Here is a 111,429-nt window from a genome sequence, read left to right as displayed (position 1 = left end):
CGGTTGACTGCGGAACTGTTCGGTGCCTGGCCGAAGAGATTGTGCGCACCCCGGCGCCCCTCGATCATGACAGCGAACGGCCCGCCCCCGGCGTCCGAGGGGCCCGCCGCCCTCGTGGAGGTTCCAGCATGCGCGCCGGCCACAGGTGGTCGGAGGCGGGCAGGGTGACCGCCAGCCGGTTCGTGTGCCGCGTGCGCATGGAACGCGCGACGAGGTTCGGCCGGTAGTTGAGCTCCTGGACGACCAGGTCGATCTTGGAGCGGGTCGCCGGTCTCAGGGTCTCGTTCTTCCTGAAGTACCGGGAGACCGTCTGGTGCGACACGCCCGCGCGCCGGGCGACGACGAAGTGATCGATCACCTCGTCGTCATCCCCGGCCCTCGCGGAGGAAGGGGCGGGCCTCAGGAGCCGGACGGCCCCTTCAGCCCGCTGGTGAGTCGTACGGGGAAGTGCCGGCCGGTGTCCTTGGTGTGGCCGATGCCGGACGACCACTCCAGATAGCCCTTCCTGCCGGGCCCGTCATCGTCGTTGACCAGCAGGGACAGCGCGAACACCCCGGCCGGCGGGCCGTTGAGTCCGAGGCTCTGCCAGGGCAGGACGACGTCGTAGGTCGTGGTGGTGCCCGTCCTGGTCACCGTGAGCCGGTCCGCCGGGGTCGGGCCGGTGATCGCGATGCCGAAGGCGGCGAAGGTGTAGGCGGCCGGTCCGTCGGGTGTCAGCGCCAGGCCGATCTCGGTCCGTTCCGTGGAGGCGCCGGGCGGCGCGGGCGAGAGGGAGAGCTGGATGGAGTCGCCGTTGTACAGGTTGCCCGCCGGGTTCTTCTGGGTGAACACGTCGTCCTGGACCGTCGCCTGCACGCGCAGCCCCGTCGGGGTCTGGGTGATCCGGACGGGACCGCCGAGGTCGGCGGCCCCGCCCCAGTCGGCGGTGTAGCGGAACCAGGTCGCGTCGGCCGCCAGGTCGATCGGCGCGACCGTGGTGGCGGTGTCGGGCTCGATGGGTCCCGCGCCGACCGACTGCCGCAGCCGGAGGGCGTCACGGCCGCGCAGCCCGATGGACACCTCCAGGTAGCCCTGCTCCCACACGCGCAGCGACGGGAGCGGGATGGTGTGCGCGACCTGCTTGCCGGGCTGCAGCGTGGTGGTGTCGGCGATCGTGCCCGATTCTTTGCCGAGGGTCCAGGTGAGGCCGTCGAGGGTCACCGGGGTCGCGCGGGAGGTGTTGGCCAGCGAGACGGACGCCTGCGCCCGGTAGCCGCCGTCACGGACGAGGTCGACCCCCACGGCGGCGACGACGGGGGTGGTGATCCTGATCGTCGGTGTCGCCAGCCGCGCCACCTTCTCGTTCCCGGTCGCGGCCCAGCCGGTGACCCAGCTCGCCTTGCCGCCCGCGGGGGCGGGGAGGTCGAAGACGGTCTCGGCGGTGCCGCAACCCTTGACCTTGACGTCGTGGCGCCGCCCGTCCAGGGTGATCGTGACCTTGGCGGGGACGGCGCGGCAGTTGCGGCCGGTGCGGTCGACGACCGCGCGCACCTCGATGCTCTCGCCGTCGGCGACGGTCGGCGACGTCTTCAGCGTGATCGCGGGCGCGGGGTCGAGGACGAGGGAGTCGACCCGGCCGCGGACGTAGACCGGGTGCTCGGTCAGGGTCACCTGGACGGCTCCGGCGTGCGGGGTCAGGGTGGTGCGCACGCCGTACTGGTCGGTGAGGGTGAGCGGCTGGGCGGTGCGCAGCGTCACGGTCCTCGGGCCGTCCGAGGCCCACATGACGCGGTCGAGGTCGCCCGCGCCGTCCTTGAACGGGAAGGAGTACGTCGTCGCGTCCAGGGTGTCCCGCTGGGTGATGGTGCGCCCGGCGAGTTCGGCCGCCATCACCGCCTGCGCGACCGCCGCGGGCTTGGGCTCGGCGGCGTAGCGGGCGGTCGCGCGCCGGACCTCGAAGACGCCGAAGTTGTGCTCCTGGTTGTTCGGATCGGTGCCGTCGTCGCGGGCGTCGTACCAGTAGAGGCGGTCGGCGCCGCCGGCCAGGGAGAGCACCGCCGAGCGCACCAGGTAGTCGGCCTGCATGGCGTCGGTCGTGCCACCCGCGGTGTGGGTCGGCCAGCCGTACTCGGTGAGCCACAGCGGGAGCGAGCGGCCGGCGGCGGCGTCGATGGTCTGGCTCAGCGACGCCATCTGCGTGTCCATGCCTTCGGGCGGCGTGGGGTGGCGGTAGGGGTGGACGGACACCGCGTCCACCGCCGCCGCGCCGCCCTGTTCGAGCACCTGGCGCACGTAGTCGGCCGAGGCGCCGGAGATCGCCGGGCCCACCAGCCGCGCTCCTTGCGGCTTGACCGCGGCGGCCGCCTGGAGGAGCTGGGCGTAGCAGGCGGGCGTCCGGCCGCACAGGCCGTCGTTGAAGTTGATGTTGAACTCGTTGTAGACCTCGGTCGCCCGGGTGTAGCTCGCGAAGTGCTGGTTGACGGCGGCCGTGAAGCGTCCGTAGGCGGCCAGGCCCTCGGGCGAGCTGGGCGTACGGTTGGCGTCGTAGAGCGGGTTGCGGTAGGCCGAGATCGGCAGCGGCTCGATCCCGGCGGCGTGCAGGGCGGCGAATCCGGCGTCGTAGCGGTCGAAGGTGTAGACGCCCGCCTGCTTCTCGACCGCGGACCAGCCCACGTCGTTGCGCGAGTGGGTGTAGCCGATGCGCGCGATGCCGTCGATGAGCTCCTGCTCGTACCCGTGCAGCCCGACCCCGAACGGCGAGTCGGCCGCGGCGGCGGGCATCGGCGGCACGACGCCGAAGCTCGTGCTCAGCGTGCCCGAGGTGAAGGTGTAGAAGCCGTTGGGCAGCGAGGCGAGGTTCACCACGCTGCTCCCGTCGGTGAAGGCGGCCGTGCCTGCGGCGACCTGCGTCCCCCGCGCGTCCTGGACGGCCCAGGCGGCGGGGGCCGGGTCCCGGGCGTCGGTGAACAGTTCCAGCGCGGCCGTGCCGGGGTCGAAGAGCAGGGAGTCGTTCATGACCCCGAAGTAGGTGGAGTGTTCCTCGAAGCCGGGGTTGGCCAGCAGGTTCTGCGCGGCGCCGTCCTCGGTCATGGTCAGGTCGTCCAGCCGTACGCCGGGGGTCACGTCCTGGGAGACGATGCGGAGGGAGAAGCTGGTCTGGGTGGCGAGGGTGGTGTAGGTCCACGACACCTGGCGCCAGTCGTAGGCGCCCATCGGGAAGTTGAAGCGCTGGCTGCTGTCCGGGCTCAGCACCGCCTGCAGCGCGGCCGTCTTCGACAGCCCTTCCGAGGCCACCCAGGCGGTGAACCGGTAGAGCGTGCCCGGCTTGACCGGCACGGTCTGGGCGAGCTGCCCGTAGGTGTTCGGGCTGCTCGGAGTCTGGTTGACGATGCGTACCGCGGACCCGGTGTGGCCCTGGGCGGTGGCGGTGAAGGCGATCTCGGCCGAGCCGCTCCTGCTGATGCTCCACGGATCGAAGGTGTTGGAGTAGGGAAGCTTGGGGGCGGCTAACACGGTGGTGAGGAGGAGGAGCGCGGACAGTGTTTTCATCGGGTCACCCCTTGACCGCGCCGGCTCGGCCGGCGCTCCGGAGGAACTGCTTCTGGAACAGCAGGAAGAAGACCAGCGGGAGGATCACCGCGATGAACATGGCGGCGATGAGCGTGCTGGTCTCCGCGGTGGCCGAGATCTTGTAGAGGACGACGGACAGCGGCTGCAGATCGGGCGAGGGCAGCACCAGGAGCGGCCACAGGAACTCCTTCCAGGCCGACACCAGCGTGAGCAGCGAGACGACGGCGATGATCGGCCGCGACATCGGCAGCACGATGCGCCGGAACACCTCGAAGGAGTTGGCCCCGTCGACCTTGGCCGCCTCGAAGACCTCCTTCGGCAACTCGGCGAAGAAGTTCTTCACCAGCAGCACGTTGAAGGCGTGCGCGGCGGCGGGCAGCCACACGGCCCAGTAGCTGTCGATCAGGTTGGCCCCGATGCCCGGCACGTCGATCACGGTCAGGTACAGCGACACGAGGGAGACGACCCCCGGGATGAACAGGGTGGCCATCACCGCGGCCGAGACGACCCCGGCGTACCTCGGACGCAGGATGGCGAGGGAGTAGCCGCCGGTCAGCGCGACCAGCAGGCCGAAGAACCAGTTGCCGGCCGCGATCCAGACCGTGTTGGCCAGGGCCCGGCCGATGTCCATGCCGTTCCACGCCCTGGCGAGGTTGTCCCACCGGATCCCGCTCGGCCACCAGCCGAACGGGTCGCGCAGGATGTCCTGCGAGGTCGACACCGCCGACTTGGCCAGCCAGAGGATCGGCCCGGCCGCGACGACCGCGAGGCAGGCGAGCACGGCCACGATCAGCCCGGTGAACACCACGCGGGTCGCCGGCCTGCGGCGTTCGCCGGTGGACAGGATGCCACGCTCGTTCATGAACGCTTCCACCCCCTCGTGGCGCGCAGGTACACCGCGGACAGGGCGGTGAGGAAGACGGCGAGCATCAGGCTCAGCGCCGTCGCCTTGCCGAAGTCGCCGGCGACGAAGGCGTACTTGAAGATCAGCATGAGCAGCGTGACCGTGCTGTTGTCCGGCCCGCCGCCGGTCATGACGTAGGGCTCGGTGAACACCTGGAACGTGCCGATCACCTGGAGGATCAGCATGAGCAGGATGACCGGGCGCAGCTGCGGCAGCGTGATGTGCCACACCCGGCGCAGCACCCCGGCGCCGTCGAGCTCGGCCGCCTCGTAGAGCTCGGGCGGCACCGACATCAGCGCGGCGACGTAGATGATCGTCGTCGTGCCGAAGCCCGCCCACGTCGCCTGCACGACGATGCTGGGCATCGCCGTCTCGGCGCTCTGCAACCAGGGGAACGGGCCCAGCCCGGCCCAGCCCGCCACGGTGTTGAGCAGGCCGTACTCGCTCGGATCGTAGAGCTGCTTCCACAGCAGCACCGCCACGACCGGCGGGATGATGATCGGCACGTAGACGAGCACGCTGGCGATCGTCCTGGTCCGGCGCAGCTCCCCGATGAACACGGCGAGCAGCACCGGCACGGGGAAGCCGACGACCAGGGCCAGCGCGGTGAACCACACGGTGTTCCAGGCCGCGGTGGCGAGCAGCGGGTCGGCGAGCACCCTGCTGAAGTTGCGCAGCCCGACCCAGGTCGGGTCGGTGACCAGGTTGGTGCGCTGGAAGCTGAGGACCAGGCTGCGCAGGATCGGCCACCACGAGAACAGCCCGAACACGATGAGCATGGGCGCGGTGAACAGGAGTTTCCCGAGGCCACCGCGCTGGGCCCACCTACTGAGCGGCGGCATCGATCAGCGCCTGCGCGTCCGTCCGGGCCTGGGTGAGCGCCGCCGGGATGTCGGCGTCCTGCTTGGTGAGGACCTGCTGGGTGACGGCGTCGAGGAGCGCGTACGTCTCCTGCGCGGCCACGGGCGGCTCGCCGAGTATGGGCAGCTTGCCCAGGCTGTCGAAGTAGGCCCGGTAGTTGTCCCGCTTGACGTTGACGTAGTCGGAGACCCAGGTCAGGTAGCGGTCGTAGATCTCCGGCGAGAACAGCGGCACCTCGGGGGCCCCCACGGGCAGGCCGCCCGCCTTGGACGTCTCGGCCCACTCGACCGCGGCCTGCTGGTCGAGGAAGCGGTTCAGGTACCGGAACTTCACCCACTCCAGCGCGGCGGCCGCCTCGGTCGGGGCGGCCTTGGGGCTGACGACGGCGATGTCGCCGCCGCCCAGCGTGCCGATGCCGGTGGCCGACTGCGGGAGCGGTGCGATGCCCAGGTCGTCGCCGGGCATGTCGCGGTTGCCGACGAGGTCGCGGTAGAGGTCGGCGCCGAGGACGGTCTGCCCGATCCGCCCGGCGGCGATGGAGTTGCGCATGTCGTCCTGGCTCAGCAGGAAGTTCTTGCCCGCCGCCTGGTCGGTCCACCGGACGTCGTGCAGGAGGGTCAGCGCGTCCTTCACGCCGGCCGCGTCGATCGTGGACGTGATGGTGTCGCCCTCGCGCTGCTGGATGGCGCTGCCGTTGGCGTAGGCCATCGTGGTGAGGATCCAGCCGCCGGAGTTCGTCGTGGTCGCGATCGTGAAGCCGGCCGCGTCGCTCGACTTGCTGATCGCCCTGGCGTTGGCGCGCACCTCGTCCCAGGTCTTCGGCGGGGCGTCGGGGTCGAGGCCCGCCTTCTCGTACAGCGCCCTGTTGTAGATGAAGGCCATCGTGTACGCGGCCGAGACGACGCCGAAGGTGCGGCCTTGCGCGTTCTGCGTCTGCTTGGCGACGGCCGGGTTGAGCTTGGAGAGCACCGCGTCGCCCTTGACGAGGTCGGTGATGTCGCGTACCTGGCCGTTGAGGGCGAGCTGCTGGATGTTGGTGTACGGCACCTGCATCGTGGTGGGCATCGAGCCACCGGCGACGAGGGCGGCGAACGTCTGCGGGTCGAACTTGGTCTCCTCGCCCACCACGGTGATGTTCGGGTGGAGCTTCTGGAAGGCCGCGACCTGCTTGTTGAACAGGGCGAGATTGTCGGCGTTGTCCTTGGTGGGCATGTTGCCGACGTGGATCGTCACCTTGGCGTCCGGGTCCGCCCCGGCATCGGGACGTCCGGACGAACAGGCGGTGAGAGCTATGATGCCGGTCATCGCGATACCGGCGAGCCGCCAGTTTTTGTGATAAAGCATGACGAATCCCTCTTTGCGGGCATGGTGGCGATCGAGCTCGGGCGGTGTCGTGACCGCGGGGGGCTCACGCGGGCAGCAGTGGCGTGCCGGCGGATTCATGGCGATGGTCAACCGGTTGACCATCGCCATGGTCTTGCTGATCCTGCTACTTTGTCAAGCGTCCGGAGAAATGTGGATGTAACCCGTTGTCACCGGGAGGGAAGGAACTGATGGCGCGCAAGGCCGCTACCCTCGCGGACGTCGCCGCGGCCGCCGGGGTGTCGGTGTCGCTGGTGTCGAAGGTGCTCAACAACACCGGACGCGCCTCCGAGGAGACCCGCAGGCGCATCCACGACGCCGTGGAACGCCTCGACTTCCGGCCCAACGCCCTGGCCAAGTCCTTCGCCAGGGGGCGGAGCGAGCTGGTCGGGATCATCATCGAGGACGCCTCGGAGATCTTCAGCAGCATGGTGCTGCGCGGCGCCGAGCGCAGGCTGGCCGCGGCCGGGCTGGCCACGCTCGTGTGCGACGCGGCCGAGAGCGACCAGCGGCGCTCCCGGTTCGTCCGCGACCTTGAGGCCCGCCACGTCGACGCCGTGCTGGTCATCGGGTCGGGGCCGTCGGGCCTCTACCCGTCCGTCTCCGGCCGGCTGTCCTGTCCCGTCGCCTACGCCTTCTGCGAGTCCGACGACCCGGCCGACGTCTCGTTCCTGCCCGACGACCGCGGCGCGGGGCGGCTGGCCGCCGAGCACCTGCTGTCACTCGGCAGGACGAAGATCGCGCACATCGCGGAGGGCAGCGAGCGGGGCGCCGAGCTGCGCACGCGCGGGTTCGTGGAGACCCTCGCCGCCGCCGGGCATGCGGTGGAGCCGATCTACGGCGACTGGTCGAAGGCGTGGGGTCTCCAGGCCGTCAACCGGCTGATCGAGGCGGGCACCGAGGTCGACGCGATCTTCTGCGCCAACGACTTCATCGCCTACGGCGCCTACGTCGGCCTGCGCGCCCACGGCCGGCGGATCCCGGAGGACGTCGCGCTGGTCGGCCACGACCACTTCTCGATGGACCCGCCACAGCGCAGGTCGGGGTTCCTGACGACCATCGACCCCAACCTGCCCGCGCTCGGCGACGCGGCGGCGCGACACTTGATCGCGCCGGGCACGGCGGCCGACTTCACGCCGAAGCTCGTCGTCGGCCGCACGACCGCGGGCGGTCAGGCCGCCCCCGACCTCGCCACCCTCCTGGAGTTCATCGACCAGTTGCTGTGAAGCGCAGGGTGACCAGCTGGAACGGGCGCAGCGTCAGCGACACGGCCCCCGGCTCGAACTCGGCACCCGCGGGCGGCTCGACGTCGCGTTCGATCAGGTCCACGAAGCGCGCGTCCCCGACGCACTCGACGCGTACGGGCGCCCTGGTCCCCTCCGACTCGTACAGGCGGACGATGACGTCGCCGCTGCGGTCTTCGGCGAGCTTGACCGCCTCCACGATCACGGCCGGGTGCGAGACCCGTACCAGCGGCTCGACCTCCCGCGCCCCGCGCACGGCACGCGCGGGCAGGTTCGCGCGGTACCCCTCGGCGACGGCCTCGCGGATGCCGGCGTTCGGCCTGATCGAGTAGGCGAGCGTGTGCCTGCCGAGGTCGGATCCGGGATCGGGGAACATCGGCCCGCGCAGCATGGACAGGCCGACCGTCGTGGTCGTGCCGCCGTCCTGGCGGGTGTGCCGCGCCACGTCGTGGCCGTACGTCGACTCGTTGGCGATGGCCACGCCGTACCCGGGTTCGCCGACGTGGATCCAGCGGTGCGCGCACACCTCGAAGCGGGCGGCGTCCCAGGAGGTGTTGGTGTGGGTGGGCCGGTACACGTGGCCGAACTGGGTCTCGGCGGCGAACCTGTCGGCGTGCACGTCCAGGGGGAAGACGAGCTTGAGCAGGGTGTGGCGCTCGTGCCAGTCGACCTCGCAGGCCAGGTCGAGTGCGGCGGATCCGGGGAGCAGCCGGAGCGTCTGCCTGATCGTCGAGTCGCCGAAGCGGCGGGTGACGACGACTTCCCCGTCGCCGGTCTCCAGGCTCTCGACCTCGTCGACGTCGCGGGCGACGCGGCGGTAGTGCTCGTCGATGTCCCAGGCGTCCCACTCGTTGGGGACGTCCCGGTGCAGCACCAGCCGGTGGCCCGCCGCTCCCGGCGCGATCGCCTCGCGGCCGCTGCCGGCGTCGCGCAGCGACACCAGGTGGCCCCGGCGGTCGATCACGGCCCGGACGAGGCCGTTGTCGAGCACGAATCTGGCGTCGTCCTCGGTGAGGGAGACGCCCGCCGGGTGCTCGGCGCGCGCCTGGATGCCGAGCCCGTCCGTGGCGAGCTCCAGGTCACCGTCCCCGGCGAGGACCCGCACGCTGTCGTCGATGACGCGGCGCAGCCTCTCCTGGACGTCGGCGTTGTTCTGCTCGACCTCGCGGTGCACCCAGGCGATCGAGGTGCCGGGCAGCACGTCGTGGAACTGCTGCAGCAGCACGGTGTGCCAGATGTCGGTCAGCTCGTCGTAGGGGTAGGCGGCCCCCTCGCGGACGGCGGCGGTCGTGGCCCACAGCTCGGCCTCGCGCAGCAGGTGCTCGTTGCGGCGGTTGCCCTGCTTGGTGAGATGCTGGCTGGTCAGGGCCCCGCGGTGCAGTTCGAGGTAGAGCTCGCCCGACCACACCGGCGGGTTCTCGTACTCGGCCTCGGCCTGCTCGAAGAAGGCCTGCGGCGAGTCGATGGTCACCGCCGGCGAGCCTTCCAGTGATCGGAGCCGCTCGGCGGCGGCGAGCATCTCGCGGGTCGGGCCGCCGCCGCCGTCGCCCCAGCCGAACGGCACGAGCGAGGTCCCGGCCGCGCCCTTCTCCTTGTAGCTGCGCGCGGCGTGGGCGAGTTCGGCGCCGGACAGCTCGGAGATGTAGGTGTCGGCGGGCGGGAAGTGGGTGAAGATCCGGGTGCCGTCGATGCCCTCCCACAGGAAGGTGCTGTGCGGGATCTGGTTGACCTGGTTCCAGGAGATCTTCTGGGTGAGGAACCAGCGGCTGCCGGAGGCGGCGATGATCTGCGGCAGCGCGGCCGAGTAGCCGAACGTGTCCGGCACCCACGCCTCCAGGGTGTCCACGCCGAACTCCTGGAGGAAGAACTGCTTGCCGTACAGGAACTGGCGGGCCAGCGACTCGCCGCCGGGCATGTTGATGTCGGGTTCGACCCACATGCCGCCGACCGGGATGAACTGCCCGGTGGCCACCTTCTTCCTGATGCGCTCGAACAGCGCCGGGTAGTACTGCTTCACCCAGGCGAGCTGCTGGGCGGAGGAGCAGGCGAAGCGGTACTCGGGGTGCTCGTCCATGAGCGTCACCGCGCTGGCGAACGTGCGCGCGCACTTGCGGATCGTCTCGCGCACCGGCCACAACCAGGCCGAGTCGATGTGCGCGTGGCCGACGGCGACGATCCGGTGGCTGCTGGCCGCGGCCGGGCTGGCCAGTACCCCGGCCAGCGCCGCGCGTCCGGCCGCCGCGGTGGCCGAGACGGCGGCAGGGTCGACGGCGTCGAGCATCCGCTCCAGCGCGCGCAGGATCTCCCACCGTCGCGCCGACTCCGGGCTCAGCTCGCGCATCAGCCCGTCCAGCGTCCAGATGTCCTGCGCCAGCTCCCACACCCCGACGTCCAGCAGCGCCACGTCGAACGACCTGGCCGTGTAGAGCGGCCCGCTGCCCGCCGTCGCGCGGTCGCCCAAGGTGGTCGGCTCGTAGGTGTTCTCGCCGGCGAGTTCCGGGTTCGCCGCCGCCTCCACGTACAGGTCGATGGACGGCTGGGCCGGGTCCCACGGCAGGTGGGAGCTACGCGGCGCCACGGCCTTGATGAGCGAGCCGTCGGGCAGGTACGCGAGCCCCTCGGCCTGGAACCCGGGACGCGGCCCGGAGAAGCCCAGGTCGACGACGAGCTCCAGCCGGGTGCCCGGGGGGATCTCCTCCGGCACCCGGCCGGTCACGTGGAACCAGGTCGTGCCCCAGGGGGCGCCCCACCGGTGCGGCAGCGTGACCGGCCGGTAGCCGGCCGCGAACGCCACCGGTGGGGGCACCGGCTCGCCCGGCACGTCCCACGCCTCGACGGCGAGGGGCCGCCGTTCCCGGTAGAGGGCGGCGGGCAGGAACTGCTGGACGAAACGCGCCAGCCGTCCCTCGACGATCAAACGGTTGTCATGCACGATGCACTCTTTCCGAAGTCAGTTCTCGAAGACCCGCACGGCGACGATCATGGTTCGTTCGTCGCCGTTGGTCGCCGTGACGACGACCCGCAGGGCGCCCGCGCGCGTGGCGGGGTCAAGCACGTGGACCCGGCGCCGCGTCCGGTTGCCGGTGACGGACACGGCCGTCTCCCAGCCGCCCGTACGCTCCACCTCGATCCGGTAGTCCTTCACCAGCTCCGGCATGACGAGGTACGGCGTGCGGTGGTGGTGCAGGTTGATCAGGTCCTCGTCGACGTCGTCGTTGAAGATCAGCTCCACCCGGCCGATCGTCCGCTCCTCGCTCCAGCGCAGCTCGACGTGCTGCTCGCCGCCGCCCTCCGAGGCCCACAGGTTGGGCCCGTCGTACGGCCTGGCCGGCCCGCCCGCGACCTGCTCAGGCCGGTAGGCGGCGGTCGCGGGTTCGACCTCGAAGCACGGCGTGCGCCTGCGCAGCTCGAAGGCCGACCACGCGTTGCTCTGCGGCTTGCCGGTGTCGAGCGCCGGTTCCCTGCTGAGCAGCCCGAGGACGCCGTACGGCGGGCGGTCCGGGCCGACGAGGACGGCGAGGTCGGCGTTGCGCCGGACGACCACGACCACCTCGCCCCCGCCGGAGAGCACGTCGTCGAAGCGGGCCTCCAGCAGGCCGCGCCCGGCCTCGACCAGGACCTCGCGCCGGGCGAACGGTTCCACGGGGATGTGGTTCAGCCCGCCGCCGGTGCCCCACAGCTCGACCGTCGCGGTGGTGGCGCGGGCGGCGTCGACGCCGATCCGCACGACGTCGATCCGCGGGTCGGCGGGCAGCAGCAGCCCGAAGTCGGCCTCGCCGATCGGGAACGGTTCCGGCTCCTCTCCCCCGTCGCCCGCCAGCCGGGTGAGCGTGGACGACGCCGTCACCGTGGCCTTGAGCGCCAGGTCGGACGGGTCCTGCCAGGGCACGCCCAGCAGGGAGGCGTCCTGCCGCAGGAGCATCGACTGCAACTCGTCCATGTGCGAGGCAGCGATCTCGCGCGGCGTCACGCCCCTGCGTACGGCGAGCGCGGCCCCCGCGCCCGCGGCCTCTCCCACGACGGCGCAGGTGGCCATCACTCGGGTGCTGCCGAAGGCGACGTGGCTGGCGGAGATGTCACGGCCGGCCAGCAGCAGGTTGCGCACGTTGGCGGAGTACAGACAGCGGAACGGGATGTCGTACAGGCCGGGGCCGAACAGGTGCTTGGAGGGGCTGTCGTCGGCGTAGATGCCGCCGGGCGGGTGCAGGTCGATGGACCAGCCGCCGAAGCCGACCGTGTCGGGGAAGCGGGTCTGGCCGGTGATGTCCTGCTGGGTCAGGACGTGGTCGCCGAGGAAGCGGCGGTACTCGCGCTTGCCCGGCAGGCTGCCCACCCACTCCAGCGTCAGGTTGTCGGCCTCGAAGCGGCCGGAGTTCTTGATGTGGTCCCAGATGCCGAAGACGATGCCCCACAGCTCGTCGCGGATGCGCTCGTTGTCGGCGACCGCGTCGAGCTCGCCGCCCCACTCGATCCACCAGTAGTCGCAGCCGTTCATGCCGGGGTCGATGTGGCGGCGCAGCGGCAGGTCGAACGCCTCGATGTCCTTGGTGATGCCGGGTGGGACGAAACGTACCGGGCGGCCGGTGTCCTTGGTGTAGAAGAGGATCGTGCTGCCGAGCATGTCGTCGTCGGCCACCTCGGGGGCCCACTCCTCGCCGTACGCGCTGCGGTCCTCCCTGCCGGTGGCGAACCTGGCGCCGGCGAGCAGGCCGACCAGGCCGTCTCCGGTGCAGTCGAGGAAGATCGGCGACTCGAACCGGATCAGCTTCTCCGAGCCGGACTGCCAGCCGGTGACCGAGCGGATCACCCGGCCCTCCTCCTCGCCGTCGGCCTCGACCTCGCGGACCTCGGTGTTGAGGAAGAGGGTGATGTTCGGTTCGGCGCGTACCAGGTCGAGCACGACGTGGTCCCACAGGATCGGGTTGCCCTCCGGGTTGCGCCACTGGTTCTCCGCGAACAGCTCGCCCATCAGGCCGGTCTCGCGGGCGAACTTCTGCGCTCCGTGCGCGGTGGCGCCCACCACCCACACCCGGATCTCACTGCTGGAGTTGCCGCCCAGCACTCCCCTGTTGTTGATCAGGGCCACCTTCGCGCCGTTGCGCGCGGCGCTCACGGCGGCCGTGACACCGGCCAGGCCGCCGCCGACCACGGTGACATCGGCGGCGTGTGCGAGCTGCATCATGAATGCCGACTTTCTGGGTCGTATCAAGCAAAGCGGATCTACAATATTTCCGACGTCTTGAATAAGTCAACGACGGGTTGGCTAAGGTAGGCGCAGGGCGCGACGATGGACGAGGGGAACGGGGACCAGTGGCAGCAGCCAGGCGGGAGTCCACCACGGTCGGGAAGGCAGCCAAGCGCGAGGGCGGGCCACCTGCCCGATCCTCCGGGCTCCGGCGCGGCTCCAACCTGGAGCACGTCGCCGACTTCAACGACTCCGTCGTCCTCGACGCCATCAGGCGCGCGCGGACCGGCAGCTCTCGGGCGGAGCTGGTCGTCGAGACGGGCCTCGCCGCGCAGACCGTGTCGGACGTCTGCCAGCGGCTGCTCGACCAGGGGCTCATCGCGGAGACCGGCACGTCCACGACCGGGTTCGGCCGGCCCCGCCGCACCCTTGAGCTGGTCCCGGCCAGCCGCTACGCGCTCGGCGTGCACATCGACCCGGCCACGATCACGTACGTGCTGCTCGACCTCGGCGGCAACCTCGTGGCCCACTTCAGCAGGCAGACCTCCAGCCCCCAGGACGCCGACGCCATCATGACCGGCATGGCCTCGGCCCTCGACGTCCTGCTCGCCGGATCCGGCATCGAGCGCGAGCGGGTGCTCGGCCTCGGCATCGCGGCGCCCGGCCCCCTCGACATCGCGGGCGGGGCCATGGTCGACCCGCCCCACCTGCCCGGCTGGCACCGCGTCGAGCTCGTCGACCGGCTGCACCGGGCCACCGGGCTGCCCATCGTGCTCGACAAGGACGTCACCGCCGCCGCGGTGGCCGAACGCTGGGCCGGCAGCGCGACGGGCAACAGCGACTTCGCCTTCCTCTACCTGGGCACCGGCGTCGGGGTGGGGCTGGTCAGCGGCGACATCGTCGTACGCGGCCGGTCCAGCAACGCCGGCGACATCGGACACCTGATCGTCGACGCCGACGGGCCGCCCTGCGAGTGCGGGCAGCGCGGCTGCCTGGGCACCGCCTGCTCGCCGCTGTTCCTCATCCAGGAGGCCGTCGCCGCGGGCGTCCTGCCCGCCACTCCGGAGGACGGGCAGCTCGTCCAGGCGGTCAGGCGGCTCGGCGCGCTGTGCCGGGCGGCCGACGACGGCGATGCGCGCGCGGTGGAGATCCTGCACCGGTCAGCGCGGCGGCTCGCCCGCGCGATCCTCACCATCGGCAACCTGCTCGACACCGAGCTCGTGGTGTGCGGCGGGCCCGCCTGGGCTCCGGCCGCCCACCACTACCTGCCGCTGCTCAGGTCGGCGGTGGCCGAGCGGTTCGTGATGCGCTCGATCCACGACCTCGGCGTCGTCGGGACCGGGTTGGGCGCCGACGTCGCGGCGATCGGCGCCGCCTGCCTGATCCTCGACGAACGCTTCTCGGCCCGCCCGTAGCCCCGCTCGGGGAGCAGGCGAACGCTTCTCGTCCGCCCTGGCCCTTACCTCGGGAGCAGGCGGGCGACGAAGCCGCCGCCCGGGGGCATGGCGGGCACCCGGAACGCCTCGCCCGCCGCGACGTCGGAGACCGCCACCTCGTCACGGGCCGCACCGTCGGCGACCAGGCGCCAGGTGCCGCTCAGCGGCCCGAGGCGCCCGAGGCCGAGGGTGACCGCCGGGCGCGCGACCGGGCCGTTGATGCCCGCCAGCCACCAGGTCCCTCCCGTACGGCGGGCCAGCACGACGTGGTCACCCGGCTCCCCCGCCAGCCCGACCGTGTCGTCCCAGGCGGCCGGCACGGCCCGCAGCACCTCACGCACCTCCGCCGCCTGCGCCCGGTAGGACTCGGGCGAGTCCGCGAAGTGCAGCAACCCCGACTCGTAGACCATCGCGAGCGCCAGCTCGTGCGCCGCCGTGGTCCTGCGGGGCCTCAGCGCGTCGCCGAAGGTGACCGGCGTGTAGTCCATCGGGCCGATCACGTTGCGGGTGAACGGGAGCACGGTGTTGTGCCACACGGCCTCCTCCGCGAACGACGGCCCGAACAGGTACCACTCGGCCCCGCGTACGGCCTCCAGCGTCATCAGGTGCGGCCACGTCCGCTCCCAGCCGCGCGGGACGGTGCTGCCGTGGAAGTTGACCATCAGCCGCGCCTCGGCCGCGTCCCGCAGGATGCCGAGGTAGTGCGCGATCCCGGCCTGCTTGTCGGAGTGGAAGAAGTCGACCTTGATCCCGGCGATCCCCCAGCCCGCGATCCTGGCCAGCTCCGCCCGCCGCGCCTCGGGCAGGTGCATGAGGTCGCGCGGCCCCTCGGTCGAGGCGTTGTTCGGCCCGGCGGAGTTGTACCAGAGGAACAGCCGCACGTCCCGTTCGGCGGCGTAGCGGACCAGGTCGCGGATCTCCTGCTCCGAGTGGACCGTCCAGTTCGCGTCGACCAGCGAGTACTCCCAGCCCATCTCGCCCGCGAGGTCCACGAACCGCCGCAGCGCGTCCAGGTCGCGCGGGCTGGCGTTCTCCGACCACCAGCTCCACGAGACGCGTCCCGGCCTGATCCACGAGGTGTCGGTGATCGTGGAGGGCTCGGCCAAGTGCCAGACGATCGTGGACTCGACCAGCTCGGCCGCGGTGTCGGCGATCGCGACGAACCGCCACGGTAGCGTCCACGGCAACGCCGACGTGGCCAGGGCGTCGCCGTGCCCGAGGCCCTCCTCCGGATCGGGGCCCAGAACGCCGTACTCCCGGCCGGCCGGGACGGGGGCCAGCCGGGTGCCGTGGAAGGTCTCGTCGAGCCCGGCCTCGGAGACGAGCAGCCACTGCCCGTTCACCTCGAACGTGGCCGGCAGGTCGTACGAGCGCGCGCCGGTCGGGGTGCCGATGGGCACGCCGTCGGTGTAGAGGTTCTCGTGCGCGGGGCCGCCGCCGTCGGAGGGCGAGGTCGGCTGTGCCCAGGCCCGGCCGTCGGCCGCGAAGGCGAAGGTCGTCAGCTCCCTGGTGACCGTGGCCGTGCCGGAGCCCTCGGGGAAGCGGTAGCGGAACGCGACGGCGTCGTCCAGCACGCGGAAGTCCAGGTCGAGGCGCGCGCCGTTGCGTCCGCGCACCGAGAGCGTCGCCGTCGTGGACCGCTCACGCAGCACGGAACGTTTGCCGTGCGCGGCGGGGTAGCTCTCGTCCCGGGCCGCCGCCACCGGCTCGGCCACCAGCGTGAGCCCGTTGTGGAACGACGCGTCCTGCCGCTCGACGCCGAGCCTGGACCGCTGGAGGAGCACGACGCCGTGCCGCCGTACGTCGTAGAAGATCCGGCCCCGGTCGTCCAGCGAGACGTCGAGCTCCACCGCGCCCTCGGGCGACTTCACGGTCCACAACACGTTGGGTTCCTTCAATCCGGTGAATGGAAAAACAGGCGTCACGAGAGAGGAACTCCCGTTCTACCGGAGCATCAGCAGGCGGGGCGTCAGCGGGGCGAGCTCGGTCCGCGACCGGTCGAGTCGTTCCCCGGTGAGCAGGTCGCGGAGTTCGGCCGGTCCGCGACCGTGGAGCCTGATCGTCACCACCTCGGCCTGCGTGCCGTAGTTCGTCGCCCCGACCAGACAGCGCCCGCCGTCGTGCACGGGCCGCCATTCGACGGTCGTCGGCGTGCCGCCGGCCGTACGCTCCAGCGTCACCACGTCGAGCCGGCTCCGCCGCGCCAGGCCGAGCACGGCGGCCCCGATGCCGGCCGGGCCGTCGTCCGGCAGGACGGTCGCCTTCCTGAGCACCTGCGCGCGCTCACCGGCCGGAAGGGCCTGGTTCCGTTCGTCGCGCGCCAGGGCATCGGCGCCCGCGACGACGAGCCGGACCTCCCGGCCCAGGTCCCGCAGGCCCCGCAGGCAGGCGGCCGGCAGATGCGTCACCCCGGGCGCGATCAGCATCTTCACCTCGTCGGAGACCTGCCGCCGCGACAGGCCGGACTCGGTGACGAAGTGCACCGGGATCCCATTCATCGTCAGGGCCTTGTACACCTCGCGCACCGCGGCCAGGTGCCGCACGGAGTACACCGACGAGGTGCGCGAGTACACGATGCCGACGCCGGACCCGGCGCCCTGCAGCAGGGCCACCTCGGCGGCGAACCGGTTCAGGTCCAGGCTGGTCCGGCCGGCCGCGGCGATCACGTCCGGCCGGTGCAGCATGCTGCCCGCCAGCGTGGACGCCGCCTCGGTGGTCCGCGCCCACACCCAGAAGGTGGTGGCGGAACGGCCGTGCAGGGCGCCCTGCCACAGGTCCGCCGCGACGTGGGCCGCCTCCACCTTCGAGTACGACGTACTGCGGTCGGGGATCACATGGTCCTCGGAATCGAACACCGGCGTCCGGGCGATGCCCGCCTGGAGGTCGTAGAACGCGAACTTGCCCAGGAAGCCGTCGACGCCCTGTCCCGGGTAGTTCGACGCGTCGTTGCCCGACAGCTGGGAGAAGGCCGCCCACTGCTCGGGATCGGGCCCCCACAGCAGGTAGTTGCGGTCCTTCAGGGTGCTGCCCACCATCTTGGAGTGCACCGGGACGCCGGGGGCGATGTTGTGGACCACCTCGGCCATCCACGCGTGCCACGAGGCGAACGCCTCGGTGTTGAAGGTGATCCAGTCGTGGCACTGCACCGTCGGCTCGACCGCCCGCACACCGGGGGCGGGCACCTCGTCGAAGGTCCGGTGCGCGGTGCCGTAGACCTTGTTGAGCGCGGCGATGTCGCGGTACCGCCCGGTGAGGAACCGCGCCCAGCCGAGCCTGGTCGACGGGCTCGCCGTGTCGACGTAGCGGGGCTCGTTGCTGAGGATCAGGCTGTGCAGCGCGGGCGACTTCGCGATCCTGGGGATGATCGTGCGCAGGAACGCCTCGATCACCTCACGCGCCAGCGGGTGGTGGACGTCGTACCCCTCGGCCAGCTTGAGCTCGGGATGCCTGGCCGTCAGGAAGGCCGGGAAGTACTGCGGCGCGAGCAGCAGGCTCAGGGCGACGTTCGCCTCGGCCGCCGCCGCGAGCCAGCGCACCGGGCCCCGGTCGATCTCGTACGGCGACACCGCGTACTCGCCGCTCGCCGCGACCGTCACGGCTTCGTCGAACCCGCCGTTGCCCGCGATGTTCTCCGGACCCGTCCCGTCGGCGCGCGTGATGGTCAGGTCGTCGATCCACAGCGCCCCGACCTGGCCCTCGCAGATGATCGAGAAGCGGTAGGACGACACGTTGCCGGGGGTGAGGGTGAACTCGACCTGCTGCCAGTCGTAGGTGCCCTCCGGCGGGTAGTAGCGGGTGGCCCAGGTGGCGGTGGGGATCGACACCGCGCGAAGGGTGACGTCCTGCCCCTTGATCCACGCGCGGACCCGGTAGGCGACACCGGGCTCCACCGTCAGCAGCTGGGAGAACTGGCGGTAGTTGTTCGGCTTGCGCGGACCGGCGAACGACACGCGCAGGGAGGCGGCGGAGCCGTGCGCGACCGACGCGTCGCGGGCGAAGGTCACCGCCGCCTCGCCGACGCCCGTGGTGCCCCAGCCCGGGATCGCGTCCGGCGGGACGATCGCGCTCTGCGGCCCCATTTCGAGTGCGCAGGCGTTGAAGCCGAGATCGGCCAGCTTGGGGATGTCGCCGACCACCTCGGCCCAGCCCATCGGGCCGCTGAACACGACCGGCCGGCCCTTCCGGGTCTTCCCGCCGTCGGAGACCGTACCGGTGAACATCCAGTCGTCGCGGCCGATCGGCCCGGTGACGTAGCGCGGCACCCGCGTCCCCTCCGCCTTCCCGGCGGCCAGGGAGCGCAGGCGGGTGAGGAGGTGGTCGGCCATCGCCGTCATGGTGACCGTGTTGTAGGTGGCGCGCCACCTCTGACCTGCCGCGACGTCGTCGCGGGTGTAGCCGGTGAACTTCTCCAAGGTGGTCGCGTCGACGCGTTCGTAGTGGGTGGGGATCCCCCGGTCCTCGCACTGCGCCAGCAGGTCCCCGGCCGTCTTGACGGAGGCGGCGATCCCGGCGAGGTCCCGCGCGATCGCCTCCGCTGACATCGTCACCCGGCCGGTCGCCGCCAGATCGGTGGTGGCGCCGCCGGTCAGGTCCTTCACCGAGGCGGTGATCGCGAGCTCGCCCGCGGTCGTCGCGGTGATCGGGATCGTGAGCTGGAGAGTGGTGCGAGCCGGGATCGTCGCGGGGGTGGTGGCGCCGTCGGGGCCGGTCACCTCGACGCGGCGGTCGGAATCGTCCCAGTTCAGGACGAAGATCGCCGCCTCGATCGTGGACCCCGCCTCGACCTGGTCCTCGTCGAGGGTGATCCATGCCTGGCACGCCCCCGACTCGGGCAGGGCCGCCAGCCGGACGAACTCCTGGGCGGACTTGCCGGTGGCGATGCCTGGACGCCACTGGATCCAGCCCCGCCGGTTCGCGCCGTCGTTGTCGTTGACGATCGCGTTGAACAGCACCGAGCCGCCCGGGGCGGGCGCGTCGACGCCGGTCGAGGCCCACGGGAACGCCGCCAGGTAGTGCGTCTTCGTCCCGTCGCGCCGGGCGGTCAGGGTGACGTCGGCGACCGGCGAGGTGACCGCGCCGTCGCTGAACCGGTAGACCTCGGGACCGCCGTCGAGCAGCGCGAGGCCGTACTCCGGGCCGTATCCGCCGCCGCCGTCGCCGAACGCGACCTGGAGGCCGTCGCCCTGCCACTGGTTGGTGCCGCCGATCGGATGGTGGACGTTGTCGGTCACCGTCGCCGCGACGTACAGCCGTTCGGCGTCGTAGCCGAGCGCGAGGTCGGCCGACAGGTCGTCGGCGCCGGCCCACCCGGTGATCGACACCTGGTCGTCGCGGCTCGGCAGGTGGGCGCCGAAGGCACCGGTGAGGTCCCCGGCCGTGGCGAGTCTCACCAGCGGGAGGTGCGCGCCCCGTCCGAGCACCGCTGTGAGCTGGGCCCGGGTCAGCAGGGTGGACCGCGGCTCGGCGGCGGCCCACTGGGCCGTGACCGCGGGGAGCAGGGCGGCGGTGGCGGAGACGCCGACGCCGCGGAGGAAGGTACGGCGGGAGAGTGTCACAGGGAGACCTCGAGATAGCAGGTGCGGATGGTCGAAGCGGCGTTGTAGGAGGCGGCGGCCGACCCGGACGGGTCGGCCAGCCCGACGGTGACCGCGTTGCCGGTGAGGGCCAGCGGCGTACGCTGACCGGTCAGGTCCACCCGGGCCGCGACGGCCGTGGACGGCAGCGACGCCAGGGTGAACGTCACGTCCGTGCCCGCCCACCCGGCCGGGGTGTGGACGGCGATGACGATCTTGTCGCCGCCGACCAGGAAGCCCTCGACCGAACCGGCGGCCCAGTCCCGGGCCGTCGTCAGCCCGGCGTCGTTGGTGTGGGTGTCGTAGGTCTCGGGCACCACGCCGTCGAAGAGGTCCGCGAGGGCGCCGAGGCAGACGCCGTGCGAGGTCGGCGTCCCGTCGGCCTTGCGGAGGTAGCGGCCGGCGTCGGCCGCCGACGCCGAGGCAGGCGCCTGCCACGCGTACCACAGCAGCTTGAAGCCGTCCGGCCGCTGCGCGAGGCCGCGCGTGATCGCCCAGTGCAGGAGTCCGGGATAGACCAGGGCGGCCGCCGCCGGGCTGGTCGAGTAGCCGATCTCGGTCTGCCAGATCGGCAGCGACGACCCCAGCGCGGCGACGCACGCGACCCGCAGCGACTCCAGGTCGGACGGCTTGTAGTAGTGCACGTCGAGCACGTCGATGCTGGACCACGCGCTCGTCTCGGTCAGCAGCGCGGTGAAGCGGGCGATCGCCGCCACCGAGGGCCAGCCGCCGTAGACGACCTTGCCGCCGTGGCTGCGGATCGCCGTGGACGCCGGCTTGTGGATCTGGTCGATGTACTCGTACGGGCTGCCGTACCAGAACCCCGCCGACCAGTACGCCTCGTTCCAGACCTGGAAGTGCTCGACCCCGTAGGTGCCGCGCAGGATCCCCACCACGTGGTCGACGAACGCGCTCCACCTCGCCGGGTCCGCCGGCGGGGTCCTGTCCTTGGGCAGCACGACGACCTCGTCCTGGAGGACCTCGCCGGTGCTGATCCGGGTCCGGGTCACCCGGCGCTGCCAGCCCGAGCCGACGGCGGCCTGGGCGGCGCCGACCTCGTACCGCACGTCCCAGTGCGACCAGCCGTACGCGGTCGTCCGAGCGGCCCACGGCGCGGAGTACGCCAGCACCGGGAGCAGGGTCACGCCGTTGGCCGCGGCGGCGGCGAACCGGGAGCCGAACGTGTGGACGGCGCTGTCGTCGTACGTCCCCTGGGTGGGTTCGACGGCGGCCCACAGGACGTCGGCGCGATCCCACGACATGCCCGCCAGGGCGCCGATCCCGGGACCGGCGGTGCCGGCGTGGTTGGTCCCGAGCAGCGACCCCAGCGGTGTGGGCGTGACGGCGGCATCGGCGGGCCGCGCCGGCCCGGGGAGCCCGAGCGCGGCGGTGGCCATGCCGAGACCGGCACCCGCCAGGACGGCACGTCGGGAGACGGTGGGAGGAACGTTCGGCCGGCTGACTGCGGTCACGGGTTCTCCTTCGCGAGCGGCGGGGACGTGGACGCGATCAAGGCAGCGATTAAATCAATCTGCCGGATTAAGTGGAGACTAGAGATCCGGACCGCCTCCCGTCAACGGACACGGTGCGGCCCGCTTCGACCCGATTTCCTCGTCCGGCGCTTCCCGGCCCGCCGGCAGGGCCGTGACATGCGACTCCCGTTGCGGCAAGGCATGGTGAACCAAACGGGCATGCACCGATGACGACGGCTTGTACCCTGATCATCTGTTCGCGCCAGGGCGATGGCAGGAGACGCGGCATGACTTCGAGGCTGGCCGGTGACGTGGTCGGCGGGCGATACCGGCTCGCGGACGAACTGGGGTCCGGTGGCTTCGGCCGGGTCTGGCGGGCCCGTGACGAGACCCTCGACGTGGACGTCGCGATCAAGGAACTACGGCTGCCGCCGTGGATTCCGGAAACCGAACGGGCCGAGCGCCTGGCACGCGCCACGCGCGAGGCACGCAATGCCGCCCGGTTGCGCAGGCACGACGGCATCGTCGCCATCCACGACGTCGTCATCGACGACGGCCTTCCCTGGATCGTCATGGAACTGATCGACGGTTGCTCGCTGAGCGAGTACGTCGAGGAGCACGGACCTCTTCCGGCGGGCAGGGCCGTCGAAGTCGCCGAGTCCCTGCTGACGTCGATCGGCGCGGCACACCGGGAAGGTGTCGTGCACCGCGACATCAAACCGGCCAACGTCATGCTCGCCGAGAACGGGAAGGTCCTGCTCACGGACTTCGGGACGGCGATCCACCACACCGACTCCGCACTGACCGCCACCGGGATGTTCATCGGCTCGGCGGAGTACATGGCGCCCGAGCGGTTGCGCGGCGGCGACGACCTGCCCGCCGGGGATCTGTTCTCCCTCGGTGTGACCCTCTACCAGGCGGTGGAGGGCGTCTCACCGTTCCGCCGCGCCACCCAGGAAGCGACCTTGGCCGCGGTACTGCTGGACGAGGCCCCGGCGCCGCGACGAACCGGACCGCTCACACAGCTCATCACCCGGCTGCTGGACAAGGACCCGAGCCGCCGGCCGACGGTCGACGAAGCGCTGGCCATGGCACGTGAGCAGCCCGCGACCACAGTCCGCGTGCGGCGCGACACCAAGATCCTCCCAGCCCGGCCGGAGAAGCGGGAGCGCTCAGGTGCCGCAGCGCTGATCGTGACCATGACAGCGGTGGCGGGTATGACGGCGCTCGGCGTCGCGGGACTCCCCGACGCCGGCGGAACATGGGAGCACTTCGAGCGCTACGGGGACGACGACGTGCTCGGCGTCGCCTTAATGATCGTCGCCGTGGCCGACGTCGTTCTCACCGGCTTGCTGTGCGCCGGTCTCGCGCGGTTCCTGCCGACGAACGCCGGCAGGACCGTGACCGCTGTCGCCGGTGTCGCCGGGCTCGTCTTCGGTTGTGGCGCGACCGCTTTCGCCTTCCACGGCGCCGGCGAAACCCTCCGGAACATGATGGAGTTGTCCGGGCGAGACTCCGCGACGCTGTCGCTGGCCCTGATCAGCATCGTGGTGCTCGTCGCCGCGGGGGCGGCCTGGAGCTCGTATCGCACCGATCGACGCGAAGGGATCAGAGGGCGAACACGATCGTGATCGCCCGCCCGATCCGATCGGCCTCCGCTCGGGTCCGTGCCACCTGCCGCAAAGCAGCTGACAGTGACCAGGGGCTCCGGGCATTCGGGCGAGTCCGGGATGCGCAGGCTCTCGGCTGTCGATCAGTTCGTCATGCGGCGGGTCGCAGGTGCTGCCGCGCCCATTCCTCGAAGCTGGTCAGCGGGAGGCCGAGGTCCCTGGCGTACTGGGGCCGGGCCGGCTGGCCGGCCACGTTCAGCCACTCGTGCGAGCTGCCCATCGCCGGCATGCCGGCGGCGAGTGCCTGCTCCTCGGTCATGTCCGGCGCGGACAGGGGCGTGCCCAGCGCGCGGGAGAGGATTCCGGCGATCTCCGTCATCGGCAGATAGTCGCTCGCCAGCTCCAGTTCGACCCCATCGAAGCGCTCCGGCTTGGCAATGGCCGCGGCGACCGCCCTGCCGATGTCGTCGGTCGCCACGAGGGACAGGCCGGTTTGCGGCTTTATCACGCTCACCAGGCCGCCCACGACGCCTCGCGGGAACAGGAACGCCATGGACGGCAGGAAGTTGTCCATGAAGAAGGCCGGCTTGAGGATCGTCCAGTGGGGAAAGCCCGCCGTGCGGACGCGCTCCTCGATCGCGGCCTTGGCGTTCAGAGAGGCCGCCACCGCCTCCTGCCCGGGAGTCTCGGTGTGGCGGCCGGCGCCGCTGGTGGATGTTTGCACGAACTGCGCCACTCCTGCGGCCTTCGCGCCTTCGATGAGGTTGACGGCCTGGGCCACCTCATCGTCGAAGTCGAAGCCGCGGGCGGTCAGAGGGGCCATCTGCACAGAGAAGACGGCGCGGGCGTCCTGGGCGGCCCGGATCACCGATTCGCGGTCGTGGAGGTCACCGGTGACGAGTTCGGCGCCGAGCGCTTCAACGGCTCGGGCCCGGTCGGTGGCCGGGTCGCGGACCAGGGCGCGGACGGGGACGCCGGCCGCTCGCAGGGCGCGGGCGGTGGCCCCGCCTTGCCTGCCGGTGGCGCCGATGACCAGGACGGGCGCGGATGGTGCGGACATCAGACTCCCTCGGGCAATAAACGGCGGGGCCCGCCGTTTTCTCTGCGGTACGATACGGCGGGCCCCGCCACATAGCAACACCGGAGATGACACCATGCCCGACCGCCAGCGCGCGGACGCCCGGCGCAACTACGCGCGCATCCTCGCCGTGGCCGAGGAGGAGGTCGCCACGCACGGCGCCGGAGCCTCCCTGGAGCAGATCGCGCGCGTGGCGGGGATGGGCTCGGCCACGGTGCGACGCCACTTCCCCACCCGACGCACGCTGCTGGAAGCGGTCTCCCACCAGCGGGTCGAGTCCTTGTGTGCCCGCGCGAACGAGTTCGCGGGCGAGGGCGACAGCCGCGTGGCCCTTCTCAGCTGGCTTGACGACGTCCTCGCCTACTGCGTCACGGCTCGAGGGCTGACGGCGGCCCTGTCCTACGACGGGGCAGAGCCTGGCTCGGTGCATGAGAGCACCTGCTCGGCGATGATGGAAAAGGCGGGCGATCCGCTGCTGCGCCGCGCCGTACGAGAGGGCGTGGTGGCGGAAGGCGTCACCGTCGCCGACCTGATCGCGCTGATCGTCGGCATCGTCCTCGCGACTGAGCACCATCCCGATCCCGCCGCCCGGGCGGAGCGGCTGTTCCGGCTCGCGGTGGCAGGCCTGAGCCCGCAACCCAGGACCTGACGGCTTCGACAACGCCCCGGGGCACGTTCCCCCAGGTCGCGTTGCTCGCTGAGTGGCTCTACTTTCAAGCCGCCCGGGAGTCGAGCAGCGTCGGCACGTCGTCAGGGGCGAGCCCGTGCAGGGCCAGTTCGGCGTCCCGTATCTGCACAAGATCGGACACGGCGTCTCCATGGCGTGGACGAGACAACAACCGTGAGCAAGTGGACGACACTCAGGGGCGCTGAGCTGCGTGTTCCCGCTCAGGCCGGAACAGGGTGAGGAGTCCGGGCCCGGCGCGATGAACTGGCTCTGACCACCAGTCCCACGAGCAGAGTTTTGTCTGGGTGGCGATTCCGGCTTCCAGACAATCCATCAGCCACCAAGACTGGGCCCCTGCCTGCCGCCACCTGCTCGGCGGGCAGGCGTTTCACGGCCTTTGGGCTCGCTCAGGCAACTAACGAGGAGATCTCATGCTGAGAAGATTCATCCCGGCTGCTGTCGCCGCCATGTCTCTGGCAGGGCTGGCGTTCGCGTCACCTGCGAGCGCGGCAAGCCTTCCCGATCGCCTGTACGGCTGCGGGCGGGGAGATTTCTGCATGTATTCGACAGAGGTCATCTCCGAAGCGACGAAGATCGGCATCGGCCGGGGCGAAGACTGGTCGGCCCCCGGGGTGCTCTTCAGCCCGTACAAGAAGGTCCGATCCTTCTTCAACTACGGCTGGCCCGCCACCGAGGACCACGTCGTGGTCTCGTACGTCAATTCGGCCGGCCAGAGCGGGTCGATGTGCGTTCACCGCGCCGAGGACGGTGACGTCGGCGCGGGACACGAGACCTACCCCTTGCCCGTGACCGTCACCAAGATCGACTGGGTCAACGCCGACCAGAGTCCGTGCTGGGGGTAGTCCGCATCCGCCGGTGATCCGGCGGAACCGGTCCGGTCCGACGCCACAGGGGCCGTCGGACCGGCTGGGTCGGTCTCGGACGCCTCCAGCATCCAAGCGGACCCGGCCTGTGCAGCCAGGCCGTGTTTCCAAAGGTGATGAGGGGCGCGGCGTAGCGGTCGTGGGTGATCGACGAGGCCTCCGGTAGTTGGTTCAACGACGAAGAAGAGCCAAATACCGGAGACCTTGTGGCCGGCGTAGCGGTGACGAGGCGGCACGACCTCACCGACGAGCAGTGGGCAGCGCTGGAGCCGTCTGGTGAGATTCCTCCCGGCTACCCGACCGCCGCCGATCTGATCGCCTTGACCGAGGAGCTTCCTGTCTCGAAACGAGGGCCGGCCGAACTTCCGAGATGCCCCACTCGCAGGTGGTCTGCGGGCCGTGTTTCCGAGATTCCGCGCTCCAGGACTCCGAAAGTGCCAGTCCGCTTCCGAGGTTACGAACATGATCGACTATTTGGCCGCTTCTGCTTGCATCTCGCTCAACCCGTCGTCGGTGTGCCCGGCGGGGGCGCGGAACTGTTCGATCAACGCCGCGTAGCTGTCGCCGGCCCGGCCACCCGCTGCCGCGCGCGTGGCCAGTTCCAGAAAGAGCTTCGGCACCTCGGCATTGACCCCCAACTCCTCACTCTCCTGGACAAGATGCTCCATCCCACCCGCGTGAACGGCGATGGTGGCATCCGCGGCCGGGTAGGCGCCCTCGTCGATCTGCTGTGCGTACGCGCTCACGTAATCGGTCGTCACGTTGATCGCGGTGGTGGCCAGGGCCGCGAAGGTCGAGGCCTTGACGTTCGCGGTGCCCAGTAGCGCGGCGCCCTGCAGGAAGCCGTTCAGGACACCCCACATGATGCTCAGGACCGACATGTCGTACAGGGCGGACAGGCCGTGGTCCTCATCGAGGTACATCGCCCCGCTCTCGCCGAGCGCCCGCAGAGTGGCCTCGTGCTCCTCGAAGGCGGCCTTCGGGCCCGCGTACAACACCGTGGCCTGCGCGGTGCCGATGGCCTGGGGCAGGGCGAGGATCGCCCCGTCGAGGTAAGCGCTGCCGATCCTGGCCGCCCATCCGGCGGTTTCACGGGCCTGGGTGGAACTGGCCGTGGTCAGGTTGACGAGGGTACGGCCGGCCAGCGAGGAGGCGACCGGGTCGAGCAACGCGCGCACGGCGTCATAGTCCGAGACACAGACCACGACGAGCGGGCTGGCCTCGACGGCGCTCTTGATCGAGCCGGCCAGGGTGGCGCCGCCGGCGACGAGATCGCCGGCCTTGGCCGCCGAACGATTCCAAACGGTGGTCGGGTGACCGCTCGCCAGGAAGGCCGCGGCCAGCGCATGGCCCATCAGGCCCAGGCCGACAACGGTGACCGGTGACTTTGAGGCGGAAATAGGGGACATGGATGCTCCTGTGGGTTTCATGCGACATCGGCCGCGTTTGGATGGGTTCGTACGGCACAGCCAGGCCGCGAGCACATCAGACGAAGAACCCGACGATGCTGCGGATGCGGCCGTCGGCGAACTCGACCACGTCGTAGCCGGTGGCGACCGTGCCGAGTCTCCATGTGAAGAGCGCGCGGCCGTGGTGGGCGCCCATCACGGCGCCGAGGGCGAACTTCGCCTCGCCGACCTGCGCACGCATGCGGCCGATCACCTCCGACAGCTCGGCGTGCCCGCGCAGGCCCGCGTTGTCGGGGGCGACGTAGAGCGAGTCCTCGGTGAGGACGGACTTCATCAGCGTCATCCGGGCGGTGTCGTCCCGCTCGTTCCAGATGTCGAGGTAGGCGAGGATCACGTCGGTCGTGCTCACGTGCCGACTCCTTTGGGGGTACACATCAGCCAATTACTACACGGCGTTCAAAAGGAACACGTCGCATAATATGGCAACGTTGTAGACTGTCAAGTGTGAGCGACCACACGACGAGCCGTCGCGACCGGCTGCGCGCCCAGACCAGCGCCGAGATCAAGGCGATCGCCATGGAACTCATGACCGACGGGGGCCCGGACGCCATCACCCTGCGCGCCATCGCCCGCGAGATGGGCATGACGGCCGGAGCGATCTACAGCTACTTCGCCACCCGCGACGACCTGATCACCACGCTCATCGGCGACGTCTACACCTCCGCCGTCGACGCCGCCGAGGCCGCCCGTGACGCGGTACCGCCGACCGATCCCGGCGCCCGGATCCTGGCCTGGGCACTGGCCATGCGCGACTGGGCGTTGGCCAACCCTGAAGGCTTCCGGCTGATCTACGGCGACCCGGTGCCCGGCTACCGCCCGCCCGGCGACGGCCCGGGCAAGCACGCCGAGGCGCGCGCCTGCAACGGCCTGGTCGGCCTCGTCGCCGCAGCCTGGCCGACAGCCCCGGTACGCCAAAGCACCGACCACGCCTACGACTGGGCTGACTTCGACCCGGACTTTGTCACCCATGTCCGGGCGGACTTTCCCGACCTGCCACCGGCGGCCGTCGCGATGACGCTGAGGGTGTGGGGCCGGATGCACGGGCTCATGGCACTGGAGATCTACGGCCACATCCGGCCCCTCGTCCACGACCCCAGCGCGGTCTACCGCGACGAGATGCGCGACCTCATCGTTTCCCTGGGTGCGCGTACGGATTAGGACCAGAGGACTGCTGCGGGAGGGCGGTGGTCATGGTGGGGTTCAGTCCTGGCCCCCAGCGACGGAAGTGGGGTTCAAAGCACACAAAGTTCGCCATCTACGCATGGCGGGCCGACCGCCTGTAGACCCCGAGAACTGCGCCACTCGTTCGTCTTCATCCTGAGTGACCAAGGCGTGCCCATCGAGACCATCGCCGATCCCGTCGGGCACGCGGGCACAGCGTCACCGAGACGACCGGACCATCCGCACCCCGCCCGAGCAGCTCACCCAGCTGATCGCCGCCCGCGAGCCCTACTGGCCCAAGCTCAAGCAAGGCGCCGACGCCCTCGGCGCCAAGGACAAGTTCCGGCAGGACCCCACTTCATAGTTGCCACAACCGCACGGTGCCATCCCTGCCGCCGCTGGCCAGGATCTTGCGGTCCGGGCTGAACGCCACCGAGCCGACGCTGTCGGCGTGGCCGGTGAGAGGACGGCCGACGGTGGTGCGGGTGGCCACGTCCCACAACCGCACGGTGTCGCCGTAGCTGCCGGTGGCCAGGGTCTTGCCGTCGGGGCTGAACGCCACCACGGAGACATCGTCGTTGTGGCCCGTGAGAGGGCGGCCGATGGGGCTGCGGGTGGCCACGTCCCACAGTCGTACGGTGTCGTCGCCGCTGCCGGTGGCCAGGGTCCTGCCGTCGGGGCTGAACGCCACCGAGCCGACCCAGTCGGCGTGGCCGGTGAGGGGACGGCCGAGGGAGGTGTGGGTGGCGACGTCCCACAACCGTACGGTGTCGCCATCGTCGGCGACCAGGATCTTGCCGTCCGGGCTGAACGCCACCACGGAGATCGCGTCCATCGCATTGTCGTGGCCCGTGAGGGGGCGGCCGACGGGGTTGCGGGTGGCGACGTCCCACAGTCGTACGGTCTGGTCGCTGCCGCCGGTGGCCAGGGTCCTGCCGTCGGGGCTGAACGCCACCGCGGAGACCGGGCCGGGCGGGCCGTGATGCGTGAGGGGGTCGCCGATCGAGGCGTTGGTGGCCACGTCCCACAACCGCACGGTGTTGTCGTAGCTGCCGCTGGCCAGGATCTTGCCGTCCGGGCCGAACACCACCGCGGAGACCCCTCCGTCGTGGCCGGTGAGGGGCCGGCCGAGGAGGGCACGGGTGGCCACGTCCCACAACCGTACGGTGTTGTCGCCGCTGCCGACGGCCAGGATCTTGCCGTCCGGGCTGAACGCCACCGAGCCGACCCCGCCGTTGTGGCCAGTGAGGGGCTCGCCGAGAAGAGTGGCGGTGTCCCCGCGGCTCAAGGCGTAGTAGGCGACCGGCAGGGCGACGGCCAGTCCTGCGGCGCCCAGACCGGTGAACAGGCGGCGGCGGGTCAGGACCCGGCGCGGAGCGGCGACGACGTGGCCGTCGGTTGCCGATCCGGGCACGGCCTGCGCCCCGCGTCCCGGAGGGTCGGGCGCGTGGGGAGTCGGTGCCGGAGATGTCGTTTCGGCGAGCGTGGGGCTGTCAAGCCGGGTGGGAGGTCCGAACGCGGGGGCCGGGCCGTCAGCGGCACCTGGGAGGTGGGGAGCCGCTGAGTTGGTTTCGATGGCCTGCCGCATCGCGATGGCGTCCTGGTGGCGTTCTTGAGGGTCTTTGGCCAGCGCGGTCGCCAGTATCCGGTCCCAGAAGGAGGCCAGGGCCGGGTTCAGCTGTGAAGGCGGCGGCGGGGTCTTGTGGATGTGCTGGAAGAGCACGACAGCGGGTGAGCCCCCGGGGAAAGGCGGCCGGCCGGTGAGCATCTCGTACAACACGCATCCGGTGGAGTACAGGTCAGAGCGGGCGTCGGTGGGCTTGCCGTCGGCCTGTTCGGGCGACATGTAGGACGGGGTGCCGATCCGCGTTCCGGTGGCGGTCAGCCGGGTGGCCGTCTCCGACATGAGCTTGGCGATCCCGAAGTCCATCACCTTCACCCGCACCCGGCCGCCTGCGCGGTGGACCATGATGTTGGCGGGTTTGATGTCGCGGTGCACGATCTCCCGTTCGTGGCTGTGCTCCAACGCCTCCAGGACGGCCGCCACGATCCGCCCGGCCTCGTCCGGGGTCGGTGGCGTCTGGCGCAGCAGGTCGGCCAGTGTCCCGCCCTCCACCAGCTCCATCACGAGATACGGAACCGGTTCCGCACCCTCGGTGTCCTCTCCGATGTCATAGACGGTCGCGATGTTGGGATGCGACAAGCCCGCCGCCGCCCGCGCCTCCCGGCGGAACCGGGCCCGGAAGTCCTCATCGCGCAGCATCTGCGCGGGCAGCACCTTGACCGCCACGATCCGTTCCAGCTCCCGGTCACGCGCCCGGTACACCACCCCCATACCGCCGCGCCCCAACGGCTCCAGCAGCTCATACCGTCCCGACAGCACTCCCACCGCAACACCGCCGATCCCTGCGCCCTCCACGTGATCAACACCAAACTACGGACAAGGCCACCTTCTGGGCGGACGAACGAACGAGCCGTGGAGGTTCCACGCGCCTGATCACCTGTCGGACTTGCCCGGGCGCAGTTGCTCCAGTACGGCCCGCCCCTCCACCGTCGTCAGCGATGGTCGGGCCATACAGTGGCCGGGCCGGGCTGACCTCCTTTCGGCACCGCCGTTCTCGCCACCACCTTGCAGTGGAACACCGGGTTTCGAGGAGCCTTCTGATGGGCGTTCGGTTTCGCGCTGGCCGCCGCCGCACCAGCTGCTCTGCTGCCCGGCCGCCGGCGCCGCGAACAGGCCGACCGATCACTTGCTGCACGGCGGGTGGTAGGCAAGGGCGGGTGACACGTACTTCTTCCATAGATCGGGTGTCATGGCGTGACGTGTCGACGCGCACAGGATCGCGAAGGCACGCTCCGGGTCGGTCTGCCAGAGTCGTACGGTGCCGTCCTGGCCGCCGCTGATGAGCAGGGTTCCGCGTGGGCTGAACACCATGGCGTTGACCGAGCCGTTGTGGCCGGTGACCGGGAGTCCGTGAGCGGAGGTGGACGTGGGGGTGGAGGTGTCCCACAGCCGGATCTGGCCGACCGCGCCGCTGGCGAGCAGCCTGCCGTCCGGAGAAAAGCTCACACTGGAGACCACGCCGCCGGCGGGCAGCGGCGTCCCGACGACCTTCGGGGAGTCCGGCCGCGACAGGTCCCACAACCGGACCGTGTTGTCCGCGCCGCCGGCAGCCAGCAGCGAACGGGTGCTGACGTCAAGCGACATGAGTAGCGCATTGGTGGCGACATGGCCGGCCTGCACGGGAACGGCTCCGTCGCCCGTCCGCCAGACGTGGATCGTGCCGAACACTTCGCTGCTGTAGAGGTACGGTCCCCGGGGTGCGGCCGCCATGCCCTTGATCGGCAGTGACTGTCCGCGCAGCTCACCGCCGAGCGCTGTGGGGTGGGCCGGGTCCGTCACGTCCCAGGCGCGCAGTGCGCCGGAGTAGCCGCCTTGGAGATTCATCGAGGCCGCGGCCAGGGTGTGCCCCGTGGCGTCGAAGGCCAGCGCGGAGATCGACGCGAGCTGCCCGGCCGGTGCCTTACCGAGATCCACCGGACGGGCGGGTGCGGAGACATCCCACAGCCGTACGGCGCCTCCACGGTCACCAGTGGCCAAGATGGTCTTCTCGGACGTACCTGACCTGCCGTTTCTGAAGGCCACCGCGTCCACGATGTAGGGGGGCGACGGGAGCGCGCCGAGCGGGATCAGGCGGCCCGGGTCGGAGACGTCCCAGAGCGTGACGTGGAACCCGGAGGCCACGGCGAGCAGGCGGCCGTCGCCCGTGATCGCCAGCGAGTTGACGGACAGGCCGCCGCCCGTGACGGCCAGTGTCGGGGGCGATCGCCACAGCCGTATCGTGCCGTCGCCACTGCCGCTGGCAAGGGTGCGTCCCGTGGAGTCGAAGGCCAGGCTGCTGACAACGCTGGCGTGCCCTGGAAGCGGGGGGCCGAGCGTTCTGACATGGGCCGGGGCGCCGGTGTTCCAGAGGTAGATGCTCCCGGAGTTGTCCCCGGTGGCCAGCACATGCCCGTCCGGGCTGAAGGCGACCGCGCTCACAGTCGTGGACAGGAAGAGGGTGTCGCTCACCCTCGGCCGCTTGCGGTCCACGATGTCCCAGACCAGCACCCTGTTGTCGCCCCCGGCGGTGGCCATCATCTGTCCCCCGGGGGCGAACACCACTTGGTGAACGACGCCTGTGTGCCCGCCCAGCTCGCCGCCCAGCGGGGTGGGACGGGCTGGATCCGACACGTCCCACAGCCGGGTCAGCAGCCTGCGGTCAACCCCAGGACCGGTGCCCCCGGTGACGGCGAGGGTGGTCCCGTCCGGGCTGAACGCGACGGACGAGACGCCTTCACGCTGCCGGGACAGCACGGTACTCAGTCGCCGGGGACGTCGCGGATCCGCGACGTCCCACAGTTGCACGGTGCTCGTCGTGGTGCCGGGGGCCTCTGATCTGGTACCGAGGGCCAAGGTCCGGCCATCGGCGCTGAACTTCAGGCTCACCACCATGCCCTTCGACACGGTCACCGGAGCTGACAGCGCCACCGGGTGTCTGGCATCGGAGACGTCCAGGAGCCGAATGGTGCCGTCCGAACCGCCGCGGGCCAGCAGGCCGCCTCGCGGGCTGTAGGCGAGCTGCTGCACGGCGACTCGATCTCCAGCGCTGAGCTCGGAGGTCAGGGGGGCCGGACGAGTCCAGTCCGACACGTCCCAGAGCCGCAGCCGGCTGGAGCCTGTGGCGAGGGTGCCGTCCGGACCGAAGGCGACCACAGGGGAATTCGGGTAGTGTCCCGGCAGCGTTGTGGACTGCACGGCCCCCGCCTCCGTCATCAGCCGGGTACGTAGTGCGGGCGTCGGCCGCATCCGATACGCGGCCAGGTCGAGCTGTGCGGCAAGCGCTCCATTGGTCTCGCGCTGGCGGTCGGCCTCCGCCGTGACCCGTTCGAAGATCGCGTTGTCACGCTCCGCGACGGCGGCACCCTGCTTGTCCAGCGCGAATACGGCCAACCCCGAGGCCAGCAGCCCCAGCACGCATACCGTGGTCACCACCGCGTTCCGGATCCGCCGCTTGTGCCGCTCGTGCCGCTGGGAAGCGGCGATGAACGCCCTGACGAGCGGGCTGACCTCCGCGCGACTCAGGCCCGCCGCCCAACTGCGGGCCAGCTCCAGCCTGCCGCCCCCGTACAGGGCCGATACGTCTTTGCGCCGGCTACGCTCCCAGGCAACGGCCGCGTCTTCCGCTTCCTGGCGAATCAGGGCACTCGCCCCCCTCGCGCCCTGCCCGATCCAGTCGTCGCGCAGCCGTGGCCAGGCCCACAGCAGTGCTTCGTGAGTGATTTCGACGGTGACCGAGGCGTCCTCCCGCTCCACCCCTTGGGTGAGCAGCCGGGCGCGGGTGAAGTGCTCGGCGGCTTCCCCGGCGGTCCGCGGGTCGGCGGCGGCCAGCAACAGGTCTTCATGGGTACGGCGGCGGCTGGTGACCTCGCCGTTCTCGCCGATCCTGACCAGACCGAGGAACAACGCCCGAGCCGCCTGCTGGGCGGACGGCGTCGTCAGCTTCCCGAACTCGTTCTCCGCGGTGGTGGCGACCGCGCCGTCGATGCCGCCGGAGGCGCGGTAGCCGTCCAAAGTCAGGGCGTTGCCTCTGCGGTTCAGCCACGTCACCCGCAACGCGTGCGCGAGCAGCGGCAACCGTTCGGCCTTGTAGGTGCCTCCGTGCGGTCCGGCCGCGCCGCGCAGATCGTGCAGGATGATGTCGACCAGGCCCGGGGCGAGCGACAGGCCGCTTCGCCGGGCCGGTTCGGTGACGGCCCTGCGCACCTCGTCGTCGGTCATCGCACCGATGAAAACCTGATGCTTCGCCAGCGCGTCGCGAAGATGGGCGAAGTCGGCGCAGGAGCCGTAGAAGTCCGCGCGCAAACCGTAGAGAGCCAGCGCGACGGGCGGTTCGGCGCTGGGCGGGGGCATGTGTGCCGCCGTCGCGGTCAGGCCGGCGAGCGCGGTCACGAATCGGCGCTGTGCGGACTCGTCCTGGCACAGCGTGAACAGCTCCTCCAGTTGATCGACAACCAGGACGACCCTGCCGTCAGGCGGGAGTCCGAGCCGCTCGCGGATCAGAGCGCCCAGCCCGTCGGGACGGTCCTCCAGCGTCGCTGTGAGCAGCGCCTCGTCGGCCCCGATCAGTGTGCCGAGCTTCCCGGCGAGCGCTGCGAGCGGATCAGCCGTGGGGGTGAGCAGCAGCTGCGGCCAATGCCGGGAGCCAGGCAGTTGGCCGTTGGCCAGCGCCGGAAGCACGCCGGCATGCAGCAGCGACGATTTGCCAGCTCCGGAGGGCGCGACGACGGCCAGCGGGCTGCGGTCGGCAAGGCACAGTTCGAGCCGGTCCATGACGCTGCTGACCAGTGCCTCCCGCCCGAAGAACCACTCGGCCTCCTCCCCTTTGAACGAGTGCAGCCCCGGATACGGGCACGTCTCGCCCGCCGCCGGGCCACGACTCGATCGTCCGTCCTGAGCGCCGGCCGCGCGGGCCTGCTCCCAGCGCTTCTTCCACAGCTCATGCTGGTTGTGCCACCAGGCGTGCCTCAGGTCGTAGACGGGCGGGCTGCCGGCGTGCTCCAGCAGCACGCGGACCAGCGTCCACAACGGCACGAAGTCCTGAGCGGTGCTGCCCTTGCGGAACCAGTCGCTGACCGTCTGCGGAGTCAGTCTGGCCGTCGCCTGCCGCGTGCTGAGCAGCTCGTTGGCCCGGTCGATCAGGTCACGGCGCCGCAGCCTGGGTGTGCACTCGCGGGCCGCCTCCTCCAGCTCCTTCAACGCATCTCGCAACACCGCTCGCGTGGCGGGCAGATCGGCGTCACCGGTCATGCGCGCAGCTCTCCGGAGCGGGCGCCCGTCCGGAGCGGGCGCCCGTCCAGCGCGTCCGGCCCGTCCAGCGCGTCCGGCCCGTCCGGCCCGTCCGGCCCGTCCGGTCGGACGGGCGCCGGTAGGCAGGCTGACCTGGGCCGGAAGGCCCTCCATCCGGCCGCTCCGGCAATCGTTGGACGCCGGCTGCTCGCACGGTGTACTGACACCCACCGCAGCCGATCCTCCGGCTGCCGATCACGGGAGGGACACGTCGATGAACTCTGCGCTGTGGGTGCTGGTGCCGGTCATCAGCCTGGTGTGCGTGGCCACGACCGCCGTACTCATGGTTTGGGTGGCCATCCGGGGATGCGCCTCGGCCGATCGCGCACGTGTCCTGCGAGCCACGGCCGAAGTGATCCGCGCGGTGTGGGGCAGGCGATGACCACGCCAGGGCCACCGTGAGCTGACGTCCCATGTTCAACCACCCTTCGGCGACGACAAGGGGCGATGCCGCTCTGGTGTGCCTTCGGCTCTCCCCCAGGTGGCGATCGAGGCCGATGGGCACCCGCGTCCCCGGCAGCCCGATCCCCGTAGAGCAGGAGGAGCCTAATTCATCGATCACATCCCATGAGATGGAACGGCCGAACTGGCCCCAGGCCCCGAAGGCGTCACGACCCGGCCCGCCGCATCCACTGGCGTTCGGTGGGCTCGGCCGGGCTCGGCGCGGGAAGTTCGTCCGTGCTGGCTCAGCGCGTGCTCGCCGACCTCGAAGCCCGCCTCACCGAGCCGGCGGCGGGCTGACCGGGGCAGCCTATGCCTCGTGGGCAGAAGCGGGAGCGCCTGGTCCATCACGCCTTTCGATGATCGCGATCAGCTCCTCTGAGCTGACGTGGTCACCCTCATTCTTGATGATCCCCGCCAGGACCCCGGTGGCCGGCGTGGGGAACTCGAGAATGAACTTATCGGTCTCAATGTCGACCAGGATGTCGTTCAGTTCAACTTCCTGACCAGGCCTCTTACGCCAGTTGAGCAAGATGCCCTCCGAGACGCTCTAGGGGAACTGCGGGGCCTTGACCTCGACAAACGGCATCTTCACGTCCAGGTGGCTGAATGGGAAACCCGTGGGGCAAAGCCCCCAAAGGCGATGGAAGACGCGCAGTGCGGGCACGGAGTTCCACCCGCCACAGACAGCAGGCGGCAGCCGTCCGGCGGTCAGGTGCGTACCCGGCTCCACGAGGCGTCGTTGTCGACCCGCGCCTGCTCGCGGCGGTCGGCTGTGACACAGCCCCGGTCACCGATGGGCGAATACGAACCGCGGCAGCCTCCAGTCGGCGCAGCAACGACGGATCGGAGGCGCGCCGACGCCGAGGCGGAAGCAGCGAGGACGCAGCCGGGTGTCGTCGGCGGAGTGCTCGATCTCGGCGCGCAGGTCGTCCTGGGTGTAGAGCCATGATCGAGACACCTTGGCCTGCCGGGCGACGGCGTCGAAGGTGACGTGCCGGCCGACGGCGTCTATGCGGCGCAGCGCGGCGATGGCCCGCTGGCGGGTCCACTCGGCTCGGCGCCGGGCAGCGTCGACGATGTGATGGGTGTTGTCAGCTCGCATCGGCTTCTTCGGCCTCGTCCTTCTCGATCTCGCTGATCATGCGGTCCAGGTTGGCGAGCACCTGCTGGTTCGTCTCCGCGACCCGGGCCTGGCCCTCGCCGCCGTGGCGGAACGGGTCTTGGCCCATCGCGCCTGGGCGAGTGGCCCGTCAAGGTCAAGGGACGCCCGCTGACCTTGGTCGCCTTCTCCCGGCGACGCCGGACGGTCTGGTCGGTGATCTTGGTGTAGCGGACGGTCATCTGCATGGAATCGTGGTCGAGGAGCAATCGGATGACTTCCAGTGGAACCGGCGACCGGTCCACTCCGGGAAGCAACACCCCGTCATGCCCAAAGTGCTTTCGTCAGAGATTTCAGGATCGCCGGCTGTACCTGCCAGAGGACGTCAGGTACAGCTGACAGCGTGGGCCGCACACCCCACAACAAGGAGTTGGCTGGATGAGCGGCATCGAAGTGACCCTGGTAGAACTCGAGCAGCGGATGCTGGACGCGGACGCCGCCTTTGACGAGAGGTTTTTCGAGGAGTACTGCGCCGATGACTTCGTAGCCATGGGGCATTTCGGCATCGTGTCCAGGCAGCAGGTTCTCGACATGTACGTCAAGGGAAGCGGGAACCCGGACCGGCGCAACCGGGCACACGATGTTGTGGTCAAACCGCTCGGCGACGCAGGAGCCGTGGTCACCTACAAGCTGACAAGCACCAGCGGCGATGAGACGTCCTCATGGCATGCGTCGACGGTCTATCGCCGGACCTCCGAGGGCTGGCGGGTCGTCCTCCTCCACCAGACACCCATGTAGGGCGCGGCGTGCCGTGATGACGTTCGGACGGCCCGTCTCGCTGCCCTGGTCCCAGGTCAGCGAGCGCTTGAGATGGGCGGGCAGCGTGGCCATGGTCTCCACCAGGGCGTCACGCACGCGATCGGCGGTCCGGTCGATGGGCAGGTGGACGAGCATCACGTAGCACGTCGTGCGCGCACCTCCTGCCCGGTCGCGTGAGTTGTTCGAAGCCTGCCTCCAGCCACACAGCCAGGGAATCCCGCGCCCGGGGCGGGCGGCGCCGGCCTGTCCGATGCGATACGCGTGGAGTGTGACGTCCCCGGCGACGAAGGTGTGCAGGAACGCCTGTCGGGCGGTGTTCCGGCTCCCGTGTGCCAGGCTTACCGGTCACTGCTTGCCTGCCAGGGATGGGTGCGCCGTTTGGGGAGCGCCGTCCGTGAAGCGACATCCAGAAGAGATGGTCAGTAGTGGAGTGATGACAATCCGCTGACTTGGCCGGTGGTGCACGTTCCACCTGACGTATCGGTTTACGCCTTCCTTTCTGCTCGCACGGTGGGGCTGGCCCTACCACTATGCGGGGGACGTCCTGCTTGGGGCGAGCCCGCGCAGGAGAATAGCGTGCTCCCGTGATCAAGAAATTCCCCCGCATCGCGGCTCTCACCTGCGCCGCGCTCCTGGCCATTGCGCCTGTGACGGCGACCGCCGCGACCGCGACTCCCGCAAGAGGCGCCCTGGTGAAGGCCGAGCGGGTGAGCCGCATGACAGGCAGCGAAGTCAACGCGTTCCTCGGCAAGGCGGGCTTTCCCGCGATCGAGAACGCCAAGGGCGTCGACGTCTACCGGGTCAGCTACCGCACCGTTGACGCGAACGGCGGGCCCACCACGGCGACCGGTTCACTCGTCCTGCCCCAGACCCCCGCCCATGAGCTTCGCGTCGTCAGCTACAGCCACGGCACAATGGCCGACAGGCGGGAGGCACCCTCGGTGGCGTCCACGGGGGAAGGCCGCTATCTGCCGGTCTACTTCGCCACGCACGGCTTCGCCGCGGCCGCGGCCGACTATCTCGGCCTGGGCGAAGGGCCGGGCGCGCACCCGTACATGCATACCGCCACCGAGGCCGGCGCCTCCATCGACCTCCTCAAGGCCGCCCGGAGGCTCGCCGGGCAGCAGCAGGTCACGTTCGACAAGCGGATCATGGTGACCGGCTTCTCCCAGGGTGGCCACGCCGCCATGGCCCTCGGCGCGGCCCTGCAGAAGGACCGGGACCTGGACGTGTCGGCGATCGCGCCGATCAGCGGCCCGTTCGACATCGAGCACGCAGAATTTCCCGCCGCGGTCGACGGCAGGCTCGACGGCCGATCGGCGGCGTTCTATCTCGCGTACTGGCTGACCTCGATGGACCGCGTCTACGACGTCTACGACGAACCGTCCGAGGCGTTCCGCCCGCCGTACGACGCGAAAGTGACGGACCTGCTCGACGGGAGCCATGACCTGGGCACCATCGCGGCCGCTCTGCCGTCCACGGTGGACGAGCTTCTCACCCCGGCCTATCTCGGCAAGCTCGGCAAGCCTACGGGCCGGCTGTTGAAGGCGATCAGGCGCAACGACACCACGTGCCGCGACCTGCGGCCCGGTGCGTCGGTGCGGCTTTTCGCCGCCACCGGCGACCGCGACGTGGTTCTCGCCAACTCCGAGAGCTGCCTGAAGGACCTACGGGCGCGGCACGTCGATGCGTCTCTCATGGATGTCGGCGGCGTGAACCACCTGACCTCGCTCAGGCTCTCGCTGCCCAAGGTGCTGGCCTGGTTTCAGCAGGGGGCAGGCACCGCTGCCGGCTGAACAGCCGGCAGGCCGCGCTTACGGGGCGCCATCCGTGGGAGGCGCCCGGGAGACTGTCAGGAGCGACGTGGACGGGGCCGCGTATTACCCTGCTCAGCCCGATCTTCCTCGCGGTCGAACAGCTACCCGCCGACTCTGGATCGGACAGATCGCCGCGCGGACGTCCGCTCCGCTGATCTCAGGCGAAGCGGGTACGCGGATCGTCCCGGCGTAATTGCTCAGACACTGCCCTCTGCTGCGGTGTTGTCGGCCGACAGGTCGGCGAGGATCTGCGTGAGGGTGGACTTGATGCCCTGGATACCGTCGGCCCCGACGATGCCGGCCCAGCGGGCCTCCAGCCCGGCGAAGTAGGCGGCGCTGATCTCGGCGGCCCGGGTGCCCCGGTCGGCGAAGATGACAACCCTGCCTCGGCCATCGGCCGGATCGGGAACGCGTCGCACGTAGCCGTGTTGTTCCAGGTGACCCACGAGTTCGCTCATCGCTTGCGGGGTCATCCCGGCTCTGCGGGCCAGTGTGGTGGGCCGGGTGCCGCCGCAGTCCATCAGCCGGAACACGTTCAGGTAGTGAGTGGGACGTAGATCCTTGCACCCGTTCTCGACCAGGTGGCGGAGCAGCCCGTCGAGGATCAGGTTGAACGTCTGCCCGATGAGCTGCAACAGGAGCGGCTCATCGGTTGTAGATTGTTCGGCCACCTTATAACCTAACCTTATAAAGCTTCCTGAAGAGTTTCAGCATAGCCGAAGGAGACGAGATGCCCCGCCCCTCCCCCGCACGTCCAGTGAGGTGGCGCAGGGGCGCCAGGAACGCCGGCGGGACACTCCTCATCCTGTTGGGTCTGCTGTGGATCCTCCAGGGTGCCGACGTGGTACGAATCGATCCCATCTTGTGCGTCGCCGACTGCCGGCCCATCACCGGCGGATCACCCGGCTGGCTGGCCATCGGGGTGGCCGCCGCGTTGGCCGGAGCCTTGCTCGTAGGTGTGCGAAGAGGTCGGCGCCGGGGAGGTGGCGAATCGGGACTCGAACGTCCCGTGGATGGCCGTTGAGAGGTAGATGCCGCCATCTACGGGGTGCATGCAGCACGGGCCCGGTCCTCTGGTCTGTTCACCATGCGGTGTGCAACTTGTCCTCATCGCCGCCGACATCGCCCGCCGCCGTTTCCCGCCGCCGTTTCCCGCCGCCCGACGACACCGAGCACGGCACAGAGCTCTGGAAGCGCAAGTCGGCCCCACCAGCCGCCATCTGCGGTGTTCCCGCAGGTCAGGCACTTGGGTAGCTCAGCCGGCCGAGTGCGTCACACGGCCTCTCGCGGCGAGGCGGTGCCCGGGCCCGGCAACCGCACGGTTACCACCAGGCCGCCGCCATGGCGAGGCACGGCCGTTACCGAGCCGCCGTGACCGCGGGCGATGGAGCGCACGATGGACAGTCCGAGGCCGAACCCCCTCCCACCGCCGGTACGCTCGCGGTTGAGACGCCGGAACGGCTGGAACAGCGACTCGATCTCGTAGTGCGGCACGATGGGCCCCGAGTTGGCCACGGTCAGCACCGCGTCCTCGCCGACGGTCTTCGTGCTCACGCAGACGAGCCCGGAGGGCACGTTGTGCTCGACGGCGTTCTCGATCAGGTTCTGGACCAGCCGTTCGAGCAGGATCGGATCGCCTCTGGTGATCGCGGCGGCCGCGCCGTCGCAGGGCACGCCGCGCTGGTCGCACACGTGGCCGGCGATGTCGGCCAGGTCGACGGGGGTGCGCTCGGTGATGCCGTGCTCGGAGTCGGCCAGCGTGAGCAGGCCGTCGATCAGCCGTTCGTGCCGTTCGTTGACGGTCTGCAACGACGTGCCGAGCTGGATGCAGTCCTCCGAGGCACCCTGCCTGCTGACCGCTAGCTCCACCAGCATCCTGTTCATGGCCAGCGGGGTGCGCAATTCGTGAGAGGCGTTGGCGACCAGCCTGCGCTGTCCGTCGAAGGCCGCGTCCAGTTGCTCCACCATCAGGTTGAAGGCGTCGGCCAGGTCGCGTACCTCGTCTTGCGGGCCGTTCATGACGATCCGTTCGTGCAGTCCCCGCCCCGCGCCCCCGGCCAGCCGCCGCGCGGTCTCGGTGACGCGGTGCAGGGGCTGCAGCGCGTGGCCCGCCACCAGCCAGCCGAACCCGACCGAGGCTGCGCCGACCAGCAGCAACCCCATCGCGCCCTGCGATATCAGGGAGGTGGTGGTCGCCGTACGGATCCGTTCGCTCAACATCTGCCGTCCCTCGTCCATCGGCGGTTCAGATGGCGTGGACGACAGGATGTGCTTGCCGCTGATGGCCGATGGCACCTGCTGGGACACCAGCAGGGTCGTGACGCCGAGCAGCACCACTCCGCCCACCAGGAAGAACGCCGCGTACACCAGGGTCAGCCTGGCCCTGATCGTGAGCTTCTTCATGCGATCCGGTACCCGGAGCCGGGAATGGTGTCGATCACGGGGACCTCCAGCTTGCGGCGCAGCTTCAGAATGGTCACCCGCACGACGCCGGTGAACGGGTCGGTGTGTTCATCCCAGGCCCGCTCCAGCAGGTCCTCGGCCGACACCACCGCCCCGTCGGCGCGCAGCAACTCGGCGAGAACGGCGAACTCCTTGCGCGACAGCGCGACGTAACGCCCATCGCGGTAGACCTCCCGCCTGGCCAGATCCATCCGAATGCCACGGCGGCTGAGGACCGGAGGCGTGGCGGGCCCGGTGCGCCGCAGCAGCGCCTGTACTCTGGCCGACAACTCGGCCAGCGCGAACGGCTTGGGCAGGTAGTCGTCGGCGCCGAGTTGGAGGCCCGCCACCCGATCCCGTACGGCCGCAGCAGCGGTCAGCATGAGAACGCGGGTTCGTGTGGCCGATTCCACGATCGATCGGCACACGTCGTCGCCATGGACGGCGGGCAGATCACGGTCAAGGATGACCACGTCGTAGTCGTTCACTCCGAGCCGCTCGAGCGCCGAGCCGCCGTCGTTGACCACGTCAACGGCCAGCGCGTCGCGACGCAGCCACTCGGCGATGCCGTCGGCCAGCACCGGTTCGTCCTCAACGATCAGAACACGCACGCTCAGGAGTTCTATCCGGTTGGGTGTATCGCCACCGTTAACGTTCGCGCTAACGCCACGGTAATCGGCTCTGCGATGAACTCCGGGCCATGAAGACGAAGACGCTGATCAGGCTCCTCGCCATGGGCCTCGTCCTTACCGCCTGCGGCGCCCAACCCGAGACCAGGGTCGCCACCGCGAGCGGCGCCACGGCGAGCGCGGCCGCGAGCCCTTCGGCCGCCGGCGACGCCGAGCTGGCCTTCGCCCGGTGCATGCGAGGTGAGGGCGTCGACATCAAGGACCCGACCAACGGCCGCTTCGAGGTCAGCAGCGACATCGCCGAGAAGAAGAAGATGGACGCCGCGATGGCCAAATGCGGTGGCCTCCTGCCCGGCGGCCGGGGAGGCAAGCCGAGTCCGCAAGATCTCGACAGCGCGCGCAAGCAGGCCAGGTGCATGCGCGAGAACGGGTACCCCACGTTCCCCGACCCCGACCCCAGCGGAAGGCTCAAGCTGGACGTCGGCGCCCTCGGAGCCGGCCCTGACGACCCGAAGTTCAAGGCCGCCATGGAAAGGTGCCGCGCGGCATGACCGGCCGGCTCGCGGCCGGGTCGCTGATCCTCGCGGCGGTCTGCGCCACCACCGCGGTAATCGTGTTCGGCGGGCGCGGAGACGAACCGGTCACCCACGACGCCGTGCCCGCCGCTCTCGCCGAGATCACCAAGCAGGACCTGGCCGACACCACGACGGCTACGGGGATCGTGGGCTACGGCCGGGAGCGCCCGCTCGCCGCGGCCACTCCCGGCACGGTCACCGCGCTCCCAGCCATCGGCTCGACGGTCCGGCGCGGTGGCGTGCTGTTCAAGGTCGACCAGATCCCCACCGTGCTCTTGTACGGCAAGGTGCCCGGCTACCGAACGCTGCGGCCCGGCGCGCGAGGGGCCGATGTCCGGCAGTTGGAAGAGAACCTGCGTGAACTCGGCTATCGCGGTTTCACCGTCGACGACGTGTTCAGCAGGGAGAGCACGCGGGCCGTACGCAGGTGGCAGAAGGACCTCGGTGTCAAGCAGACAGGCGTGGTCGAGTTCGGCCGGGTTGTCTTCCAGCCGGGCGCCGTCCGCGTCAACGACCAGACGGCAGGGCCTGGGACGCTTGTCCGTCCGGGCTCTCCACTCCTCACCGTTACCGGGAGCGCGCATTTGGTCACCGTACGGCTGGATGAGACGGAGTATCGGCTGGCCAGGATCGGCGCGACGGCGACGGTCAAGACACCGGCCGGCGAACAGGTTCAGGGAAAGGTCGCCACGGCGCAGTTCGTGGTCAATTCCGATCAGGGAGGCACGACCACGAAGGTCGAGCTGACCGTGGCGATCGGAGCCGTGGGCTTCGATCGGGCGGCGGTCGATGTGACGCTCGTCTCCGAGGTGCGCAAAGACGTTCTCACGGTGCCGGTCGCGGCGCTCCTGGCGCTGTCCGAGGGCGGGTACGGCGTCGAACTCGCCGACGGCCGGATCGTTCCGGTCCGGACGGGGCTCTTCGCCGGCGGGCGTGTCGAGGTGTCGGGACAGGGACTAACCGCCGGCCTGAAGGTGGGGATGCCGACATGATCGCGCGGCTCGAGGGCGTCACCAAGGCCTACCCCGGTGGTGTCATCGCGCTGGATGACGTCTCGCTGGAGGTCGAGAAGGGCGAGCTGCTGGCCATCGTCGGGCCGTCCGGGTCGGGAAAGTCCACCATGTTGCACATCCTCGGCACCTTGGACCGGCCCACCAGTGGCCGGGTGCACCTCGACGGCCAGGACGTGGGCACGCTGCCGGACCACGCCCTGTCGGAGCTGCGGGCCACCAGGATCGGGTTCGTGTTCCAGCAGTTCCACCTGACCACAGGCGCGTCGGCGCTGGACAACGTGGCCGACGGACTGCTGTACGCAGGGGTGCCGCTCGGGCAGCGGCGCGCCCGGGCGCTGGAGGCGCTCGACCAGGTGGGGCTCGGCCATCGCGTACGGCACCGGCCGCACGAACTGTCCGGCGGCGAGCGGCAGCGCGTGGCCATCGCACGGGCGGCCGTGCGCAGGCCTGTCTTGCTGCTGGCCGACGAGCCGACGGGCAACCTCGACTCGGTGGCAGGCGCGGGCGTGCTCGTGCTGCTACGAGAGCTGAACGCGTCAGGGACCACGATCGTGGTGATCACACACGACTTGGAGATCGCGCACGCCCTGCCCAGGCAGGTGCGCATGCGGGACGGGCGGGTGCTGCCATGACGACGCTGTCGGCCAGGGACGTGATCAGGGTGGGCGGGGCCGGGCTGCGCACCCGGCCGCTGCGAGCCCTCCTGTCGGCCCTCGGCGTCGCCATCGGGATCGCCGCGATGGTGTCGGTCGTCGGGATCTCCGCCTCCAGCCGAGCCGAGCTGGACCGGACCCTGGCCAGGCTCGGCACCAACCTGCTCACAGTCGCGCCGGGTCAGACCGTGTTCGGCAAGCAGGCGCAGCTGCCGCGGGAGGCGGCGGCCATGATCCGCAGGATCCGCCCGGTGACGGGTGCCGCCGCTACCGCGCTGCTGCCCGACGCGCACGTGTACCGCAACGATCGGATCCCCGCGGCCGAGAGCGGCGGCATCGCCGTCGTCGCCACAGAGCTGACCGTCCCCGATCTCGTCGGGGCGGCTGTGGCGCGAGGCACCTGGCTCAACGGCGCGACGGCGAGGTACCCGGCCGTCGTGCTGGGCTCGACGGCGGCCGAACGGCTGGGCGTCACGACACTGGGACGGCAGGTGTACCTGAGTGGACACTGGTTCACCGTCATCGGGATGCTGGACGCGGCACCGCTCGCGCCGGAGTTGGACTCCTCCGCGCTGATCGGCTGGCCCGCTGCCGCACGGTACCTGTCGTTCGACGGGCATCCGACCACGATCTACACCCGCACCGAGGACTCGGCCGTGGAAGCGGTGCGCGCCGTGCTGGCCGCCACCGCCAAACCTCAGGTGCCCGGCGAGGTGAACGCGTCCAGGCCGTCCGACGCGCTCGCCGCCCGCCAGGCGACAGACCGGGCCCTGACCGGCCTGCTGCTCGGCCTCGGCGCGGTCGCCCTGGTCGTCGGGGGTGTGGGCGTGGCCAACACCATGGTCATCTCGGTCCTGGAACGCAAGGCCGAGATCGGGCTGCGGCGGTCACTGGGCGCCACGCAGGGGCAGATCCTCCTCCAGTTCCTGGCCGAGGCGCTGCTGCTGTCCGGTCTCGGCGGTCTCGGCGGCCTGTTCCTGGGCACCGCGGTGACCGGTGTGTACGCGACCGTTCAGGCCCTCCCGATGGTGATCCCCATCTGGGCACTGGTAGGCGGTCTGGTCGCCACCCTGCTGGTCGGCGGCCTGGCTGGGCTCTACCCCGCCATCCGTGCCGGCCATCTGGCCCCGACAGAGGCGCTGGCCTCGCCTTGACCGGCCGCCATCACACCACTGGATCGGCGGCAGCGCGCTGGGCGCGGCGCTGCGGGAACGTCGCCCTCCGGTCCGCAGAGCCGGCGCATGACGCGGTCGAGCCCTTCGCCGCGCTCTCCCGGACCGTGCCCGAGCCGCTTGAACAACAACTGGTACCCATACGGCTGGTCCCGGCGTTCCCAGCTCTCGGTCGCGACGGCATCCAGCAGGCTGTCCTTGCCCATGAAGTGCCGGTACGGCGCTCCCCGCGTCACGCCTGCCCGCGCGCCGACGGCGATGAATGCCGTGCCCGTGGCAGGCGGGGCCGCGATGGCTGGCCACACCCGCACCCGCGAGGTCTGCGGCGACGACCCCGAGATCACCCCAGGGCTGAAGGAGTTCTCACCTCGTGAGCCCCAGGGCGATCAGCGGGTTGTGGAAGTCGTCGCGTGCCCATCGGATGCCGTCGGCGATGCCGGTGAGCCGAGCAGGCGTGGCGCGCCGATTGCGTAGTCAAAGGCCGAGGTTGGCCAGAAGGCCAACCTCGGCGTCCTTCCCAAGTCGGAAATCGCCCGTGTGGAATCAGGGTTTCCGTAGGGGACAACTCCGACGCCGTACCGCCCTCTCGTGCCGGATCTTGGTACGGCGGAGACCGAGAGCCGGACTCCGCGAATCGGAGGAGCAACGTGAAGGGAAGACGCACCAGCGCGGCCGTCGTGGCGTGCTTGACCGTGTCGTTGTCGGCAACGCCCGCCGTGACCGCCACCGCGGCGGCAGACGCGAGCCCGAGCGGTCGGCCGGGTTTGCAGGCGATGCTGGACAAGGTCGTCGCAGGCGGTGCGGTCGCCGCGATCGCCGAGGTTCGCGACGGGGACAGGACCTGGCGAGCCGCCAGCGGCAGGGCGAAGATGGACAATGCCCAGCCGGCCCCGGTGGACGGGCGCTTCCGGGCCGGGAGCGTGACCAAGTCGTTCACGGCGACCGCGGTGCTTCAACTGGTGGGAGAGGGAAAGCTGCACCTGTCCGACAGTGTGGAGCAGTGGCTGCCGAAGCTCGTGGACAAGGGCGCCGACATCACGATCAGGCACCTCCTCCAGAACACCAGCGGCCTTCCCGAGTACTCGACGGGCATGATGGACGAGGCGGGCATTCCCAAGGAGCGCTACCGCACCTGGTCGGCACGCGAACTGGTGGAAAGAGCGGAAAAGCTCCCGCGCGACTTCCCACCCGGGTCCGAGTACAGGTACTCCAACACCAACTACATCGTGCTCGGCATGCTGATCGAGAAGGTCACCGGCAGGCCGTACGCGACAGAGATCAGGGAGCGGATCCTGCGGCCGCTCGGCCTGCGGCACACCCGCGTGCCGGGAGCCTCACCGGAGGTGTACGGCCCGCACGCCCACGCCTATGTGCCGGTCACCAAGGGTGGCAGGGTCGTCCCCGTTGACGTCACACGGTTCAATCCCACGATGGCCAATGCGGCGGGCGAGATCATCTCCACCACCGGGGACATCAACCGGTTCTACCGCGCCCTGTTCCAGGGCAAGCTGCTCCGCCCTGGTCTGCTGAAGGAGATGAAGGATCCCGGCACGACCGAGGGGTACGGGCTCGGGCTGGAGCTGGCGCCCCTTCCCTGCGGCACTGCGTACGGCCACGGCGGCGGCGCCCCGGGCTACCTCACGGTGGCGTTCAACTCGGCCGACGGTTCGCGGCAGGTCACATTGTCGATCACCCCGTTCTCCGGCGACCCTCATCAGGCGGCCATGACCCTGCTGACCTCCGCGCTGTGCCCTTAGAGAGCTTCAAGGCTGAGGTCAGGGCGGCTGGAAGTCCAAGGCCCGCTGCCGCTCCTGGCGTCTACCTGCCGTGATCGGGACATCTCATGGCATGCCCCAGGCGCGCCCACCGTCACCCCACCAGAGCAGGGACGGTCACACACCTCGGGCCTTGGCGGGTCAGGCCATCGCGTACGAGAGGGTGAACGTCAGAAGTCCGGCGCCGTGTCGGTCCACTCGGCGACCTCGTACGTCTCGTACCCGGAGACCTCCCCCGGCTTGTGGAACCGATCAGGCTGATCACCGACCGTCAGGCGACGAGGCTTGCCATCGTCCCCGGGGGGAAGCTCCCGCGAGCCGTGCGGAGGCGTCGCCACGAGGTCCCGCACGGCCAGGAGCGTCCCCTTGCCGGGATCGATGATCCACTGGCGCCGGTACGTGCCAAGCTGCTTGGGGGCGCTGAAGAGACCAAGGGGGATCGTGGTCTCCAGGGGCAGGGAGATCACCACTCCGCTGCGGCCCAGCGGATCGGTCGTCTCGCCCCCGGCCTTGACGCCGGGCAGCGTGGCGAGCATCCGGAACGCGGCCGCCCGGACTTCCGGCGGCACGATCGCTTCAGCCAGCAGTTTTCCGGCCACATCGCTCAGCGCCCGGACGCGCCGGTCACCCCGAAGCGCCCGTATCGGCTGCTTCGTGACCTTCGGGGCATATGCCTCCCAATTGCCCTCGATATCCAACAGGGCATCCTTCAACTGCTCGGGCTGGGCCGGCAGCTCGGCCAGCTGCCGCGGTGTCATGCCGAAGAAGCCCCGATCGCCGACGCTGCGGCACGTCTGCTTCCTCTTCACGCTTTCCGTGAACAGATAACCCGGCCCATCCTCGGTCGCGACCCGCACCGTCTTGGGGGCACCCGCCGCCACCCACTTCTGCCTGTCGCCGTCCGTCCACGGGCGGGCGGGCAGGTCCTCGTGGGCGAGGCACCCCTTCCCGCTGCGGTCGGTCCAGTCGTCGTACCGCATCCTCGACTCGAACTTGTAGTGCCCGGCCGCGCTCTCGCCGACCGCGTAGATCTTTCCGGCGATGCGGGTGGTGTGCCAGTACGTGCCGGTCGGCCCCTTCTGCACGTTGGTGGCGGCCACCAGCAGGGCGTTTCCCGGCATCCGAGGGCTTACGCCGCCGGGAGCGACCTGATCCCCGTCCGAGGCCAGCGAGACGGCGACCACGGTCCCCGCGGCCAGGGCGGCCGTCGCCACGATGCTCACCAGCGGCACCCGGAAGGCGCGACGGGCGCGTGGCCGAGCGGCGGACCGGCGCCAGTCGGTACGCAGGGCGAGCTCGTCCGGGCTCTCCTCACGCGCGAGTGCCGTCCGCATCTGCCGCAGCGCGTCGAGTTCATCCATCGTTCTTCTCCTCGGGGAGGGCTTTGCGGAGCTTCATCCGAGCCCGGTGAATCTTGGCCTTGACGGTGCCGAGGGGTAGATCCAAGATCGCTGCGATCTCGGCATACGACAGTTCGCCCCAGGCCAGCAGCAGAACGACGTCGCGGTCCTGGGAGCCGAGCGAGGCCAGTGCCTTGGTCAGCCGAGGGGCGTGCGCCGCGGCGGCCACGCGATCGCTGACCAACTCGGCGACGCCGTCCTCCGCGGGGTCCACCCCCGTTCGGGCGAAGGCCCGATACATCCGAGTCTCCTGCCGATAGTGCTTGGCGATCAGATTGCCGGCGATCCCCCAGAGCCACGCCGTGAACTCCGCCTGCCCGTCGTACCGCTCCCGCTGGCGGAACGCGGTAGCGAAGGCCTCCGCCACCACGTCATCGGCCAGAGCGCGCCCGAGGCGACGCTTGACATAGGCGTGCAGTCGCGGCGAGTGGCGGCGGAACAGCTCGCCGAATTTCTCCGGGTCTTCCAAAGAGGCGGCGACGATCTGCGAATCGTCGAGCTTCTCCGCGGGGCGACTCACCGCTCTCGCCGTAGGCATGGTGCGGTGCGTCCCTTCATGAGCGACTCCTCCGTGTTCGGGGTGCTTGACTACTTCCTCTATCCCGAAGGTCGCTCGCCGGTTGCATCCTGATTCATCGGACGCCGCGCTTCCTCCGCGAAGGCTTCACCGGCTTCGCCCGTACCGACGAAGCGGTTCGCGCCCGCGCGCTCATCGACAGCTCGTGCATGCGGGTGGAGATGTCGGCCGGATGTACGTAAGCGTCCAGAAACCCGGTCCAGGAGTACACCTCCAGCAGCAGCTCGGGTAGGTCGATGCGGGGCAACATCGCCTGGCAGGCCGCGCGCAGCCACGTCAGCGACGCGCTCTCGCCGAGCGCGCCGAGCTTTTCCACCGACAACCGGGCGTGCCCGTCGGCCGGGGTGACCACCCGCACCAAGGCGTCGTCACCGGCTTCTTCGGAACGGCCGGCCATCTGCTTCCACGCCGCGTCCAGCGCCAGCAGCTTGGCGTCCAGATGGCGTTCGACCGGGTCGGTCAGCGACAGCGAGGCGAGCACATCCCCGCAGATCCCGGGCCCCGGCGCCGTCACCGCCTGCCGGACGAACGCGCTCTCGAACCGGCGCAGCGCCGCCTCCACCACTCGCTCCACCTGCCCCGGGGCGGAGACTCCACATCCTCGGGCAGATCTCCTCAGCCGGTCACCGGGTCCATCGCACCTCATCGGCCTCCGTCGCCGGCCATGTCCCGAACGCCGTCCGGATCTGCCGGCGGTGCTCCTTGATCGTCCGGCCCGACCACTGCCGGGCGCTGCCTGGTGCGGATCGCGCTGGGCGTTCCTTGCGGTGTGGATGCGGTGTGGATGCGGTGTCCGGGAGGGCGCGGGTGGTGGTTCGGAGGTGCGGGCCGGCAGGCCCGATGGCATCGCCCGCCTGCGATCGGATGATCACGAGTCGTGACTTATTGTGAAATCTTTCATAACTGCCAGATAACAGAGATCATTTCTGACTAAGGTGATCTAGTGATTCTGACTAGATCAACAAGTCGTCCGAGGCGTGTCCTGTCCGGGCTCGCCACCACAGCCGTGCTGCTGGGCGGCCTCGTCGTGCCGAACCCTGCGAATGCGGAGGCGGACAACGGTTCCGGAAGCGCGCTGGCGTACTTCCTGCAACAGGCGCTCGGCCGTCAGCGGTTCGAGCAGGTCCTGGACACCAGCCCGCCGACGAGTGCGACCGACCTGGACGCACTGCGGCGGGAGGGCGCCGCCAAGGAGGCGAAGCAAGTCCCGCAGAAGGCGGACCTGCGCGCGGCCACCGCGGCCGCCGCGCCGATCACGCAGCAGCCCCAGATCGACCTGACCGTCATCGAGCTGGACAGGCTCGGCCGCCCCCTGTCCTCCGGCACCGTGCTGATGAGCCCGCAGTACCCGGAGGGCAAGATCGTCCCGATGGACGACAAGCTGCGCACTTCGGCCGTCCGCTGGCGGCAGTGGGACGACGCCGGCTGGTACGCCAACCGCGGCCAAGGCAGCATCGACATCCTGCCGGGCCGCGAGAACGCCCCCATCGACTTCATGAGCCCCTACCCCGCCTCCGTCCTGAAGCTGATGGTGGGCTTCGGGGTGCTGCGATTGGTGGACGCGGGCCAGATCTCGCTCGACGACACCTACGCCTACCAGCCGGTCACGGTCAGCTCGTTGTGCGGCCCCGCCCGCAGCGACACGGTCCGCAACTTCCTCGACTCTGCGCTCACCTGGTCGTCCAACGCCTCCGCCTGCGCCATGGTCAAGCTGCTGCACGACAAGGGCGCGGTGAACGGCCTCAACCAGACCTTCCAGGACCTCGGCCTGGAGACGCTCCAGCTCAAGAACACCAACCCCGACAACGGCGCGCGATGGGGCAACCCCGTCACCATGACGTCGCTCGACACCGCGAAGCTGCTGACACTGGTCAACGGCGGGGCGGGCACCTTGTGGAAGACTCCGGGCGGCACCGCGGTCACGGCCGACGTCCTGAGCGACGCCTCCCGCACGTTCTTCAGGAGCAGGCTGGCCGAGCAGGGCATGAACGTCACCCTCTCCACCACCAACTGGTGCGGCGCGGACTATCCCTCCCCCGGCATCCCGCAGCTCACGCCCTCGCGGTGGCTCGGCGCCGACGGCACCGTGACGATTCCCGGCCAGGGCATCTCCTACGGCCGCGACGTGCGACCGTGCGACCAGAAGGCCGAGGTGACCTACGCCCACAAGAACGGCTGGGTGAACAACTCCGGCGCCGACGCGGGGATCGTGAAGGCCCTGCCCGGCAAGGGCGGCCGCACCTACGTCGTCGCCCTGTTCTCCAACCTCGGCTACCAGTACGTCGACCCGAACCGTCCCGCGACAGGCGCGGAGAACGTCTGGTTCACTGAGCGCCTGGCGAAGCTGGGCAAGGCCATCGACGAGTACGAGAAGCGCCGCATCGGCTGACCCCGCCGTCAAGCCGAGCCGGTCAGGTCGCCGTGGTACCCGGCAGTCTGACCGGCGACAACCACCGATCACACGCCCGTCCCGGCCAGGCCCCCGCGCGGCGGCTGTCAGCTCGCCGCCCACCGCCCGCTTCGCAGAGCGGCCGCGACCGAGCGCTCATGTTCGTCGGTCCATCCCACCTCGGGGCCGGCTTCCGGCAGCCCGAGCACCACGGACGCGATCGCCTGCGCGGGCGCCGACCATTCGGCGGGCTCGGGAGCCCTGAACGGATGCGGCAATCCGGAGATCATCACCCGGCGGTTCCAGGCCCAATGTGGCGATGGGCAGGCGAGCCACCGTCTCGAACGTGACGCCGGCGCACGGACGCAGGCCGATGCGCGGAGCGACATCTGTCCCACGGAAGGGCGACGCTCCCGCGGTAGTTGCGGTTGCGGCGGGAGCAGGCCGGCCTCTGGCCCCTGTGTCTGCCTGAGCAGGCTGGTCCGGGCCCAGGCGCGCATGGTGTCGTGGAGGCGGGCGAGGAGCCGAGCGGCGTGGCCCGCTCGTCCGGTATGGCCGTGGACTGCGGTCGCCCACGCATCCTGGTGGGGGGTTCGGTGTCGTCTGCGCGCGACGAGATCGTCGCAGATCTCCTCCAACCGGCGGCCGGGTCCGGCCGCACGGCCGTCGTGCGTAGGCTCGCCGCGCGAACCGGTGTCGAGGTGGGGCGGCTGCGCCGGAGGCTGCTGAGGCCGGCCCACCTGACCTTGGACTCCATTAGCCAAGCACGGACCCGGCCACGCGGGACCGGACCGAGGTCAACACCGGCCTGGCCGGGCCGGCCAAGCTGAGTCCGATCAGCAGCTGCCCCACCCGCGGATCCTGTTCCCGCCTGTCGGCGTCCCTCATCGACGTGTTGAGCGTTCTGGACGGCGGCGCCCACGCAGCAGATGCCCGCCGAGTAGGACCGCGCAGGACCCGACGGTCAGCAGCCCGCCGGCGAGGAATGCGCTCCGTACATCGGCGAGCGACAGGACCAGTCCCCCAAGTGCGGCACCCGCCGCGATCCCGGCGTTGTAAGCACCGGAGTTCGCCGCGAAGGCGATGTCCGTGCGGCCCGGCGCACAGTGCAGCATCGCGTTCTGCGTGGCCATGAACACCGGGCCGAGTGCGCCGCCCATCAGCGCAAGGAACACCACCGCCGCCACCGGGTGAGCGCCGAACGCGTACAGGCCGAGCATGCCCACCGCCTGCGTGGCCACGGCGGTGGCCAACGCGGACTGCGGAAAGCGGTCCAGGAACACCCCGGTGATGCTCACCCCGGCCAGGCACGCGACACCGAAAACCACGAACAGGGCGCTGACCGCGTGGGGGGAGAACCCGCTCACGTCGCCCAGGAACGTCACGATGTAGGTGTATCCCGTGAACGCCCCGGCGGCGGACAAGGCTCCGGCCGCCAGCACCGTCCCGAACCGCCGCACGTCGGGGCCGGTCGCGTAGGCGGCGGGCTCTTCTTCCGGACGCGAAGTCGGCAGCAGAACGGCGATCGTCACCAGAGAGACCAGCCCCAGCGCCGCCAGCATGGCGATGGGCACCTGCCAGGTGCTCTGCCGGCCCAGCCACGTCCCAGCGGGAACACCAAGCACAAGGGCGAGCGAACCGGCCACGGATAGCGCTCCGACCACACGCCCCCGGACCTCGGGCGCGAACAGACCCACCGCGACCGGCCCCATCACGGCCCAGAACAGCGCCTGGGCGAACGCGGTAAGCAGCCGCGCCCCGAGGAGCAGCCAGTAAGAGGGGGCCAGCGCGGCAACGAGACTGGACACCACGAGCGCGGCAAGCAGTCCCGTAAGCACATGACGTCGGGGCACGGCCCGCACGACGTGGGTAATCGGCACGGATGCGACGGCCACCGTCACGCCGTAACCAGTGACCAGAAGGCCAACCGCTGACAGGGACACCCGAAGGTCGTCGGAGATGAGCTCCAAAAGGCCGACCGGCAGGTTCTCCGCGGTGTTGAAGGTGAGGGCGGCCAGCATCAGGGCCCCGAGCACCGCCGGCTTGTGCCATGGAGCCGGTTGCCGCGTGATCGTGCTGTCTTTTCCTGTCCTCGCGCGTTGTACCTGCTCAGTAGCACCGTCCATGCAGATACCCCACCAGGCGCATGAGTCCCGCCACAACTGGATTCATACGGCTTCGCGGCCTTGCGGCCCGTTTCTGCCGCATTCCGGTGACGCTCGTTCTTCTTGCCGGGCAGCACAGCGCCGGTGGCTTCGCGGCGCCGGACCGTGAGGCCCGGCGCCGCCGCGGGCGGCCAGGTCAGTCGCGCGCGGAGCCGCCCGTGGCCGGTGTGTTCAGCTGCGTGCTCGTCAGGCCGGTGAGCTCCTCGAGGGGGACGCTGTGCCGCGACCCGTCCTGGAGGATCGCCGTGACGCTCTTGACGCCGCCACGAAGTGAGGCGTTCTCGCGCTCCTCCGTCGTCGGTGCGTCCGGCCACCAGGCCGCGAAGTAGCCGCCGGTGACGGTCGCGGTCACGTCGCCTTTCGCCTCCGTGGAGAGCTCCAGGCCCACCACGTCGGCACCGACTCTGCCGGTCACGGTACGCACGCTCTCCTCGCTCGTGCTCAGGACCGAGCCGAGGACGGCCCGCGCCGACCCCGCGGGAACCGGTGGAAGCGGTTGTGCGCCGGGCCCCGGCGCGCTGCCATGCGCGCCGACGAGGTCACCGTCGCGGAGCAGGCAGGTGATCTCGGCCAGGTGGCTGCTGCCGTCGTTGACGTAGACGAGCGTCCATGGCCCCCGGCCCTCGGTCACCACGGGCCGGAAGCCGAGGTCGCGCCCGGTTGTGCGCTTGGCGGTGTCCTGGGCATTGTCGAGGCACTTCTCCTGGGCGTCGATGGCCCGGTCACCGCTCACCGTGTGCGGCGTCGCGGTCCACGCTGCCATCGCTGAGCCGCCGCCGAACACGCCGGGCAGCAGCAGCGCTGCCGCGACGCCGGCGGCCACTCCTGCGCCGGCGACGGTGAGACGCCTGGCGGTGAGTACGCGAGGGCTGCTGATCGTCGGTGCGGGCGCCCCCATGGGGTCGGCGGCCATCACCCTGGCCAGCAAGGCCCGAGCCTTGGGGTCGGTGCCGGTGTCCAGGTCAGCGGGGGTGACGGCCGGGTCGAGGCCGCGCAGGGCGTGGTCGAGGGTGTCGTTCATCGCATGCTCCGGGAGTCCACGGTGGCGGTCGCCACGGGCTGGGTCGTAGTGGCGGGGGCGGCGTCGGCGTGGTGGCGCAGGGCACGCCGGGCACGGGCGAGCCTGAGCCGGAACGCGACGGGGGTGATGTCGAGCACCCGCGCGGCCTGTGGGGCGGTGAGGCCGTCCCACACGGCCAAGGCGAGCGTCTCCTGGTGGCGCGGGCTGAGCCGCCGCCACGCCTGAACGAGGTCGAGCCGGCGTGCCACCAGTTCGGGGTCCAGCCCGGCCGCCGCGGCGCCGGTCAGCTGGCTGTCGGCGATGCGGACGGTGAGCGCCTGCCGCCGCTGGTCGGCCCGCAGCCCGTTGCGGAGAGTGCGGTGCGCCACGCCGAACAGCCAGGCGCGCGCCTCGTCCGCCGCACGCGGCACGTCGTCCAGGCGCCGCCAGGCGACGAGGAACACGTCGGCGACCACGTCCTCGGCGTGGGAGGGGTGGACGCGACGCTCGACGAACCGCAGCAACGCGGCATACGTCTGCTCGTAGAGGTGGGCGAAGCGCTGGCTGCGCGGCGGCCCGGTGTCGGTGACGTTCATACCCAGGTCATGTCCGGCGGGCCCGCAGGTGTGTCGCGAACCGCGGTCATCGTGGTTTCAGTCGTAAATCCAGCGCAGTAAGGCCTGACCTGCGCGCAACCGCCCCAGGTGAGCCTCGGGTACGCCGTCCGATCGATCGACGCCATCCAACCTCCAGGAACCATCGCCAAGCAGCCGGAACGCAAAGACCTAATGGTCAGCAATCACGCCCGCGGCCCGATTCCGCCGTATTCCGATGGCACCCCTGATGTCGGTGGTGGCGGTCTCGAACAGTTCGGCGGCGCGCCGGTAGGACAGCCGGGCCCCGGTCCGAGCCTGGGTCGAGGTCGCCGGGCGGGAGTTCGACGCGGGCGGGACGGCCGGTGAGGAAGACGGTCCGCCGCGGCGGCCGTCCAGCAGGCGGGGCAGTAGCCGGGCGGTGGCGGTCTGCCGGACGACGACGTCGACGGCGCCGCCTGTGCGCCGTACCCGGGCACGGCGGTTGCGCAGATCGAGTTCGTCGACGTCGAGGGCCAGGACCTCCTGGGCGCGGGCGGCGCTCAGCACGTGGGTCAGGACGAGGAATCCGGTGTGCCGCGCGCCTCGTCGGGCTGTCGGGCCGCATCGGCGAGATCACGCCCGGCGCCTACGCCGACATCCTGATGGTGGAGGGCGATCCGCTGCAGGACATCACCGTGCCGGCCCGGCCGGAGAAGCACCTGAAGCTGGTGATGACGGCCGGCCGGGTCATGCGCTGATGGCAGGCGCCCCCGGGTCGCGACGTGATCGAGCCGTAGCCGCCGCGGGCGTTGGATGCCGGTACGGCTTGCGCGGGAAACGGGAGGCGCAAGCCGTACACCTAGGATCACAAAGCTGGTTTGCCGGGCTTGAACAGCCAGTCTGCGAAGAAGTCGAACAAGTCATGGCCAGAGATCCGCTCCGACAGGGCGATGAAGGCAGGAGTGTCGGCGTTGCCGTACTTGTGCTCCGCCGTCCACGTGCGGAGGATCTGGAAGAACGCCGTGTCGCCCACTTTGCTCCGCAGGACGTGGAGGGTCATCGCGCCACGGTTGTCATGGCGCTCGGCGAGGTTCGCCGCTTCGTTGGCCGGCTTGGGGTCGACGGCGACGATGGTCCGGTACTTTCCGATCTTGGTGTCGGTCGGCTTGAACTTTCCGACGGTGACGGTCGCGAGGTAGCCGGCCATCGGCGACCGCCACCCGGATGCTCGGCACCGTCACCGAGAAGCGGTAGGTGGCCTTGTCGGTCATGTAGTGGTTGCCGGGGTACCAGGTCATCCCACTCGTACGGCTCGACTCTTGGCGCTCCCGCCGAAGATCGGTCGTGGACTCGGCCACCTCCCGCCCCCGGCCTGGCACACACCTGGCGGCATGTGCCAGGAGAGCAGCACGAACGTCCTCAGGCGGTGGTGACGACGCCCTGTTCACGGAGCCGGTCGAAGAAGCCGCCGAGATCGGGGTTGACGACCAGCGCGCTCGCTCTCGCCTCGGCCGCCTCGGCGAGCCGACCGGCGCGGGCGAGCACGATGGCGGACCACATGAGCGGCTCCGCATGCCCGGGCAGCAGCCCGGCCGCGCGTGACAGAGCGGCGAGAGCCGCTGCCACGTCGCCGTCCTCCGGCACCCGGTCACCGCTGACCACGCCGGGCGCGAAGATGACGCCGATGTCGGCGTAGGCGCGATGCAGATCCAGCAGCCTGCCGAGCTCCGCCAGCGGATCGTCGTGGTCGTCGACCCGGAGATCGACCTCCACCCCGGCGACGGCCGGGTCGGCCCGGTGCGCAGCCACGATGTACAGGCTCGCCGACTGCCGCCCCCTGGCGTCCCCGCCGGCCCGCTCGCCGGTCCGCAGGGCGGCGAGCAGCCGGGCGGCGAAGTCTCCCCGCGCGTCGAGGAAGGCCTGGACCATGGAGTGCGGGATGCCGGGGGCGCCCAGCATGTTGCCCTGCGCCACCACGCCGGGCCCGATCCGGTGCTCCGCCTCGGCGTAGCAGTGCCGCCCGGTGTGGACGGCGACCGCGCCCGCGGCATCGACCAGCGCCACCTGGCGCTGGCCCTGATCGGGATCGGCCGCGAGCAGCCGGTCCAGCGCGCTCTGGGCTGAGTACCCCTCGGCGAGCAGGTCCAGGCCGCGCGGGCCGTAGGCCGGGTCGACGAACGCCTGGGTGGCCACCGCGCCCACTCCGGGCCTGGCCCAGGGCGCGAGCCGGCCGACGCCGAGGAAGTGTGAGGCCACGGCGATGCCGAGCCGTCCCGTACGCTCGTCGCGGGCGACGACGGAGAAGGTCATCGCGCACCCGCCATCGTGCCGAGCAGCGGGATCACGTCCGCGGACAGTCGGCCGACGATCCTGTCGATCGGCTGGTCGGGCGGGAAGGCGAGCGCGACGGCGTCGGCTCCCGCCTCGGCGAGGTCGGCCAGGCGGCGTGCGCAGTCGCCTGGCGTGCCCACGACGGCCAGCCGATCGATCCACTCGTCGGGGATGTCGGGGATCGCGGCCTCGATTCCTCGTGCCGCGAGCGTCTCGGCCTGGTCGGCGAGGCCCTGCACCTCCGACATCGGGTTGCGGGGGCCGCTGAGCAGGTACAACCCGAACAGCTCGCGCAGGGCGGCCCGGGCGGCGTCACGGTCGTCGTCCACCATGCACAGGGCGTAGACCACGACACGGTGACCGGCGTCGGCGCCCCCGGCCGCCAGTTGCTCGCATGCCCACCGTACGTAGTCAGGGCCTGCCAGCACCGACAGCACGGTGCCGTCCGCCTCGGCCGCGGACAGTCGCAGCGCCTTCGGGCCGCCCACCCCCGCGTACAGCGGTGGCGGCGTCACCGGAGGGTGTTCGAGCGTGATGTCGTGCGCGGTGAACGAGGCGAATTCGCCGCTGAGCGGATCTCCGCGGAGAAGGGTGCGCAGCCCGCGCAGGGTGTCCCGCACCGCGCCGAGCGGAGAGCGGGGACGCAGTTCCATCGCGTCCAGCCAATCGGGCACGCCGAGGCCGATCCCCGCGCGTACTCGTCCCGGGTGCAGGCCGGCCAAAGTGGCGATCTCCATCGCGGTCACCGCCGGGTGACGGGTGGTGGCCGGGACGATGCCGACGCCGACCGGCAACCGCGTGGTGGCCAGGAGCGTGGCGGCGGTGGCGAAGGCCCCGGTGTAGAAGTAGTCCTCGCCGAGCCAGAGCTCGTCCAGACCGGCGCGCTCGGCCGCGGCGGCGGCCGTCAGGATGTCTCCGGGCGACTGCGAGCTGCCGAGCACGAGGCCGAGCGCGGGACGGTCGGTGCGGGTCATCACGCCTCCCGCTCGGGGAGCGGCTGCCACGGCACCCAGCCGAGGCCGCGCTCCTGCATGGTGTCGTCGAATCCCGGCCGGGGCTCGTCCGCCGGCGGGAGCGGGCTGATGTGGGTGTGCCACATCCGCCACCGGGGGCGTCCGTCGCCGTCGTCGCGGTGGTAGATCTCGGTGGCGCGCACCAGCAGCGTGTTCCTCGTGTCGGGAGCGTGCCCACCGTCGTCCAGCGCGATCTCGTCGATCCTGGCCTCACAGGCCAGCCACGCGGTGTCGCCGCGCACCTCCAGTCGCATGACGCGTACGTCGGGCGTGCCGACGAAGTCCTCACGCGCACGGTAGTAGCTCCAGAGCGCGACCTTCTCCCGCATGTTGAAATAGGGGTGGCCGTTGAAGTTGAACATCAGGTACTCCTCGCCGGGCGAGGGGAACACCTCCGTCATGCGGGGGATGTCGTAGCCGATGTTGGACTCCCACCATTCCCGGTTCAGCCGCAGGATCTCGTCGATGTCGTCGGCCGAGGCGGTGCGGGTCATGTACTGGACGTCGCTGTCCGTCATCTCTCTTCCTCCACCTTCTTGTTGAACGCAGTGCCGCCGACCAGAACGCCGTCCCGGTAGACCGCCTCGATGCGGTCGGCCAGCCCAGCGAAGTCGAGCGGGTTTCCGGTCACGATGCAGAAGTCGGCCCGCATGCCGGGCCGCAGTGTGCCGATCTCGTCGTGGGCACCGAGCAGTTCGGCCGCGGCCGACGTCGCACTGCGCAGCACCTGGCCCCGATCGAGACCGGCCGAGGCCAGCGCCTCCAGCTCATCGAGGTTGCGGCCGTGCGGGGAGAACCCGGAGTCCGACCCCATCGCCACCCGCACCCCCGCCGCGAGCGCACGGCGAAGGTTGCCCTCGTGCACCGCGACGGCCTCCTTCGCCTGGGCCAGGCTGTCCGGATCGGCCGAGGCGACGTTCAGGAACGCCCGTGCCGCTGTCAGCGTGGGCACCAGGAACGTGCCGTGCTCGACCATCAGGGCGATGCTCTCCTCGTCGATGAACACACCGTGCTCGATCGAGGCGACCCCGGCCTTGACCGCCGCGATGATCGCCGCCGGCCCGTGGGCGTGCGCCATCACCCGCAGGCCCGCCGCGCCCGCCTCCTCGACCAGGGCGCTGAGCTCGTCCTGGCGGAGCTGGCAGTGCCTGGGGTCGTCACGGGGTGAGCTGATCCCGCCGGAGACCGCGACCTTGACGACGTCGGCGCCCGCTCTGACGATCTCGCGGACCACGCGGCGCAGCCCGACCGGCCCGTCCGCCACGGCGTCCGGCATGCCCGGGTAGAGCGGGAACAGCCGGTGCGCGTCGATCCCGGACAGCCGCCAGGGGTCGGCGTGGCCGCCGGTCGGGGAGATCATCGCGATCGCCGTCCGCACCCTCGGGCCGCGGACGACACCGTCGGCGACCGCCTGCGCGATCCCCGCGTCGGCTCCGCCCGCGTCGCGCACGGTGGTGATGCCGAGGTCCAGTGTCGTGGCGAGCGTGCGTCCCGTCTCCAGGAAGCGGTGGGAGAGCGGGGTGTTCATCAGCCGCACCGGATCGAGGGTCGGCAACGTCACGTGGGTGTGACAGTCGATCAGGCCGGGGATGATGCTGCGCCCCGACACGTCCACGACGGTCGCGGCGGGCTCGACCTGCCCCGCGGGCTCGATCCACCCGTCGGCGACCACGAGGTCGCCTGTCACGGGCGGCGCTCCGGTGCCGTCGTGGACGGCCGCGCCGCGATAGATCGTTCTCATGAGAACCTCCGCAGGTGTTCGGTCAGCAGCAACGCCAGGTCCTCAGGGGCCTCGTACATCGGCAGGTGGCCGATCCCCCGCAGGATCTCCAGGCGTGCTCCGACGGCCTGGGCGAACCAGGCGGACTCCTCCGGCGGACACGTGCGGTCGAGCTCGCCCACGACGACCAGTGCGGGGCAGCGCAGCCGCTCCCCCGCCCGCTCGGCGTCGGTGGCCGCCGCCGCCCGCCAGATGGCGATCGTCGTGGCGGCGTCGTTGTGGCTGAGGTCGGCGACCGCCTCCTGCGCGGCCTCGGGTACGGCCACCGCCTCGGCCGCGGCGTGGCGGCTGAGCGCCCCTTCGGGGCCGAGCGCGACGATCTCCTCGATCAGGCCGCCCTCCTCGGGGTCGACGGGGCGGAAGCCGCCGCCGACCGTGACGACGGAGGCGACCAGGTCCGGGCGCCTCGCGGCCAGCTCGACCGCGACGGCTGCGCTCGCCGACCCGCCGACCAGGTGTGCCGTCCGTACGCCGAGCGCGGACAGGACGTACGCGCAGTCCTCGGCCCAGCTCTGGACGCTGTACGTCCCTGATCGGGTCGACTCCCCGTGACCGCGCAGGTCGAGCGCGATCCAGCCCTGGTCCGCCGGCAGCCGTCCGGTCACCATGCGCCAGCAGCGGGCGGAGAGGTTGGCCGGGTGCAGGAACACGACCGGCTCCGTCCCCTCGTCGCCGCGGCGCGTCAGCACGGACAGGGGTCCCGTCGCGGTGTCGACGGTTCGCCGCTCGATGCCGTCCGCGCTCTCGCCGAGCAGCCGCAGGCTGGCCAGGATGGCGGGCTGCTCGCTCGACGGGTGAAAACCCCGGTTGGCCACCAGGTAGGCCCCGCCGGAGACGAGCAGTCCCACGGCGAAGGCGATGTCCGCGCCGCCGAGCGCGGGTACCGCGGGGCCGGTGAAGAAGCCGGTGGACATGAAGGGGATCATCGCCGCGAAGCCGAGCCCGTAGGCGACCAGCCCGGCGACGCCCCATCGGCCGTAGACGCCGTTCTGGTCGAACAGCGCGGTGATCGCGTAGCGGCCGCGCCGTACCCAGTAGTAGTCGACGAGGTTCACCGCGGACCAGGGCACCAGCAGGTACAGCACCATCGTGACGAAGTCGTTGAAGGCTCCGAGATAGGCTTCCGGCATCGCCAGCGCGACCAGGAAGGCGCACGCGCCGCCGGCCACGATCCCGATCACCCGGGCCCGCACCGACAGGGCGATCGGGCGGAAGCCCGCCGCGATGCTCACCCCGGACAACATCGTGCCGTACAGGTTGACGCCCATCAGGGCGATCGCGCTCGGCACCAGGGTGATCACCAACGCGAACGTGCCGAACCCGGGGAACAGCCGGTCGCCGACGTCCTGCAGATTCGGCAGCGCGTCGGCGACCGGCACGGACGAGGCGATGAACGAGCCCAGCGACATCAGCCAGATCGCGGACGCCGCGGCGCCCAGGTAGGTCCAGCCGATGACCGCCCTGGAGGACGTGGACGCCGGCAGGTAGCGCGAGTAGTCGGAGACGTAGACCGCGTATCCCAGCAGGTATCCCGCGGCGGCGACGAACTGGACCAGCATCGCGGCCGGCGTGTTCGTGTCCCCACTGGCCGGTTGCGGGTCGAGGTGGACCAGGGCCAGCACGGTCAGTACGACGAAGACCGGCGCCACCAGGTACGACAACCACCGCAGCACGGCGTGGAGCAGGTCGTGACCGACGACGGCCAGCAGAGACGCGAGCACCACCACACACGCTCCCCACATGAGCGGAGGGCCCGGTAGCACCATCGAGATCGCCTGGCCGCCGAGTACGACGCCGAACACGCTCAGCCCGACATAAAGGAAGATCGCGCCGAGCATCGGCAGGGCGGCGCCCTTGACACCGAACTGCGCCCTGGACTGGACCATCTGCGGCAGGCCCATGGTCGGGCCCTGGTTGGCGTGAAAGGCCATGAGAAATGCCCCGGCCAGAGCACCCAACGTGCAGGCCGTGATCGACAAGCCCACCGAGAGGCCCTGAGCGGGCCCGATGAAGCCGACGATGACCGTGGAGACCACGAGTTGGCCGGTGAACCAGAACGGCGCCTGGTGCCAGGCCCTTCCCCGGCGTTCGGACGGCGGGATGTAGTCGATCGATCGGGCCTCGATCTTGCCGAGGAGTCGTACGGGCTTGGAGACGGAGCGGGCATGGAGGGAGGGGGAAACGTCGCTGCTCAAGGGCATCTCCACGACAGAGCGTCCGGAAACGGTGAGGGAAAGCTACAAAAGAATTGGAGGTTTGTCGAGGGTTGGAGCCCGACGTCCCGCTAAACTCGCGATCCATGACGTACCGCACGATCGGGGAGGTCGCCGCGGCGGTCGGCGTGAGCCCGCAGACGTTGCGGGTGTGGGAATCCCAGGGGCTGCTGGTTCCCGACCGCAGCGGCGGCGGGCAGCGGCGCTACACCGACGAGCATCTGGCGCGGGCGTTGCGGATCGCCGACCTGCGCCGCAGCCAAGGCTGGAATCCCGCGGCGATCCGTACGTCCCTGGCCCAGGAGTCCGCCGCCGCGGGCGGCAAACGCCGCTGGGACAACAGGTCCATCCGTAACGCCAGACGAGCCAGCGGGCTCACTCTCAAACAGCTCGCGGAAATGGTCGGAGTCTCCCCCGCCCACCTCGGCGCGGTCGAGCGCGGCGACACCGGCGTCTCCACCCAGCTCATCATGCGCATCGCGGACGCCTTGCTGGTGCCGCCGAGCGCGCTCGCCACGTTCCGCGCCCGCGGCACGACGGTCGTACGCCGGGACGAGCGTGCTCGTGGCCTGTTCGCCGGTGGCGTGGTGTGGGAGGAGCTCACGCTGCCCGGATACCGGATGGAGTCGTCGCTGCTCACCGTGCCGCCCGGTGAGGCCAGTCACGGTGCCTACGCCCGCCCCGGAGAGTCGTTCGTCTTCGTCCTGGCCGGCCGGTTGCGGTTCACGCTGCCAGAAGCCGAGGAGATCGTCCTGGTGGAGGGCGACTCGATCATTCTGACCTCACACACCCCGTTCGCGTGGGAGAACCCCGGGCAGGAGCCGGCACGCGTGCTGTGGGTCGAGCAGTTGGAGGCCCGCGCGTGGGAGCACGCCAAGGCCACCAACATCGTCCGGTCGGCGCCGCCCGACGACGAGCCGACCACGGGCTGAAGCGGCTGTCCGTGCCGCACTTTGTGTCACGGGGTTTGATCTGGGAGCGCAGCCCCGCCTGAGCGCGAAACTCGACATCGGGTCGCTTTGGCCGGAGGCCCAGGAGTGGACGGGCGCCGTCCACCAGAGCTGGCGGCTCCGCCCTCTCACCACCGGCCAGTGGTGACCCGGTGAGCGGGAGACGGGGGCCGGCGCCACACCGTCACGGGCCGAATCCGCCGCGCGCCCGAGGCGGGGACGTCCCCGGCTGTCAGCGCAGCGACTGGGCGGAGCGGAACAGGCCGGTGGGGTCGTAGGCGGCCTTGATCTCGCGCAGGCGCGGGAGGTTGTCGCCGTAGTAGGCCCGGGCCCAGTCCTCCAGGTCGGCGTCCGGGTAGTTGGGGTAGACCCCGCCGGACGACCAGGGCGACACCCGTTCCCACGACTCGCGCAACCACGCGTGCGCCTCCCGCCGCCGCTCGTCGCGGGCGCGGAAACCGACCTGGACGGCCTGCTTGAGCATGAATCGCGGGCCGCGGTGGACGAACGCGGTCGCGTCGGAGGCCGGGCGGCCGATGGCGCCCGCCCACGGCACGAACTCCAGGTCCCGGATCTCGCCGCGCACCCGGTCGGCGACCAGCCGGTCCAGCAGGTCCTCGACGGCCGTACGCGGCAGGAGGCCGTCGAAGAAGCCCGACTTGTTCAGGCGCAGCCCGGGCCGCTCGCCGTACGGCAGCTCGGTGACGGCGCCCTCCCCGCCGTCGGCGTAGGAGTGGTGGCAGGCGGCCGCCGCGCCCTCCAGCCGGGTGAGCCGCAGGCGGCCCGGCGGCGCGAGCGCGTCGACGACCTCGGCGGCCCGCTCCTCGGTGCCGACGACGACGCCGAAGAGGACGGCCTGCGGTGGCTCGTCCGGCTCGTCCCCGGAGATGACGGCGATCTCCAGGTTGACCTCGTCCGGCGCTTCGGGCGCCCACCGCTGCCAGGCGTCGATGAGGTCGGCGGCCCGCTCGAAGTCGCAGACGGCCTGAACAGCGGTGACCGGCACGATGGGGTGGGTACGCAGCGTCATCCGGGTGACCACGCCGAAGTTGCCGCCACCGGCCCCGCGCAGCGCCCACAGCAGATCGTCGTCCGCCTCGACGCGCGACCCGTCGGCCAGGATCACCCGCGCCGCGAGCAGGTGGTCGGCGCCGAGCCCGTACAGACGGCTGAACACTCCGTATCCACCGCCCAGGACCGCTCCGGTGACGCCGACCGCCGGGCACCAGCCGCAGGGCACCATGCGCCCGTGCTCGGCCAGGCGCCGGGCCAGCTCACCGATCCGCACGCCGGGGCCCACCCGCACGCTCTCCGCGCCGACCTCGATCTCGTTCGCCGCGCTGAGATCGACGAGCAGGCCGGTCGTGGAGGAGTGCTCGGCGAAGCTGTGACCACCGCCGCGCAGGGCGAACGGCATGCCGCGGGCGCGGACGAGCTCAAGGACGCCGACCACGTCCGCCTCGGAGGCGCAGCAGGCCACGGCGGCGGGCAGCTTCTCGGTGAGCGTGCCGAGGAAGGGCTTGCGCCTGGCCTGGTAGCCGGGCTCGCCCGGACGGATCATGCGTGGGCCGGTCATCGACGTGCCGGCTTTCCGGTCTGCAACGCGTACAGCTCGGCGTAGCGTCCCCGCAGCGCCAGCAGTTCCTCGTGGACGCCCTCCTCGGCCACGCGCCCCTGGTGCAGCAGGTAGATGCGATCGGCATGGCGTACGCTGGTCAGCCGGTGCGTGATGAGCAGGATGGTCCGTTCTCCAGCGATCGCGCGGAGGGTCTCGTAGACGGCGTACTCCGCCTTGGCGTCCAGCGGTGCGGTCGGCTCGTCCCAGATCAGCAGGGCGCCGTCCCGGAACAACCCGCGGGCCACGGCCAGGCGTTGCCACTGGCCCGCCGACAGTTCGTGGCCGCCCTTGAAGTGTTTGGACAGCAGGGTGTGCCATCCCGCGGGCATGCCCGCGACGACGTCCTCGGCTGCGGCGAGCGAGGCGGCCTCGCGCAGGGCGTGGTCTTCCGGGTCCGGGCGGTCGTGGCGGCCGATGCGGACGTTGGTCCGGGCGTCGTGCGGCCAGCGGACCGGGTGCTGCGGGACCAGCACGACCCGGTCGGCCAGGGCACGCGGGTCCAGGAGGGCGGTGTCGATCCCGTCCCATCGCATGGTTCCGCTGGTCGGCCGGTAGAGCCCGGCGAGGAGCCTGGCCAGTGTGGTCTTGCCCGAACCGTTCTCGCCGACCAGCGCGATCGTCTGCCCGGCGCGGATGGTCAGGTCGATGTCGCGCAGCGCGGGAGTCCGCCTGCCGGGGTAGGCGAAGCCCACGCCGCGCAGGGTGACGCACTCCGGGGAACGCGGGACCGGTACGCCGGACGCCGGTCGTTTCCTGGCGTCGGCGTCGGTGAGGAAGTCCTGGTAGTCGGCCACGTACAGGGACTGTTCGAACAGCTGGTTGGCGGCCTGGGTGAGCTGCCGCAGCGCCGCGGCGGCCACCCTGACGGCGATCACCGCGGTGCCCGCCGCGGCCGGCGCGATCCAGCCGGCGTGCAACATCAGACCGAGTACGGCCAGCACCCCGGCCAGGGCGAGGCCGGCCAGCGCGCGGCCCGCGGTCCTGCCCCGCGCCATGGACACCCCGACCTGGGTCTCCCTCTCCTTCAGCACGTCCGCCACCTGGCGGTACTCGGCCAGCACGTACGGCTCGGCCTGGCAGGCGCGCAGCTCGGCCGCCGGTTCCCGCTCGGTGGACAGCTCGGCGAGCATCTGCACCCGGCGGTTCAGCGTGACCATGCTCCGCATGCCGGCGTACCCGCGCCGCGCGACCGTCAGCACCGCCCAGGCCTCCGGGATCATGCCGGCCACGAGCAGCGGCACCAGCAGGGGGTGCAGGACGGCCAGCCCGGCCACCGCGGCCGTCACTCCGCAGACGGCGCCGAGCAGGTCGATCGTGTTGCCGACCGCGCGGTCGAGGTGGAACAACCCGCGGTCGCGGGCCCGGTGCAGGCCGTCGTAGAAGTCGGCGTCGTCGAAGTCGGCGAGCTGCACGTCCAGGGCGGCGGCGAACAGCCGTTCCTCGGCGGCCCGGCGCAGCGCCGGTTCCAGCCGCGCCCTGGCCAGCTCCACCGCGGCTTCGGCCGCCGCGCGCAGCGCCAGGATCCCGGCGACCAACGCCAGGCCGGGGGCCGCCGCCACGAGCCGGTCGGGCGCGGCGCCTGACGCGAGCAAGTCGTCCAGCACGGCCACGCTCGTCAGCAACCCGGCGGCCGTCGCGGCGCCCGAGGCGAGCTGAAGGACGAGGATGGCGATCGCGGACCGGCGCCCGCTCCGCCAGATGAGCCGCAGCACCGGCACGGTGACCGCCAGCAGTTGCCGCGGCGTGCGGCGGGATCCGTCCGGCTGGTCGAGGTGCCAGTAGGGCGTGACGAGCTCCTCGTCCGCCTTCTCGTCCACGGGGCTCACGCCAGGTCCGGCAGCAGCACGGACGGCAGTGCGCACTCGGGGTGCATGCGGAGCAACTGGTAGGACACTCCGCCCAGGCCGGGCAGCAGGCCCGGCGCGAAGGCGTCCCTGGCCAGGCCGCTGACCGGGCCGTTGGTCTCCAGGCTGCCCAGGATGACGGCGTCCAGCCGGTCCCGCTCGACCGGTGCGACGCCGGCGGCCCGGGCCTGCTCGATCGTCTCCCAGCAGCCGAGATCGCCGTGGCAGAGCGTGTGGTTCCAGCCGATCCCGTCGGCCCAGCAGGAGGCGGCGGCGCGCGCCAGCCTGTCGCGCCACAGGGTGCCGCCCTCGCGGGCCAGCCGGTCGGCGGCGACGAGCCCGATCCCGCCCGCGCCGTGGCACCACGCCTTGGCGGCGAAGCCGTCGTTGCGAAGGTCCAGCCAGCCGCGCTGCTCGGCGTCGTAGAGGGTGTCCTCGTAGGCGAAGGCGGCCTCGGCCAGCTCCCTCGTCCCCTCGGGGCCGCCGGTCGCGTCGGCGAGGCGAGCGAGGGCCCAGCCGATGCCTGTCGCGCCGTGAGCCAGCCCGCCGAGCCCCTGCGGGAAGCGGGTGCTGGGCCAGCACATGCCGCCGGAACGGTGCTCGGCCAGCTCCGCGAGGCGTTCCCCGATCGAACGGGACAGCGCGGCCCAGCGCGCCTCCCCGGTCTCCCGGCTCAGCCGGAGCAGGGGAACGATCGCCCCCGCCATCCCTGACAGCAGGTCGTAGCTGTCGTCGGCGTCGATCGAGTCCGGCAGCAGTCCGGCCAGCACGCGGGCGCGTTGGAGCGCTTCCTCCCCGACGGCGCCCAGGGAGCGCAGCAGCAGCCAGCTCCACACCTGCGAGGCGATCCCGAGGTAGGCGCCGGGAGGCTCCGGCCGCAGGCGTATCCCTTCCCGCCGCCTGGCGGCGTCACGATCCTCCATGGCGCGGATCGTGCGCAGGACCGCTTCCAGGAGCCCGTCCAGTTCCGCGATCGGCTCGGCCCTGCCGTCCGCGGCTTCCCGGATGTAGGCGCTCAGCAGGATCGCCAGGCCGTGGGCTCCGCCGTACAGGTCGAGCGACAGCGGCTGCACGGCCCAGCCGGTGAGGTCGAGCACGGGGGTGATCCACGTGACCGTGCCGTCCGCACCGCGCACGGCGCTGTCCAGGACCTCGCGCAGGATGCCGGCGGCCGCCGCGCGCCGCCTGGGCTCCAGCCGTTCGGTACGGACGAGGCCGGGCGGGAGCCGTTCGAGGTCCGGCATCCAGCCCTCGTTGAGGTACGCGCTGACCAGAGCCGCCTGAGCCACCGCGCGGTCCAGGCCGTGGTCGCGCTCCCGCCAGCGGGCCACCGCACCGGCGACCAGATCGTTCTCCGGGCCGCACCTGGTGTCGGCGGGGCCGCGGAGCATGCCGACGCGCGGCGTGGTGTCGAACATCGGGATGTCACCGTGGCACAGCTCGTCCACCTCCGCGGCGATGATCGCGGCGTCGCCGGGAGCCCCGGGGACGTTCTCCGACATCTTCGCCAGCAGCCGGGCGGCCTTCGCGCGGGCGTCCGCCTCGTCGTGGAGCGCGGCCGGATGCCACAGCATGCGCGCCAGCTCGGCGTACGACTCGGTGGAGCGCAGCACCGCGCGGACGGGACAGTCGGCGAACGGCGTCAGCAGCGGCTCCAGCTTGCCCGACCGGTCCAGCTCGGTCAGGCGGTCGTCTAGCTCGTCGAGGCCGGCGATGATCAGGTCCCAGTACCGGCCGAGCACCGGCTCCGGGCTGGGATGGTTGGCCGCCGGCGGCAGCGTCACCCGCTCGGTGCCCATCCTGGGACTGTCGGTGCCCGCGTCGAGGACCACCGGCAGCTCGATCTGCGGCTGCTGGCCGGGCAGCGCGCCCGCCGCCGACATGTCCACGCCTCGCCAGCCCAGGGCCACCCCTCGTCCCGGGAGCAGCCCGATGCCCAGCACCGAGCTGTTGACCAGCTCCACTGCCATGTCGAAGGCCTGGCCGTACCCCGAGGGACGGGCCTTGGCGTGCGGGGCGAACAGGCTCTCGCAGTCGACGACCACGGGGTGCGGCCCGGCGGCGATGAGGTTCTCGGCGTGCAGGTCGTTGCCGCCGAGCAGGCGCATGAGCGCCAGCCAGTGGCCCATGCCGCGGTAGAACGCGCCCAGTTCCTCGGCGTTGACGCAGTGGCGGTGCCCGATGTGCTCGGCCCAGCCGTACCCCTGCCTGGTCACGACGGCGGGCACCCGCATGGTCGGGACGCCGAGGTGCGTGAGCAGGTCGGCAAGTGCCGCGTCCACCGCCAGCGAACGCGGCTTGTAGACCACCCGTCCGTCCCCGCCGTGCAGCACGACGACCGTCTGCCCGCCCCGGTGGCTGTCGCCGGCGCCGAACTCGACGCGGTCGAGCTCGCCCGACGGCGCTCCTCGAAGGGAGACCAGCATCGCGCGGTCCTCGGCGAAGCGTTCGGCCAGGCGGAACGCGGCGGCGCATCGATTGCGGATGATCGTCGTGAGCCTCGGCATCATGCCGGGGTAGAGCACCGCCAGATCGTTCCAGAATGCCGGTTGCGCCACACTTCGCTGCCACTCCCGCCAGCGGGCGGCGGGGTCGGCGGCGGTCAGGCGCCCGGACAAGCGGGCGGCGTTCACCTCCAGCACCAGCACCCTGGTGATCTTGCGGCGGACCTCCTCCTCGACGGACAGCGCAGCGCCTGACAGGACGGCGCTGCGCTCGGCCGGCGCAAGACCGGTAAGTGCGCGCAGCCGGGCCCCGAGGTCGGTCAGTGCGGGTCCGATCAGCGGGTCCAGCGGAGAGTCGAACTCACCGGCCATGCGCTCCGCCCCTGCTCAGCAGCACTGATAGGTTCTGGAACCCGAGCAGGCGGTCCCGCATCTGCCGGAGCCGCCCGGCCCTGTCATGGTGATCTCCGACTCGACGTACATACCGGGCATCAGCGGGCCTGCCGGGCTGTCCGGGTCGTCGCCCGCCCTCCAGGCGGCGATGATCTCCTCGGCCCTCTCGAGGGTGACGGTCATGTTCGCTCCCTTCTCGAATCTGGCACCATGATTCGGGGTTGACGCAACGCCTGATAGGCCTCATAACTGCGCACTTGACGACAGATAGGGGATATGAGATAGACAGGCGTGATCACCGTTTCTGCGGTAGATGATGACCAGATGCTCATCGACGGGCTGGCCGCCTGGCTTGCGCACGTTCCCGACGTACGGCTGACCGGATGGGCCGCCTCCGTCGCCGAGCTGCTCAGGACCGAGCCGTCCCCGGCCGACGTGGTGCTGCTCGAGGCGCGGCTCGCCGACGGCTCCGACCCGGTCGAGAACGTATGCGCGCTGGTCCTGCGGCGGCGGCTGGTGCTCGTGGTCAGCGCGATGCCCGGCGGCAACCTGGCCAGGCGGATGATCGAGGCGGGAGCCGGCGGATACCTCACCAAGAACCACAGGCTGGAGACCCTGCTGTCCAAGGTCAGGGAGCTGGCCGAGGAGAAGACGGCCTGCCCGCCCGGCCCTGCGGCGGGCCACACGACCGGGCGGGATTGCGCCCGTCCCGTCCTGTCCCCTCAGGAGCACGCGGTGCTGCTCGCCTACGCCTCCGGAATGACGCTCGCCGCGGCGGCGCGCAGCGCCGGAGTGCGGCCGGGAACCGCCAAGAACTACCTGGAACGTGTCAAGGAGAAGTACCGGAAGGCTGGGCGCCCGGCGTACACGAAGCTGGAACTCGCGGTCCGGCTGAGAGAGGACGGCCTGGCCACCTGACCCTTGTCGCCGTTCGTACGGCACCGCATGCCTCAGTACCAGGCGGGCTGCTCCGCGTGGTTCAGGGCGCGCCCACGCGGCGGCAAGGGCAGCGGCGGCTCCGGCGCGGACGACGACGGCGGTTCGACGCCGTCGTGGAACCGCCGCTGCACGACCTGTGCCAGGAAGTCCACAGGCCGCCGCCGCTAGGCTCCGACATGTTGGGATGCAGCCGGGAAGGGATCCGATCATCAGCAGCGACTTTGCCTCTCCGCCGGAGGACCGGTCACGGCCGGCGCGCCGGCGCGTCACCGAAGCGGCCGTCCTGAGCGCCCACGACCAGAGCCCGGCCGAGGTCGCCCAATGGACCTGCCCGCATGGGCGGCATGCCGGCCATGGCTGCGTCGCCTGCTACCACGCCTGTGCCGACGCCGATCCGGCGCATCCGCAATGGGAGGTCGCGGCGTGGTTCACCACCGAGCGGCCGATCCCCATCAGGGCACTGCAGGACGTGCACCGCCACGACCGCGGGCTCACACTGACCCAGCCGTCGACGCCCCTGGTCTACCTTCTGAGCGCACGGGTGAGAGCCGCCCTGGGCGTGGAGGCGGTGGCGGGAGTGGTGGGGTTCCTGGTGCAGAACCGGCACATCGTCGACGCGTTCACCGTGACGGAGATCCGCGCCGTCCACTCCTGAACGCCCCCTGCCGGGCGCCCTCGCCGCGGGAGGTGACAGGTTCAACAGCAGGCAGCGGACAGGGCGTCCCAACCAGGAGGGGCAGAAGGCAGTGGCGGGCCACTACGCCCTGATGATCGCGGGTGAGCTCGGGCTGCGCCTCAAGGCGTCCGACAACGCCGGTGTGGCGGAAACGCCCGTCATGCGCGATCGGCGTCCGGGGCGGATGCTGCGTTCGTAAGAGGGAGACCGGACAGCAGGCGGTCGCGGAGGGCGTCGCCGCGGATGCCGATCTCGGCGAGGTCGTCGGGGCCGGGGGCGCCGCTGATCAGCAGCTCGGGCACGAGAAGCTCGCCGAGAGGGGCAAGCGGTGACGGGTCGGCCAGAGCGCCGACAGGGACGTCGGACAGGTCGAGGTAGGCCGGCGCGAGGATCCGGCCGTGGAGGGTGCCGGCGACCAGGTCAGGGCAGAACTCTCTCCAGAAGATCGAGACGGTGGTGCGCAGGTCCCCGTGGATCATCACCAGCTTGTCGGTCCAGTCGCCGACGAACGTCTCGGACGTCACGTGGCCGTGCACGATCAGCTTGGCGTCGCCGGCCAGGTAGATGTTCCTCGTCCGCAGGTTCCCCAGGACGATCAGCGCGGCGGAGCCGTCGTCCACGTCGGTGACGTTCCCGTCGACGACCAGGTCGCCGTCGATGATGTAGCCGGTCGCCGCCTCGGGGGTGTCCTCCCGCCACGGCGTGCGCCCGTGCTCGTCGAGCGGGAGTTCGCCGGTCACCGCGGCGGGGCCGGGCACGAGGATGTACTCCTCCTCGTACAGGTTCTGGTACGTCTCCTTCGGCAGGCCGCGCCGCTCGAACAGGTCAACCGCCTCGTCCCAGGCGAGGTAACTCGATCGCATGCGCGCGACCATAGCAACAAAACACCCCAATACCAGCCGACCCGGGCTCCGGGACGGAGGCGCGGCGCAGGAGACAGCACTCGCGCTCGCCCGCAGGGCTGATCTAGCAGGTGTAGCTGTCCACCCGGACGCTGGTGGAGTCGCTGATCTTCTCCCACATGGAGCTCAACCCCCTGCGGTCGCGCGTGTAGTTGTAACCGTCCTTGATGTACTTCATGACACAGCCCGCGTCGACCTTGAAGGCATCGGTGTCGTAGTAGTACGGAAGGTCATCTGTGGCCTCGCCTCTGGCCAGCCACCACATGGCGTTGCGCATGCTCGACTGGTAGCCGTTTGTTACGCATGGCGGCTTCTCTCCGTAGTACGTGGTCGAGCCCGCTTGCCAGCAATTGGCGACGGTGACGTACTTGCTCGACCCGAAGTTCCAGACGATCCCTCCGCAGCCGGAGTAGTCGCACGTCCCTGCCGTCTCCACGGCGGATACGTCGGTCGCTTGTGCTGGGACAGCGAACGCGGCGAACGCCGCCGAGGCAAGCATCGCCGCTCCAGCCCGAAGAAGCGTTTTGATCATGTCGGTTATTCCTTTCACGGGGCTCATCCGCGCCGCACAGCCTGACGATTTCGCAGGCCAATGGGCTGACGGCTCTCATCCTGGGCGTCCGTGAGATTGTCCGGAACCCCGTTTCGCCACCTCCGACAACTGACGACAGTGACCGCGTGCTCGGCCCGGTCGGCGGCGCTCCACGTCCCCGGGCATGCTGGAATGATCGTCGTGGACACGAATCCGTCGATCGATGAGTCCGGGCTCATGCTCGCGATGGAGCAGAATCTCGCCGAGCACGCCTGCCACCTGCACCGGAACCTGGAAGGCGCGTCCGTCACCGAGACCGGCGACCTGCTGATCGCCGACAGCGGCCTGGGCGACGACACCTTCAACATCGTCGCGGCGGCCCGCTTCGCCCCGGACACCGTCCAGGCCCGCATCGCGGAAACCGTCCGCGCCCTGGCCGCCACCGGCCGCCCGTTCTCCTGGTGGGTGGGCCCGGCCTCGACCCCGGCCGACCTTGCCGAGCACCTCAAGGCCGCGGGGCTCGAAGCGTCGGAGACCGAGACGGGCATGTGGAAGGACCTGCGCGCGCCCCTCCCTGAAGCGCACGCCGACGGCCTGGACATCCGCCTGGCGACCACCCCCACCCAGCTCGCCGACTACGCCATGGTTCTGGCTGCCAACTGGAACCCGCCCGCCGCCACCGTGCGCCGGTTCTTCGCCGACACCGCGCCCTGGTCGCTCACCGCCGACTGTCCCGCCCGGTATCTGGTCGGATATGTCGACGAGCGTCCCGTCTGCTCGGCCGAGGTCTTTCTGTACGCGGGCGTCGCCGGGATCTACAACATCGCCACTCTCGCCACCGCACGTCGCCGCGGTTACGGCGGCGCCATCACCCTGGCCACCCTGCACGCCGCCCGCGACGCGGGCTACGAGACCGCAGTGCTGCAGGCCTCCGCCGACGGCGAGCCCGTCTACCGCCGCCTCGGCTTCACCGCCTGCGGCCACTTCACCGAGTACGCCATCCTGCCCGGACACCTGCCCCGGTGTGCGAAGGACCCTGGGTGAGATTGTGCCGGAGCCTCGACCAGGTAGTGCGTCTGTTCTGGCAGCGCGAGGCCGAGGTCACCGGCATCGCCGGGGTCGTCCAGGCGACCGGGGTCAGCCGTTCCAGCCTGTACGCGACCTTCGGCGGCAAGGCCCAACTGCAGGCCGCCGCGCTGGACCGCTACCTGGAGCGGCAGTCACGGCCGGTGCTCGACGCCCTGGTCACCAACACCCACGCCACTGCGAGTGGCGACGCGCCGCAGATCCGGGAGATTCTCGACCGCCACCACGACGCGCCGCGGGCGGCGATGCGCGCCGCGCGGACCCCGGCGTCGTCCCGTCGAGCCGGCCCATGACGCCGCGGCGCGGTTCGTCCGGACGTCACCCGCGCAGGAGGGTTCGCGCCTCCGCCAGGAGGTCCACCTGCCGCCGCCAGTCGCCGCCGGAGATCCCGACGACCGCGTGGCTCGCCCCGGCCTCGCGGTAGTCGTTCAGTCGTCCGGCGGCCTCCTCGGGGTGGCCGGTGAGGGGGATCGGCAGGACGTCCTCAAGCGGACGGCCGTACCCGGCACTGATCCCGGACGCCACCTGCGCCCGGGACGGGACGTCGGGCCCGGCTCCCAGCGCGGCGGCGCAACCGATGGCGACGACCGGAACGGGACGGCCTGCCTGCCCGGCCAGCTCGGCCAGCCGTCCCCTTCCCTCGGCGACCTCCCGCGAGGAGATCAGCGAGGGGAACCAGCCGTCGCCCAGCCGCGCCGCCCGCCGGATCGCCGCCTCCGACGCGTTGCCGACCCACACGGGCGGCATGGCCGCGACCGGGGACAACGTGACCGACGGCTGCCCCGGCTCGTCCGGCAGCCGGGTCTCCTTCCCGGCCAGCAGCTCGGGGAGCAGTTCCAGCGCGGTGTCCGTACGGCGTCCGCGCCGCCCGTACGCCACCCCGGCGGCCGCCCACTGCCCCGGCCCGCCGCCCGAGCCGACGCCCACCACCAGCCTGCCGCCGGACACGTGTTGCAGGCTCGCGATCTGCTTGGCCGCCCAGGCCAGCGGCCGGATCGCCGGGACGAACACGCTTGCGCCGATCCTGATCCTCGACGTGACGGCGGCGGCGGTGGCCAGCGCGATCGACGCGTCCAGGGTCGGCCCGCCGATGGCCAGGTGATCACCGTGCCAGACGCCGTCCAACCCCGCGTCCTCCGCGTGCCGGGCGGCCTCCCGCAGGTCGAGGTCCCTCTTGCGCTGCTCGCCGACGCCGGGCAGGATCACACCGATCTCAAAGCTCTCCATGCGGCCGACTATGCAACCTCAGGCGGGCTTGAGGTCAAGCCCACTCGTGAGCACGCCGTCCGTCATCGTGGAGCCCGAACAGGAGTTCCCAGGGGGCGGCCCGGCCGCCTGCCCGGGGTCATGATGGCGGGGTTCAGCGACCGGGACCACGAGTTCCGCGACCTCACCCTCGTCCCCCACCCCGCGGTCAGCCTGCTCCTCGACCTCGGCGACGAGCCGTTCGTCATCCAGGACGACCGCGGCTCGCGGCAGCACGGACGCGTCGTCGCCGGCCTCGCGCCCCGGCAGGTACGGGGATGCGGCCCGACCAGCCGGATGGAATGCCTCCAGATCCGGTTGCCGCCGATGGTCGCGCACGCCGCCCTGGGCGCGTCCGCTGAGTTGGGCGGCACAGTGGTCTCGCTCGACGACCTCTGGGGGCGGGAGTCCGTACGCCTCCAGGAGCGGTTGCGGACCGCCGGGTCATGGGAGGACCGGTTCGCGATCGCGGAGGACGCGCTGGCCAGGCGCGCCGACGCGCTGCCGTTTGGGCTGGTGACGCCGCCGGGGGCCAGGCACCGCAGGGTGGTGAGGGCGGTGTAGCCCAGGTAAGGACGGTGGTGGCGATCTGGGCCGGGCCGTCCCCCTGCACGAGCGCACGCTGGCCGACCGGGAGCGGGTGCTGGCGTCACTCAGTTGACGAGGCGCTGTCCTCGATGAGGTCGCGGAGCTGGGAGCGGGCGGTGATGCCCAGCTTGGGGAAGCTGCGGTAGAGGTGGGAGCCGACCGTGCGCGGGGAGAGGAAGAGCTTCTCGCCGATCTCGCGGTTGGTCAGGCCGCCGGCGGCGAGCCAGACGATCTGCTGCTGTTGCGGGGAGAGTTCGGCGAGCGCGTCGGGGGCCGTGGCCGTGACGTCGAGGCCGGCGGCGCGTGATTCGACGCGGGCGCGCTCGATCCACGGGCGTGCCCCCAGCCGCAGGAACGTCTCCAGTGCCTCGGTGAGCGGCCCGCGCGCCTCCGCGACGCGACGCCGGCGGCGCAGCCATTCGGCGAGGTCGAGCAGGGTTTGGGCGCGTTCGAACGGCCAGTGCTCCAGCACCGGGTCCGCCAGGGCCGCCCGGAAGTGCGGTTCGGCGTCCCCGGGGTCGGCCAGCAGGCCACGAGCCCGGCTGATCAGGGCGCGCAGCCGGGGTGAGGCGTTGCCCGCCAGGTCGGCCGCCGTACGCTCGATGATCGCTGCGGCTTCCGTACGGCGGTCGCAGCGCACCGCGGCGGCGGCCAGATCCGCCAGGGCCGGGTAGGAGGCGTGGTAGTGCACGGGGGCGCCGTCGGCGGTGAAAGCCATGCGGAGCTGGTCGTACGCGATCCCGAAGGCGCCCTCCGCGACGGCCGCGGCGCCGAGCGCGCGGCGGGCGTACACGCGAACCGAGCGGCTCTCCAGCGGATCGACCAGGGTGAGCGCCTCCTCGGCCTGCGCGCGGGCCGTCGCCGCGTCGCCCTGGAACGCCAGCACGGTGGCGTCCACGGCGATCGCGCAGGCCACGGCGTGGTCGAGGCCCGCCGCCCGGCCGGCCTCGATGGTCCGGGCGCAGGACTCGCGGGCCTGCCCCCACCTGCCGCGTTCGACCTGGGCCCAGGCGATCGCGCCGCCCAGGCCCTCCGGCAGCGGGCCCTGCAGCTCCCAGCGGTGTACGGCCTCGTCGAAGGCGTTGACGGCCTGCGGGGTCTCGTCCAGCAGCCACGCCATGATCCCGACGGCGGTGAGACGTTCAGGCTTGGCCCGTGCTTCGGCGGTCAGCTTCGGGAGCAGGCGCAGGAGTTCCGCCCGGCCGGCGAACGGGTCCGACACGGCCCTCACCCAGGCTTGCGTGGTGTCCTCGGGGAGACGCCGCAGCAGATCCTGGATGCGGCGCCGCTGGGAATCCAGGCCGGAGTAGAAGCGGACAACGGCGGCGCCGGTCAGCAGATCGAGCGCGGCGGCGGGCTGGGGGACCGACAGTTCCTCGGCGGCGTCGGCCAGGCCGGCGAAGACCGCGGTGTGGCGTCCGGTCAGGACCGCCAGCCGACCGGCCTGCACGGTGGCGGAGGCGAGCAGGGTCGCGTCGTCCGTACGTGCGCGTGCCTCGGCGGTCAGCTTCGTGACCCAGGCGAGGTCGCCGGTGAACACGGCCGCCGATGCGGCTTCGACCAGCAGCCGGGCGCTGTCCTCGCGTCGGGGTGCGAGTTCGGCGGCGCGTTGCAGGGCCTTGGCCGCCGCCGCGTGGCCGCCGCGCCGGCGGGCCCGGGTGGCGGTCCGTTCCAGCTCCGCCGACACGGCCGCGTCGGGACCGGGGCTCGCGGCGGCCAGATGCCAGGCCCGGCGGTCCGGTTCGTCCCGCAGCATCGCGGCCAGCGCGAGATGGGCCTCGCGCCGGTCGTCCAGTGAGGCGGCGTGGTACACGGCGGACCGGGCCAGCGGGTGGCGGAACCGCACGTCCAGGCCGTTCCGGCGGACCAGCCCGGCCCGTTCGGCGGGCAGCCAGACCGCGTCCCCCGCGTGTGGCGGCCCGGCGGGTTCGGCGCTGTCGGTGGCGGCCAGGAGCAGCAGGGCCCGCGTGGTGGCGGCGGGGAGGCCGTCGAGGCGAGCGGCGAAGATCCGCTCCAGACGGTCGGTGAGCGGGAGCGGACCGGCATCCGGCAGCCGTGTCGCCGTGGTGGCCGCCCTCGTCAGTTCGACCAGGGCCAGCGGGTTGCCGCCCGCCTGGTCGAGGATCCGCGTCCTGGTGTGGCCGGTGGGGCTGTCCGGCTGCAGGTCGAGGAGCCGGTTGGCGGCGGGCCTGTCGAGCGGCCCCAGCGCGAGCGCCGGCGCGTGACGGCCGAACCCCGGCAGGTGATCACCGCCGCGCACGCCGATCAGCATCGTGACCGGCTCGCCCGCCAGCCGTCTGGCGGCGAACGACAGCGCGTCCAGGGAGGCCCGATCGAACCACTGCGCGTCGTCCAGCGCCACCAGCACGGGACGATGCTCGCCCAGCGCCGACAGCAGGCTCAGGACGGCGACCCCGATCAGCATGGGATCCGGCGCGGCCGATCCCGCGCCGAACGCGTCCCGCAGCGCCGCCCGCTGCCTGTCCGGCAGCCCGTCCACCTCGTCCGGCACGGGCCGCAGCAGTTGGTGCAGGCCGGAGAAGGCCAGGCTGGACTCCGACTCGCTGCCCTCGGCACGCAGGACGCGAGCGCCGCCGGCCGTCGCCTGCCGGGCCGCGTGCTCCAGCAGCGCACTCTTGCCCGTGCCCACGTCACCGACCAGCAGCAGAACCGGCTCGGCCTGAGCAAGGCGTGCCAGCTCCGCGTCACGGCCGATCAGCTCGTTCACGGGTCTCCATTCGATCACGCCCAGGCTACTGGCCGCGCGGATGCAGTCACGTGACGGATACCGCGCGTGCCCGGCTCGCTCGTACGGTTCCGGAGAACCGCCTCATTCTCAAGGAAGCCCCATGGACACCATCACGCTCGGCCAGGTCACCGTCACCCGGGTCCGGGAATATTTCGGCTCCGTCGACATGACGCCCGGCACGTTTTTCCCCGAAAGCCCGGAAGAGGTGTGGGAACCCTGGCTGACACCGCATTTCCTGGACGCCTCGACGAACATGGTGAATTCCGCGATCCAGACGTGGCTGCTGCGTAGCGAGGGGAAAACCATTCTGGTCGACACCGGGGTGGGAAATCACAAGGAGCGGCCGTACGCGCCGGTCTGGAGCCGACTGGAAACGGATTTCCTGGCGAACCTCGCCCGCGCCGGCGTCGCGCCGGAGGACGTGGACATCGTGATCAACACTCATCTGCACATCGATCACGTCGGCTGGAACACCTGTCTGGACGGCCGGAACTGGGTGCCCACTTTCCCGAACGCCACCTATGTGATGCCGAAGGATGACTTCGACTTCTGGAATCCCGAGAACGGCCATCAGCCGCGACTCGGCCGGGGAAACCAGAACGTTTTCGAGGACAGCGTTGCCCCCGTGCACAAGGCCGGGCAGACGCTGCTGTGGGAGAAAAGCCACCAGATCGACGCCGATCTGCGCCTGGACGCGGCCCCCGGGCACACCCCCGGCTCCAGCATGCTGACCCTCACCTCCGGGTCGGATCGCGCGGTGTTCGTCGGTGACATGCTGCACAGCCCGGTGCAGATCGTCGAGCCGGACTCCAACAGTTGCTTCTGCGAGGACCCCGCAGGTGCGCGTGCCACCCGCCGCGAGGTGCTGGGCTGGGCGGCCGACAACGGCGCCCTGGTGATCCCGGCCCACCTCGGCGGCCACGGCGCCGTGGAGGTGGCCCGCGAGGGGGACACGTTCGCCGTCAAGGGCTGGGCGCCCTTCGACCCGTACACCGAGCGGAGCTGAGACCCAGGATGAGCCACTACCCCATGGTGACCACGACGCGGGGGGCCGTCCGCGGCGTGCGCCAGGGCGCGGCCACCGCTTTCCGCGCCATCCCCTACGCCGCGCCGCCGCGCGGCGCCGGCCGGTTCGCGCCGCCCCGGCCGCACGAGCCGTGGGACGGCGTACGGGACGCCACCGCACCGGGCCCCAACGCGCCCCAGTCTGAGCGCAAGCTCGGCAACGTGGACATGTCCCCGTATTTCGGCACCGGCTGGAGTCGTGGGGACGACTACCTCACGGTCGACGTCTGGACGCCCGGCGGTGGCGGGCTGCCCGTCATGGTGTTCGTGCACGGCGGCGGATTCGTCGCCGGCTCGACGCGGTCCGCGATGTACGACGGCTCGGCCTTCGCCCGCGACGGCGTCGTCCTGGTCACGCTGAACTACCGGCTCGGCATCGCCGGGTTCCTCGACATCCCCGGCGCGCCCGCCAACCGGGGCCTGCTCGACGTCCTCGCCGCGCTGCGCTGGGTGCAGGAGAACATCGCCGCCTTCGGCGGCGACCCGTACAACGTCACCCTCTTCGGCCAGTCGGCCGGGGCGACCATCGTCGGCGGCGCGCTCACCGACTCCTCGGGCCTGTTCCGCCGGGCGATCGTCCAGAGCGGCAGCGGCCTGGGCGCGTTCACCACCGAGCAGGCGGCCCGCGTCACCGGGGCGGCGGCCGAGGCCCTGGGCATCGAGCCGCACGCGGACGCCTTCGCAGGCGTCGGCGACGAGCGCCTGGTCGAGGCCGCCTCCGGGCTGGCGGGCCTCGACCTGCGAACCGGGACCCACCGCGACCCGCTGATCGGGCTCAGCCCGTTCAGCCTCGTCCTCGACACCCAGCCCGCCGACTCCGTCGCCGCCCACGTCGACCTCCTGATCGGCACCAACACCGAGGAGGGGAACCTGTACCTGGTCCCGGTGGACAAGTACGCCACCTCGACGGACGCGGACGTCGAGGACGCGGCGGCGCGCTCGCACCGGGACCCGGCGCGGCTCGTCGAGACGTACCGCAAGTCACGCCCCGAGGCGTCCTCCGCCGAGCTGCGCTCGGCCATCATGGGCGACGCGCTGTTCGGCGCGGGGACCTGGGCCCTGACCGCCGCGAACCCCCGCGCCACCTACGCCTACGAGTTCGCCTGGCGCTCCAACGCCCTGGACGGTCAGCTCGGCGCCACCCACGCGGTCGAGCTGCCGTTCGTCTTCGACCGCACGAACCTGCCCGGCCTGCGCGGGCCCGCCGCCCTGCTCGGCTCCGACGAGCCGCCCGCGGACCTCGCCGACCGCATGCACCGGACCTGGGTACAGTTCGCCACCACCGGAAACCCCGGCTGGGACCCCTACGACGCCGAACGCCGGGCCACGATGCGCATCGACGCCGAGTGGACTCAGCTCGACGACCCCCGAGGCGAGGAACGACGGGCCTGGGCGCCATGACGCAGGCCGTCGAACAGGAGAGAGGTGATCTGCCGGGCCTCGCTCCCCCAGCCCTCCGTGGCGCGCTGGGCGACCAGTGCGAGGACGTCGTGTCTGCCGACCGAGGAGCCGTCCTGCTGGGTGACATCTCGCGGTGAAGGCGGACCGCGCCGATCTCGGGGTCGAGGAACGAGAGGACAGCCATGAGCGGTGAAATGGATCATGGTGCAGATGGTCACGGTGACCCGCGGAAACACTCAAAGGTCGCGTTATCGCGCCGGACTCTCCCGTTCCCCGGGTTCTCCGTGCCTGACGTGCGGGCGGCCGCTTCTCGCGCGCTGCGCGCGAAGCGGCCGCCGAGCTTCTAGCTGCGGAACCGGCCCTCACGGGAGTAGACGCAGTTGAAGCAGGCCGGGTCGGCGTTCCAGTTGTCGTCGTAGGAGACCGCGCGGTGCCGCTTGATCAGGCCCTTCTTCAGCACGGCCGAGTAGTGCCCCGGCGGCACGATGCCCTCGAAGTGCTTCACGAAGTTGCCGAGGCCGTTCCGGTAGTAGATCCGGTGCCGGGCCCAGAGGTTGCTCGTCGAGCTCGGCGGGGTGCAGTTGGCGACGTAGCTCTCGGCGATCTTCTGCTTGAAGCCGCCGAAGTCGAACGTGCTGTACGCCTTGGCCGGCAGGCCGGGCATGCCGTCGTCGTGCCATTGCGTCCAGCCGAAGATCGACCAGGTGCAGGCCGACGTGCCGGAGCGGACCGCGCTCGCCGGGGCGGTCAGGCCGCCCGCCGTGACCGGCTCGCTGGTGATCCTGCGTCGCTGCAGGTCGGCGGGCAGGTCGGCGCCGTGGTCCTCGACGAGACGCCGCGGGACCGCGACGTCGGGCGGGGTGATCTCCAGGTAGGTCTCCAGGAGGGTGTCCTCGTCGTCAGGGACGATGAGGGGGGCGCGATCGATCGGTCCGGTCTGGACCATCCCGACCTCGTCGGACGGGACGCTGTCGGTGAAGGTCACCGACAGCCCGGTCGTGTAGTCGAGTTGAGCTAAGACGATCTCGCGGTCGGACTCCTCGGTGGCGGCAGGGGCCGCGGCCTTGGCCGTGGCCATGGCAGGGGAGGGGGCGAGAAGCATGGCGGCGGCGATGGCCGCCAGGACTGGGCTGAATCTCATGCCGGCCACGTTAGGAAAGGATCTTTCAGTTGCCTTAAAGGTGAGCTCAGCGCATGGTCATTCCGACCAACGCGCCCCCCTACTGTTGCAACAACAGGGCGTGGATTCGGCCGGAAAGGCCCTCCACTCGCCGGGTAGCACCGGTGCATTGCTGCACCGAGGCCCCTCGAAGCGCTGCTCGACCTCGTATGGCGCAACCAGGCCCTCATCCGGGCCTTCGAGTACCTCGGACCAGACGCCTACTACGGCAACGACGCCAGCCGCTTCTGGATCGCGGAGCTGACCCGCCGACTCGCCGCGACCGCCCCCTACATCGACGCCGAGTACCTCGCCTACGCCGTGTTCACGGCCCTACGCGCCGACGTCATCGACCATCTCCTGACCGTTCCGGGGATGACCCCCGAGCGCATCAGAACAGGCATCCACACCCTTGCGACGGACGTCGCTGGGCAAGTTCGAGGAGCGCCTGGCCCTGCGGGGTGACATCGACGCGCTGGGGCCGACCGAGATGTGGCTGCAGCGCGTGCCGAAAGAAGAGTTGCAGGCCGTGGTGTGCCGCCAGTTTGTCATCCCGGCGCGTCGTTGTTCGCCCGCATCCCCAGGACCGAGCAGCGCTGCCGCTACTTCGACACTTCACCACCATCACCCGGACCTGACGCCAACTTCGGCGGCCGGGCAGTCATGGTCCCTTGTGTGCCCGGTCCCGAGCTTCTGGATAGGCAGGTCGCCCGGATGCGTCCGTTCCTGTATCAGCCAGTGTCCAGCGCGTGCAGGTAGAGGCCGGCTCGGCGAGGAAGCGCCGCCGGTGGTCAACCAGTGAGGTCTCTCCCCCTCTGGCGGATGAATGCCGTCCTCGCTCGGCTCGATGATCTGCCCGCCCTCTCCTGCAACGAGGTCCATGAGCGCGACCAGGCGTAGACAGGACTGGAACGACAGGGCCGCTTCGGGTTCATCCATCGGATACAGCCAGATACAGCACCGGCCGCGACACCATGCGTTCGAGCACAGTGAAGAACCCTTCGCCGTGCTCCTGCTCCGCAAGGTCGTCTTCCCAGAATCCATGCATGCCTGAGACGTTTCGCTCGAGGTAACAGTCAGTGTCTCGGCGCGGCAGAAGAATCCGCGTCGCTTGGAACGAGGACCGTGCAGCAGTCGCAATCCCGTGGACGTGAGAGGGCGTCGTGACCTCTCCCCGAGCGGGGAGCGGTCACCAGTCGAAAGAGTACGTGGCCCCGCCTTGCCACCTTCAGAGTCGCTGCGGGCCGCTGCAGGCTCCCAGGTCGCGGGCTTATAGGTCGCGGGCTTTGCCCGTCGAGGATCTGACCACCAGGCGGGGCGCGAAAACGTGATCCACGTGTGGGGCGTGATATCCCTGCAGCGACTGCCACATCGCCGTCGCCACCGCAGCCGCCATCGCCTCCACCGGTTGCTGTACGGTCGTCAGCGCCGGGTCGCCGTGCACGGCCAGGTAGGAGTCGTCGTATCCGACGACTGACACCTCGCCCGGCACCGCCAGCCCGGCCTCGCGGACGGCCGCGACCGCACCCAGCGCCATCAGGTCGCTCCCTGCGATCAGTGCCGTCGCCCCGGCTGCCAGCAGCCGCCGGGCGGCCGCGTGACCGCCGGTCAGCGAGTAGTCCGACTCGACATGCAGCGTGTCGTCCACCGAGCCGAACGAGCGTCGCATTTCCCGCCGCCAGCCTGTCAGCCGGTTCTGCGAGGGCCGCAGATAGCCCTGCCCGCCGGCCAGCCCGATCCGCTCATGGCCGAGTTCGCGCAGGTGTGCCACCGCCATCGCCGCGCCCGCCGCCTCGTCGGTGGTGACCGTGGAGACCGGTAGGTCGGGCACCTGGCCGCCTACCAGCACCATGGGGATGCGCTGTTGGTGGAGCTGCCAGTAGAAGCTATGGTCGGCGGCCGGGTTGGCGTGTCGTCCCGAGATGAGGACCAGGCCCTGGATGCCCCGCCGCACCAGGGCGGAGATGTAGTCGAGCTCGGTCGGGCCCTTGGCGGTGGAGCTGCCGATCAGCGCGGTGACGCCGTGGCCGCCGAGCTTGGCCTCGATGGCGCCTGCCAGCAGTGGGAAGACCGGATTGTCCAACTCGGGGACGATGATGCCGACGAACGGCTCAGCTGCGGGCGCGATCAGGCCGTGTTCCCGCATGCCCCGCAGGACCTTGGCCCGCAGTTCCTCCGAGACGCCGGGCCGGCCGTTGAGCACCCTGCTGACCGTCGCGGCGCTGACTCCCACACGGGTGGCGATCGTCCGCACGGATGGTCGAGGCATGGGGGGACCCTTCGAGAATCCGGTGAAACATGTTTCGAAGTGTTGCGGCGCTGTTTTCGCGGCTCCTAAGCTCGCGACACATCTGACCAGGTGAACAGCGCATTTTGGAGCATTAACAGCATGGGGCATCGAAGAACACTCTGCAACACCCGGGCGCACCACGACGGGTCGCCGCTGTACGTCAGTGATTCGTCGCCGTCACTCGGTGATCGCGTTCAGGTGTTCGTGCGCACCTCGCTCGACCTGGACGTGCGGCAGGTCCACGTGCGTACCACGCCGGACGGCGAGCCCCGGTTCGCCGAGGCGACGGCCGACCGGGTGACCGGTTCCGAGGTCTGGTGGCGTGCCACGGTCGAGATGGTGAACCCGGAGTGCGGCTACCGTTTCCTGCTGCGGACCGCGACCGGCTCGCTGTGGCTGACCGCTGCTGGACTGTCGCCGCTGGACGTGCCGGACACCACCGACTTCATGCTGACCGCCTATCCGCCCCCGCCCGCGTGGGCCGCCGACTCGGTCATCTACCAGATCTTCCCCGACCGTTTCGCCCGCTCAGGCAGGGACCATGGGCCCGACCCCGCGTGGGTACGGCGGGCTGACTGGGACGATCCGATCCCCTGGGGCAGGGACGGCGCGTTGCAGCAGATCTACGGCGGAGACCTGTGGGGCGTGGCCGACCGCCTCGACCACATCGCCGACCTGGGTGCGAACCTGCTGTATCTGACGCCGTTCTTCCCCGCCCGTTCCAACCACCGCTACGACGCGACCACCTTCGACAGGGTGGACCCGCTGCTCGGCGGCGACGAGGCGCTGCGCGCGCTGACCGCCGCGGCCCACGCCCGCGGCATGCGCGTCATCGGCGACATCACGCTCAACCACTCGGGCGACGGCCACGAGTGGTTCGCCGAGGGCAGTCCTGTACGCGAGGACTTCTACTACGTGGACGGGCCCGACTACGCCACCTTCGCCGGCGTCAGGACGCTGCCCAAGTTCGATCACCGCTCCGCCACACTACGCCGCCGCCTCTACGACGGGCCGGGCTCGGTGATCGCCCGCTACCTGCACGAGTTCGGCCTGGACGGCTGGCGGGTGGACGTCGCCCAATCGGCGGGCCGCCACGGCGGGGTCGAGCTGAACGACCAGGTCGCCAGGCTGACGCGAGCCACAGTGGGCGACGCGCTGCTGCTGGCAGAGCACCAGTTCGACGCCTCCGGCTCACTGCGCGGCACCGGCTGGCACGGCACGATGTCCTACGCCGGTTTCGCCCGGCCCGTCTGGTCATGGCTGGCGCGGGAACGCTCCACGGAGTTCTGGGGCGTGCCCGGCCCGATCCCGCAGTACGGCGGCGCGGACGTGGCGGAGGTGATGCGCCGCTACGCCGCGCTCGTCCCGTGGCGGGCCTATATCCACAATCTGACGTTGCTCGACTCGCACGACACGGCCAGGTTCCGCTCGATTGCCGGGCGCGAGCACCAGCATCTGGGCGCCGCGCTGCTGCTCACGCTGCCGGGTCTGCCGATGATCTTCGCTGGTGACGAGGTCGGGGTCGAGGGGGTGCATCTGGAGGACGGCCGCCGTCCCTTCCCCTGGGACACAGCCCGCTGGGACCACGGCACCCACCGGCTCTACCGCGACCTGGTGGGGCTGCGCCGCTCGCACGAGGCCCTGCGCACAGGCGGCATGCGCTGGCTGCACGCCGACGCCGACACCCTCGTCTACGAGCGGGCCGCGCCGGGGCAGACACTGCTCGTCCAGATCAGCAGGGCCGCGCACGAACCGTTCCGCGCCCCCGCGGCCGGAGCCAGCCTCACCGGCGGCCCCGACCTACGGCCGGGATCGCCCATGCCCGCCGACGGGCCCGCCTTCCACGTCTGGGAGCTCGAAGCGTGATCGACATTCTGCGCGGCGTCCACTCCGCCGCACTCGGGAACGCGCGTGACGTCTTCGTCTACCTGCCGCCCGGCTACGACCCCGCGGATGGCCCCTACCCGGTGGTGTACCTGCACGACGGGCAGCACGTGTTCGCGGCGGCCGGGCTGGAGCCGAGCTGGCGCCTGGACGAGACGCTGGACACGTTGATCACCGCCGGGACGCTGCCGCCGCTGGTCGCGGTCGGGGTGTCCAACGCGGGCGACGCTCGCGGCGCGGAGTACTCCCACGTCGCGCCCTACCCCCGCGACCCGCACGGCAGGCTCGCCGGGCGGTCCTACGAGGACTTCCTGATCGACGAGTTGATGCCGCTGATCCGCTCGCGGTACGCGGTGACCGGCGCGGCCGAGCGCACGGCGGTCATGGGCTCGTCGATGGGCGGCCTGGTCAGCTACCACCTGGCCTTCCGGCGGCCCGAGGTGTTCGGGCTGGCGGCGATCATGTCGCCGTTCCTGGTGTTCGTCGACCCGCAGACGCTGGAGGAGACGCCCGTCTACCGGCGTTTCACCGAACGGGGGCCGCGCCGGGTGTGGCTGGACATCGGCGGGATGGAGGGCCTCATCACCGTCCACCACGCCCGGGAACTGGCCGAGCAGCTCATCGGGCTCGGCTACCGCCCGGACGCCGAGCTGCGCTACCGGCATGACCCGGCGGCTCCGCATCACGAGAGCGCGTGGGCGACACGGGCGGCCAGCGCGCTGCTGCACCTGTTCGGGACGGAGGGACCGCCGGTCGAGCTGGCCGCTTTCGCCCCCGACGACGGGGACGCCGAGGTGGCCGCGGTCGGCCAGGCCGTGGACGTCGCACCGCTCGCGCTGCGGGCCGACGGCTGCGCGTACTCCGCGCTCGACGTCGGCCTCTCCTGGGATCCCGAGCCCCTGCTCGAGCCGACAGGCGCCGCCCTGCTGACTCCCACCGCGCCCGGCCTCGCGCGGGTGCGTGCCACGACGGGCGGCCTGACCGTCGAACGCGAGCTGTCCGTCGTGGACGGCGAGCCCACCGCGACGCTCGACGTCACGGTCATCACCCCCGCCGGCACCCCAGAAGGCGACACCGTCTACTTTTCCGGCCTGGTCACCACCAGGATCGCGCCCGGCATGCACCACGGCGTCTGGCGGCTGCCCCGGGGGCTCGGGCTCAACGGCTCGGTCGGCAGGGGCTGGCGATGCGATGGGCTGAACTCCGACGGCCTGCCCGTCGGTGAACCGCTCAGGCACGACCGCGACCGCCGCCTGGTCGTCCACGTTTGCGGCTGGAGCGACCCCGCCGCACAGCACGACCCGCACCAAGGCACCGACGGCTCATGAGGAGCACCCACATGCGCACGACCATCTTGGCTGTGACCGGCCTGGCCCTGCTGGCCGCCGGTTGCGCCACCGCCACCCCCGCGACCCCCACCCCCGCCGCGAATGCCGCAGCGGTCCTCACCGTCTGGGCTGACGACAGCCGCGCCAGGCCGCTGCAGGACCTGGCTGTAGCCTTCCAGAAGGCAAGAGGCGTCCAGGTCAAGATCGTGCAGAAGAGCATGGGCGGCCTCCGCGACGACTTCATCTCCCAGGCGCCCAGCGGCCAGGGCCCGGACCTGATCGCCGGGCCGCACGACTGGCTCGGCAAGCTCGTCCAGAACGGCGTCGTCGCCCCGATCGACCTCGGCGCCACCGCATCGGCCTTCCCGAAGCTCGCGCTCGACGCCATGCGCTACGAAGGCCAGACGTACGGCCTGCCGTACGCGATCGAGAGCGTGGCGTTGCTGCGGAACACCAAGCTCGCGCCGAAACGGCCGCAGACGTTCGGCGAGCTGGTCGCCGACGGCCAGAAGCTGGTCCGCGACGGCAAGGCGGACTTCCCTGTCGGGCTGCCCGTCGACCCCAAGGCAGGCTCGCCCTACCACCTCTACCCGCTGCAGACCTCCTTCGGCTCCAGCGTGTTCGACGGCGGCAAGCTGGGGATCGACGACAAGGGCGGGCTGACGTTCGCCGCCTACCTGCGCCGGCTGGCCGAAGCCAAGGTGATCTCCACATCGCTGAGCGGCGAGATCGCCACCGACGCCTTCCGCGAGGGCCGCACCCCGTACCTGGTCACCGGGCCGTGGGACGCGCCCGCGCTGGCCAGGTCCGGCCTGGCCTTCTCCGTCGAACCGGTGCCCCCGGCGGGCGATCAGCCCGCCCGGCCGTTCGTCGGCGTGCAGGGCTTCTACGTCAGCGCCAAGTCGGCCAACCCGATCCTGGCCAACGACTTCCTGCTCAACTTCCTGGCCACCCCCGACGCGCAACGCGAGCTGTACGCGGCGGGTGGCCGGCCGCCGGCCCTGACCTCCGTACGCGAGGAGCTGCGCGGCGACCTGGTGCTGACCGGATTCACCGAGGCCGCGCTGGCCGGCAGCCCCGCGCCCAACGTCCCGGCCATGGACGCGGTCTGGGGCGACTGGGGCCTGTCGCAACTGGCGATCATCACCGGGGACGGCGATCCGGCGAAGCTGACCAGGGACGCCGCCGACCGCATCCGAGCGAAGATCGCGAACTGACCGATGATCAGGTACGTGAAGCCGCTGGTGCTGAGCGTGGTGGACGCGTTCGCGGTCTACGGGCTGGTGGCGCTCGCCGGTCAGCGCTCGTGGTGGGCGTTCGCCGCGATGCTGGCGGGCACGCTCGCGATCAACGTCATCTACCTCGGCAAACGGCGCGTCCCCGCAAAGTACCTCGCGCCGGGCGTGGTCCTGCTGCTCCTTTACCAGGTGTACGTCGTCCTCTACACCGGCTACGCGGCCTTCACCAACTACGGCGACGGCCACAACGGCACCAAACAGGACGCGGTGGCCGCGATCCTGGCCGCCAGCGAGGTCAGGGTGCCGGGGTCGCCCGTCCAGCAGGTCCGGATCGTCGAGCGGGGCGGCGAGCTGGGCTTCCTGGTGAGCGGCAGGGTGGGCTCCGCCACGCGGCCGCTGATCCCGGGGGCGGACGCGGACGGGTGGCGGCCGCTGACGTACGCCGAGGTCGTGGCCCGGCAGGCGGAGATCACCGCGCTGCGCGTGCCGGTGCCGGGCCAGGGCAGCCTGCGCACCTCGGACGCCGTGACGGCGGCGACCTACCGTTCGACGCGTCGCTACGACGAACGCGCGGGCACCGTCACCGACCCCACCGGCACTGTCTATCGTGACGACGGCCACGGCCGGTTCGTGGCGCCCGACGGGAGGGCGCTCAGTCCCGGCTGGAAGGTGTTCGTCGGACTGGAGAACTTCCGCACGGTCCTCACCGATCCTGGCATCAGGGGCCCGTTCCTCGGCGTGCTCGGCTGGACCTTCGCCTTCGCCGGGCTGTCGGTCGGGCTGATGTTCGCCCTCGGGCTGGGCCTCGCGCTGGTGCTGGACCGGCCGGGACTGCGCGGGCACCGGGCCTACCGCTCCCTGATCGTGTTTCCCTATGCCTTCCCCGCCTTCATGGCGGCCATCCTCTGGCAGGGGCTGCTCAACTCCGACCACGGTTTCGTCAACGCCGTCCTGCTCGGCGGCGGGCACGTGCCGTGGCTCACCGACCCCTGGCTGGCCAAGCTCAGCGTGCTCGCCGTCAACGTCTGGATCGGCTTCCCCTACATGTTCCTCATCTGCACCGGCGCGCTGAAGGCCATCCCGCCCGCGCTCACCGAGGCCGCGCAGCTCGACGGCGCGAACCCCTGGCGGGTGCTGCGCCACGTCAAGCTGCCGATGCTGCTGGCCGCGACCGCGCCCGTACTCGTGGCCACCTTCGCCTTCACCTTCAACAACTTCAACGTGATCTACATGCTCACCGGCGGCGGCCCCAGGGACGCGTCCTCACCGGTCGACATCGGCTCCACCGACCTGCTCATCTCGCTGGTCTACAAGCTCGCCTTCGGCGGGAGCGCCAGGAACTACGGCCTGGCCTGCGCGGTGTCCATCCTCATCTTCGCCGTCATCGCGGCGATCTCGCTCGCCGGGTTCCGCAGGGCGCGCCGGCTGGAGGGGAGCTGACATGGGCCGCTGGTTCCTCAGGTACGGGTGGCGTCACGCCGTCGGCGTGGCGGCGGTCGCCGTGGCGCTGTTCCCGCTGCTGTTCGTCCTCGCCGCCTCGACCAACCCGAGCGGCACGCTGACCGGCTCGAACGACCTGTTCACCGAGCCGACCCCGGCGCACTACCTGGCGCTCTTCACCGACCCGTTGCACCCCTTTCCGAGCTGGTTCGCCAACTCCATGATCATCGGCCTGACGACGGCCGCCGGGGCGGTCTTCCTCGGCGCGTGCGCCGCCTACGCCTTTTCCAGGTTCACCTTCACCGGACGCAGGGCCGGGCTGCTCGTACTGGTCTTCGTCCAGCTCTTCCCGCAACTCCTGGCCTACGTCGCGATCTTCCTGCTGCTGTCGGCGCTCAAGGACGTCTTTCCCGCCATCGGCCTCGGCAGCAGGCTCGGCCTGGTCATGGTGTACCTGGGCGGGGCGCTGGGCGTGAACACGTACCTGATGAAGGGCTTCTTCGACACCGTCCCCAGGGAGCTGGACGAATCCGCCCAGATCGACGGCGCCTCGCACGCGCAGGTGTTCTTCCGTGTGCTGCTGCCGCTGGTCGCCCCGATCCTGGTGGTCGTCGGACTGTTCTCCTTCGTGGCGACGCTCAACGACTTCGTGATCGCTGGGCTGGTCCTGACCGACCCCGACCAGCAGACGCTCGCCGTCGGCCTGTACCAGCTCGTCTCCGACAAACTCGGCCAGAACTGGGGGCTGTTCGCCGCCGGCGCGCTGGTCGGGGCGCTGCCTGTGCTCGTGTTGTTCCAGTTCTTGCAGCGCTTCATTGTCGGTGGCCTGACCAGCGGCGCGGTCAAGGGCTGAGGCCCGTGCAGGCCTCAGCCCTGCTTGGCCGGCGATGCTTGCCGAGACCACTCGCCATGGCCGGTTGTCGGGGGTGCCGGGTCCACGTTTCCGGCGCGCCGACGTACCGGCGTCAGTCAGGCATTGAGAGGGCGATACGAGAGACGGGACAGTCATGCCACTGACCTCGGCGTAGAGCTGCTCCAGTGGCCTCCGACGAACCGCTTCCCCTCACGACATGCCGTTCGTACTCGGCGCGATCGGCAGCGAAGCCGTCCGCCATGACCTCCAAGTAGGCGGCGAAGTCTCGCATGTCACGGACACGCTCGACGTTCGGGGGAAGTTCACGCGGTGGTGGCATGAGGATGCGAGTAAAACGCGTCCTGTCAGCTTGGGAACTGCAAGGATCACAGCTCATCGTGGCTCTGAGCTGGCCGGCTGGCCGGTCGTGAGTGACCGTGATTGCACCATCGTCACCCTGTCTAATTGCACGCCAATTGTACGATGATCAGCCAGCGACCTGGGGTTTCTCGCGCGACGCGCGTACCTTCCCGTCTAATCATCCCGGGCTCGCAGCTGGGTTCTATGTGGGACGATCCTTCGGGGGCTGGTAGCCGCTGCGACGTCAGAGCTGCTCGCGTTCCCAGGACAGCCCTGCAATGTTCGGCGGCGTAGTCACCCAGCCCTTGACGGAATACCAAGTGGCGGGCCACTCATGAGGAGGACGCGCCAGAATCGCGCAGACCTCGCGCGCCAGTTCGGTCGGGCTACGGCCGCGCCAGGGAGTGGCGACGAAGATCTGGTAGTCATCCTCGATTTCAAGCCAGACCTCGAACAGATCAGGATCTCGGGAGACGGCTCTCTTGGCGCTGAGGCCGTAAGTCAGCAGTCGGGCATGGTCAATGCTGGTCAGGACCAGCCGCCCCGCGGTGCGCATCGGGGTCTCCCACGAATGATCCGCGGCGACCCGCGCGACCTCCAGCTCGTACTGAGTGGCCGAGAAGCAGGCGCCTCGGTCCGTGGGCACCTCTCTCGACCATTCCCAGCGCACCAGGTCCCCATCACGGGTGATGGTGACGTCCGTGCCCCCGCAGTCGTAGACGCCGCATGCGCCGCAGCGAGCGATCGCGACAGTGTGCGGCCGGGAATCGGTCAGCAGTCGATCGGCCGGGACCAGGACGTCGTACGGATCCATCCCCAGCCCCGCCCCGGCGGAGGTCATCTCCGCTCCGTTGACGTAGACCTGCAGCTGGAATGATTCGCTGCCTGGCCTACTGGATGCGGGCGCCACCGCCAAACGGAGAAGGTCAACACCCGGTTCTCCGCCGTTCCCGTTCACACCAGTCATGATCCACCATCACGACGGCCTGACCGCCCGCATTCAGCGATAACCCCTGCGGGGAGGGCTCGGACGATCGTCAAGATCCATGGATCAACTACTCGCGTCGAGGGCGAATGAGTCCCGGTTCTGCGCGACTGCTGCGATGAGATCGCCAAGATCACACTCCACAGAAGCGTTGACGACGGATTCGAAGTCATGCACCGTCGCCGTCTCAGCGAAGTCAGAAGGGGAGAAGCTCCACCCCTCAATGCTGCTCCACCCTGCCTCAACGGTGGTTTCGCTTCCGTTCGGCGACGAGACGCGCAACCAGGCCGTGCACTGGTCCGAGATCCAGTACGAGCACATCAACTTCCTTGCCGCTACGCCTTCACTCGCGCTGATGTCGGCTCCGAGTTGCGCCCCCTTCCACGACCTGCCTGTCTCCGCCGGGTGAGCTCGCCGCGGCGCCGTCGGCGACCGTCTGGCCGCTGATCCGGCGCAGCCACGGCGACCTCGAACGCGACCTCGCCACTCTGCGGCGCGCCGCCGGGGCTCGCGACATCGACGCCGCCGTCCAGCAGATGGAGCGGATCCACATGCTGGAACGGGCGGCCGGCGCCAGGGAGGCCAAGGAAGCCCGCGACCTGCCCACCGGGCGACCGCCCAAGATGACCGCCCAGCAGCGCGCGGCCGCCGCCGCGATGATCGCCTCAGGTATCAAAGCTGAGGACGTCGCCGCCGGGTTCGGCATCGCCAAATCCACCTTGTACCGGGCACTGAGCAAGCAGCGTGAGGAGGCCCAGGCTGCGCTGCTCGCTGACGATCTGTGCCTGAGGACGGGGAAGCACAACGAGCCTCGCCTGTTCAGCCGGAATTTCATCCTGAGGATCGTCAATGGAGAAAGGTGCCTCCGACCTGCGGTGATCGGAGTGCCTAGATTGCGAGATCGCAGAGAACGGATGCATCTCACAGGCGGTCACCCATGAAACAGACCCCCATCCGTCCCCGGACCGCGTGACTGAGCACGCGGTCCGGGACGTGGTTCATCGCGTCATGCGGAGGCCGCGTCGGAGTGGACTCCCTGGTCAAGCAGGGCGTTGATCATCTCCTGGAGTTGGTCGCGTCCGACGGCACCGAGTGCACCGGACAGGGCCTGGGCGAGCTTGTCGAACGGGTCGTCCATCGGCAGCTCCTTCACCTTTTCGGCGAGTTCCTCCACGCTCCACAGCCCGTCTTTGTGGATGTGGCCGCCGAGGGACCAGCCATGATTGACCGTGACCGTTCCGCCTCGTACCGACAGCACCTGGCCGGTGAGCGGGCAGGCTGCGCCGGCCAGGTAGGCGGCAACAGGTGCGCAGGCGGCCGGGTGCAGTGGGTCGAACCGGCCCGCCGGCGGTTCCTCGCTCATGCCTGGAACGGCGAGAGTGAGGCGGGTCCGGGCCATCGAGGGCGAGATGCAGTTGACCCGTACGCCGTACCGGCCGAGTTCGAGGGCGGCCACGGTGGTCAGTGCCGCGACCCCGGCGTTGCCTGCCGCATAAGAGACCTGCGCGGGCAGCGGGTTGAGCAGCCCGGAGCCGGAGGAGGTGTTGACCACGGCGCGGTCGGCGTGGACCCCTGCCTGATACCGGTCGCGCCAGTGGCGGGCCGCCCAGTGCGTTACCGCGAAGGTGCCCTTCAGCTTGACGGCCACGACGTCGTCGAAGTCCTCCGCCGACAGGTCGGTCAGGCCCATGTTCCGTTCGATGGTCGCGTTGTTGACCACGACGTGCAGGTCGCCGAAGGACTCCAGAGCCGTCTCCACCATGCGGCGGGCGCCGTCCCAGTCGGTGACGCTGTCGGTGTTGGCCACGGCCTGTCCGCCGTGGGCAGTGATCTCTTCGACGACCTTCGCGGCTACGCCGGCGTCGCCGCCCGTGCCGTCGATGGCGACGCCGGGGTCGTTGACAACGACCTTGGCGCCTTCGGCGGCGAAGAACAGCGCCTCTTCCCGCCCGATGCCGCGCCCTGCTCCGGTGATGAGGACGACTCGTCCGTCCAGGCTTCCCATGAATGATCTCCCTTCACTGACTGCAGTCTATGTAGTGATTCACAGTATGCATTAATTCAGAAGATGTAATAAACTGCTCTGCGTGGCGGAGAAACACGGACTACGAGAGCGCAAGAAGCAGCGCACCCGGCAGGCACTGATCGAAGCGGCGGTGCGCCTGTTCGAGGACAAGGGCTACGACCACGTGACGGTGGCCGAGATCGCCGACGCCGCGGAGGTGTCCCCCCGCACCTTCTTCCTCCACTTCCAGACCAGGGAGGATGTGCTTCTGGCCAATGCCGACGTACGCGTCGATCTGGCGCTGCAGGCGATCGCCGAGCGCCGCGCCGGGGAACGGCTGTCCGAGGTGCTGGTGCGGGCGATGGACCAGATGATCGCCGATACCTGGGACAGCGACCTCCCCAGCGGGCTCGCGGCACTGCGGGCACGGCTGGCGGCCTCGGTGCCGGCGCTACAGGCCCGGCTGCTGCAGCGATACCTCGCTGCGCAGGCCGAACTGGCCCAGGCTCTGCAGCGGGCATTCCCCGACAGACTCGACACGATCACCGCCTCCGCCCTGGTCGGCGCGATGGTGGGCGCGATCAGCGCATCCGCACTGACCGCGCTGCAGCGCGGCGACGGACCCAGCGAGGTACGGAACGCCATGCGGCAGGCCATGGCTTTGGTGGCGCAATCCGTCACCTGACCCCGTCCATGAGGGGCTTCCCCCAAAAACGTGGACACCGATTTCAAGCGACAGACTTCAGGCCATCTGCCGTCTTCTCGTAGGCGATCGGGCTGAGCTGGCCGAGCCGGGACTGCCGCCGAACCGTGTTGTAGCGGGTGATCCAGCCGAACACGGCCAGGCGGGCGGCGCGGGCGGTGCGGGCGTCGGGCCGGCCGGGCGCGCCCTTCAGCGTCTCGCGCTTCAGACTCGCGTTGAAGGACTCGGCCGCCGCGTTGTAGGCGCTGGTGCCGACCGCACCGCGCGAGCGGATGACACCGAACCGGCGACAGGCCCGCGCGAACTCCCGCGAGCAGTACTGCGCCCCGTTTGTCGCTGTGAAACACCACCCCGTCCAGGCGGCCGCCGCGAGTGTGTGCCGCAGCTTGGAGCGCGTCGACGACGAGCTCGGTGCGCATGTGATCGGCGATCGACCAGCCCACCAGCCGACGCGAACACAGATCCACGACCGTGGCCAGGTAGAGGAACCGGCCGCCGCCCACCCGCAGGTAGGTGATGTCCCCGACATAGCGGGTGTTGGGCCGCTCGGCGGTGAAGTCGCGCTGGAGCAGGTCCGGCACCGGCGCGGCGTCCGGCTCGGGAATCGTGGTGCGGACCCTCTTACGCAGCCGTAGCCCGGCGATGCCGTGCTCGCGCATCACCCGCTCCACCCGCTTGTGGCTGACCCTCATCCCGACCGTGCGCAACTCGGTCATCATCCGGGGCGAGCCGTAGGTACCGTCATACTCGGCGTGGATCCACCGCATCCGTGCAGCCAACTGCTCATCGGCCTGGTGGCGGGCCGGCCGCGCCGCGGCGCCCTTCAACCATCGGTAGAAGCCCGAGCGCGACACCTGCAGCACCCGGCACAACCGCCTCACGCCGTAGAGCGCCTTATGATCCTCGACGAACTGAAAGCGGTTCACCAGTTCGTCTCGCCCGCGAAAAGCTTGGCCGCCTTACGCAGGATGTCCTGCTCCTGCTCCAGCTCTCGAATCCGGGCCCTGAGCTGCTTGTTCTCTTCTTCCAACACGTCGTTGGAGGGTACGTGCCCGGCTGATGGGTCCTGACGGGCAGCGGCACCGCCGGCCGCTCGTTGCCCACCTTCACCCCGCGCCTGCGCGGCATGTACCCACACCCGCAGCGTCTGGCGGCTGACTCCCAGATCCCGCGCGATCGACGTGATCGTCCGGTCCGGCCTCGACAGCACCAACGCCACCGCGTCGGCCTTGAACTCAGGCGGGTAGTTCTTCATCACCATCAGGGACATCTCTTCCTCTGGACCTCAAGATCCAGTCTCCGAGGTGTCCACGTTCAAGGGGAAAGGCCCGCCAGCCGCGACGTGGACGCTTTGGGTGTCCAGTACGACCAGGCTCGGGTCGGCTGATCGGCCCTTCTACTCGCGCAGATGCCAGCGCAGCCGGTCATGGATCGTCTTGTCGGTGCCGTCGTCGCGCCATTTGGCGAAGTAGTAGTACGTCGCGCTCTTGGGCGGCAGATCGTGCGGGAGATAGTCCCATTGGACGCCGATTCGTCCCTGATAGCGGATCGCGTTGACGATCTCCCGCAGCGCATAGTTGCCTTCGTGGCCGCTGACCGAGGGGTGCGCGGCCCTCCATGCCATGAGGACCGGTTCGATCAACGCCCACTGAGCGTCGGTCAAGTCGCTCGGGTACGGCCTGCGCTCAGTCACCGCGCCATCCCAGCACAACTGGACCCGCAGACTGGCGGTAACACTACAAATCCACACGATCACATAACGACATCACGGATGGAGGCTCACGTAGGCACTCTCAGGGGCTCGAGGGCGGCTAGGACGAGGTCGAGGCCGAAGCTGAACTCCTCCGCCGGGTCGTAGCCGGCAGCGGCGAGCACCGCGGCGGACTCGTTGAGGTAGGGGAACTCGTCAGGAGGAAGCTGGGGCAGGAAGACGTCCTCGGCCATGTCCGCGAACTCATCGGGGGTGTCGAACGGCAGGCTGGCTTCCTGCAGGGCGAAACCGTATACATAGCTGTCGAGCAACCAGTTGGCGTGCGTCGCCATCAAGACCGGGAAGCCGGCCCTCCGCAGGCAGGCGGTGACCGCTTCGCGGTGGCGGAGGTTCGCGGGCCCCGGAGATGTCCGCGACTCCATCAGGCCGATCGCCCACGGGTGGCGTGCGAGAACCTGTCGGGTGGATACCGCCCGACGTCGCATCGCTGACTGCCAGTCGGTCTCTTCAGGCGGGAGCTCGATCTCCTCGAACACGACGTCGATCATGGCGTCCAGCAACTCTTCCTTGCTCGCTACGTAGTAGTAGAGCGACATCGCGCCCGCGCCGAGCGCGCCGGCCAGCCGGCGCATGCTCAGCCCGTCGACCCCCTCGCGGTCGGCGAGCCGGACCGCCTCGACCACCACCCGTTGCTTGCTCAGCGCCGCGTCTGACGTCACCTGGCGTTGTTCCCTCGCAGACACGGGTCTCCTCTCGCTCGCTCGAGCGGCTTGACAATCGTCCAGCGCACGGTCATGGTACAGCGTACGTCCGTAGTACGGTGTACGAAGTACGGTGTACGAACCAGCCGGAGGCGTAGCTCGAACGCGAGGAGGCTTCTGTGGGAATCGAACAGCGATCGAGTGCCGGAGCACGCCTGGTGCCGGGAGCGAGTCCGGCCGGGGCGACGACGATGCGGGCCGCCGACCAGCACCGTTACGGCCTGCCCTCAGCGCTCGAGTCGTCCGAGGTCCGGGCTACCGCTGCCCGGTCGAGGCGATGTGCTCGTCCAGATGGGCGCGGCCTCGGTACATCCCTGCCGCCAGCCCGGCGGAGGGACCGCTCCTCTCGAAAGAAGAACCGATGACCATCCGAACGAGAACCCCGAACCTGCTCGACAACCCGCCGGTCCCCGTGCACACCAAGCTCGCCGCCGCATGGACCAGCTTCATGTTCCTCTACATCTACGTCGACTACTTCCACCTCCACAAGCCCGGCGTCATCGACAACCTCCGCGCCGGCGTCGTCTTTGAGTTCGACATCAGCCCGACGTTGTTGACCTTGATGCTCGCGTCCGTGGCGATCCCGGCCCTGATGGTGATGATCTCCATGACGCTGCCCGCCCGGGTGAACCGCGCCACGAACCTCGTCGTTGCATCGCTCTACATCCCCTACTCGGTGTTCAACGCGGTCGGGGAGTCCTGGGAGTGGGCCCCCTTCTACGGCCTCTCCATCGGAATCGAGGTGCTGCTCCTGGCCTTCATCCTGCGCTCCGCCTGGACATGGCCTCGAACCCCCGCCGTCCCAGCCGGTCCCGCGACGACCGACCTTCGACAGGACCTTCGACAGTAGGTGTCCGTGTAAAGCCCTACGTCGTGAAGCCCGCCGCCGCGGGCACCGGGCCGACCGTGACCAGCTCAGTCGCGGTATACGCAGAGAACCTGCTCACGAGCGGTCCGGTGTCCGCGCCAGCCGCGCCCGTAGGCCGAACGGCGGCTGACCGACCAGCAGACCTCATCCAACCAACCGCAACGACGAAAGGGGAATTAGCTCGCTTGACGCACTCTTAGCGGTCCTAACAGAATGATCTTTGTCGTGCTTCGATCTCTCGCTGTGGCCGAGAGAGGAGCACGGGTGGCCAAGCCGAAGCCGTAACTAGCTCGCGCGAGGGAGGCGATTCACCCTCACAGGTGATCAATCGTCCTCGAGGCCGGTAGAAGGTACAGGCATGGCGATGAAACTCTTGCATGCGGCCCCGGCCACCAGCGACACCGCACAACCTGCCCCACGCTGGGCGCTCCGTATCGCCTACGCGCTTCCCTGGCTGCTGCTCCCCACGTGCCTGTGGAGGTTGCCGTTTGCCTTTCACTTCGACATGGGCCAGCTCAACGACGCGCCTGTGTCACCGTTGTGGATAAGCATCCCCTATGTCTTCGGGCTCAGCGTGCTCACCGAGTTGGCGGCGCTGCTCAGCATCGGTCTGGTGCGCGGCTGGGGCGAGGTGGTCCCGAACTGGATCCCGGTCATCGGCGGCAGACGTGTGCCGCCCATGGCAGCGGTCGTCCCTGCCACGGCCGGTGGGCTGCTCTTGACCGCGGTCTCGGTCTGGATGGTGCTCTCCTGGGTCGGCGTCTCCGACAGCATTGCGTACGAGAATGGCTGGTGGCAGGCGCTGGCGATGGTGTCCATCACCCCAACGGCGCTGTGGGGCCCGATATTGCTCGCCCTGGCCTACTCCTACCAGCTGCGCCGCCGCCCCGCCCGCGGTTAAGAGGTCCTAACAGAATGATCTTTGTTGTGCTTTGATCTCTCGCTGTCGCCGAGAGAGGAGCACGGGTGGCCAAGCCGAAGCCGTGGGAGGTCAGTGACGAGCCGCTGTTGCCCCAGCGTCAGCGGCGTTTCCGCCATCCAGGGCGCAAGCGGCTGGATGACCGGCTGGCCTTGCAGGGCATCTTGTTCGTGCTGCATACCGGCATCGCTTGGGAACACCTGCCGCAGGAGCTGGGTTACGGCTCGGGCATGACCTGCTGGCGGCGCCTGGCCGAGTGGAACACGAACACCGGGATCAAGGCCGTGGCGGCCGGCGCCCACGGCCACACCGAGAACGAACTGCGCTACGTGCGGCGCCGGTATCTGTCGGCGGAGGCCGCCCGCGCCATCGCCGTCCAGATCGCAAACGCCACCTTCGCCGGCCGCAGCGCCGAGCTGTGGGGCCAGGGCTCGACTGCGGTCGCCATTGACTCCACGTACGTGCGCGCCTACGGCCAGAACCTGTTCACTGAGTGGCACTCGCGCTACGGCGGCCGTGGGCTGCTCATCTACTGGCACGTGGAGAAGAAGTCCCTGGCCATCCACTCCCGCTGGTCAACGGCACCGCCTCCAAGGTCGCCGCGATGATCGAGGGCGCGATGCGGCACGGCACCACGATGGATGTCGAGGCCAACTACACGGACTCGCATGACCAGTCGGAAATCGGGTTTGGCATCACGAGGCTGCTGAACTTCGACCTGCTGCCCGCGTATCAAGCGGATCAACAAGGTGAAGCTGTACCGGCCGGTGGCTGGCGAGCCGGACGCCTACCCGCAGCTGACCGGCAGCATGGTCGAGGCCATGCCGGACGGTTCTGTCCGTATCACGACCACGGTGAAACGAACCTGGACGGAAACGACAGCCGGCGCCACGAGTACGGGGACCGGCACAAGCCGGCATCAGCCAATCGGGAACCGTCGACGGGAGCGATGCGACCCTCACCATCATGGTCTTCTACCGCTGCGGCGGCCTGACACTCGTCGAGGTTCTGCTGCCGAGGTACGAGAACTCGAGTGATGGGCGCGATCCCTGCGCCGGGTTCGTCGATCCAGGCGGAATCGTCACCGAGGAGTCCAACACGCCGCCCAGCGGAGGCGGCGTCCCCCCGCCATCGCTGCCCTCTCCGGGAAATCGCTGAAATACTGCCAGCCGCCTGCGTTTGTGTACACCTACTGTGAGGTGATTCAAAGTCTGGGCAGAAAACACTGGTTCATCATGTCGTCGGTCCACTCCAGGTGGCCGCCGGTTTTCAATCCCATCAACACCGGCCTGTTGAAGTACTGGGACATGGATCGCTTCGAGAACTTCATGTACGTCTTCCCGGGAAACCCGGCCGCCTGGGGCAAGAATCAGAAGGTTCCGATCTTCACCAAGGAATTGATCAAGGCGTTCAAGAAGTCGTACATGATCAAGGATTACACGGTCAGGCCGATGGAGATGCGCGCATGGGCGTGCATCGAGCGGGCGGAGAACAACTGGGACAACCATAATCCGACCGTGGTGGCCGACAAGGCCGGCCGGGCCGAGATCTGGATGAAATGCCTGGAGAAGTATCTCAATGACTGCGAAATCGATGCACTGGGTCACGTCATGCGCGGCAAGGTCAAGTTCTCGTTCAAGGTGAAGGACGCAGTCCATTCCGTGAGCGCGACCCATGGCTACACATGCCATACAGATCGGAAGGTCGCCGTCCGCCAGGCCCCGGGAGGTCCGGATGGGAATCATAGGTACGAGGAATTCATAGACGTGAAGAACAGAGGCTGCGTGGTTCAGGATCCCACACTCATCGGAGGCCTGAACTAGAGGTCTCCGAAACTCTCGGAATGCGCAGGACCGATCGGCGCAGGTCGGTCTCGCCGGCCCACGATGACGCCCGTCATCGTGGGCCGTGGCGCCCACTCACCCTCTTGCCGCTGGCGGTTACCGCCCTGGGCTCCACCAGGGCCGGAGAAGACGGCGCGGTAGCGCGTCACACTCGTTCCCACCATGAACGTGATCGCCGTTCCACTCCATCGCCGTAGGGTCCGGTCAGGCGTCGCGGTGGTTGATCGCCAGGGTTGCCGACAGGAGGGACACCACGACGTAGCCCACCAGGATGACGGCGGCCGTTGAGGGACCGAAAGCTCCGGCGTCGGGTACGGCGGCCAGTTGCCTGGCCAGCGACGGAATCGTCAAGGAGCTGATCCAGTCGTTCCACGGAGCCGGGAGGAAGCGCTCGAGCACGGTCGGGGACAGCGGGAGGACGACCAGCGCGATGAGCGCGCCCGGTGTCGACCGCAGGACCGTGGCCAGGCTCAGCCCCATCACCGCGGCGACGGCTGAGCCGGCGCCGGTGGTCAACACCTCGGTCAGAGCCGCATGTTCGGCCAACGAGGCGCCGATCGGACGCCCGGCCACCACCGCCTGTGCGGTGAAGTAGATGGCGAACGCCAGCACCTGGCCCGCGACGACGGCCACGGCGGACACCACAGCGGCCTTGGCCACGAGGAGCGTCCACCGGCTCCGGATCGTGGTCAGCGTGAGTCTGATCATGCCGGTGGCGTACTCGCCGGAGATGGCGAACATGCCCAGCATGCCGAACAGCACAGGCGGAATGTCGGCGCTGAGGCTGAGGCCCGTGCCGACGGGATCGCCGGCGGGGCCGTTGATGTCGAAGTTGCGCGAGATCGAGTACGCGGCGAAGCCCGTGAGCGCAAGAGCCGAGAGCATGGAGGCCAGGACGTAATAGGCGGCTCGGAGCGAGCGTAGCTTGAGCCATTCCGATGCGACGACGTCGATCATTGAGTGATCTCCATGAAGGCTTCCTCCAGTGATGTCCGGCGCGACGCCAGTTCGTGAACGGCACAGCCGTTCGCCAGGGCGATGTCGCCGATGACGGCTGTGGTCAGGCCGGTCACCAGCAATTCCTCTTCGGCCCGCGCGTCCCGCACTGGGCTCGTATCGGCTCCAGCCGCCGCGGGCCGAGCGGGCACCGGCTCCTCACCTGCGTCGGCGTCCTGAGCGGGGCGTATGGTTGCGCCGGCCGCCATGAGCGCCCTGGACAGGCGGGCCGCGTGGGGCGATCGGACCAGCACGCCGCTGTGGAAGCGGGCCAGCAGGTCCGCCGTCGTGGTGTCCTCGATCAGTCGGCCCCGGCCGATGATGACGAGCCGGTCGGCGGTGAGGGACATCTCGGTCATCAGGTGGCTCGACAGCAGGACGGTACGCCCCTCGGCCGCCAGGGATCTGAGCAGTGTCCTGAGCCAGCGGATCCCGTCGGGATCGAGGCCGTTGACCGGCTCGTCCAGAATGAGCACGCCCGGGTCGCCGAGCAGTGCCGCCGCGAGGCCGAGGCGCTGGCGCATCCCCTGGGAGAACCCGGCGATCCGCTTGCGTGCCGCGCCGGCCAGGCCGACCTCCTCCAGCACCTCCACGACCCTGCGGCGCCCGATCCCGCCCGCGTACGCCAGCGCCAAGAGGTGAGCGAACGCGCTGCGCCCGCCCTGCACCTCGGCCGCGTTGAGCATGGCGCCGACCTCTCGCATGGGGTCGCGCAGGTCGTGTTTGCGGACGCCGTTGATCAACGCCTGGCCCGACGTGGGCATGTGGAGGCCGAGGATCATGCGCATGGTGGTGGACTTGCCGGCGCCGTTGTGCCCGAGGAAGCCGGTGACCTGTCCGGGTTTGACGTCGAACGTGAGCCCGGACACCGCACGGGTGGAGCCGTACAGCTTCGTCAGTTCTGTGACCTCGATCATTTCCCCACCTTCTGGATGATCTCGGCCGGGCAGCGCGTGCCCGGCGCGGGCAATTCCCCCGAGGTCAGGTAGGCGTTGACGTGCCGCCGCTGGCAGTTGTTCCTCGCCCACGACGCATGGCCGTCGCCGTGCCACAGGACGCGCGCGGACGGGATCTGCTCGGCCACGTGCGCCTGCCCGAGATAGTTGGTGTTGTTGTCGAGCTCCCCGATCGCGAAGAGGATCGGCGGGGCGTCCTTCACGCGTAACGGGTGCGGCGCCCAGAACGCCCCGCCGCTCCGCCCCCAGCACCGCCCGAGCTCGAAGCGTCCCTCAAGCCAACCGAACCTCGGCGCGATCTCCCGAAGTCTGGCCTCGATGCCCTGGAACTCCTCGTACGTCGGCAGCTTCGGCATGAAGTCGTTGCACAAGGAGTCTTGGCTCACGGACGTGCCACCCTCGTCCGGGAGCAGTTGTTGCAGGAAGTCGCCGGCGTCGCCGTCGAGGGCCTTGCGGATGGCGGTGGCGAGCTGGGGCCAGAGTGCCGGATTCATGCCTTTGATCGCGCCGGCGTACAGCTGCCCCTCGTGCACCGTCCGTCCGGCCGACGCCGGCAGTGGCGCGCGGCGCACCCTGGCAACGAGCTCATCCCATGCCTTGCCGGCGTCCGTGCCTCGGAGGGCGCAGTCGGTGCGGCGGGCGCACCAGTCGCGGAAGCGGGTGAGATGGCGCTCCTGCGTGCGCGCGTAGTTGCGTATCCAGGGCTCGAACTCCTGCTGGGTGTGATCGGCGGTGCCGTCGAAGTACATGCGGCCGACCCGCTGCGGGAACAGCTCCAGATACGCCTGGGCGTAGACGGTCCCGTAGGAGTTGCCCGCGTAAATGAGCTCGTCCTGGCCGAGTGTGGCGCGCAGGGCGTCGATGTCGTGCGCCACGTTCCACGCCGTCATCCCACGCCAGACCGATTTGGCCGCTTTGCGGCAGCTCGCCTGATGGGCCACGTTCTTGGCGGCATGGGTGTCCCAATCCTGCTTCGTCCTGGCCAGGAGCAGTCCGAAGGCGGAGGGCTCGGGCTCCGCGCAGCTCACTCTCTTGCTGCTCGCGGGCTCAGACAGGCCGCGCGGATCGATGGCGATGACGTCGAAGCTCCTCTGCAACTCATCGAGCAGGCCCGGCAGCTCCGGCTGAGCGTCGGCCTGGTTTTTCCGCCTGAGCATCGACGTGCTGGTGCCGGGCCCTCCGAAGTTGATGATCAGAGGCCCGATGCTCTTGCCCGTCGCGGGCAGTTTGGCCACGTGCACCGAGGTTCTGGGCCCGTCCGGGTCGGCCCAGTCCACGGGAACGACCAGCTCGGCGCATCGCAGGCCATCACCACAGTCCTTCCACGCGAGGTCGTGGGCCTGCGCCGAGGCCAGCGCGATGCCACCGAGCGGCACGGCGAGACAGGCCGCCAGGCACAGGGCGATGAGTGTGCGTCGGTTCATGGCGGCAACGATGCTGTAGACCGGTGGACCCCTACATCGGAGCCGGATCCGATCTTTGGGATCGGACCAGGGTCGTACGGTACGGGCATACGCGGGCGGAGTACGACCCTGGTCCGACGGCCCGTGCTCCGATTCGCCTCCGGCCGTTCCTCGATAACGTCGGGATGTGAATCTGCTCGCCCGGCGGCTTCCGCCCTGGCTGCTCATCCTGGCCGACACCGTGGTCGCGGTGCTGCTCGCGCTGGCGTCCACAGCGAGTCCACCGGAGCTGGCCACGAACGCTGTGACCATGGCGCTCTGCTGGCTGCTCGCGGTGCCTGTGGCGGTGCGGCGGGCATGGCCGGAGCCCGCCTACTACGGTGCGCTCCTGATCGGCATCGCCGTGCTCTCGGTACAGGCCAACCGGCTGATGCCGACCGTGGTGGTGGCCCTGGCCATCTACCCGGTGGCGACCGGCCGCCCGGTGTGGCGATCGGCGATCGCCCTGTTGTCGGGTCTGCTCGTCAACGGAGGCTCTCTGCTGGTCTCGATGTTGGGCCCGGCACACCATTCGAACGGCTGGCCCGACCCCGTCTTCATCCTCGGTGCGGCCTGGCTGGCCCTCGCAGCGAGCTGGAGTCTGGGCACGGCGGCGCGTACCCGCCGCGAGTTCGCCGCCCGCGAGGTCAGGAGGCAGGCCGAGCAGGCGGCGGCCGACGAACGCCTGCGGATCGCGCGTGAGCTGCACGACGTCGTCGCCCATTCGATGAGCGTGATCACTGTCAAGGCGGGGGTGGCGGCCAAGGTCCTGGACAAGCATCCGGAGGAAGGGCGCAAAGCGTTGCGGGCCATTGAGGAGATCGGGCGCGGCTCGCTCACGGAGATGCGCCATCTTCTCGGCGTGCTGCGCGCACCCGGCAGCGTGCCCGACAGCACACCGCTCCCCCGGCTCGCCGACCTGCCGTCCTTGGTGCAGCGCGCGGCGGAGGCCGGCGTGCAGGTCGATCTGTCGGTGATCGGAACCGTGCCCGACAGCATGGCACCGGCCGTTCACCGCATCCTCCAGGAAGCGATCACCAACGTCGTCAAGCACGCCGCTCCCGCCCACTGCCAGGCCGGCGTGTCGGTCGCCGACGGGAGGTTACGGATCTCCGTCGTCGATGACGGGCCTGGGCGGCGGGTGCTACCGGGGCGGTCGGGTGGGCACGGGCTGGCGGGAATGCGCGAACGGGCCCTGCTGTACGGCGGCACCTTCGAGGCCGGCCCGCTGCCAGGAAGAGGGTTCGGCGTGCACGCGTCATGGGAGATCCCTTGATCCGCCTGGGAGTTCCCCCCTTCTCGACGGAGGGAGAGGAGGTCCCGGACACGTTCCGGCGAAGCGCGGGCGTGCGCGAACGGCAGGCCGTTCGACAGGGCGCCGCAGTGGTACGGACGGTTGACGTTCCGGCAGAGCGTCGACGTGGTGCGAGTGGTAGCCGCAGATCGGTCATGATGGACGCGATGACGAAGATCACGAGTGTGAGCCGCAGGAAGCGGAGTCAGCGGGTCCGGACAGGGCGTGCGGGGACCGCGCCGGGCCCGGTCGGGGTGGGTGTGGCAGGGGGAGGCTCGTGATCCGGGTGCTCATCGCCGACGATCAGGCGCTCCTGCGCGGCAGTTTCCGCTTGCTGATCGACTCGGAGGACGATCTCACCGTGGTCGGGGAGGCGGGCGACGGGCGGGAGGCGGTGGCGCTCACGCGTACGAAGTCACCCGACGTGGTGCTCATGGACGTCAGAATGCCCGAGATGGACGGCATCACCGCGGCCGGGCAGATCGCCGGGGACACTCGGGTGCTCATCCTGACCACGTTCGACCTCGATGAGTACGTATATTCCGCGCTGCGGGCGGGTGCCAGCGGATTCCTGCTCAAGGACGCGCCTCCGGACGACCTCCTGAAGGCGATCCGAGTGGTGGCGTCGGGTGAGACGCTGCTCGCGCCGACCGTCACCACCCGACTGATCGCGGAGTTCGTACGGCGGCCGGTCCGGCAGCCGTTTCACGGGCTCGACACGTTGACGGACCGGGAGCGCGAGGTGCTCACCCTCGTCGCCCACGGGCTGTCCAACGCCGAGCTCAGCGTGCAGCTCCAGGTGAGTCCCGGGACCGTGAAGACGCATATCGGCCGTCTGCTGGCCAAGCTCAACGCCCGCGACCGCGCCCAGCTCGTCATCGCCGCCTACGAGGCCCGCCTGGTCACGCCGCGTTAGCCGACCGCGCGCCGTGACCGCGGGCGTCGTCAGCGCTCCACCGCGCCGGCCCTCGCACCGGGCATGCGGGGAAGACATCGGGACCGGGCACGCTTGTCGTGGCCCGCGAACCCGGAGGTCCAGGAGGTTGAGGTGGGTGCGGCCGAGCGGGGACAGCCGGGCGGCGTCTCGTCCTTGACCGGATCGCCTTCAGCGCGCAGCCGGTCGACCGCAGCCGACAGATACAGTGGGATGTTCCGGGATGCGAGAGCCGCTCCGCCTGCCGACTCGGTACTGTACCTTCGCATGTCGGACACCGAGCTCGAGATCACCGTAGAACTGGTCCGCGACTTGCTGCAGGAGCAACATCCAGACCTTGCAGGGCTGGCTGTCCGCGAGGTGGCGGGCGGCTGGGGCAACCAGATGTGGCGCCTCGGGGACGAATTGGCCGTGCGCATGCAGCGTATGGACCCCACCCCGGAGCTCCAGCTCAAGGAGCGGCGGTGGCTGCCGGTGCTGGCCCCGCGTCTGCCGCTTCCGGTGCCGACCCCGGTGCGGTTCGGCGAACCGTCCGAGCGTTTCCCCAAGCATTGGACCGTGATGACGTGGGTTCCCGGCGAGCCGCTGGACCACGGCTCGATCAGCCGTGGCGTCCACGCGGCCGACACGCTGGCGGGCTTCCTCCGGGCGCTTCATGTGGAGGCGCCCGCCGAGGCCCCGGGCAGTCCGGACCTCGGCGCTCATCCCAAGAGGTGCACGAGTGGCTTCGAACGGTTCTTGCAGGCCATTGACCCTGACGCCGTCGGTGATGTCGGCGCTGTCCGGGCCGTGTGGGCCGATGCCGTCGCGGCTCCTGAGTGGGAGGGCCCGCCGGTGTGGGTGCACGGCGACCTTCATCCCGCGAATGTCGTCGTCTCGGACGGGACGCTCTCGGGCGTGATCGATTTCGGTGCCCTGTTCGCCGGTGATCCGGCGTGGGACCTCGCCGCCGCGTGGGTGCTGCTCCCCGCGGGCGCGGCCGGACGGTTCTTCGAGGCGTACGCGTACGCGGACGAGGCGGCGATCCGGCGCGCCCGCGGACTGGCCGCCATGAAGAGCCTTTTCCTGATGCTCATGGGGCAGAACGGAGATCGGGGCCTACCCGGCGGGAAACCGAACTGGGGACCTGCGGGCCGGGCGGCACTTGATCGTGTTCTGAAGGGCGTTTGACGCCCACTCCCTGACCGCGCTCGTGGCCGGCGTCGGTGCCGAGGTGACGCTGCTGCCGCCCGTAGGCCGCCGGCGCCACCGGACGCTGGTCGCCGCGCAGTAGCGCTTCGCGCCGTACCGAACCGCCTCAGCAGGGCTGGGCCGGAGGCGCCGACGATGACCGTGGCCATCCAACCGGTCAGCTGGTCGCGCAGCAGCACGCCGGCCACGGCCCCGATGACGACGCGGGTCAGCGCCACCATCGTGTCCGGATACACGTCGATATAGTCGAGCAGCCCCGGCAGTTCGCCCTTGCCGGAGGCGCGAACCAGCTGACGATCTTCCTGCCAGGCGTTCAGCTTCCCCCACAGCGCGACACCTTCGACGATCGCCCCGCCGGCCGCTCCTGCCCCATCGCGACAAACCAGTCCAGCATGGCCCGCCCCATCGTGCCTCGAATTCGGCTCGTTGCGGGGAGTGCCTCATCCGGAAATGCACCCCGGTGGCGTGGCCGGCCAACCGCGACGGGAACGTGTCGCTCGGGCCGAAGACTGAGCAAGAACCGCACTCTGCAGCAGCTTGGCCTGGGGCTTTGGGGCCTGGAGGCAGCCGATCTTCACTCAGTGCCGCGACCGGGCCGGGGCCGGGCGAAGCGGAGGCCATAGAAGTCGTACGGCGGCGAGCACAACCAGCGCTGCCCCCGCCGCGCCGGAGGCGACCGGTACTTCAGCGCCGCGCAACACCTTCAACCGGATGCTCGGCTGCCTGTTCCACTGCCTGCGGAAACACAAGCCGCATGACGAGCTCACCGCCTTCCCACCTCGTCCATCGGTGCGACTCGACCAAGCGTCCTGAGCGCCGGGCTGACGCCGGCCCTCGTCATCAATGCCGGGGCCGACGTGCTGCGGGACGAGGGCGAGGCGTACGCCGCCGCCAGGGTGTCCGGTGGAACCCTGGCGGCGGGGTCATCGGCTTATGGAGCCACGGTCAAGGTGAGGGTGGCTGTGTGGTCGAGGGCGACGCCGTCGCCCAGCACCGTGATCGCATAGGTTCCGGGCACGGTGCTCGCGCCGACCGTGAACGTCAGCGTGGAGGTGGCGCCGGTGGTGATGCTCGCCGGGCTGAAAGAGGCCGTCATGCCCGCCGGAAGCCCCTTGGCCTGCAGCGCGATCTGCTGCGGAGCGCCCGAGACGGTGGCGCTGGTGACGGTGACGCTCACCTGCCGGCCAGGCTGTACGGTCGCCGCAGCGGGGGCGACGTCGACCGAGAACTCGCATGTGTACGGCTCGCCGCCGTGGGCAGGCACGCGGACGGCGTTCCAGGCGGCTTTGACCGTGTTGTACTCCAGGCACGACCCGGGGAACAGAACCAGGGCCGCCTGCATCGAGGCTCGGCGGGCCGCGGTGTGCGACCAACTGGTGGTCTTGCGCAGCAGCGTGCCCATGTAGATCTGGCCGGCCTTGCGCGCGCCGATCCCGACGATGGTGGAGTAGTTGCAGGTCGGGCTGGGCGGCTGGCCGTTGGTCGGGTTGGTGCCCTCGGCCAGGAGGTAGAACCAGTGGTTCTGGACCCCGGCCCCGATCTGGGGAAACATCGGCGGCACCGCGCTGCTGAAGCAGTCGGGGTCACCGGGGATCAGCGACGGCTTGTACATGTAGCGGAGCGGGCCGCTTCCAACGATGTTGTTCTCCTCGCCGACGGTGTAGTCGGGCGGGTCGAAAGCGGCGGGCTGGTTGGCGTACTGCTCGGTCAGCGCGCCGAAGATGTCGCCGGTGGACTCGTTGAGTATGGCCTTCTCGTTGTCGCCGATGTCGAGTCCGGGCGTGGTGGCGAAGACGATGTGGCCGTACTCGTGCGCCACGACGTCCATCGAGGTGAGCTGGCGCTGGTTGTCGGAAGTGTGGCCGAAGGCGACGTAGGAGCCGGTCCAATAGGCGTTGACGTCGTTCAGGCCGACGCGGGCGGGGTAGCCGTCGCCGACGCCGTTGAAGCCGTCGCGTCCCAGCCAGGTCTTGAGCATGTCCCACTCGGTGTCGATCGCGTAGAGCACGTCGACGCAGGCCGTCTCGAAATTGGTGCCGGAGCCGTTGCCCCAGTTGTCGTCGGTCCCGGTGTAGGCCGAGCCGTTCTGGCCGCCGCAGCGCACGCCCCGCCGTACGGGGTCCACCATGGAGAAGGAGGTGCCGGTACCGGTGGTGCCGATGGTGACCGGGTTGCCGTTGTAGTAGCTGTTGCCCACCCCCGCCCTGACCTCGTCGGACTTCAAGGCGACCGCGCCGGTCAGCGCGTCGACGAAGACGTGCAGCTTGCTCTGCCTGCCTCCGACGGTGCCGTGCACGACCACCTCGTAGGCCAGCCGGCCGCGTCCTTGGGCCATGACCACCAGCCTGGGCGTGGTGACCGAGAAGACCTCGGGCAGCTGGCTCCTGGCCACCCGCACCGCGTCGGCGGCGCCGAGCCTGGGTGTGGTGGCCACGTCCAGGGCGCTGTCCTGGGAGACAGACGTGCTCAGGACCTCGCCGTCGGCGGTGCTGACCACGACAAAGTCGCCGCCGTGGACGGGCAGCCCCGCGTACGTGCGGGTGTAGGTCGTGTAGCGCAGGCCGCCCTGCCCTTCGATCAGGCCTTGGCGTACGTACGTGTCCTTGGGCGA

General features: G+C 70.4%; 94 protein-coding genes and 4 pseudogenes. 41 read left to right on the top strand and 57 right to left on the bottom strand.

All coding sequences use genetic code 11. From position 1 onward, the window contains the following. Positions 1-64 precede the first annotated feature (64 nt). Genes IEZ27_RS44180 through IEZ27_RS44160 form a run of 5 tightly spaced genes read right to left on the bottom strand, consistent with a single transcriptional unit; the run spans position 65 to position 6,658 of the window. Positions 65-358 carry a LacI family DNA-binding transcriptional regulator gene (locus IEZ27_RS44180; RefSeq protein ID WP_229824886.1) on the bottom strand — a complete coding sequence of 98 codons (294 nt, stop codon included), beginning with the start codon at positions 356-358 and terminating at the stop codon, positions 65-67. A 41-nt stretch (positions 359-399) separates the two neighbouring features. Then, on the bottom strand, positions 400-3,528 hold the full coding sequence (locus IEZ27_RS44175) for a glycosyl hydrolase (protein ID WP_189652723.1): 3,129 nt from the start codon (positions 3,526-3,528) through the stop codon (positions 400-402). 4 nt (positions 3,529-3,532) lie between these two features. Beyond that, a complete protein-coding gene (locus IEZ27_RS44170) occupies positions 3,533-4,411 on the bottom strand; it encodes a carbohydrate ABC transporter permease (RefSeq protein ID WP_189652722.1) in 879 nt (292 codons plus the stop codon). Further along, positions 4,408-5,295 carry a carbohydrate ABC transporter permease gene (locus tag IEZ27_RS44165; protein WP_189652721.1) on the bottom strand — a complete coding sequence of 296 codons (888 nt, stop codon included), beginning with the start codon at positions 5,293-5,295 and terminating at the stop codon, positions 4,408-4,410. Before IEZ27_RS44165 ends, IEZ27_RS44170 begins: the two co-directional genes overlap by 4 nt. Further along, positions 5,279-6,658, bottom strand: a complete 1,380-nt coding sequence (locus IEZ27_RS44160) for an ABC transporter substrate-binding protein (protein WP_189652720.1) — start codon at positions 6,656-6,658, stop codon at positions 5,279-5,281. Before IEZ27_RS44160 ends, IEZ27_RS44165 begins: the two co-directional genes overlap by 17 nt. Positions 6,659-6,867: 209 nt before the next feature. Between IEZ27_RS44160 and IEZ27_RS44155 the strand changes: the two genes are divergently transcribed. Next, positions 6,868-7,902 (top strand): LacI family DNA-binding transcriptional regulator, encoded by a 1,035-nt coding sequence (locus IEZ27_RS44155; protein WP_189652719.1) that lies wholly within the window; start codon positions 6,868-6,870, stop codon positions 7,900-7,902. On the opposite strand, the gene IEZ27_RS44150 is transcribed toward IEZ27_RS44155, so the two are convergent. Both IEZ27_RS44150 and IEZ27_RS44145 read right to left on the bottom strand, forming a co-directional pair. Beyond that, positions 7,883-10,852 carry an alpha-mannosidase gene (locus IEZ27_RS44150; RefSeq protein WP_189652718.1) on the bottom strand — a complete coding sequence of 990 codons (2,970 nt, stop codon included), beginning with the start codon at positions 10,850-10,852 and terminating at the stop codon, positions 7,883-7,885. The genes IEZ27_RS44155 and IEZ27_RS44150 overlap by 20 nt on opposite strands. Positions 10,853-10,870: 18 nt before the next feature. After that, positions 10,871-13,102: an FAD-dependent oxidoreductase gene (locus tag IEZ27_RS44145; protein ID WP_189652717.1), complete on the bottom strand. Its 2,232-nt coding sequence runs from the start codon at positions 13,100-13,102 to the stop codon at positions 10,871-10,873. Positions 13,103-13,230: 128 nt separating this feature from the next. Between IEZ27_RS44145 and IEZ27_RS44140 the strand changes: the two genes are divergently transcribed. Beyond that, positions 13,231-14,520 carry an ROK family transcriptional regulator gene (locus tag IEZ27_RS44140; protein WP_229824885.1) on the top strand — a complete coding sequence of 430 codons (1,290 nt, stop codon included), beginning with the start codon at positions 13,231-13,233 and terminating at the stop codon, positions 14,518-14,520. A gap of 44 nt (positions 14,521-14,564) precedes the next feature. On the opposite strand, the gene IEZ27_RS44135 is transcribed toward IEZ27_RS44140, so the two are convergent. From IEZ27_RS44135 to IEZ27_RS44125, 3 genes are read right to left on the bottom strand one after another with little or no spacing between them, the layout of a single operon-like run. Beyond that, positions 14,565-16,424, bottom strand: a complete 1,860-nt coding sequence (locus tag IEZ27_RS44135; RefSeq protein WP_189652716.1) for a glycoside hydrolase family 97 protein — start codon at positions 16,422-16,424, stop codon at positions 14,565-14,567. A gap of 60 nt (positions 16,425-16,484) precedes the next feature. Then, positions 16,485-20,096: a beta-galactosidase gene (locus tag IEZ27_RS44130; protein WP_189652715.1), complete on the bottom strand. Its 3,612-nt coding sequence runs from the start codon at positions 20,094-20,096 to the stop codon at positions 16,485-16,487. Then, positions 20,093-21,586, bottom strand: a complete 1,494-nt coding sequence (locus IEZ27_RS44125) for a hypothetical protein (protein WP_189652714.1) — start codon at positions 21,584-21,586, stop codon at positions 20,093-20,095. Before IEZ27_RS44125 ends, IEZ27_RS44130 begins: the two co-directional genes overlap by 4 nt. A gap of 287 nt (positions 21,587-21,873) precedes the next feature. Between IEZ27_RS44125 and IEZ27_RS44120 the strand changes: the two genes are divergently transcribed. Beyond that, positions 21,874-23,217 carry a serine/threonine-protein kinase gene (locus IEZ27_RS44120; protein WP_189652713.1) on the top strand — a complete coding sequence of 448 codons (1,344 nt, stop codon included), beginning with the start codon at positions 21,874-21,876 and terminating at the stop codon, positions 23,215-23,217. Positions 23,218-23,347: 130 nt separating this feature from the next. On the opposite strand, the gene IEZ27_RS44115 is transcribed toward IEZ27_RS44120, so the two are convergent. Beyond that, positions 23,348-24,256, bottom strand: coding sequence for an NmrA family NAD(P)-binding protein (locus IEZ27_RS44115; RefSeq protein ID WP_189652712.1), 909 nt, complete (start codon positions 24,254-24,256; stop codon positions 23,348-23,350). A 94-nt stretch (positions 24,257-24,350) separates the two neighbouring features. On the opposite strand from IEZ27_RS44115, the gene IEZ27_RS44110 reads away from it, so the two are divergent. Next, positions 24,351-24,923, top strand: coding sequence for a TetR/AcrR family transcriptional regulator (locus tag IEZ27_RS44110; RefSeq protein ID WP_189652711.1), 573 nt, complete (start codon positions 24,351-24,353; stop codon positions 24,921-24,923). Positions 24,924-25,498: 575 nt separating this feature from the next. Further along, on the top strand, positions 25,499-25,804 hold the full coding sequence (locus tag IEZ27_RS44105) for a hypothetical protein (RefSeq protein ID WP_189652710.1): 306 nt from the start codon (positions 25,499-25,501) through the stop codon (positions 25,802-25,804). A gap of 491 nt (positions 25,805-26,295) precedes the next feature. Here IEZ27_RS44105 and IEZ27_RS44100 read toward each other — a convergent pair whose 3' ends face one another. Further along, the gene (locus IEZ27_RS44100; RefSeq protein WP_189652709.1) at positions 26,296-27,234 is read right to left on the bottom strand and encodes an NAD(P)-dependent oxidoreductase; all 939 of its coding nucleotides are present in this window, start codon (positions 27,232-27,234) and stop codon (positions 26,296-26,298) included. 76 nt (positions 27,235-27,310) lie between these two features. Beyond that, the gene (locus IEZ27_RS44095; RefSeq protein WP_189652708.1) at positions 27,311-27,643 is read right to left on the bottom strand and encodes a nuclear transport factor 2 family protein; all 333 of its coding nucleotides are present in this window, start codon (positions 27,641-27,643) and stop codon (positions 27,311-27,313) included. A gap of 95 nt (positions 27,644-27,738) precedes the next feature. On the opposite strand from IEZ27_RS44095, the gene IEZ27_RS44090 reads away from it, so the two are divergent. Both IEZ27_RS44090 and IEZ27_RS44085 read left to right on the top strand, forming a co-directional pair. Then, on the top strand, positions 27,739-28,452 hold the full coding sequence (locus tag IEZ27_RS44090; RefSeq protein ID WP_189652707.1) for a TetR/AcrR family transcriptional regulator: 714 nt from the start codon (positions 27,739-27,741) through the stop codon (positions 28,450-28,452). 163 nt (positions 28,453-28,615) lie between these two features. Continuing rightward, entirely contained in the window at positions 28,616-28,819 is a 204-nt protein-coding gene (locus tag IEZ27_RS44085) for a hypothetical protein (protein ID WP_189652706.1), read from the top strand. On the opposite strand, the gene IEZ27_RS44080 is transcribed toward IEZ27_RS44085, so the two are convergent. Next, positions 28,814-30,844, bottom strand: a complete 2,031-nt coding sequence (locus IEZ27_RS44080; protein ID WP_189652705.1) for a protein kinase domain-containing protein — start codon at positions 30,842-30,844, stop codon at positions 28,814-28,816. The genes IEZ27_RS44085 and IEZ27_RS44080 overlap by 6 nt on opposite strands. Before the next feature lie 357 nt (positions 30,845-31,201). Next, positions 31,202-35,305: an nSTAND1 domain-containing NTPase gene (locus tag IEZ27_RS44075; RefSeq protein ID WP_189652704.1), complete on the bottom strand. Its 4,104-nt coding sequence runs from the start codon at positions 35,303-35,305 to the stop codon at positions 31,202-31,204. 253 nt (positions 35,306-35,558) lie between these two features. Here IEZ27_RS44075 and IEZ27_RS44070 point away from each other — a divergent pair, with 253 nt between their 5' ends. After that, positions 35,559-35,726 carry a hypothetical protein gene (locus tag IEZ27_RS44070; protein WP_189652703.1) on the top strand — a complete coding sequence of 56 codons (168 nt, stop codon included), beginning with the start codon at positions 35,559-35,561 and terminating at the stop codon, positions 35,724-35,726. Positions 35,727-35,911: 185 nt separating this feature from the next. Then, complete coding sequence (locus tag IEZ27_RS44065) at positions 35,912-36,085, top strand: hypothetical protein (protein WP_189652702.1); 174 nt, start codon at positions 35,912-35,914, stop codon at positions 36,083-36,085. Between the two features lie 10 nt (positions 36,086-36,095). Here IEZ27_RS44065 and IEZ27_RS44060 read toward each other — a convergent pair whose 3' ends face one another. The 3 genes from IEZ27_RS44060 to IEZ27_RS44050 all read right to left on the bottom strand — a co-directional run bounded on the left by IEZ27_RS44060 (position 36,096) and on the right by IEZ27_RS44050 (position 37,017). Continuing rightward, positions 36,096-36,320: a biotin/lipoyl-containing protein gene (locus IEZ27_RS44060; RefSeq protein ID WP_308427351.1), complete on the bottom strand. Its 225-nt coding sequence runs from the start codon at positions 36,318-36,320 to the stop codon at positions 36,096-36,098. 255 nt (positions 36,321-36,575) lie between these two features. Next, complete coding sequence (locus IEZ27_RS44055) at positions 36,576-36,890, bottom strand: DUF6262 family protein (protein WP_189652700.1); 315 nt, start codon at positions 36,888-36,890, stop codon at positions 36,576-36,578. Beyond that, positions 36,880-37,017 (bottom strand): hypothetical protein, encoded by a 138-nt coding sequence (locus tag IEZ27_RS44050; protein WP_189652699.1) that lies wholly within the window; start codon positions 37,015-37,017, stop codon positions 36,880-36,882. The genes IEZ27_RS44055 and IEZ27_RS44050 overlap by 11 nt, the downstream gene beginning before the upstream one ends. Before the next feature lie 308 nt (positions 37,018-37,325). Between IEZ27_RS44050 and IEZ27_RS44045 the strand changes: the two genes are divergently transcribed. Further along, positions 37,326-37,685, top strand: coding sequence for a nuclear transport factor 2 family protein (locus IEZ27_RS44045; protein ID WP_189652698.1), 360 nt, complete (start codon positions 37,326-37,328; stop codon positions 37,683-37,685). A gap of 36 nt (positions 37,686-37,721) precedes the next feature. Here the strand turns inward: IEZ27_RS44045 and IEZ27_RS54495 are convergent. Continuing rightward, positions 37,722-37,859, bottom strand: a pseudogene (locus IEZ27_RS54495) (IS30 family transposase); the annotation flags it as partial. A 539-nt stretch (positions 37,860-38,398) separates the two neighbouring features. Between IEZ27_RS54495 and IEZ27_RS44040 the strand changes: the two are divergent. Continuing rightward, on the top strand, positions 38,399-39,502 hold the full coding sequence (locus IEZ27_RS44040) for an alpha/beta hydrolase family protein (protein WP_189652697.1): 1,104 nt from the start codon (positions 38,399-38,401) through the stop codon (positions 39,500-39,502). A gap of 218 nt (positions 39,503-39,720) precedes the next feature. Here the strand turns inward: IEZ27_RS44040 and IEZ27_RS44035 are convergent, their stop codons facing one another. From IEZ27_RS44035 to IEZ27_RS44025, 3 genes are all read right to left on the bottom strand, one after another. Continuing rightward, positions 39,721-40,158, bottom strand: a complete 438-nt coding sequence (locus IEZ27_RS44035) for a MarR family winged helix-turn-helix transcriptional regulator (protein WP_189652696.1) — start codon at positions 40,156-40,158, stop codon at positions 39,721-39,723. A 637-nt stretch (positions 40,159-40,795) separates the two neighbouring features. After that, on the bottom strand, positions 40,796-41,926 hold the full coding sequence (locus IEZ27_RS44030; protein ID WP_189652695.1) for a sensor histidine kinase: 1,131 nt from the start codon (positions 41,924-41,926) through the stop codon (positions 40,796-40,798). Then, the gene (locus IEZ27_RS44025; protein ID WP_189652694.1) at positions 41,923-42,576 is read right to left on the bottom strand and encodes a response regulator transcription factor; all 654 of its coding nucleotides are present in this window, start codon (positions 42,574-42,576) and stop codon (positions 41,923-41,925) included. Before IEZ27_RS44025 ends, IEZ27_RS44030 begins: the two co-directional genes overlap by 4 nt. An 89-nt stretch (positions 42,577-42,665) precedes the next feature. Between IEZ27_RS44025 and IEZ27_RS44020 the strand changes: the two genes are divergently transcribed. From IEZ27_RS44020 to IEZ27_RS44005, 4 genes are read left to right on the top strand one after another with little or no spacing between them, the layout of a single operon-like run. After that, on the top strand, positions 42,666-43,145 hold the full coding sequence (locus IEZ27_RS44020; RefSeq protein WP_189652693.1) for a hypothetical protein: 480 nt from the start codon (positions 42,666-42,668) through the stop codon (positions 43,143-43,145). After that, complete coding sequence (locus tag IEZ27_RS44015; protein ID WP_189652692.1) at positions 43,142-44,161, top strand: peptidoglycan-binding protein; 1,020 nt, start codon at positions 43,142-43,144, stop codon at positions 44,159-44,161. Before IEZ27_RS44020 ends, IEZ27_RS44015 begins: the two co-directional genes overlap by 4 nt. After that, positions 44,158-44,814, top strand: a complete 657-nt coding sequence (locus tag IEZ27_RS44010; protein WP_189652691.1) for an ABC transporter ATP-binding protein — start codon at positions 44,158-44,160, stop codon at positions 44,812-44,814. Before IEZ27_RS44015 ends, IEZ27_RS44010 begins: the two co-directional genes overlap by 4 nt. Next, positions 44,811-45,989 carry an ABC transporter permease gene (locus IEZ27_RS44005; protein WP_189652690.1) on the top strand — a complete coding sequence of 393 codons (1,179 nt, stop codon included), beginning with the start codon at positions 44,811-44,813 and terminating at the stop codon, positions 45,987-45,989. Before IEZ27_RS44010 ends, IEZ27_RS44005 begins: the two co-directional genes overlap by 4 nt. Here the strand turns inward: IEZ27_RS44005 and IEZ27_RS44000 are convergent. Next, a complete protein-coding gene (locus IEZ27_RS44000; RefSeq protein WP_268246122.1) occupies positions 45,932-46,312 on the bottom strand; it encodes a helix-turn-helix domain containing protein in 381 nt (126 codons plus the stop codon). The two genes, IEZ27_RS44005 and IEZ27_RS44000, sit on opposite strands and share 58 nt — an antisense overlap. A gap of 342 nt (positions 46,313-46,654) precedes the next feature. Here IEZ27_RS44000 and IEZ27_RS43995 point away from each other — a divergent pair, with 342 nt between their 5' ends. After that, entirely contained in the window at positions 46,655-47,764 is a 1,110-nt protein-coding gene (locus tag IEZ27_RS43995; protein ID WP_229824884.1) for a serine hydrolase domain-containing protein, read from the top strand. A 188-nt stretch (positions 47,765-47,952) separates the two neighbouring features. Here the strand turns inward: IEZ27_RS43995 and IEZ27_RS43990 are convergent, their stop codons facing one another. The 3 genes from IEZ27_RS43990 to IEZ27_RS43980 all read right to left on the bottom strand — a co-directional run bounded on the left by IEZ27_RS43990 (position 47,953) and on the right by IEZ27_RS43980 (position 50,333). Further along, positions 47,953-49,143 (bottom strand): CU044_5270 family protein, encoded by a 1,191-nt coding sequence (locus IEZ27_RS43990; RefSeq protein ID WP_189652688.1) that lies wholly within the window; start codon positions 49,141-49,143, stop codon positions 47,953-47,955. Then, positions 49,136-49,702, bottom strand: a complete 567-nt coding sequence (locus IEZ27_RS43985; RefSeq protein WP_229824883.1) for an RNA polymerase sigma factor — start codon at positions 49,700-49,702, stop codon at positions 49,136-49,138. Before IEZ27_RS43985 ends, IEZ27_RS43990 begins: the two co-directional genes overlap by 8 nt. Before the next feature lie 112 nt (positions 49,703-49,814). Then, positions 49,815-50,333: a hypothetical protein gene (locus tag IEZ27_RS43980; RefSeq protein ID WP_189652686.1), complete on the bottom strand. Its 519-nt coding sequence runs from the start codon at positions 50,331-50,333 to the stop codon at positions 49,815-49,817. A 369-nt stretch (positions 50,334-50,702) separates the two neighbouring features. Here IEZ27_RS43980 and IEZ27_RS43975 point away from each other — a divergent pair, with 369 nt between their 5' ends. Next, positions 50,703-52,148: a serine hydrolase gene (locus IEZ27_RS43975; RefSeq protein ID WP_229824882.1), complete on the top strand. Its 1,446-nt coding sequence runs from the start codon at positions 50,703-50,705 to the stop codon at positions 52,146-52,148. A gap of 107 nt (positions 52,149-52,255) precedes the next feature. Here the strand turns inward: IEZ27_RS43975 and IEZ27_RS43970 are convergent, their stop codons facing one another. The 11 genes from IEZ27_RS43970 to IEZ27_RS43915 form a co-directional block, all read right to left on the bottom strand. Further along, positions 52,256-52,426, bottom strand: coding sequence for a hypothetical protein (locus IEZ27_RS43970; protein ID WP_189652685.1), 171 nt, complete (start codon positions 52,424-52,426; stop codon positions 52,256-52,258). Positions 52,427-53,032: 606 nt separating this feature from the next. Continuing rightward, complete coding sequence (locus tag IEZ27_RS43965; RefSeq protein ID WP_229824881.1) at positions 53,033-54,274, bottom strand: MFS transporter; 1,242 nt, start codon at positions 54,272-54,274, stop codon at positions 53,033-53,035. A gap of 175 nt (positions 54,275-54,449) precedes the next feature. Further along, entirely contained in the window at positions 54,450-55,334 is an 885-nt protein-coding gene (locus tag IEZ27_RS43960; RefSeq protein WP_189652684.1) for a hypothetical protein, read from the bottom strand. Continuing rightward, a complete protein-coding gene (locus IEZ27_RS43955) occupies positions 55,331-55,909 on the bottom strand; it encodes an RNA polymerase sigma factor (RefSeq protein WP_189652683.1) in 579 nt (192 codons plus the stop codon). Before IEZ27_RS43955 ends, IEZ27_RS43960 begins: the two co-directional genes overlap by 4 nt. 189 nt (positions 55,910-56,098) lie before the next feature. Then, complete coding sequence (locus IEZ27_RS43950) at positions 56,099-56,455, bottom strand: hypothetical protein (RefSeq protein WP_229824888.1); 357 nt, start codon at positions 56,453-56,455, stop codon at positions 56,099-56,101. A gap of 298 nt (positions 56,456-56,753) precedes the next feature. Continuing rightward, a complete protein-coding gene (locus tag IEZ27_RS43940) occupies positions 56,754-57,095 on the bottom strand; it encodes a hypothetical protein (protein WP_189652682.1) in 342 nt (113 codons plus the stop codon). A gap of 212 nt (positions 57,096-57,307) precedes the next feature. Next, a complete protein-coding gene (locus tag IEZ27_RS43935; protein ID WP_189652681.1) occupies positions 57,308-58,198 on the bottom strand; it encodes a DUF1028 domain-containing protein in 891 nt (296 codons plus the stop codon). Next, the gene (locus tag IEZ27_RS43930) at positions 58,195-59,193 is read right to left on the bottom strand and encodes an LLM class flavin-dependent oxidoreductase (protein ID WP_189652680.1); all 999 of its coding nucleotides are present in this window, start codon (positions 59,191-59,193) and stop codon (positions 58,195-58,197) included. Before IEZ27_RS43930 ends, IEZ27_RS43935 begins: the two co-directional genes overlap by 4 nt. Beyond that, positions 59,193-59,750, bottom strand: a complete 558-nt coding sequence (locus IEZ27_RS43925) for a YybH family protein (protein ID WP_189652679.1) — start codon at positions 59,748-59,750, stop codon at positions 59,193-59,195. The genes IEZ27_RS43930 and IEZ27_RS43925 overlap by 1 nt, the downstream gene beginning before the upstream one ends. Next, the gene (locus tag IEZ27_RS43920; protein ID WP_189652678.1) at positions 59,747-60,973 is read right to left on the bottom strand and encodes a metal-dependent hydrolase family protein; all 1,227 of its coding nucleotides are present in this window, start codon (positions 60,971-60,973) and stop codon (positions 59,747-59,749) included. The genes IEZ27_RS43925 and IEZ27_RS43920 overlap by 4 nt, the downstream gene beginning before the upstream one ends. Continuing rightward, complete coding sequence (locus tag IEZ27_RS43915; protein WP_229824880.1) at positions 60,970-63,207, bottom strand: alpha/beta fold hydrolase; 2,238 nt, start codon at positions 63,205-63,207, stop codon at positions 60,970-60,972. Before IEZ27_RS43915 ends, IEZ27_RS43920 begins: the two co-directional genes overlap by 4 nt. Before the next feature lie 104 nt (positions 63,208-63,311). Here IEZ27_RS43915 and IEZ27_RS43910 point away from each other — a divergent pair, with 104 nt between their 5' ends. Then, positions 63,312-64,157, top strand: a complete 846-nt coding sequence (locus tag IEZ27_RS43910; protein ID WP_189652676.1) for a MerR family transcriptional regulator — start codon at positions 63,312-63,314, stop codon at positions 64,155-64,157. Positions 64,158-64,407: 250 nt separating this feature from the next. Here the strand turns inward: IEZ27_RS43910 and IEZ27_RS43905 are convergent, their stop codons facing one another. The 4 genes from IEZ27_RS43905 to IEZ27_RS43890 are packed head-to-tail and all read right to left on the bottom strand — an operon-like array spanning position 64,408 to position 70,657. Continuing rightward, the gene (locus IEZ27_RS43905; RefSeq protein WP_189652675.1) at positions 64,408-65,751 is read right to left on the bottom strand and encodes an FAD-binding oxidoreductase; all 1,344 of its coding nucleotides are present in this window, start codon (positions 65,749-65,751) and stop codon (positions 64,408-64,410) included. Further along, positions 65,748-67,610: an ABC transporter ATP-binding protein gene (locus IEZ27_RS43900; protein ID WP_229824879.1), complete on the bottom strand. Its 1,863-nt coding sequence runs from the start codon at positions 67,608-67,610 to the stop codon at positions 65,748-65,750. Before IEZ27_RS43900 ends, IEZ27_RS43905 begins: the two co-directional genes overlap by 4 nt. A gap of 5 nt (positions 67,611-67,615) precedes the next feature. Then, positions 67,616-70,453 (bottom strand): type 2 lanthipeptide synthetase LanM family protein, encoded by a 2,838-nt coding sequence (locus IEZ27_RS43895; RefSeq protein ID WP_189652673.1) that lies wholly within the window; start codon positions 70,451-70,453, stop codon positions 67,616-67,618. A 15-nt stretch (positions 70,454-70,468) separates the two neighbouring features. Beyond that, entirely contained in the window at positions 70,469-70,657 is a 189-nt protein-coding gene (locus IEZ27_RS43890) for a DUF6229 family protein (RefSeq protein WP_125634764.1), read from the bottom strand. 141 nt (positions 70,658-70,798) lie between these two features. On the opposite strand from IEZ27_RS43890, the gene IEZ27_RS43885 reads away from it, so the two are divergent. Continuing rightward, on the top strand, positions 70,799-71,392 hold the full coding sequence (locus IEZ27_RS43885) for a helix-turn-helix transcriptional regulator (RefSeq protein WP_229824878.1): 594 nt from the start codon (positions 70,799-70,801) through the stop codon (positions 71,390-71,392). A 32-nt stretch (positions 71,393-71,424) separates the two neighbouring features. Here the strand turns inward: IEZ27_RS43885 and IEZ27_RS43880 are convergent, their stop codons facing one another. Next, positions 71,425-71,565, bottom strand: a complete 141-nt coding sequence (locus tag IEZ27_RS43880; RefSeq protein WP_189652671.1) for a hypothetical protein — start codon at positions 71,563-71,565, stop codon at positions 71,425-71,427. A 32-nt stretch (positions 71,566-71,597) separates the two neighbouring features. Between IEZ27_RS43880 and IEZ27_RS43875 the strand changes: the two genes are divergently transcribed. Further along, positions 71,598-72,068 (top strand): hypothetical protein, encoded by a 471-nt coding sequence (locus IEZ27_RS43875; RefSeq protein ID WP_189652670.1) that lies wholly within the window; start codon positions 71,598-71,600, stop codon positions 72,066-72,068. Positions 72,069-72,247: 179 nt separating this feature from the next. On the opposite strand, the gene IEZ27_RS43870 is transcribed toward IEZ27_RS43875, so the two are convergent. Together IEZ27_RS43870 and IEZ27_RS43865 are read right to left on the bottom strand one after the other, a co-directional pair. Continuing rightward, positions 72,248-72,952 (bottom strand): hypothetical protein, encoded by a 705-nt coding sequence (locus IEZ27_RS43870; RefSeq protein WP_189652669.1) that lies wholly within the window; start codon positions 72,950-72,952, stop codon positions 72,248-72,250. Positions 72,953-73,055: 103 nt separating this feature from the next. Next, complete coding sequence (locus IEZ27_RS43865) at positions 73,056-73,523, bottom strand: hypothetical protein (RefSeq protein ID WP_189652668.1); 468 nt, start codon at positions 73,521-73,523, stop codon at positions 73,056-73,058. Between the two features lie 201 nt (positions 73,524-73,724). Between IEZ27_RS43865 and IEZ27_RS43860 the strand changes: the two genes are divergently transcribed. After that, positions 73,725-74,567: a GNAT family N-acetyltransferase gene (locus IEZ27_RS43860; protein WP_229824877.1), complete on the top strand. Its 843-nt coding sequence runs from the start codon at positions 73,725-73,727 to the stop codon at positions 74,565-74,567. Then, positions 74,564-74,902 (top strand): TetR/AcrR family transcriptional regulator, encoded by a 339-nt coding sequence (locus IEZ27_RS43855; RefSeq protein ID WP_229824876.1) that lies wholly within the window; start codon positions 74,564-74,566, stop codon positions 74,900-74,902. Before IEZ27_RS43860 ends, IEZ27_RS43855 begins: the two co-directional genes overlap by 4 nt. 25 nt (positions 74,903-74,927) lie before the next feature. Here the strand turns inward: IEZ27_RS43855 and IEZ27_RS43850 are convergent, their stop codons facing one another. Beyond that, positions 74,928-75,836, bottom strand: a complete 909-nt coding sequence (locus IEZ27_RS43850; RefSeq protein ID WP_189652666.1) for an LLM class flavin-dependent oxidoreductase — start codon at positions 75,834-75,836, stop codon at positions 74,928-74,930. Between the two features lie 120 nt (positions 75,837-75,956). Here IEZ27_RS43850 and IEZ27_RS43845 point away from each other — a divergent pair, with 120 nt between their 5' ends. Continuing rightward, complete coding sequence (locus IEZ27_RS43845) at positions 75,957-76,418, top strand: hypothetical protein (protein WP_189652665.1); 462 nt, start codon at positions 75,957-75,959, stop codon at positions 76,416-76,418. Between the two features lie 85 nt (positions 76,419-76,503). Here the strand turns inward: IEZ27_RS43845 and IEZ27_RS43840 are convergent, their stop codons facing one another. Continuing rightward, the gene (locus IEZ27_RS43840) at positions 76,504-79,170 is read right to left on the bottom strand and encodes a helix-turn-helix transcriptional regulator (RefSeq protein WP_229824875.1); all 2,667 of its coding nucleotides are present in this window, start codon (positions 79,168-79,170) and stop codon (positions 76,504-76,506) included. Positions 79,171-79,291: 121 nt separating this feature from the next. Here IEZ27_RS43840 and IEZ27_RS43835 point away from each other — a divergent pair, with 121 nt between their 5' ends. Both IEZ27_RS43835 and IEZ27_RS43830 read left to right on the top strand, forming a co-directional pair. Then, on the top strand, positions 79,292-80,197 hold the full coding sequence (locus IEZ27_RS43835; protein WP_189652664.1) for an MBL fold metallo-hydrolase: 906 nt from the start codon (positions 79,292-79,294) through the stop codon (positions 80,195-80,197). Between the two features lie 8 nt (positions 80,198-80,205). Further along, positions 80,206-81,657 carry a carboxylesterase/lipase family protein gene (locus tag IEZ27_RS43830; protein WP_189652663.1) on the top strand — a complete coding sequence of 484 codons (1,452 nt, stop codon included), beginning with the start codon at positions 80,206-80,208 and terminating at the stop codon, positions 81,655-81,657. Positions 81,658-82,000: 343 nt separating this feature from the next. On the opposite strand, the gene IEZ27_RS43825 is transcribed toward IEZ27_RS43830, so the two are convergent. After that, positions 82,001-82,798: a hypothetical protein gene (locus IEZ27_RS43825; protein ID WP_189652662.1), complete on the bottom strand. Its 798-nt coding sequence runs from the start codon at positions 82,796-82,798 to the stop codon at positions 82,001-82,003. A gap of 1,288 nt (positions 82,799-84,086) precedes the next feature. Continuing rightward, positions 84,087-85,085, bottom strand: coding sequence for a LacI family DNA-binding transcriptional regulator (locus IEZ27_RS43820; RefSeq protein WP_189652661.1), 999 nt, complete (start codon positions 85,083-85,085; stop codon positions 84,087-84,089). Positions 85,086-85,205: 120 nt separating this feature from the next. On the opposite strand from IEZ27_RS43820, the gene IEZ27_RS43815 reads away from it, so the two are divergent. The 5 genes from IEZ27_RS43815 to IEZ27_RS43795 are packed head-to-tail and all read left to right on the top strand — an operon-like array spanning position 85,206 to position 91,849. Further along, positions 85,206-86,972 (top strand): glycoside hydrolase family 13 protein, encoded by a 1,767-nt coding sequence (locus tag IEZ27_RS43815; RefSeq protein WP_189652660.1) that lies wholly within the window; start codon positions 85,206-85,208, stop codon positions 86,970-86,972. Continuing rightward, the gene (locus tag IEZ27_RS43810; protein WP_189652659.1) at positions 86,969-88,318 is read left to right on the top strand and encodes an alpha/beta hydrolase; all 1,350 of its coding nucleotides are present in this window, start codon (positions 86,969-86,971) and stop codon (positions 88,316-88,318) included. The genes IEZ27_RS43815 and IEZ27_RS43810 overlap by 4 nt, the downstream gene beginning before the upstream one ends. An 11-nt stretch (positions 88,319-88,329) precedes the next feature. Then, positions 88,330-89,535: a sugar ABC transporter substrate-binding protein gene (locus IEZ27_RS43805; RefSeq protein WP_189652658.1), complete on the top strand. Its 1,206-nt coding sequence runs from the start codon at positions 88,330-88,332 to the stop codon at positions 89,533-89,535. A gap of 15 nt (positions 89,536-89,550) precedes the next feature. Further along, positions 89,551-90,996, top strand: coding sequence for an ABC transporter permease subunit (locus tag IEZ27_RS43800; RefSeq protein ID WP_229824874.1), 1,446 nt, complete (start codon positions 89,551-89,553; stop codon positions 90,994-90,996). Between the two features lies 1 nt (position 90,997). Beyond that, positions 90,998-91,849: a sugar ABC transporter permease gene (locus tag IEZ27_RS43795; RefSeq protein WP_189652656.1), complete on the top strand. Its 852-nt coding sequence runs from the start codon at positions 90,998-91,000 to the stop codon at positions 91,847-91,849. Positions 91,850-92,453: 604 nt separating this feature from the next. On the opposite strand, the gene IEZ27_RS43790 is transcribed toward IEZ27_RS43795, so the two are convergent. Next, a complete protein-coding gene (locus IEZ27_RS43790; protein ID WP_189652655.1) occupies positions 92,454-93,050 on the bottom strand; it encodes a hypothetical protein in 597 nt (198 codons plus the stop codon). A 391-nt stretch (positions 93,051-93,441) separates the two neighbouring features. On the opposite strand from IEZ27_RS43790, the gene IEZ27_RS43785 reads away from it, so the two are divergent. Further along, on the top strand, positions 93,442-93,603 hold the full coding sequence (locus tag IEZ27_RS43785) for a hypothetical protein (protein WP_189652654.1): 162 nt from the start codon (positions 93,442-93,444) through the stop codon (positions 93,601-93,603). A gap of 127 nt (positions 93,604-93,730) precedes the next feature. After that, entirely contained in the window at positions 93,731-94,135 is a 405-nt protein-coding gene (locus IEZ27_RS43780) for a helix-turn-helix domain-containing protein (protein ID WP_229824873.1), read from the top strand. A gap of 65 nt (positions 94,136-94,200) precedes the next feature. Here IEZ27_RS43780 and IEZ27_RS43775 read toward each other — a convergent pair whose 3' ends face one another. Further along, positions 94,201-95,199, bottom strand: coding sequence for an SDR family NAD(P)-dependent oxidoreductase (locus IEZ27_RS43775; RefSeq protein WP_189652652.1), 999 nt, complete (start codon positions 95,197-95,199; stop codon positions 94,201-94,203). A gap of 82 nt (positions 95,200-95,281) precedes the next feature. On the opposite strand from IEZ27_RS43775, the gene IEZ27_RS43770 reads away from it, so the two are divergent. Then, on the top strand, positions 95,282-95,884 hold the full coding sequence (locus tag IEZ27_RS43770) for a TetR/AcrR family transcriptional regulator (protein ID WP_189652651.1): 603 nt from the start codon (positions 95,282-95,284) through the stop codon (positions 95,882-95,884). 43 nt (positions 95,885-95,927) lie between these two features. Here IEZ27_RS43770 and IEZ27_RS43765 read toward each other — a convergent pair. The 3 genes and pseudogenes from IEZ27_RS43765 to IEZ27_RS43755 form a co-directional block, all read right to left on the bottom strand. Beyond that, positions 95,928-97,163, bottom strand: a pseudogene (locus IEZ27_RS43765) (IS3 family transposase). A 135-nt stretch (positions 97,164-97,298) separates the two neighbouring features. Then, positions 97,299-97,595, bottom strand: a complete 297-nt coding sequence (locus IEZ27_RS43760; protein WP_229824872.1) for a transposase — start codon at positions 97,593-97,595, stop codon at positions 97,299-97,301. A gap of 86 nt (positions 97,596-97,681) precedes the next feature. Continuing rightward, positions 97,682-98,332 carry a TetR/AcrR family transcriptional regulator C-terminal domain-containing protein gene (locus tag IEZ27_RS43755; RefSeq protein ID WP_229824871.1) on the bottom strand — a complete coding sequence of 217 codons (651 nt, stop codon included), beginning with the start codon at positions 98,330-98,332 and terminating at the stop codon, positions 97,682-97,684. Between the two features lie 403 nt (positions 98,333-98,735). Between IEZ27_RS43755 and IEZ27_RS43750 the strand changes: the two genes are divergently transcribed. The 5 genes and pseudogenes from IEZ27_RS43750 (at position 98,736) to IEZ27_RS43730 (ending at position 101,984) form a co-directional block, all read left to right on the top strand. Further along, complete coding sequence (locus IEZ27_RS43750; RefSeq protein ID WP_189652649.1) at positions 98,736-99,224, top strand: DUF6326 family protein; 489 nt, start codon at positions 98,736-98,738, stop codon at positions 99,222-99,224. 376 nt (positions 99,225-99,600) lie between these two features. Further along, on the top strand, positions 99,601-100,143 hold the full coding sequence (locus IEZ27_RS43745) for a hypothetical protein (protein WP_189652648.1): 543 nt from the start codon (positions 99,601-99,603) through the stop codon (positions 100,141-100,143). A 107-nt stretch (positions 100,144-100,250) separates the two neighbouring features. After that, positions 100,251-100,421: pseudogene (locus IEZ27_RS54490) on the top strand (transposase); the annotation flags it as partial. Between the two features lie 24 nt (positions 100,422-100,445). Then, a pseudogene (locus tag IEZ27_RS54485) lies at positions 100,446-101,155 on the top strand (Tn3 family transposase). Positions 101,156-101,396: 241 nt separating this feature from the next. Further along, on the top strand, positions 101,397-101,984 hold the full coding sequence (locus IEZ27_RS43730; protein ID WP_189652645.1) for a hypothetical protein: 588 nt from the start codon (positions 101,397-101,399) through the stop codon (positions 101,982-101,984). A gap of 225 nt (positions 101,985-102,209) precedes the next feature. Here the strand turns inward: IEZ27_RS43730 and IEZ27_RS43725 are convergent, their stop codons facing one another. From IEZ27_RS43725 to IEZ27_RS43715, 3 genes are read right to left on the bottom strand one after another with little or no spacing between them, the layout of a single operon-like run. Beyond that, positions 102,210-102,962: an ABC transporter permease subunit gene (locus IEZ27_RS43725; RefSeq protein WP_189652644.1), complete on the bottom strand. Its 753-nt coding sequence runs from the start codon at positions 102,960-102,962 to the stop codon at positions 102,210-102,212. After that, a complete protein-coding gene (locus tag IEZ27_RS43720) occupies positions 102,959-103,918 on the bottom strand; it encodes an ATP-binding cassette domain-containing protein (protein WP_189652643.1) in 960 nt (319 codons plus the stop codon). The genes IEZ27_RS43725 and IEZ27_RS43720 overlap by 4 nt, the downstream gene beginning before the upstream one ends. Next, positions 103,915-105,381 (bottom strand): alpha/beta fold hydrolase, encoded by a 1,467-nt coding sequence (locus IEZ27_RS43715; RefSeq protein ID WP_189652642.1) that lies wholly within the window; start codon positions 105,379-105,381, stop codon positions 103,915-103,917. The genes IEZ27_RS43720 and IEZ27_RS43715 overlap by 4 nt, the downstream gene beginning before the upstream one ends. 166 nt (positions 105,382-105,547) lie before the next feature. On the opposite strand from IEZ27_RS43715, the gene IEZ27_RS43710 reads away from it, so the two are divergent. The 3 genes from IEZ27_RS43710 (at position 105,548) to IEZ27_RS43700 (ending at position 108,797) form a co-directional block, all read left to right on the top strand. Next, the gene (locus tag IEZ27_RS43710; RefSeq protein ID WP_189652641.1) at positions 105,548-106,675 is read left to right on the top strand and encodes a sensor histidine kinase; all 1,128 of its coding nucleotides are present in this window, start codon (positions 105,548-105,550) and stop codon (positions 106,673-106,675) included. 295 nt (positions 106,676-106,970) lie between these two features. Continuing rightward, positions 106,971-107,609 (top strand): response regulator, encoded by a 639-nt coding sequence (locus tag IEZ27_RS43705; protein ID WP_189652640.1) that lies wholly within the window; start codon positions 106,971-106,973, stop codon positions 107,607-107,609. 285 nt (positions 107,610-107,894) lie between these two features. Next, entirely contained in the window at positions 107,895-108,797 is a 903-nt protein-coding gene (locus IEZ27_RS43700; protein WP_189652639.1) for an aminoglycoside phosphotransferase family protein, read from the top strand. A gap of 952 nt (positions 108,798-109,749) precedes the next feature. Here the strand turns inward: IEZ27_RS43700 and IEZ27_RS43695 are convergent. After that, positions 109,750-111,429 (bottom strand): M4 family metallopeptidase (locus IEZ27_RS43695; protein ID WP_189652638.1); only part of this gene is annotated, 1,680 nt, incomplete at its 5' end.

The organism is Nonomuraea spiralis, assembly GCF_014648435.1.
Lineage (GTDB): Bacteria > Actinomycetota > Actinomycetes > Streptosporangiales > Streptosporangiaceae > Nonomuraea > Nonomuraea spiralis.
The sequence above is the reverse complement of the archived record's forward strand: the minus strand, read 5'-3'. Positions and strand labels throughout refer to the sequence as shown.

What these genes read in the sequence shown, in the direction of transcription:
- IEZ27_RS44175 (WP_189652723.1), bottom strand. Translation starts at nt 3,528, where the DNA reads ATGAAAACACTGTCCGCGCTCCTCCTCCTCACCACCGTGTTAGCCGCC.
- IEZ27_RS44170 (WP_189652722.1), bottom strand. Translation starts at nt 4,411, where the DNA reads ATGAACGAGCGTGGCATCCTGTCCACCGGCGAACGCCGCAGGCCGGCG.
- IEZ27_RS44165 (WP_189652721.1), bottom strand. Translation starts at nt 5,295, where the DNA reads ATGCCGCCGCTCAGTAGGTGGGCCCAGCGCGGTGGCCTCGGGAAACTC.
- IEZ27_RS44160 (WP_189652720.1), bottom strand. Translation starts at nt 6,658, where the DNA reads ATGCTTTATCACAAAAACTGGCGGCTCGCCGGTATCGCGATGACCGGC.
- IEZ27_RS44155 (WP_189652719.1), top strand. Translation starts at nt 6,868, where the DNA reads ATGGCGCGCAAGGCCGCTACCCTCGCGGACGTCGCCGCGGCCGCCGGG.
- IEZ27_RS44145 (WP_189652717.1), bottom strand. Translation starts at nt 13,102, where the DNA reads ATGATGCAGCTCGCACACGCCGCCGATGTCACCGTGGTCGGCGGCGGC.
- IEZ27_RS44120 (WP_189652713.1), top strand. Translation starts at nt 21,874, where the DNA reads ATGACTTCGAGGCTGGCCGGTGACGTGGTCGGCGGGCGATACCGGCTC.
- IEZ27_RS44115 (WP_189652712.1), bottom strand. Translation starts at nt 24,256, where the DNA reads ATGTCCGCACCATCCGCGCCCGTCCTGGTCATCGGCGCCACCGGCAGG.
- IEZ27_RS44110 (WP_189652711.1), top strand. Translation starts at nt 24,351, where the DNA reads ATGCCCGACCGCCAGCGCGCGGACGCCCGGCGCAACTACGCGCGCATC.
- IEZ27_RS44105 (WP_189652710.1), top strand. Translation starts at nt 25,499, where the DNA reads ATGTATTCGACAGAGGTCATCTCCGAAGCGACGAAGATCGGCATCGGC.
- IEZ27_RS44100 (WP_189652709.1), bottom strand. Translation starts at nt 27,234, where the DNA reads ATGTCCCCTATTTCCGCCTCAAAGTCACCGGTCACCGTTGTCGGCCTG.
- IEZ27_RS44075 (WP_189652704.1), bottom strand. Translation starts at nt 35,305, where the DNA reads ATGACCGGTGACGCCGATCTGCCCGCCACGCGAGCGGTGTTGCGAGAT.
- IEZ27_RS44070 (WP_189652703.1), top strand. Translation starts at nt 35,559, where the DNA reads ATGAACTCTGCGCTGTGGGTGCTGGTGCCGGTCATCAGCCTGGTGTGC.
- IEZ27_RS44065 (WP_189652702.1), top strand. Translation starts at nt 35,912, where the DNA reads ATGAGATGGAACGGCCGAACTGGCCCCAGGCCCCGAAGGCGTCACGAC.
- IEZ27_RS44055 (WP_189652700.1), bottom strand. Translation starts at nt 36,890, where the DNA reads ATGCGAGCTGACAACACCCATCACATCGTCGACGCTGCCCGGCGCCGA.
- IEZ27_RS44050 (WP_189652699.1), bottom strand. Translation starts at nt 37,017, where the DNA reads ATGGGCCAAGACCCGTTCCGCCACGGCGGCGAGGGCCAGGCCCGGGTC.
- IEZ27_RS44045 (WP_189652698.1), top strand. Translation starts at nt 37,326, where the DNA reads ATGAGCGGCATCGAAGTGACCCTGGTAGAACTCGAGCAGCGGATGCTG.
- IEZ27_RS44030 (WP_189652695.1), bottom strand. Translation starts at nt 41,926, where the DNA reads ATGAAGAAGCTCACGATCAGGGCCAGGCTGACCCTGGTGTACGCGGCG.
- IEZ27_RS44020 (WP_189652693.1), top strand. Translation starts at nt 42,666, where the DNA reads ATGAAGACGAAGACGCTGATCAGGCTCCTCGCCATGGGCCTCGTCCTT.
- IEZ27_RS44015 (WP_189652692.1), top strand. Translation starts at nt 43,142, where the DNA reads ATGACCGGCCGGCTCGCGGCCGGGTCGCTGATCCTCGCGGCGGTCTGC.
- IEZ27_RS44010 (WP_189652691.1), top strand. Translation starts at nt 44,158, where the DNA reads ATGATCGCGCGGCTCGAGGGCGTCACCAAGGCCTACCCCGGTGGTGTC.
- IEZ27_RS44005 (WP_189652690.1), top strand. Translation starts at nt 44,811, where the DNA reads ATGACGACGCTGTCGGCCAGGGACGTGATCAGGGTGGGCGGGGCCGGG.
- IEZ27_RS43990 (WP_189652688.1), bottom strand. Translation starts at nt 49,143, where the DNA reads ATGGATGAACTCGACGCGCTGCGGCAGATGCGGACGGCACTCGCGCGT.
- IEZ27_RS43965 (WP_229824881.1), bottom strand. Translation starts at nt 54,274, where the DNA reads ATGGACGGTGCTACTGAGCAGGTACAACGCGCGAGGACAGGAAAAGAC.
- IEZ27_RS43960 (WP_189652684.1), bottom strand. Translation starts at nt 55,334, where the DNA reads ATGAACGACACCCTCGACCACGCCCTGCGCGGCCTCGACCCGGCCGTC.
- IEZ27_RS43955 (WP_189652683.1), bottom strand. Translation starts at nt 55,909, where the DNA reads ATGAACGTCACCGACACCGGGCCGCCGCGCAGCCAGCGCTTCGCCCAC.
- IEZ27_RS43940 (WP_189652682.1), bottom strand. Translation starts at nt 57,095, where the DNA reads ATGGCCGGCTACCTCGCGACCGTCACCGTCGGAAAGTTCAAGCCGACC.
- IEZ27_RS43935 (WP_189652681.1), bottom strand. Translation starts at nt 58,198, where the DNA reads ATGACCTTCTCCGTCGTCGCCCGCGACGAGCGTACGGGACGGCTCGGC.
- IEZ27_RS43930 (WP_189652680.1), bottom strand. Translation starts at nt 59,193, where the DNA reads ATGACCCGCACCGACCGTCCCGCGCTCGGCCTCGTGCTCGGCAGCTCG.
- IEZ27_RS43925 (WP_189652679.1), bottom strand. Translation starts at nt 59,750, where the DNA reads ATGACGGACAGCGACGTCCAGTACATGACCCGCACCGCCTCGGCCGAC.
- IEZ27_RS43920 (WP_189652678.1), bottom strand. Translation starts at nt 60,973, where the DNA reads ATGAGAACGATCTATCGCGGCGCGGCCGTCCACGACGGCACCGGAGCG.
- IEZ27_RS43910 (WP_189652676.1), top strand. Translation starts at nt 63,312, where the DNA reads ATGACGTACCGCACGATCGGGGAGGTCGCCGCGGCGGTCGGCGTGAGC.
- IEZ27_RS43905 (WP_189652675.1), bottom strand. Translation starts at nt 65,751, where the DNA reads ATGACCGGCCCACGCATGATCCGTCCGGGCGAGCCCGGCTACCAGGCC.
- IEZ27_RS43895 (WP_189652673.1), bottom strand. Translation starts at nt 70,453, where the DNA reads ATGGCCGGTGAGTTCGACTCTCCGCTGGACCCGCTGATCGGACCCGCA.
- IEZ27_RS43890 (WP_125634764.1), bottom strand. Translation starts at nt 70,657, where the DNA reads ATGACCGTCACCCTCGAGAGGGCCGAGGAGATCATCGCCGCCTGGAGG.
- IEZ27_RS43885 (WP_229824878.1), top strand. Translation starts at nt 70,799, where the DNA reads ATGCTCATCGACGGGCTGGCCGCCTGGCTTGCGCACGTTCCCGACGTA.
- IEZ27_RS43875 (WP_189652670.1), top strand. Translation starts at nt 71,598, where the DNA reads ATGCAGCCGGGAAGGGATCCGATCATCAGCAGCGACTTTGCCTCTCCG.
- IEZ27_RS43870 (WP_189652669.1), bottom strand. Translation starts at nt 72,952, where the DNA reads ATGCGATCGAGTTACCTCGCCTGGGACGAGGCGGTTGACCTGTTCGAG.
- IEZ27_RS43865 (WP_189652668.1), bottom strand. Translation starts at nt 73,523, where the DNA reads ATGATCAAAACGCTTCTTCGGGCTGGAGCGGCGATGCTTGCCTCGGCG.
- IEZ27_RS43850 (WP_189652666.1), bottom strand. Translation starts at nt 75,836, where the DNA reads ATGGAGAGCTTTGAGATCGGTGTGATCCTGCCCGGCGTCGGCGAGCAG.
- IEZ27_RS43845 (WP_189652665.1), top strand. Translation starts at nt 75,957, where the DNA reads ATGATGGCGGGGTTCAGCGACCGGGACCACGAGTTCCGCGACCTCACC.
- IEZ27_RS43835 (WP_189652664.1), top strand. Translation starts at nt 79,292, where the DNA reads ATGGACACCATCACGCTCGGCCAGGTCACCGTCACCCGGGTCCGGGAA.
- IEZ27_RS43830 (WP_189652663.1), top strand. Translation starts at nt 80,206, where the DNA reads ATGAGCCACTACCCCATGGTGACCACGACGCGGGGGGCCGTCCGCGGC.
- IEZ27_RS43825 (WP_189652662.1), bottom strand. Translation starts at nt 82,798, where the DNA reads ATGAGATTCAGCCCAGTCCTGGCGGCCATCGCCGCCGCCATGCTTCTC.
- IEZ27_RS43820 (WP_189652661.1), bottom strand. Translation starts at nt 85,085, where the DNA reads ATGCCTCGACCATCCGTGCGGACGATCGCCACCCGTGTGGGAGTCAGC.
- IEZ27_RS43815 (WP_189652660.1), top strand. Translation starts at nt 85,206, where the DNA reads ATGGGGCATCGAAGAACACTCTGCAACACCCGGGCGCACCACGACGGG.
- IEZ27_RS43805 (WP_189652658.1), top strand. Translation starts at nt 88,330, where the DNA reads ATGCGCACGACCATCTTGGCTGTGACCGGCCTGGCCCTGCTGGCCGCC.
- IEZ27_RS43795 (WP_189652656.1), top strand. Translation starts at nt 90,998, where the DNA reads ATGGGCCGCTGGTTCCTCAGGTACGGGTGGCGTCACGCCGTCGGCGTG.
- IEZ27_RS43790 (WP_189652655.1), bottom strand. Translation starts at nt 93,050, where the DNA reads ATGACCTCCGCCGGGGCGGGGCTGGGGATGGATCCGTACGACGTCCTG.
- IEZ27_RS43780 (WP_229824873.1), top strand. Translation starts at nt 93,731, where the DNA reads ATGGAGCGGATCCACATGCTGGAACGGGCGGCCGGCGCCAGGGAGGCC.
- IEZ27_RS43775 (WP_189652652.1), bottom strand. Translation starts at nt 95,199, where the DNA reads ATGGGAAGCCTGGACGGACGAGTCGTCCTCATCACCGGAGCAGGGCGC.
- IEZ27_RS43750 (WP_189652649.1), top strand. Translation starts at nt 98,736, where the DNA reads ATGACCATCCGAACGAGAACCCCGAACCTGCTCGACAACCCGCCGGTC.
- IEZ27_RS43745 (WP_189652648.1), top strand. Translation starts at nt 99,601, where the DNA reads ATGGCGATGAAACTCTTGCATGCGGCCCCGGCCACCAGCGACACCGCA.
- IEZ27_RS43730 (WP_189652645.1), top strand. Translation starts at nt 101,397, where the DNA reads ATGTCGTCGGTCCACTCCAGGTGGCCGCCGGTTTTCAATCCCATCAAC.
- IEZ27_RS43725 (WP_189652644.1), bottom strand. Translation starts at nt 102,962, where the DNA reads ATGATCGACGTCGTCGCATCGGAATGGCTCAAGCTACGCTCGCTCCGA.
- IEZ27_RS43720 (WP_189652643.1), bottom strand. Translation starts at nt 103,918, where the DNA reads ATGATCGAGGTCACAGAACTGACGAAGCTGTACGGCTCCACCCGTGCG.
- IEZ27_RS43715 (WP_189652642.1), bottom strand. Translation starts at nt 105,381, where the DNA reads ATGAACCGACGCACACTCATCGCCCTGTGCCTGGCGGCCTGTCTCGCC.
- IEZ27_RS43700 (WP_189652639.1), top strand. Translation starts at nt 107,895, where the DNA reads ATGTCGGACACCGAGCTCGAGATCACCGTAGAACTGGTCCGCGACTTG.